General features: G+C 59.2%; 110 protein-coding genes, 1 tRNA gene, 1 other RNA gene and 1 pseudogene (1 of these 113 cut by a window edge). 64 read left to right on the forward strand and 49 right to left on the reverse strand.

Features of this window, described 5'->3' with window-relative positions:
• Positions 1-141: 141 nt before the first annotated feature.
• The gene (locus tag H9Q10_RS09245) at positions 142-930 is read left to right on the forward strand and encodes a hypothetical protein (protein ID WP_197903685.1); all 789 of its coding nucleotides are present in this window, start codon (positions 142-144) and stop codon (positions 928-930) included.
• A gap of 267 nt (positions 931-1197) precedes the next feature.
• On the opposite strand, the gene H9Q10_RS09250 is transcribed toward H9Q10_RS09245, so the two are convergent.
• From H9Q10_RS09250 to H9Q10_RS09260, 3 genes are all read right to left on the reverse strand, one after another.
• Positions 1198-2004 (reverse strand): hypothetical protein, encoded by an 807-nt coding sequence (locus tag H9Q10_RS09250; RefSeq protein WP_197903686.1) that lies wholly within the window; start codon positions 2002-2004, stop codon positions 1198-1200.
• Positions 2005-2128: 124 nt separating this feature from the next.
• Positions 2129-2575, reverse strand: coding sequence for a Holliday junction resolvase RuvX (gene ruvX / locus H9Q10_RS09255; RefSeq protein WP_197903927.1), 447 nt, complete (start codon positions 2573-2575; stop codon positions 2129-2131).
• A gap of 1 nt (position 2576) precedes the next feature.
• The gene (locus tag H9Q10_RS09260; protein ID WP_197903687.1) at positions 2577-3125 is read right to left on the reverse strand and encodes a YqgE/AlgH family protein; all 549 of its coding nucleotides are present in this window, start codon (positions 3123-3125) and stop codon (positions 2577-2579) included.
• A 152-nt stretch (positions 3126-3277) separates the two neighbouring features.
• On the opposite strand from H9Q10_RS09260, the gene H9Q10_RS09265 reads away from it, so the two are divergent.
• The 4 genes from H9Q10_RS09265 (at position 3278) to H9Q10_RS09280 (ending at position 8047) form a co-directional block, all read left to right on the forward strand.
• The gene (locus H9Q10_RS09265; protein ID WP_238480186.1) at positions 3278-4348 is read left to right on the forward strand and encodes a threonine aldolase family protein; all 1071 of its coding nucleotides are present in this window, start codon (positions 3278-3280) and stop codon (positions 4346-4348) included.
• A gap of 168 nt (positions 4349-4516) precedes the next feature.
• Positions 4517-6037: a 2,3-bisphosphoglycerate-independent phosphoglycerate mutase gene (gene gpmI, locus H9Q10_RS09270; protein ID WP_197903688.1), complete on the forward strand. Its 1521-nt coding sequence runs from the start codon at positions 4517-4519 to the stop codon at positions 6035-6037.
• 63 nt (positions 6038-6100) lie between these two features.
• Entirely contained in the window at positions 6101-6694 is a 594-nt protein-coding gene (locus H9Q10_RS09275; protein WP_197903689.1) for a manganese efflux pump MntP, read from the forward strand.
• 21 nt (positions 6695-6715) lie between these two features.
• On the forward strand, positions 6716-8047 hold the full coding sequence (locus tag H9Q10_RS09280; RefSeq protein ID WP_197903690.1) for a murein hydrolase activator EnvC family protein: 1332 nt from the start codon (positions 6716-6718) through the stop codon (positions 8045-8047).
• 121 nt (positions 8048-8168) lie between these two features.
• On the opposite strand, the pseudogene H9Q10_RS09285 reads toward H9Q10_RS09280, so the two are convergent.
• Positions 8169-8279, reverse strand: a pseudogene (locus H9Q10_RS09285) (IS5/IS1182 family transposase); the annotation flags it as partial.
• Between the two features lie 59 nt (positions 8280-8338).
• Between H9Q10_RS09285 and H9Q10_RS09290 the strand changes: the two are divergent.
• The 3 genes from H9Q10_RS09290 to H9Q10_RS09300 all read left to right on the forward strand — a co-directional run bounded on the left by H9Q10_RS09290 (position 8339) and on the right by H9Q10_RS09300 (position 11694).
• Complete coding sequence (locus H9Q10_RS09290) at positions 8339-9223, forward strand: hypothetical protein (protein WP_197903691.1); 885 nt, start codon at positions 8339-8341, stop codon at positions 9221-9223.
• 311 nt (positions 9224-9534) lie between these two features.
• Positions 9535-10977, forward strand: a complete 1443-nt coding sequence (locus H9Q10_RS09295; RefSeq protein ID WP_197903692.1) for a S41 family peptidase — start codon at positions 9535-9537, stop codon at positions 10975-10977.
• A gap of 186 nt (positions 10978-11163) precedes the next feature.
• Positions 11164-11694, forward strand: a complete 531-nt coding sequence (locus tag H9Q10_RS09300; RefSeq protein ID WP_197903693.1) for an inorganic diphosphatase — start codon at positions 11164-11166, stop codon at positions 11692-11694.
• 251 nt (positions 11695-11945) lie between these two features.
• Here the strand turns inward: H9Q10_RS09300 and dxs are convergent, their stop codons facing one another.
• Positions 11946-13817, reverse strand: coding sequence for a 1-deoxy-D-xylulose-5-phosphate synthase (gene dxs / locus H9Q10_RS09305; protein ID WP_197903694.1), 1872 nt, complete (start codon positions 13815-13817; stop codon positions 11946-11948).
• 248 nt (positions 13818-14065) lie between these two features.
• On the opposite strand from dxs, the gene rsgA reads away from it, so the two are divergent.
• Both rsgA and H9Q10_RS09315 read left to right on the forward strand, forming a co-directional pair.
• Positions 14066-14941 (forward strand): ribosome small subunit-dependent GTPase A, encoded by an 876-nt coding sequence (rsgA, locus tag H9Q10_RS09310; protein ID WP_197903695.1) that lies wholly within the window; start codon positions 14066-14068, stop codon positions 14939-14941.
• A 185-nt stretch (positions 14942-15126) separates the two neighbouring features.
• Positions 15127-15321 (forward strand): hypothetical protein, encoded by a 195-nt coding sequence (locus H9Q10_RS09315; protein WP_067589793.1) that lies wholly within the window; start codon positions 15127-15129, stop codon positions 15319-15321.
• 49 nt (positions 15322-15370) lie between these two features.
• Here the strand turns inward: H9Q10_RS09315 and ffs are convergent.
• The 13 genes from ffs to pseF form a co-directional block, all read right to left on the reverse strand.
• Positions 15371-15468: signal recognition particle sRNA small type (gene ffs / locus H9Q10_RS09320), an RNA gene on the reverse strand.
• A gap of 306 nt (positions 15469-15774) precedes the next feature.
• The gene (locus tag H9Q10_RS09325) at positions 15775-16644 is read right to left on the reverse strand and encodes an endonuclease/exonuclease/phosphatase family protein (RefSeq protein ID WP_218042274.1); all 870 of its coding nucleotides are present in this window, start codon (positions 16642-16644) and stop codon (positions 15775-15777) included.
• Positions 16645-16801: 157 nt separating this feature from the next.
• Positions 16802-17350: a carboxymuconolactone decarboxylase family protein gene (locus H9Q10_RS09330; protein ID WP_197903696.1), complete on the reverse strand. Its 549-nt coding sequence runs from the start codon at positions 17348-17350 to the stop codon at positions 16802-16804.
• A gap of 200 nt (positions 17351-17550) precedes the next feature.
• On the reverse strand, positions 17551-19263 hold the full coding sequence (locus H9Q10_RS09335; RefSeq protein WP_197903697.1) for a proline--tRNA ligase: 1713 nt from the start codon (positions 19261-19263) through the stop codon (positions 17551-17553).
• Between the two features lie 145 nt (positions 19264-19408).
• The gene (gene galE / locus H9Q10_RS09340; protein WP_197903698.1) at positions 19409-20428 is read right to left on the reverse strand and encodes a UDP-glucose 4-epimerase GalE; all 1020 of its coding nucleotides are present in this window, start codon (positions 20426-20428) and stop codon (positions 19409-19411) included.
• 158 nt (positions 20429-20586) lie between these two features.
• Positions 20587-21822 (reverse strand): sugar transferase, encoded by a 1236-nt coding sequence (locus tag H9Q10_RS09345; RefSeq protein ID WP_197903699.1) that lies wholly within the window; start codon positions 21820-21822, stop codon positions 20587-20589.
• A 54-nt stretch (positions 21823-21876) separates the two neighbouring features.
• Positions 21877-22740: a glycosyltransferase family 2 protein gene (locus tag H9Q10_RS09350; protein WP_197903700.1), complete on the reverse strand. Its 864-nt coding sequence runs from the start codon at positions 22738-22740 to the stop codon at positions 21877-21879.
• Entirely contained in the window at positions 22737-23585 is an 849-nt protein-coding gene (locus tag H9Q10_RS09355) for a beta-1,6-N-acetylglucosaminyltransferase (protein ID WP_197903701.1), read from the reverse strand. Before H9Q10_RS09355 ends, H9Q10_RS09350 begins: the two co-directional genes overlap by 4 nt.
• Positions 23582-24682, reverse strand: coding sequence for a glycosyltransferase family 52 (locus H9Q10_RS09360; RefSeq protein WP_197903702.1), 1101 nt, complete (start codon positions 24680-24682; stop codon positions 23582-23584). The genes H9Q10_RS09355 and H9Q10_RS09360 overlap by 4 nt, the downstream gene beginning before the upstream one ends.
• On the reverse strand, positions 24675-25871 hold the full coding sequence (locus H9Q10_RS09365) for an oligosaccharide flippase family protein (RefSeq protein ID WP_197903703.1): 1197 nt from the start codon (positions 25869-25871) through the stop codon (positions 24675-24677). The genes H9Q10_RS09360 and H9Q10_RS09365 overlap by 8 nt, the downstream gene beginning before the upstream one ends.
• A gap of 55 nt (positions 25872-25926) precedes the next feature.
• Positions 25927-26979 carry a pseudaminic acid synthase gene (pseI, locus tag H9Q10_RS09370; protein WP_197903704.1) on the reverse strand — a complete coding sequence of 351 codons (1053 nt, stop codon included), beginning with the start codon at positions 26977-26979 and terminating at the stop codon, positions 25927-25929.
• A 138-nt stretch (positions 26980-27117) separates the two neighbouring features.
• On the reverse strand, positions 27118-28716 hold the full coding sequence (pseG, locus tag H9Q10_RS09375; RefSeq protein WP_197903705.1) for a UDP-2,4-diacetamido-2,4,6-trideoxy-beta-L-altropyranose hydrolase: 1599 nt from the start codon (positions 28714-28716) through the stop codon (positions 27118-27120).
• Complete coding sequence (gene pseF / locus H9Q10_RS09380; protein WP_238480187.1) at positions 28713-29555, reverse strand: pseudaminic acid cytidylyltransferase; 843 nt, start codon at positions 29553-29555, stop codon at positions 28713-28715. Before pseF ends, pseG begins: the two co-directional genes overlap by 4 nt.
• A gap of 115 nt (positions 29556-29670) precedes the next feature.
• Between pseF and H9Q10_RS09385 the strand changes: the two genes are divergently transcribed.
• Positions 29671-29808, forward strand: a complete 138-nt coding sequence (locus tag H9Q10_RS09385; protein WP_197903706.1) for a hypothetical protein — start codon at positions 29671-29673, stop codon at positions 29806-29808.
• An 80-nt stretch (positions 29809-29888) separates the two neighbouring features.
• On the opposite strand, the gene H9Q10_RS09390 is transcribed toward H9Q10_RS09385, so the two are convergent.
• From H9Q10_RS09390 to H9Q10_RS09405, 4 genes are all read right to left on the reverse strand, one after another.
• A complete protein-coding gene (locus tag H9Q10_RS09390) occupies positions 29889-30275 on the reverse strand; it encodes a VOC family protein (protein WP_197903707.1) in 387 nt (128 codons plus the stop codon).
• A gap of 10 nt (positions 30276-30285) precedes the next feature.
• Positions 30286-31011, reverse strand: a complete 726-nt coding sequence (locus tag H9Q10_RS09395; protein WP_197903708.1) for a nitroreductase family protein — start codon at positions 31009-31011, stop codon at positions 30286-30288.
• 144 nt (positions 31012-31155) lie between these two features.
• Complete coding sequence (locus H9Q10_RS09400) at positions 31156-31782, reverse strand: histidine phosphatase family protein (protein ID WP_197903709.1); 627 nt, start codon at positions 31780-31782, stop codon at positions 31156-31158.
• Positions 31783-31913: 131 nt separating this feature from the next.
• Complete coding sequence (locus H9Q10_RS09405; protein WP_197903710.1) at positions 31914-32327, reverse strand: YqaA family protein; 414 nt, start codon at positions 32325-32327, stop codon at positions 31914-31916.
• 77 nt (positions 32328-32404) lie between these two features.
• On the opposite strand from H9Q10_RS09405, the gene H9Q10_RS09410 reads away from it, so the two are divergent.
• On the forward strand, positions 32405-32635 hold the full coding sequence (locus H9Q10_RS09410) for a DUF1653 domain-containing protein (RefSeq protein ID WP_067589842.1): 231 nt from the start codon (positions 32405-32407) through the stop codon (positions 32633-32635).
• Positions 32636-32922: 287 nt separating this feature from the next.
• Entirely contained in the window at positions 32923-33735 is an 813-nt protein-coding gene (locus H9Q10_RS09415; protein WP_197903711.1) for a formate/nitrite transporter family protein, read from the forward strand.
• Positions 33736-33815: 80 nt separating this feature from the next.
• On the opposite strand, the gene pseC is transcribed toward H9Q10_RS09415, so the two are convergent.
• The 4 genes from pseC to pseB all read right to left on the reverse strand — a co-directional run bounded on the left by pseC (position 33816) and on the right by pseB (position 37703).
• On the reverse strand, positions 33816-34973 hold the full coding sequence (gene pseC, locus H9Q10_RS09420; RefSeq protein ID WP_197903712.1) for a UDP-4-amino-4,6-dideoxy-N-acetyl-beta-L-altrosamine transaminase: 1158 nt from the start codon (positions 34971-34973) through the stop codon (positions 33816-33818).
• A gap of 129 nt (positions 34974-35102) precedes the next feature.
• Positions 35103-35999 (reverse strand): DUF5984 family protein, encoded by an 897-nt coding sequence (locus H9Q10_RS09425; protein WP_197903713.1) that lies wholly within the window; start codon positions 35997-35999, stop codon positions 35103-35105.
• Positions 36000-36197: 198 nt separating this feature from the next.
• Positions 36198-36572: a hypothetical protein gene (locus tag H9Q10_RS09430; RefSeq protein ID WP_197903714.1), complete on the reverse strand. Its 375-nt coding sequence runs from the start codon at positions 36570-36572 to the stop codon at positions 36198-36200.
• Positions 36573-36704: 132 nt separating this feature from the next.
• Complete coding sequence (gene pseB / locus H9Q10_RS09435) at positions 36705-37703, reverse strand: UDP-N-acetylglucosamine 4,6-dehydratase (inverting) (RefSeq protein ID WP_197903715.1); 999 nt, start codon at positions 37701-37703, stop codon at positions 36705-36707.
• A 279-nt stretch (positions 37704-37982) separates the two neighbouring features.
• On the opposite strand from pseB, the gene H9Q10_RS09440 reads away from it, so the two are divergent.
• The 3 genes from H9Q10_RS09440 (at position 37983) to rpsI (ending at position 39563) form a co-directional block, all read left to right on the forward strand.
• Positions 37983-38513 (forward strand): alpha/beta hydrolase, encoded by a 531-nt coding sequence (locus tag H9Q10_RS09440; protein ID WP_197903716.1) that lies wholly within the window; start codon positions 37983-37985, stop codon positions 38511-38513.
• Between the two features lie 216 nt (positions 38514-38729).
• Complete coding sequence (rplM, locus tag H9Q10_RS09445) at positions 38730-39158, forward strand: 50S ribosomal protein L13 (RefSeq protein ID WP_197903717.1); 429 nt, start codon at positions 38730-38732, stop codon at positions 39156-39158.
• A 12-nt stretch (positions 39159-39170) separates the two neighbouring features.
• The gene (gene rpsI / locus H9Q10_RS09450) at positions 39171-39563 is read left to right on the forward strand and encodes a 30S ribosomal protein S9 (RefSeq protein ID WP_197903718.1); all 393 of its coding nucleotides are present in this window, start codon (positions 39171-39173) and stop codon (positions 39561-39563) included.
• Positions 39564-39829: 266 nt separating this feature from the next.
• Here the strand turns inward: rpsI and htpG are convergent, their stop codons facing one another.
• The 3 genes from htpG to H9Q10_RS09465 form a co-directional block, all read right to left on the reverse strand.
• The gene (gene htpG / locus H9Q10_RS09455) at positions 39830-41728 is read right to left on the reverse strand and encodes a molecular chaperone HtpG (protein ID WP_197903719.1); all 1899 of its coding nucleotides are present in this window, start codon (positions 41726-41728) and stop codon (positions 39830-39832) included.
• A gap of 515 nt (positions 41729-42243) precedes the next feature.
• Entirely contained in the window at positions 42244-42507 is a 264-nt protein-coding gene (gene rpsT / locus H9Q10_RS09460) for a 30S ribosomal protein S20 (protein ID WP_003823349.1), read from the reverse strand.
• A 274-nt stretch (positions 42508-42781) separates the two neighbouring features.
• Positions 42782-43855 (reverse strand): AI-2E family transporter, encoded by a 1074-nt coding sequence (locus H9Q10_RS09465; protein WP_197903720.1) that lies wholly within the window; start codon positions 43853-43855, stop codon positions 42782-42784.
• Between the two features lie 236 nt (positions 43856-44091).
• Between H9Q10_RS09465 and H9Q10_RS09470 the strand changes: the two genes are divergently transcribed.
• A complete protein-coding gene (locus tag H9Q10_RS09470; RefSeq protein ID WP_197903721.1) occupies positions 44092-44955 on the forward strand; it encodes a DUF1853 family protein in 864 nt (287 codons plus the stop codon).
• Positions 44956-45063: 108 nt separating this feature from the next.
• Here H9Q10_RS09470 and glnD read toward each other — a convergent pair whose 3' ends face one another.
• Positions 45064-47631, reverse strand: a complete 2568-nt coding sequence (glnD, locus tag H9Q10_RS09475; RefSeq protein WP_197903722.1) for a [protein-PII] uridylyltransferase — start codon at positions 47629-47631, stop codon at positions 45064-45066.
• A gap of 161 nt (positions 47632-47792) precedes the next feature.
• Positions 47793-48302, reverse strand: coding sequence for a hypothetical protein (locus H9Q10_RS09480; RefSeq protein WP_197903723.1), 510 nt, complete (start codon positions 48300-48302; stop codon positions 47793-47795).
• 625 nt (positions 48303-48927) lie between these two features.
• Between H9Q10_RS09480 and H9Q10_RS09485 the strand changes: the two genes are divergently transcribed.
• From H9Q10_RS09485 to H9Q10_RS09505, 5 genes are all read left to right on the forward strand, one after another.
• A complete protein-coding gene (locus H9Q10_RS09485; RefSeq protein ID WP_238480194.1) occupies positions 48928-49722 on the forward strand; it encodes an NUDIX domain-containing protein in 795 nt (264 codons plus the stop codon).
• A 98-nt stretch (positions 49723-49820) separates the two neighbouring features.
• Positions 49821-50252 carry a hypothetical protein gene (locus H9Q10_RS09490; protein ID WP_197903725.1) on the forward strand — a complete coding sequence of 144 codons (432 nt, stop codon included), beginning with the start codon at positions 49821-49823 and terminating at the stop codon, positions 50250-50252.
• 44 nt (positions 50253-50296) lie between these two features.
• Entirely contained in the window at positions 50297-51463 is a 1167-nt protein-coding gene (hemW, locus tag H9Q10_RS09495) for a radical SAM family heme chaperone HemW (protein ID WP_197903726.1), read from the forward strand.
• A 71-nt stretch (positions 51464-51534) separates the two neighbouring features.
• The gene (locus H9Q10_RS09500) at positions 51535-52047 is read left to right on the forward strand and encodes a hypothetical protein (protein ID WP_197903727.1); all 513 of its coding nucleotides are present in this window, start codon (positions 51535-51537) and stop codon (positions 52045-52047) included.
• A 147-nt stretch (positions 52048-52194) separates the two neighbouring features.
• A complete protein-coding gene (locus tag H9Q10_RS09505; protein WP_197903728.1) occupies positions 52195-52626 on the forward strand; it encodes a hypothetical protein in 432 nt (143 codons plus the stop codon).
• Positions 52627-52729: 103 nt separating this feature from the next.
• On the opposite strand, the gene H9Q10_RS09510 is transcribed toward H9Q10_RS09505, so the two are convergent.
• Complete coding sequence (locus tag H9Q10_RS09510; protein ID WP_197903729.1) at positions 52730-53194, reverse strand: universal stress protein; 465 nt, start codon at positions 53192-53194, stop codon at positions 52730-52732.
• A 173-nt stretch (positions 53195-53367) separates the two neighbouring features.
• Here H9Q10_RS09510 and H9Q10_RS09515 point away from each other — a divergent pair, with 173 nt between their 5' ends.
• On the forward strand, positions 53368-54144 hold the full coding sequence (locus H9Q10_RS09515) for a tRNA threonylcarbamoyladenosine dehydratase (RefSeq protein ID WP_197903730.1): 777 nt from the start codon (positions 53368-53370) through the stop codon (positions 54142-54144).
• Positions 54145-54168: 24 nt separating this feature from the next.
• Positions 54169-54642, forward strand: coding sequence for an Aca2/YdiL-like domain-containing protein (locus tag H9Q10_RS09520; protein ID WP_197903731.1), 474 nt, complete (start codon positions 54169-54171; stop codon positions 54640-54642).
• A gap of 168 nt (positions 54643-54810) precedes the next feature.
• On the opposite strand, the gene ubiT is transcribed toward H9Q10_RS09520, so the two are convergent.
• From ubiT to ubiU, 7 genes are all read right to left on the reverse strand, one after another.
• Positions 54811-55254, reverse strand: a complete 444-nt coding sequence (ubiT, locus tag H9Q10_RS09525; protein WP_197903732.1) for a ubiquinone anaerobic biosynthesis accessory factor UbiT — start codon at positions 55252-55254, stop codon at positions 54811-54813.
• Positions 55255-55391: 137 nt separating this feature from the next.
• Entirely contained in the window at positions 55392-55766 is a 375-nt protein-coding gene (locus tag H9Q10_RS09530) for an Imm1 family immunity protein (protein ID WP_197903733.1), read from the reverse strand.
• 79 nt (positions 55767-55845) lie between these two features.
• Complete coding sequence (locus tag H9Q10_RS09535; RefSeq protein WP_197903735.1) at positions 55846-56766, reverse strand: U32 family peptidase; 921 nt, start codon at positions 56764-56766, stop codon at positions 55846-55848.
• Positions 56767-56792: 26 nt separating this feature from the next.
• Complete coding sequence (locus H9Q10_RS09540) at positions 56793-57125, reverse strand: hypothetical protein (protein ID WP_197903737.1); 333 nt, start codon at positions 57123-57125, stop codon at positions 56793-56795.
• 90 nt (positions 57126-57215) lie between these two features.
• On the reverse strand, positions 57216-57491 hold the full coding sequence (locus H9Q10_RS09545; RefSeq protein WP_197903738.1) for a hypothetical protein: 276 nt from the start codon (positions 57489-57491) through the stop codon (positions 57216-57218).
• Positions 57492-57510: 19 nt separating this feature from the next.
• Positions 57511-58032 carry a hypothetical protein gene (locus tag H9Q10_RS09550; RefSeq protein ID WP_197903740.1) on the reverse strand — a complete coding sequence of 174 codons (522 nt, stop codon included), beginning with the start codon at positions 58030-58032 and terminating at the stop codon, positions 57511-57513.
• Positions 58033-58235: 203 nt separating this feature from the next.
• Positions 58236-59309 (reverse strand): ubiquinone anaerobic biosynthesis protein UbiU, encoded by a 1074-nt coding sequence (gene ubiU / locus H9Q10_RS09555; protein WP_238480188.1) that lies wholly within the window; start codon positions 59307-59309, stop codon positions 58236-58238.
• Positions 59310-59635: 326 nt separating this feature from the next.
• Here ubiU and alaS point away from each other — a divergent pair, with 326 nt between their 5' ends.
• From alaS to H9Q10_RS09610, 11 genes are all read left to right on the forward strand, one after another.
• On the forward strand, positions 59636-62536 hold the full coding sequence (gene alaS / locus H9Q10_RS09560; protein WP_197903741.1) for an alanine--tRNA ligase: 2901 nt from the start codon (positions 59636-59638) through the stop codon (positions 62534-62536).
• A 280-nt stretch (positions 62537-62816) separates the two neighbouring features.
• Positions 62817-63755, forward strand: coding sequence for a prolyl aminopeptidase (gene pip / locus H9Q10_RS09565; protein ID WP_197903932.1), 939 nt, complete (start codon positions 62817-62819; stop codon positions 63753-63755).
• Positions 63756-63958: 203 nt separating this feature from the next.
• A complete protein-coding gene (ubiD, locus tag H9Q10_RS09570) occupies positions 63959-65437 on the forward strand; it encodes a 4-hydroxy-3-polyprenylbenzoate decarboxylase (protein WP_197903742.1) in 1479 nt (492 codons plus the stop codon).
• 3 nt (positions 65438-65440) lie between these two features.
• Complete coding sequence (locus H9Q10_RS09575) at positions 65441-65635, forward strand: hypothetical protein (protein ID WP_197903743.1); 195 nt, start codon at positions 65441-65443, stop codon at positions 65633-65635.
• A 109-nt stretch (positions 65636-65744) separates the two neighbouring features.
• A complete protein-coding gene (locus H9Q10_RS09580; RefSeq protein ID WP_197903745.1) occupies positions 65745-66113 on the forward strand; it encodes a hypothetical protein in 369 nt (122 codons plus the stop codon).
• Positions 66114-66192: 79 nt separating this feature from the next.
• Positions 66193-66780, forward strand: a complete 588-nt coding sequence (locus H9Q10_RS09585; RefSeq protein ID WP_197903747.1) for an O-methyltransferase — start codon at positions 66193-66195, stop codon at positions 66778-66780.
• Between the two features lie 105 nt (positions 66781-66885).
• Positions 66886-67530 carry an alpha-ketoglutarate-dependent dioxygenase AlkB family protein gene (locus tag H9Q10_RS09590; protein ID WP_197903748.1) on the forward strand — a complete coding sequence of 215 codons (645 nt, stop codon included), beginning with the start codon at positions 66886-66888 and terminating at the stop codon, positions 67528-67530.
• Between the two features lie 67 nt (positions 67531-67597).
• On the forward strand, positions 67598-68725 hold the full coding sequence (locus tag H9Q10_RS09595) for an oxidoreductase (protein WP_197903750.1): 1128 nt from the start codon (positions 67598-67600) through the stop codon (positions 68723-68725).
• A gap of 346 nt (positions 68726-69071) precedes the next feature.
• On the forward strand, positions 69072-69881 hold the full coding sequence (locus tag H9Q10_RS09600; protein WP_197903751.1) for a class I SAM-dependent methyltransferase: 810 nt from the start codon (positions 69072-69074) through the stop codon (positions 69879-69881).
• A gap of 466 nt (positions 69882-70347) precedes the next feature.
• Positions 70348-71733, forward strand: coding sequence for a Na+/H+ antiporter family protein (locus H9Q10_RS09605; RefSeq protein WP_197903753.1), 1386 nt, complete (start codon positions 70348-70350; stop codon positions 71731-71733).
• On the forward strand, positions 71733-71975 hold the full coding sequence (locus H9Q10_RS09610) for a SlyX family protein (RefSeq protein WP_238480189.1): 243 nt from the start codon (positions 71733-71735) through the stop codon (positions 71973-71975). Before H9Q10_RS09605 ends, H9Q10_RS09610 begins: the two co-directional genes overlap by 1 nt.
• A gap of 81 nt (positions 71976-72056) precedes the next feature.
• Here the strand turns inward: H9Q10_RS09610 and H9Q10_RS09615 are convergent, their stop codons facing one another.
• The 3 genes from H9Q10_RS09615 to H9Q10_RS09625 all read right to left on the reverse strand — a co-directional run bounded on the left by H9Q10_RS09615 (position 72057) and on the right by H9Q10_RS09625 (position 74427).
• Entirely contained in the window at positions 72057-72962 is a 906-nt protein-coding gene (locus tag H9Q10_RS09615; protein ID WP_197903754.1) for a DUF2268 domain-containing putative Zn-dependent protease, read from the reverse strand.
• A gap of 193 nt (positions 72963-73155) precedes the next feature.
• Entirely contained in the window at positions 73156-73449 is a 294-nt protein-coding gene (locus tag H9Q10_RS09620; RefSeq protein WP_197903755.1) for a chaperone modulator CbpM, read from the reverse strand.
• A 3-nt stretch (positions 73450-73452) separates the two neighbouring features.
• Complete coding sequence (locus H9Q10_RS09625; RefSeq protein WP_197903757.1) at positions 73453-74427, reverse strand: DnaJ C-terminal domain-containing protein; 975 nt, start codon at positions 74425-74427, stop codon at positions 73453-73455.
• Between the two features lie 208 nt (positions 74428-74635).
• On the opposite strand from H9Q10_RS09625, the gene hscA reads away from it, so the two are divergent.
• The 3 genes from hscA (at position 74636) to metK (ending at position 78972) form a co-directional block, all read left to right on the forward strand.
• Positions 74636-76492, forward strand: a complete 1857-nt coding sequence (hscA, locus tag H9Q10_RS09630) for a Fe-S protein assembly chaperone HscA (RefSeq protein WP_197903759.1) — start codon at positions 74636-74638, stop codon at positions 76490-76492.
• Between the two features lie 339 nt (positions 76493-76831).
• On the forward strand, positions 76832-77755 hold the full coding sequence (locus tag H9Q10_RS09635; protein WP_197903760.1) for a class I SAM-dependent methyltransferase: 924 nt from the start codon (positions 76832-76834) through the stop codon (positions 77753-77755).
• 47 nt (positions 77756-77802) lie between these two features.
• Positions 77803-78972, forward strand: coding sequence for a methionine adenosyltransferase (gene metK / locus H9Q10_RS09640; protein ID WP_197903761.1), 1170 nt, complete (start codon positions 77803-77805; stop codon positions 78970-78972).
• Between the two features lie 99 nt (positions 78973-79071).
• On the opposite strand, the gene H9Q10_RS09645 is transcribed toward metK, so the two are convergent.
• The 4 genes from H9Q10_RS09645 to H9Q10_RS09660 all read right to left on the reverse strand — a co-directional run bounded on the left by H9Q10_RS09645 (position 79072) and on the right by H9Q10_RS09660 (position 83370).
• Positions 79072-79662, reverse strand: coding sequence for an NAD(P)H-dependent oxidoreductase (locus H9Q10_RS09645; RefSeq protein ID WP_197903763.1), 591 nt, complete (start codon positions 79660-79662; stop codon positions 79072-79074).
• A 260-nt stretch (positions 79663-79922) separates the two neighbouring features.
• Positions 79923-81830 carry a threonine--tRNA ligase gene (gene thrS, locus H9Q10_RS09650; protein WP_197903764.1) on the reverse strand — a complete coding sequence of 636 codons (1908 nt, stop codon included), beginning with the start codon at positions 81828-81830 and terminating at the stop codon, positions 79923-79925.
• Positions 81831-82278: 448 nt separating this feature from the next.
• Positions 82279-82355 (reverse strand) — tRNA-Val (locus H9Q10_RS09655).
• Positions 82356-82467: 112 nt separating this feature from the next.
• A complete protein-coding gene (locus H9Q10_RS09660; protein WP_197903765.1) occupies positions 82468-83370 on the reverse strand; it encodes a LysR substrate-binding domain-containing protein in 903 nt (300 codons plus the stop codon).
• A 171-nt stretch (positions 83371-83541) separates the two neighbouring features.
• Between H9Q10_RS09660 and H9Q10_RS09665 the strand changes: the two genes are divergently transcribed.
• The 17 genes from H9Q10_RS09665 (at position 83542) to H9Q10_RS09745 (ending at position 98408) form a co-directional block, all read left to right on the forward strand.
• Positions 83542-83823: a hypothetical protein gene (locus tag H9Q10_RS09665; RefSeq protein WP_197903766.1), complete on the forward strand. Its 282-nt coding sequence runs from the start codon at positions 83542-83544 to the stop codon at positions 83821-83823.
• 388 nt (positions 83824-84211) lie between these two features.
• Positions 84212-84553, forward strand: coding sequence for a carboxymuconolactone decarboxylase family protein (locus tag H9Q10_RS09670; protein ID WP_197903767.1), 342 nt, complete (start codon positions 84212-84214; stop codon positions 84551-84553).
• A gap of 166 nt (positions 84554-84719) precedes the next feature.
• The gene (gene nfsB / locus H9Q10_RS09675) at positions 84720-85373 is read left to right on the forward strand and encodes an oxygen-insensitive NAD(P)H nitroreductase (RefSeq protein ID WP_197903769.1); all 654 of its coding nucleotides are present in this window, start codon (positions 84720-84722) and stop codon (positions 85371-85373) included.
• A 146-nt stretch (positions 85374-85519) separates the two neighbouring features.
• Positions 85520-86020, forward strand: coding sequence for an OsmC family protein (locus H9Q10_RS09680; RefSeq protein WP_197903770.1), 501 nt, complete (start codon positions 85520-85522; stop codon positions 86018-86020).
• A gap of 274 nt (positions 86021-86294) precedes the next feature.
• The gene (locus H9Q10_RS09685; RefSeq protein ID WP_197903772.1) at positions 86295-86651 is read left to right on the forward strand and encodes a thioredoxin family protein; all 357 of its coding nucleotides are present in this window, start codon (positions 86295-86297) and stop codon (positions 86649-86651) included.
• A gap of 260 nt (positions 86652-86911) precedes the next feature.
• Positions 86912-87949, forward strand: a complete 1038-nt coding sequence (locus tag H9Q10_RS09690; protein WP_197903774.1) for a flavin monoamine oxidase family protein — start codon at positions 86912-86914, stop codon at positions 87947-87949.
• A 171-nt stretch (positions 87950-88120) separates the two neighbouring features.
• Positions 88121-89236 (forward strand): tRNA guanosine(34) transglycosylase Tgt, encoded by a 1116-nt coding sequence (gene tgt, locus H9Q10_RS09695; protein WP_197903776.1) that lies wholly within the window; start codon positions 88121-88123, stop codon positions 89234-89236.
• A 116-nt stretch (positions 89237-89352) separates the two neighbouring features.
• Positions 89353-89751: a hypothetical protein gene (locus H9Q10_RS09700; protein WP_197903778.1), complete on the forward strand. Its 399-nt coding sequence runs from the start codon at positions 89353-89355 to the stop codon at positions 89749-89751.
• A 7-nt stretch (positions 89752-89758) separates the two neighbouring features.
• Positions 89759-90223 carry an Imm26 family immunity protein gene (locus H9Q10_RS09705; RefSeq protein ID WP_197903780.1) on the forward strand — a complete coding sequence of 155 codons (465 nt, stop codon included), beginning with the start codon at positions 89759-89761 and terminating at the stop codon, positions 90221-90223.
• A 320-nt stretch (positions 90224-90543) separates the two neighbouring features.
• Positions 90544-92127 carry a DUF4874 domain-containing protein gene (locus H9Q10_RS09710; protein WP_197903782.1) on the forward strand — a complete coding sequence of 528 codons (1584 nt, stop codon included), beginning with the start codon at positions 90544-90546 and terminating at the stop codon, positions 92125-92127.
• Between the two features lie 175 nt (positions 92128-92302).
• A complete protein-coding gene (locus H9Q10_RS09715) occupies positions 92303-92953 on the forward strand; it encodes a hypothetical protein (protein WP_197903784.1) in 651 nt (216 codons plus the stop codon).
• Between the two features lie 35 nt (positions 92954-92988).
• Positions 92989-93372 carry a hypothetical protein gene (locus H9Q10_RS09720; RefSeq protein WP_197903786.1) on the forward strand — a complete coding sequence of 128 codons (384 nt, stop codon included), beginning with the start codon at positions 92989-92991 and terminating at the stop codon, positions 93370-93372.
• 127 nt (positions 93373-93499) lie between these two features.
• A complete protein-coding gene (locus tag H9Q10_RS09725) occupies positions 93500-93961 on the forward strand; it encodes a hypothetical protein (protein WP_197903787.1) in 462 nt (153 codons plus the stop codon).
• Position 93962: 1 nt separating this feature from the next.
• Entirely contained in the window at positions 93963-94547 is a 585-nt protein-coding gene (gene orn / locus H9Q10_RS09730; protein WP_197903788.1) for an oligoribonuclease, read from the forward strand.
• Between the two features lie 124 nt (positions 94548-94671).
• Positions 94672-95067: an energy transducer TonB gene (locus H9Q10_RS09735; protein ID WP_197903789.1), complete on the forward strand. Its 396-nt coding sequence runs from the start codon at positions 94672-94674 to the stop codon at positions 95065-95067.
• Positions 95068-95072: 5 nt separating this feature from the next.
• Positions 95073-96719: a glucose-6-phosphate isomerase gene (gene pgi / locus H9Q10_RS09740; RefSeq protein WP_197903790.1), complete on the forward strand. Its 1647-nt coding sequence runs from the start codon at positions 95073-95075 to the stop codon at positions 96717-96719.
• Between the two features lie 459 nt (positions 96720-97178).
• On the forward strand, positions 97179-98408 hold the full coding sequence (locus H9Q10_RS09745; protein WP_197903791.1) for a sugar MFS transporter: 1230 nt from the start codon (positions 97179-97181) through the stop codon (positions 98406-98408).
• Positions 98409-98484: 76 nt separating this feature from the next.
• On the opposite strand, the gene H9Q10_RS09750 is transcribed toward H9Q10_RS09745, so the two are convergent.
• On the reverse strand, positions 98485-99291 hold the full coding sequence (locus tag H9Q10_RS09750; RefSeq protein WP_197903792.1) for a cytochrome C assembly family protein: 807 nt from the start codon (positions 99289-99291) through the stop codon (positions 98485-98487).
• A 282-nt stretch (positions 99292-99573) separates the two neighbouring features.
• Between H9Q10_RS09750 and ffh the strand changes: the two genes are divergently transcribed.
• From ffh to H9Q10_RS09785, 7 genes are all read left to right on the forward strand, one after another.
• Positions 99574-100935 carry a signal recognition particle protein gene (gene ffh, locus H9Q10_RS09755; RefSeq protein WP_197903793.1) on the forward strand — a complete coding sequence of 454 codons (1362 nt, stop codon included), beginning with the start codon at positions 99574-99576 and terminating at the stop codon, positions 100933-100935.
• A gap of 482 nt (positions 100936-101417) precedes the next feature.
• Positions 101418-102110, forward strand: coding sequence for a DUF3108 domain-containing protein (locus tag H9Q10_RS09760; protein WP_197903794.1), 693 nt, complete (start codon positions 101418-101420; stop codon positions 102108-102110).
• 130 nt (positions 102111-102240) lie between these two features.
• Positions 102241-103503, forward strand: coding sequence for an RsmB/NOP family class I SAM-dependent RNA methyltransferase (locus H9Q10_RS09765; RefSeq protein WP_197903795.1), 1263 nt, complete (start codon positions 102241-102243; stop codon positions 103501-103503).
• A 108-nt stretch (positions 103504-103611) separates the two neighbouring features.
• A complete protein-coding gene (grxD, locus tag H9Q10_RS09770; protein ID WP_197903796.1) occupies positions 103612-103920 on the forward strand; it encodes a Grx4 family monothiol glutaredoxin in 309 nt (102 codons plus the stop codon).
• A gap of 138 nt (positions 103921-104058) precedes the next feature.
• Positions 104059-104352: an H-NS histone family protein gene (locus tag H9Q10_RS09775; RefSeq protein WP_197903797.1), complete on the forward strand. Its 294-nt coding sequence runs from the start codon at positions 104059-104061 to the stop codon at positions 104350-104352.
• 107 nt (positions 104353-104459) lie between these two features.
• Positions 104460-104927, forward strand: coding sequence for a hypothetical protein (locus H9Q10_RS09780; protein ID WP_197903798.1), 468 nt, complete (start codon positions 104460-104462; stop codon positions 104925-104927).
• A gap of 95 nt (positions 104928-105022) precedes the next feature.
• A complete protein-coding gene (locus H9Q10_RS09785) occupies positions 105023-106756 on the forward strand; it encodes a potassium/proton antiporter (protein WP_197903799.1) in 1734 nt (577 codons plus the stop codon).
• 194 nt (positions 106757-106950) lie between these two features.
• On the opposite strand, the gene H9Q10_RS09790 is transcribed toward H9Q10_RS09785, so the two are convergent.
• Complete coding sequence (locus H9Q10_RS09790; RefSeq protein WP_197903800.1) at positions 106951-107427, reverse strand: DciA family protein; 477 nt, start codon at positions 107425-107427, stop codon at positions 106951-106953.
• 299 nt (positions 107428-107726) lie between these two features.
• Here H9Q10_RS09790 and secA point away from each other — a divergent pair, with 299 nt between their 5' ends.
• Positions 107727-110468 (forward strand): preprotein translocase subunit SecA, encoded by a 2742-nt coding sequence (gene secA / locus H9Q10_RS09795; RefSeq protein WP_197903801.1) that lies wholly within the window; start codon positions 107727-107729, stop codon positions 110466-110468.
• 385 nt (positions 110469-110853) lie between these two features.
• Positions 110854-111624, forward strand: a complete 771-nt coding sequence (locus H9Q10_RS09800; protein ID WP_197903802.1) for a class I SAM-dependent methyltransferase — start codon at positions 110854-110856, stop codon at positions 111622-111624.
• A gap of 363 nt (positions 111625-111987) precedes the next feature.
• On the opposite strand, the gene rpoC is transcribed toward H9Q10_RS09800, so the two are convergent.
• A protein-coding gene (gene rpoC / locus H9Q10_RS09805) for a DNA-directed RNA polymerase subunit beta' (RefSeq protein ID WP_197903803.1) crosses the window boundary here: on the reverse strand, positions 111988-112678 show its final stretch. Its footprint extends 3488 nt past the window's final position; the window shows 691 of its 4179 coding nt (coding positions 3489-4179); the start codon falls outside the window, past its right edge; the stop codon is at positions 111988-111990.

The raw sequence follows: 112678 nt of genomic DNA on the forward strand, positions 1-112678 counted from the left end.
GCGATACGCCGTTTGAGGTGTTGCAGGCTTATTTTTCTCAACCTGTGGTGTAAACAACGCGGTTATTTTCTACACTTGAAGGCTACCTGAAAAACCGTTTACCATCCGCCCTCACCACACGCCACACCAAAAGGAAACGACATGAAATCCCACATCCCCACCTCCCTCTTTATCGCCGCAGCAGCTGCCTTATTCTGGGCGCAGTCTGCCGCCGCCTGCTCGCCCAACCTGCCCAACTACGGCAACTGCATCCGCCAGCAGCAAGACGCGCAACGGCAGCAGCAGATACACGGCGCGCAGCAACAGCAACCCCATCACTCCCGGCAGCAGCGCGAACAGCAAGCCACACGCCCGCCACGCCCCCTCACCGCCGAAGAAAGCCGCATCCTCGACATCGCCCTCAACGGCGACCCCAACGCACCCAAAGGCTGCAACCAGGCCATGCCCGACGGCCGCCTCGCCTGCTGGGATTATTCAAGCCACACCGACACCGTATCCTTCCACCACGTCTCCCCGCACACCAGCGCCGAGCATTGCGCCAGAGACCCTCGCCGTTGCAGCCAACACGGCCTGCAATACACCTACGGCAAAAGCGGCCGCCTGCGCCAAATCCAAATCTACGACCGCAGCATCATCCTAAAAGGCGAAAATACCTACGCCTTCCTCCCCGACGGCAGCGTTCAAGTGTTCGACCACAAAAGCAACAACGACACGGCAAACTTCAATCAAACCTACACCATCCCCGCTAACGAAGCCCTGCGCCGCCTTGGTCTGCAGCGCAGCATACTCAACCTCGGCCGCCTCACCGCACAGCCCCGCCGGCTCGCCGCCCAAGCCGCACAACTGCCCGCCGGCTGCACCGGCACCGCCGAAAGCAGCTCCCGCTCCGCCATGTGTAACATCGAGCTATTGTGGAAAAACGGCAGATAACACCACTGCCCGCGCATGAAAAAGGCTACCTGAAAATGTGTGCTTCGTTGAATCGCCTATTTTCAGGTAGCCTTTTTTGGCCGCAAAGCGGCACCTATTGCCTGCAAGCCGGTCTGGCAACGGCTTTCATATGCGCCAACCGGCAACACCAACCGCGAGAGCAAGCAATTGCCCCGCCTGCTGCAAATATTTTCAGGTAGCCTCAAAGCATGGCAGCGTGCTTACCCTCATCCGGCGCGACAATAAATGCTGCATATTACTCATGCCCTATGGATCGATAACCACCATCCTATCTTCACGCAAGTTATAAAAGTAAATTAATCCATCTGATGTATCTACCCTAACAACTGTATCTGGTTCAGATAGTATTTTTAATATTCTATCCCTTTCCTGCTGTAGCTTCCTATCAGACAAAAATCTATGATATTCTTCCCCAAATCTACTTCCAGTATACGCTCTTAACAATGAGTCTTCCTGTCGTCTCATTGTAGATATGCATCCTTGCATATTCCAAAGGTTACTAGGTATAGACTGACTTCCATTATCAATCTGAGGAATAAACTTTGTATTTCCATCTATCTGATTACGATAAGCTAGAAAATTATTTAAGTATCGTATTGGAAACCATAATGTTCTAAATTCTCTTTTCTCAGGATATATTATTCCGCTATATTTAATTTCCATCCATTTTTGACTGCCACTTTCATCTTGATACGTTGGAAAATTATATTTATTTCCCAATCTGTTATTTAACTCACTAACCAGCTCTTGTTGATTATAACTTCTAACCTCATTCGTCAATTTGTAGCTATAAATTCCACATTCAACATAAGGAGGATTTCTTGTATCATTCGGCGAATCACTCTCGTAATCCTTCACCTGAAACGAATACACTGGCCTGTCTAACATATAAATATCACTATATTTCCCTATTACAGGAGCTACTAAAAAAAATTTAAACTTCGTATCAATTCTGCTCGTCGGCTGGATCTCGCCTATCATTTGCCAGAACACGAAAATCGTTCCGATTATAAGCAATACAATTAGTTTAGTAGGTTTATCTTGTTTTGCCATCTTCCGCATAACTCCATATTCCAGTTCTATTCTGAAATCAGCCACATATAGGCTACCTGAAAATTATCTTTCCCCTTATCTCCCCGTGGCAGCCCACATTTTCAGGTAGCCTGTCGCCCTACCGCTAGCCGTGGAATTCTTCCACCCAGCCGCCTTCGAAAAAACCCTGCAAAATCGCCTGCGCGGCCACTTGGTCGAGCGCAGGCTTTTGTTTGCGGCCGCGCAGGCCGGCTTCGTTGAGCAGGCCGGAGGCATAGAGGGAGGTGAGCCGCTCGTCGGCCCAATACACGGGCAGGCCGAAGCGGCCTTGCAGGCGGCGGCCGAAACGCCGTGCCAGGCGGGTGAGCTCGTGCTCGCTGCCGTCGGTGGAGAGGGGCAGGCCGACCACGAGCTGCACGGGCTGCCATTCGCGGATGAGCACGGCGATGGCGGCGAATTTGCTGTTGTTGTCGGCGCCGCTGACGGTGGCGAGCGGGTGTGTGATGCCGAGCTCGGCGTCTCCCTGTGCCACGCCGATGCGGGTTTCGCCGAAGTCGAAGGCGAGGGTGGTGCCGTGGGGGATGGGCGGGATATCAGGCATGGCCGCCGGTGCGGATGAGTTGTTCGGGAGCGATGTTGAGCAGGGAGAGGGCGGCGTGGTAGCGCTGGTCGGTGGGCAGCTCGAACAGGATGTGTTCGTTGGCGGGCACGGTGAGCCAGCTGTTATCGGCCAATTCGCGCTCGAGCTGGCCGGCTGTCCAGCCGGTATAGCCCATAAACAGGAGCGCCTGCTTCACTTGCTGTTCGTCGTGCAGGTGGGGGAGGATGTCGCCGGAGGAGGTGAGGGCGAGGTGATCGTTGATGGCGATGCTGCTGAGCCAGTTGCCCACGGGGGTGTGCAGCACGAAGCCGCGGTCGGTTTGCACGGGGCCGCCCATCAGCACGTATTCGTCGGCAGGGCGGATGGGCAGCTCTTGCTGTTGGGCGGTGAGCACTTGGCGCAGCGGCAGCGGCGAGGGTTTGTTGATGACCACGCCCATGCAGCCTTCCGCCGAATAGGAGCAGATGTAGACCACGCTTTCGGCAAAATAGTGGTCTTGCATATCGGGCATGGCGATGAGGAAGTGGTTGCTTAAATCCATGATGGCTCGGCGTGTGTGGGGAAATGCTTCGATTATATAGCGGTTATGCGCGATTTAATACTGCGCTTTGGTGTGGGCTGCTAATTTTCAGGTAGCCTGCCGCGCATTTGAGGCTACCTGAAAATTAGCGCTCCACCCGCCGCCGCTTTATAATGCAATTCCGACTCTTTACAGAAAGCCCCTCCATGCCTTTATTCGGTAATGACTACCTCGCCGGCTGCCACCCGGCCATCCTCGAGCGCCTCGCCGACACCAACCTCGAGCAAACCCCAGGCTACGGCCTCGACCCCTATTGCGAATCCGCCCGCGCCAAAATCCGCGCCGCCATCGGCAGCACAGAAGCCGACGTGCACTTCCTCGTAGGCGGCACGCAAACCAACGCAACCGTCATTGCCCACATCCTGCGCCCGCACCAAGGCGTGATCGCCGCCGAAGAAGCCCACATCTTCGCCAATGAAGCCGGCGCCATCGAAGCCACCGGCCACAAAGTCCTCGCCCTGCCCTCAGCCGACGGCAAACTTGGCGCACAGCAAGTGCAGGATTTCATCGAAAAATACTACACCAGCAGCAACATTAAAGAGCACATCGTCCAGCCCGGCATGGTATACATCACGCAGCCCACCGAGCTCGGCACCGTATACAGCCGCGCCGAGCTTGCCGCCCTCGCGCAAGTGTGCCGGCACCACAGCCTGCCCCTTTTTGTGGACGGCGCCCGCCTCGGCTACGCCCTTCATCCCAACGTAAGCGACGTGACGCTTGCCGATCTCGCCGCACTAACCGATGCCTTCTACATCGGCGGCACCAAATGCGGTGCCCTGTTCGGCGAAGCCGTCGTCATCACGAACGATGTCTACAAACCCCATTTCCGCGCCATGATGAAGCAACGCGGCGGCCTGCTCGCCAAAGGCCGCCTGCTCGGCATCCAGTTCGACACCCTGTTTACCGACAACCTGTACCAAACCATCTGCCACGGCGCCATCGCCCACGCCCGCCACATCCGCCAGGCCTTCGAAGCGCGCGGCATCCCCTTCTACGGCACCTCCGCCACCAACCAGCAATTCCCCATCCTGCCCGAAGCAGCAGCGACGCGCTTCATCCGCGACTTCGGTTTCGCCGCCTACTGGCCGGCGGAAAACGGCCGGCAAACCGTGCGCTACTGCACCAGCTGGGCCACCACCGAAGCAGACGTGGCAACCCTGTTGCGCGCCATCGAGAGCCTGTAACGCCGCCAGGCGCAGCAAAGGCTACCTGAAAACAAACGCAGCAATTTCCTGCGGAGCGAACCTATTTTTCAGGTAGCCTTCCATTTCCCAGCCCTCCCGCCCCACATTCAATTCCCACCCAATCCGCTATATAATCACCCCATCCCTGATTATCTGAAGCGCACACCCATGACCCCGCTCACCAAACCCATCGTCCTCCTCATCCTCGACGGCTTCGGCCACCGCATCGAAGGCGACGACAACTCCGTCCTCCTGGCCCGCACCCCCAACCTCGACCGCCTCCAAGCCCAATACGCCTACGGCACCATCGATGCCTCCGAGCGCATGGTCGGCCTGCCCGCCGGGCAGTTCGGCAACTCAGAAGTCGGCCATCTCAATATTGGCGCCGGCCGTGTGGTGGCACAAGACATCACCCGCATCGACATGGCCATCGAAAACGGCAGCCTCGCGCAAAACCCCGCCCTCACCGCTGCTTGGCACACCCCCACGAAAACCGTCCACCTGCTCGGCTGCTTCTCCGACGGCGGCGTGCACAGCCACATCGAGCACTTCTTCGCCGTGGCCGATGCCGCGCTGGCCGCCGGCGTGCACAAAATCGTGTTCCACCCCTTCCTAGACGGCCGTGACACCCCGCCGCAAAGCGCCGAAGGCTACCTGAAAAGACTGCAAAGCTATTGCGGGCAACACCCGCAAGTGCACGTGGGCAGCGTGATCGGCCGCTTCTTCGCCATGGACCGCGACAACCGTTGGGAACGCGTGGAACAGGCCTACCATGCCCTGTTCGGCCAAGCCAAATTCCAAGCCGCTACCCCGCTGCAAGCCCTCGCTGCCGCCTATGAGCGCGGCGAACACGACGAATTCGTGCAGCCCACCGTGATCGATCCCGCCTGCACCCTGCACGACGGCGATGCCGTCATCTTTATGAACTTCCGTGCCGACCGCGCCCGCGAGCTCACCCAAGCCCTGCTGTTTGACGACTTCCAAGGCTTCGAGCGCCGCCAGCGCTTCCGCCCCGGCTACTTCACCTCGCTCACCAGCTACGGCAAGCAATATGATTTCCCCGTACTCTTCGCCCAAGAAAGCATCCGCAACGGCTTGGGCGAATACCTCTCTTCTCAAGGCATCAGCCAGCTTCGCATTGCTGAAACCGAGAAATATCCGCATGTTACCTACTTCCTCAGCGGCGGCCGCGAAGAGCCCTACCCCGGCGAAGAGCGCATCCTCGTGCCCTCGCCCAAAGTCGCCACCTACGATTTGCAGCCTGAAATGAGCGCGCCGCAGGTGTGCCAACACATCCTCGACAGCCTTGCCGCCAAACGTTTCGATGTGATTTTGTGCAACTTTGCCAACGGCGACATGGTCGGCCACAGCGGCGTGCTAGCCGCCACCATCAAAGCCGTGGAAACGCTGGACGACTGCGTGGGCAAAATCGTGGCCGCCGCGCAGGCAGCGGGCGGCGAAGTGCTGATTACCGCCGACCACGGCAACTGCGAGCAGATGTTCGACCCCGCCAACGGCCAGCCGCACACCCAGCACACCACCAACCCCGTGCCCTTCCTGTATGTCGGCCGCCCCGCCCGCATCAAATCCGGCGGCGCATTGAAAGACATCGCACCCACGCTCCTGGCCATGCTCGGCCTGCCCAAGCCGCCCGAAATGAGCGGCGAGAGCCTGATTGAGTTTGCTTGAGCGCGTAGAACGCATAACCAGCAAAAGGCTACCTGAAAATTTCAGGTAGCCTTCCCGCCCACCATGAGCTTCCTCACCATCCTCGCCCTCGCCTTCGGCATGTCGATGGACGCCTTCGCCGCCGCCATCGCCCAAGGCGCCGACATCGGCACCCCCAGCCGCCGCGGCATCCTGCGCACCGCCGCCATCTTCGGCGGCGTGGAAACCATCACCCCGCTCATCGGCTGGGCACTCGGCTCTGTGGCGCAGCGCTACATCGACGACTGGGACCACTGGATCGCCTTCACCCTGCTGCTCCTGCTCGGCCTGCGCATGATCTACGGCGGATTCCGTGCCGACGATGATGTCGCAGAAAATCCCGAAAGCAGCTCACCCCTCCCCTGCCGCCGCCCGCCCGGCCGCCTCATGCTCGTCGTCATTGCCTTTGCCACCAGCATCGACTCCATGATTGTCGGCATCGGCCTTGCCTTCCTTGAAGCCAACATCCTGCTCACCGCGCTGGCCATCGGCTTCGCCACCACCGTCATGGCCGCCATCGGCATCCGCCTGGGCAGCATGCTCGGCAGCGCCATCGGCAAACGCGCCGAAATCCTCGGTGGGCTTGTGCTCATCGGCATCGGCATCTTGATATTGGCCGAACACCTGCACAGCCTGTAGTCACCCTTTTCAGGTAGCCTCATGAAACCCAGCAAAATCCTCCTGTCCGCCCTCCTGTTTATCACCCTGCCCGCCCCCGCCGCCCCCAAAGACGATCTCCAACAAGTGCAGCGCGCCATCAGCGAAAGCCACCGCAAACTCCAGCAGCAGCAAGGCGAACAGCGCCGTTTGCAAAGCAACATCCGCCAAACCCAAAACGAACTCGACAACATCCGCCGCGAGCTCGACCAGCTCACCCGCCGCCGCCAAACCGCCTGGCGCGAGCTGCAAGCCATGCAGGCCAAGCTCGACAGCCTGCAAACCCGCATCCAAGGCACCCAAGCCCAAGCCGCCCGCCTGCTCAACAGCCGCTACCGCCACCCCCAGCCCAACGCCGTCACCCTCTTCCTGCAAAACGCCGATCCCCAGCAAAAAGGCCGCCAGCTCGAATACCTGCGCCACCTCAATCAAGCCAACAGCCAAGCCCTCGCCCAGCTCCAACACAGCCGCCAAGAGCTCAAGCAGCAGCAAGACAGCATCAACCAGCAACTTCAGCGCCTTGATGCCCTCAAACGCCAGCAGCAAAACACCGCCGCCCGCCTTGGCCGCCAACATCAGCAGCAACAGCACCAACAGCAAAACCTCGAACAAGACATCAGCCGCGAAACCGCCAAACTGCAAACCCTGCGCAGCGACGAACGCCGCCTCAACGGCCTCATCGCCAGCCTCAGCCGCCGCTCCGCACAGCGCCAAGAAGCCCAACGCCAACGCCGTGCAGCCGCCGCAGCCCAACAGCGCCGCCAGCAGCAAACCTCCCGGCAAGCCCAAGCCCGTAGCAAACCCAATCCCCAAAGGCCGGTTGAAAACGAGCTCAACGAGCTTCGCCCGAACGAATCCGCCGCCCCACCACACAACACCCCCAACCCCAACGCCCTCACCGCCGAAGACCTCGCCCTGGAAGCCCCTGCCGCCCCCGAGCCGCAAAGCCAAGGCTTCAGCCGCATGCAGGGCCGCCTGCCCCGTCCCGCAGCCGGCAGCATCAGCGGCCGCTTCGGCCAGGCCCGCCCCGGCGGCGGCACCTGGAAAGGCCTCTTCATCAGCACCCCACCCGCCCCCGTGCGCAGCATCGCCGCCGGCGAAATCGCCTATGCCGCCCCCCTGCAAGGCTACGGCAACACCGTCATCATCGACCATGGCGACGGCTACCTCAGCATCTACACCGGCCTCTCACAAATCAGCGCCGGCAGCGGCAGCAGCGTGTCTGCCCGCCAAACCATCGGCCGCAGCGGCAGCCTGCCCGGCGGCGAAAACGGCCTCTACTTCGAAATCCGCTACCGCAACCAAGCCATGAACCCCTCCTCTTGGGTGAACTAACGCACCTCCATATCCAACATTCAGCTTCACAGCAACTCAGCCTTAGCGGCACTAAGGCATCATTTTCATCGAAGCTGTGTTTTCAGGTAGCTGTTGTCCCTCTTCCCAGGCTACCTGAAAAATATAGTGAATTAAATTTAAACCAGTACAGCGTTGCCTCGCCTTGCCGTACTATCTGTACTGTCTACGGCTTCGTCGCCTTGTCCTGATTTAAATTTAATCCACTATAAAAAACAGCTTCCGCGTAGACAGCCGGTTACCGCCCGTCCTGTTGCCAAAGAAAGGCACAACATGTATATCGCCCCCGAATTTATCCGCCCGTTTCCTTTGCCGGAAGACGTGTTTTCCGCCGACATCGAACGCCACACACAATTTTTCCTGCCCATCTGTTCGCTGAATTTGCGCTTCATCCAGCCCGAAAACGGCGACTACTGGGTGCATTTCGTCCAACCTGCCGATATTTACGAAGGCAGCATCGGCGAAAACACCCAGCCCTTCCACAGCCGCTACAATTTTGAAGACAGCATCTGCTTTGATGTGGACGCCAACGGCAAATACCGCTTCAGCGGCGATTGGCGTTTTTTTGATGCGGAAACCGAAATCCCCGCCGAGGTCACGGCCAAGGCGCGGGAAAAAATGGAAAAATACCAAATCAGCTGGCAGCGCGCCCTGCCCCAGCCTTACCGCATGATCGATTTTGACGGCATACGCTGCGCACGCGAACACAATCATCAGATTTACCGTTTAATAAAAGCGTTTTACCTGAAACACAGCAAGCTGCCGCTTTCGCTCTACGGCTGGGAAAAGGCCGTGGCCGATACCGGAAACTTGCAGGCAGCCCTAGCCGCATTCGAGCAATTCGACCGGGAAAACGAGCAAGAATATGTGCGGCACAATATGCCAGCCCCTTATCAAACCGAATTGTTGCAAGACGCAGGCGGCTTAAGCCCCGATTTCCAAACATGGATGCAAGAAGACGGTGTGAGCAATGTACACGAACTAATGCAACACGGTTTCGGCAATTTGTCAGACCCGCCCTTGCGCGATGACGGGCGCGTGTTCGACTACATCGGCTGGTTGGACGGCAACCGGTTTCAGGATAGCGGCTGCGATGAACTTTTCCTCTTTTTTGACCGCCACAGCAGGAAAGCCGTTATCCGTTTGGTGTACAGCTGAGAGGGCTTGGCCGCCCCGCCGGCACAACCCCATCAATTCCTGTTTTCAGGCAGCTTGCCGCACGCCCCAAGGGCTACCTGAAAACACCATCGCCAACCAAGCCCAACCACCTGCCGTATTTTTCAGGTAGCCTTTTCCACCCACAGCCGCCATTTAGCATTTATTTACCCCCACCCCCTTGCTGGAACAGGCAAATTTGCCTAAAGTTCAGCCTTTCGAGCCAAACGGCAGGCTACCTGAAACAAGATTCAGCCCTGCCGCCGCAAAGTATCCCGGCTCACCTCAGCAAATCCGAAAGACAACCATCCGCTATGTCCAACAACACATTCAAAAAAATCGCCCTCTACACCCTCGGCACCTTCACCGGCATTGCCGTGAGCCTGAGCGTGCAAAGCGTGGCCGAAACCCGCGGCCGCCAGCCCCTGCCCGTTGATTCCCTGCGCACCATGGCCGAAGTGTACAGCCAGGTGAAAGCCAACTACTACCAGGAAAAAACCGACGAAGAAATCCTCGAAGGCGCGCTCAAAGGCATGGTTTCCCACCTCGACCCGCACTCCGAATACATGAACCTCAAAGACTACGCCGACATGCAGGAATCCACCAAAGGCGAATTCGGCGGCCTCGGCATGGAAGTGGGCAGCGAAGACGGCTTCGTCAAAGTCGTCTCCCCCATCGAAGACACCCCCGCCGAGCGCGCCGGCATCCAAAGCGGCGACTACATCATCAAAATCGACGACGCCTCCACCCGCAACATGAGCGTAAACGACGCCGTCAAACGCATGCGCGGCGAGCCCGGCACCAAAATCACCCTCACCCTCACCCGCAAAGACGCGCCCCAGCCCATCGTGGTCACGCTCACCCGCGCCGTCATCAAGGTGCGCAGCGTGCGCCACGACATCATCGAGCCCGGCTACGGCTACCTGCGCATCAGCCAATTCCAAGAGCGCACCGTGCCCGCCATGGCCGAGGCCCTGCAAGAAATGCGCCGCAGCAACGGCGGCCCGCTCAAAGGCCTCGTGCTCGACCTGCGCGACGACCCCGGCGGCCTGCTCAACGGCGCCGTGGGCGTGTCCTCCGCCTTCCTGCAAAACAACCAGCTCGTGGTGAGCACCAAAGGCCGCGACGGCAAAGAAAACATGAGCCTCAAAGCCACCCCGGCCGACTACCAGATCGGCGGCGGCAGCGACCCGCTCGCCACCCTGCCGGCCGAGTTTAAAAACATCCCCATCACCGTGCTGATCAACTCCGGCTCCGCCTCCGCCTCCGAAATCGTGGCCGGCGCCCTGCAAGACCACAAACGCGCCGTGATCGTGGGCACCCAAAGCTTCGGCAAAGGCTCCGTGCAATCCGTGATGCCCCTCTCCAACGGTGGCGCGCTGAAAATCACCACCCAGCTCTACTACACCCCCAACGGCCGCTCCATCCAAGCCCAAGGCATCATGCCCGACGTGGAAGTGGCCGACAAAACCCGCCGCTATGAAAGCCGCGAAGCCGACCTCTCCGGCCACCTGAGCAACCCTAACGGCGGCAACGAAGTACGCGGCCGCGCGCTAAACAGCAACACCGAAGCCAAACCCGCTTCCGAGCCCGCCGCCAAAGAAGAAGCCGACAACAACCCCGCCACCCGCTACAAACCCAATCCGGCCAAAGACGACCAACTGCGCCGCGCATTGGAGCTCGTGAAAACCCCGCAGCAATGGCGCGCCGCCCTCGGCCAAGCCGCCACCCGCCCGGCCAAACCCATCGAGCACTAAGCATCATTAAATGCAGGCTACCTGAAAATGGTTTTTCAGGTAGCCTGTTTTATCGCGGGAACACATTCCAGCTGCATTGGAAATACATTTTCAGGTAGCCACATTCACGCCCGGCCTATAGATTATGCCGCCGATGGGCGCTATAATCCGCCCTTCCCAACCGTTTCAAACACAAAGGAAAACACAATGGCAGATTTCAACCAAATCCTCGACGCCGGCGACGTAGACGGCGGCATCATCAACGTAGTCGTGGAAATCCCCCAAGGCTCCAACCAAAAAATCGAATGGGACCGCAAACTCGGCGCCATGAAGCTCGACCGCATCGAACCCCAAGCCTTCGCCAAGCCCACCAACTACGGCTTCATCCCGCAAACCCTCGATGAAGACGGCGACGAGCTCGACGCCCTCATCATCACCGACCTGCCCCTGCCCACCGGCATCTACATGGAAGCCAAAGTAATCGGCGTGATGAAATTCGTGGACGACGGCGAAGTAGACGACAAAGTCGTGGTCGTGCCCGCCGACGACCGCCACAACGGCAACACCATCAGCACCCTGGCCGACCTGCCGCCGCAGCTGATCAAACAAATCGAATTCCACTTCAACCACTACAAAGACCTGAAAAAACCCGGCACCACCAAAGTCGGCCACTGGGGCGACATCGAAGAAGCCAAAGCCGTGATCCGCGAAGCCCAAGCCCGCTGGAAAGCGCAATAAACTTTCAGGCTACCTGAAAAAAACCAAACCCGCCGTTCTGAAAGAACAGCGGGTTTGGTTTTAGCCCAAAGGCTACAGAGCATGCCGGCAAACCACCCAGCATCCTCGTCTGGGTTTCAACACACAGCTGCGTGCAATCAGCACACCTCCTTCACCACACAGTAAAAGGCTACCTGAACGCGAATGCAGCAAGTTTCTCCGCAGCCAAATTTTTCAGGTAGCCTTTTGTCTATTCTCACAAGCTTACGCTGCTATCCCTGCCACTCGGACACCCGCGCCGCTATCTTGGCTGCACTTAAGCCCAAGTCGTCCAATAAGATGGCGGGGTCGCCGTGGCCGGTTACGATGTCTTCGATGCCCAACAGCAGCACGGGCAAGCGGCAGCCCTGCTTGGCCAGCACCTCCAGCACCGCGCTGCCCGCGCCGCCCTGTACCGCGTTTTCCTCAATGCACACCAACCGCTGATGGCTGGCAGCCAGCTCGGCAATCAGTGCTTCATCTAACGGCTTCACAAAGCGCATATCGGCCACTGTCCAATCCGCTTCTTCCGCCGCCTGCAAAGCGGGCTGCACCATACTGCCGAAGGCCAGCACGGCGGTGTGTTTGCCCTGTCGCCTCACTATGCCCTTGCCCAGCGGCACGGTATCCAAGCCGCCCGGCGAAGCGGTGCTGCCGCTGGCGCCGCGCGGGTAACGCACGGCAGCGGGGCCGTCCAGCGCGTAGCAGGTGGAAAGCAGCAGGCGGCATTCTTCGCCGCTGCTGGGCGCGGCCACCACCATATTGGGGATGCAGCGCAGGAAGCTCAAATCATAGGCACCGGCGTGGGTGGGGCCGTCGGCACCCACAATGCCGGCGCGGTCAATAGCAAACAATACCGGCAGGTTTTGCAGCGCCACGTCGTGCACCAATTGATCATAAGCACGTTGCAGGAAGGTGGAATAAATCGCCACCACGGGCTTCACGCCGCCGCAGGCCAGCCCGGCGGCAAAAGTAACGGCGTGCTGCTCGGCAATGCCCACGTCGAAATAGCGTTCGGGAAAACGCTGCTCGAATTCCACCAGCCCGCTGCCTTCGCGCATGGCAGGCGTGATGGCGACTAGTTTGCCGTCTGCGGCGGCCTGGTCGCACAGCCATTGGCCGAAAATTTGAGTATAGCTCAAGGGCGCGGCGGCGCCGCTCACCGGACCTTGGTCGGGATTGAATTTACCCACGGCGTGAAAGCCCACCGGGTCGTTTTCGGCCAGCTTATAGCCCTGCCCTTTTTGAGTGAGCACGTGCAAAAGCTGCGGGCCTTTGCGCTGTTTCATTTCTTTGAGCACGGCCACCAGCTGCAGCACGTCGTGTCCGTCCACCGGGCCGGTATAGCGGAAGCCGAAGTTATCAAACAGGGAGTCAGGCCGTTTGCGCGACCCGTCGAGCACACTTTTAAGGCGTTGTTCCACTTTCTGTGCAATGTGCAGCGCGCCGGGCAGTTTGTCGAGCACTTTTTCGGATTTGTGCTTGATGCTGCGCAGGGTGTCGCGCCAGTCTTTGGCTTGGCTGCCGGCAAGGTATTTGGGGAAGGCGCCCACGTTGGGAGAAATCGACATTTCGTTGTCGTTGAGGATAACGAGCAGGTCGGTGTCCATGTCGCCGGCATTGTTCAACGCTTCGAAAGCTTGGCCGGCGGTCATGGCGCCGTCGCCGATCACGGCCACGCTGCGTTTGAGGCTACCTGAAATTTTGTCGGCCACGGCCATGCCCAATGCGGCGCCGATGGAAGTGGATGAATGACCAACGCCGAAGTCGTCATATTCCGATTCGCAGCGTTTGGGGAAACCGGCTAGGCCGCCATATTGGCGCATGGTGTGCATGCGGTTACGGCGGCCGGTGAGCACTTTGTGCGGGTAGCTTTGATGGCCCACGTCCCAAATCAGGTGGTCGTTGGGCGTGTCATACACGTAATGCAGTGCCACAGCCAGCTCCACGGCGCCCAGATTGCTGGCGAAATGACCGCCGGTTTTGCTGATGCTGTCGAGCAGGAAGCTGCGCAGTTCGGCTGCCAGCTGTGGCAGCTGGTCTTCACGCAAACGGCGCAAATCCTGCGGGTAGTCGATGGTGTCGAGAAGCGGCGTGGCTGTCATGGTGTGGCGTTTCCCCGTTAGTTTGGGATAATTTAGTCGGGATAGATAAAACAGGATTATATAGCCATTCCGCCCGGCACGGCAGGCATATAGTAGATGATTAAGCTATCTTTCGGCCTGCCTTACCGTACTACTTGTCTGTTTACGGCTCGCTTCCTGGCCTGATTCCTCATTTGGAGCAGCTATGATTGGCAGCAGCACAGCAAAGCTTGATATGATGCCGCTTTACCCATCCGCCACCATCCGCCATGACCGACACCGCCCAAATCATCACCAGCTACGGCCGCCGCTTCATCGTGCGCACGCCGCATGGTCAAACCTTCGATGCCACCACCCGCAAAAAGCGCGTGGACTTCGCTTGCGGCGACCAGGTGCACATCACACCGGTAAACAGCGAGCAGGCGGTAATTGAAGATTTTCTGCCGCGCCGCAGCCTGCTCTACCGCCAAGACGCCTGGAAAACCAAGCTGATTGCCGCCAACGTGAGCCAGCTCTTGATTGTGCTGGCCGCAGTACCCACGCCCAGCGAGCCGCTGCTGCAACGCGCCCTGCTCGCGGCGGAAGCAGCCGGCATACGCGCCGTTATCGTGCTCAACAAAACCGATTTACCGGAAACAGCGGCATGGCGCGGCAAACTGGCTTTCTACGAGGGCTTGGGCTATCCCGTGCTGGCCGTCAGCGCCGTGCGCGATGCTGCCGCCCTGCTGCCGGTGTTGCATGGGCAAACCAATATCCTGCTCGGTCAGAGCGGCATGGGCAAATCCACCCTCATCAACGCCCTGCTCGGCCAAAGTATTGCCCGCACCAACGAAATCTCCAGCGCCCTCGATTCCGGCAAGCACACCACCACTCATGCCCAACTGTATGATCTGGATAACAAAACCTGCATTATCGATTCCCCCGGCCTGCAGGAGTTTGGCCTACATCACCTTCAGGTAGCCTCTCTATTGCATTATTTCCCCGATATGCGCCAGCTCATCGGCCAATGTAAATTCCACAACTGCACCCACCGTCAAGAACCCGGCTGTGCCGTAAAAGCCGCCGCCGAAGCAGGTCTCATCCGTGCCGACCGCCTCCAGCTTTTGCAGCAGCTCACCGACGAATTGTCTGTTAAAAAGTGGTAATAACCTGATTAAAAATACTTTATTTACCTGCAACATTGTATTTACATTGCCCCGCCTATCTTTACCTTTCTCAAACTTGCGCAAACAAAACAGATAATTTACTATCCATCCATCAGGCAATCTATCGGATAACATTGATGAATTATCCGTTCTGCCAAGAATAGCTACTAAAAGAGAGGTAAATCATGACAAAAAAAACCACCAACTACGTCGTTACCATTGCCGATGCAATGAATGCCAGCCGCAGCCGTCAAGTATTGCTGCAACTGCCGCGCGAAGAAATCCGCTACCTGAATCAGGCCGAATTTAAAAAATTTGTGGCGGAGAAATGCAACGTCAGCTCGCTGAAGATCCATTCCATCGAGCGCTTCTACAAATAAGCCAACAAACAAAACCGCTCCGGCAGCAACCGGAGCGGTTTTTCTATGGGGTGGCGAGCCGGAACCCCGGCACTGCCGGATTCGGGATGGGCTGCTTGCTTCCGCACCTGACCCCTTGTCCCAAACCTGCATGCGGGGAGACCCGCCATAGAGAACGCGGATTATACGTAGCCCCTGCCGATTTGCCAAGCCGAAACTGCTCAAGGCTACCTGAAAACGATGTTTCCGAAGGAAGCTGAGTTTCTGCGAAGCTAAAACGATGTCTTGCCGCTGCCAAGGCTGAGTTTCTGCGGAGCTAAAGCGTGAGCTTCAACGCAGTTAAAACGAGCGAAGCGAAGTATCTGCGAAACCAGACCCGTTTATTAAGCGCCAAATTTTTCAGGTAGCCTCAATCCAAACAAAGGCTACCTGAAACAAGGCTTCAACAAAGTTCAAACCGTACGCAACCCACGCTCAACGATACTCCACCCGTAGCGCCCGATGATCCGAATGCCGCCACGGCAAAGGCTGAGCCGACAGACTCAAATTTTTCGCCAGCGCATGATCGATATTCAGCAAAAACGGCCGCCACGTCGGCGTGAAATAGCGCATGGCCGGCACCGCGCCGCTGGTGCGTACAAAACGGCGGAACAACGGCGAAAACGGGCTGCTGTTGAAATCACCCACCGCCAGCGCGCGCGGTTCGGCAGCCAGCGCAGCGGCCGTTTCGGCCAGGTAAGCCTGCCGTGCCGCTGCCAGCTCGCTGCTGATGGGCGGCGGCGGGTGCAGCGCGTAAAGCGCCGTGCCGTCTGCCGTTTGGGCGCGGATATAGGGGTAGTCGCCGATCATGCGCACTTCGCAGGCAGCCAGCGGCGCGCGGCTCCACACCGCTAATGCAAACGGGCTGTGCTCGCGGCGCTCGCAGCCGTGCGGGTAAGCACCATGCAAAGCCTGCCAGCCCGCATCATCCAAATTGATTTCGCCCAAAGCCAGAATATCCGCCCCTTCCGCCAACAGCGCCGCACCCTCTTCGGCCGCCGCCGGATTGTCCAAGTGCACGTTGTACCAAATCATCCGTATGCCACCCGCTGCCGGCTTGGGCAGGCCGAAAGGCTGTGCCAACCACAGCAGCGATGCCGCCGCACACCCCAGCCACAGCCCGCGCCACCGCCGCTGTGGCCACAGCGCCGCCAACACAAACACCGCCGCATAATACGGCAGGAAATGGCTGAACAACTCCGCCAGCCAATGCAGGCCGCCGAGCTGCCCGGCAATCACACCCGCCAAACTGAGCAGCGCGAGCAGGTGCAAACGACGGCGGAGAAAGGCAAGAATTTTGTGCATACGCAATTCGGTGAGAGAAAACGTTTCAGACAAAGCCCTATTATCCGGCAAACAGGCTACCTGAAAAAGCATGGGTGCAGGCGGGCAAAAGAAACAGCCGGAAAGCAACGATGCGTTTTCCGGCTGTTTGCCCGATTTTCAGGTAGCCTCAAGCGGCTTAGGCATAATCCTGCAATTCAGGGTTGATGTCGCTTTGCGCCAGGTTGTTGGCGTAGTTGCACAGGGTGGCCAGCGCCACGCCCATCACCACTTCCACCGCCTGCTGTTGGTTGTAGCCGGCGGCGAGGAAGGCTTGCAGTTCGGCATCGGATACCGCGCCTTTTTTCGCCATCACGGCTTGGGTGAAGGCGGCCAGGGCGGCGAGTTTGGCATCATCGAAGCCGGCCGGGTTGAGCGCGCGCGAGGCTTGGATGGCCTGCTCGGAAAGCAGCTTTTTCAGGGTGGCGATTTTGGTGTGGCCGGCCACGCAAAAACCGCATTCGTTGGTTTTGGCGGCGATAATCTGCACCACTTCCACTTCGCCCGGGGTGAGGCTGTTGGCGGCATTGAGCTTGCCCACTTCCTGATAAAACGCCAGGGCTTCGGGCGCATTGGCCAGCACGCCGATGAGGTTGGGGATGAAGCCGTTGGCCTTGAGCGCGGCTTCCACGCGCGGCTTGGCGGCTTCGGGGGCGGTTTCGACGGTGTGGACGGGTAAACGTGCCATGTTCGGGTTCCTTTATGTGTGGTTGGAAAAACGGAATTGTAGCGGAAAGCGGGCGGGAGGCTAAATAACCGATTGGCTGCGGTATAGAACCGTTGGGAATATGGCCGCATGGCCTGCCCGGGCGCAATAAAGGCTACCTGAAAATAAACGCAGCTTCTATCAAGCCAAATTTTTCAGGTAGCCTCTATTCCGCTGCGGCATTACGCCAGCAGTGCTTTCAGCTTGGCGGCCATCTCGCCCGCGGCCACCAGCTCGGTTTGGCCGCTGCGCCGCTCGGTGTATTCCACCTTGCCTTCTTTCAGGCCACGGTCGCCGATGGCAATGCGGTGCGGGATGCCCAAGAGTTCGCTGTCGGCCAGCAGCACGCCGGCGCGTTCGTCGCGGTCGTCGAGCAGCACATCGATGCCGGCGGCGGCAAGCTCGGCGTAAATTTGGTCGGCGGCCTCGCGCACGGCTGCGGATTTTTTGTAGTTCATCGGCACGATTACGGCTTGGAAGGGTGCCATGGCATTGGTCCAGATGATGCCGCGCTCGTCGTTGTTCTGCTCGATGGCGGCGGCCACGATGCGGGTGATGCCGATGCCGTAGCAACCCATTTCCATGATTTGTGATTTGCCGTTGTTGTCGAGGAAGCTGGCTTTAAGTGCGGCGGAATATTTGTCGCGCAGCTGGAACACGTGGCCCACTTCAATGCCGCGCGCGAGTTTCAGGTAGCCTTTGCCGTCGGGGCTGGGGTCGCCGGCGATGACGTTGCGGATATCGGCAAATTCGGGTTCGGGGCAGTCGCGGCCGAAGTTGAAGCCGGTGTAGTGCCAATCGTCTTCATTGGCGCCGATCACGGTATCGGCCAGTTTTTCCACGGCAAAATCGGCATATACTTTGCCGGCAAAGCCCACCGGGCCGAGCGAGCCGCCGTTGGCGCCAAATTGGGCTTGGATGGCCTCGGGGGAAGCCATGGCCAGCGGGCTTTTCACGCCGGGCAGTTTTTCGGCTTTGATGTCGTTGAATTCGTGGTCGCCGCGCAAAAGCAGCAGCACAAGTTCGCCTTCTTCTTCGCCTTCCACCACGATGGATTTGAGCGTGCGCTCAATCGGGATTTGCAAAAATTCCACCAGCGCGGCGATGGTTTTCACGCCGGGAGTGTGTACTTTGGTGAGCTTTTCCTGCGCGGGGGCACGTTCGCCGCTTTGGCGCAGGGTGGCGGCGAGCTCGATGTTGGCGGCGAAATCAGACTGATCGCTGTAGGCAATCACGTCTTCACCGCTCTCGGCCAGCACTTGGAATTCGTGCGAGCCGGTGCCGCCGATGCTGCCGGTGTCGGCGGCCACGGGGCGGTAGTCGAGGCCCAGGCGGTCGAAGATGCGGCAGTAGGCGTTGTACATGGGCTGGTAGCCGTCGCGCACCAAGGATTCGTAGTCGGCGTGGAAGGAATAGGCGTCTTTCATCACAAATTCGCGCGCGCGCATCACGCCGAAGCGGGGACGGCGCTCGTCGCGGAATTTGGTTTGGATATGGTAGAAGTTTTTGGGCAATTGCTTATAGCTGGTGATCTCTTTGCGCACGATGTCGGTAATCAGCTCTTCGCAGGTGGGGCTGAAGCAGAAGAGGTTGTCGTGGCGGTCGGTAATGCGCAGCAGTTCGTCGCCGTAGAAATCCCAACGACCGCTTTCTTTCCACAAATCGGCGGGCTGGATCACGGGCATCAAAAGCTCGATGGCACCGGAACGGTTCATCTCTTCGCGCACCACGGCCTCCACTTTGCGCAACACGCGCAGGCCCATGGGCATCCATGTGTAGAGGCCGGAGGCGTTGCCTTTAATCAGGCCGGCACGCAGCATGAGCTTGTGGCTGGCCAGCGCGGCTTCGGCAGGGGCTTCTTTGAGGGTGGAAATGAAGAATTGGGAGGCTTTCATGGCGGGGCTTCTTTGTTTGGATTGGGAAAGTGGGAAATTGTATCAATGTTTCAGGTAGCCTGAAAGGCGCGGGATCGTAGGCTGTGGCTCAAAGAAAACCCCTTGCCGGTTTCCGGAAAGGGGATGCTTGCCGGGTGTTGCCCGCTTAACCTTCAAATCCGTTCGGGTTGTCCTGCTGCCAGTGCCAGGAATCGCGCATCATGTCGGCCAGGCCGAACTGTGCCCGCCAGCCGGTTTCGGTGGCGGCTTTGCCCGGGTCGGCATAGCATTCGGCGATATCGCCGCTGCGGCGCGGTTTGAGCGCGTAGGGCACTTTTTGCCCGCTGGCATCTTCAAACGCGCGGATGACTTCCAACACGGAATAGCCCTGCCCCGTGCCCAAGTTATAGATGTGTACGCCTGCTTGCCGTGCCTTGGCCTGCATGGCTTTGAGGTGACCGCACGCCAAATCGACCACGTGGATGTAGTCGCGCACGCCGGTGCCGTCGCGGGTGGGGTAGTCGCTGCCGAACACGGAAAGCTCGGCCAGCTTGCCCGCGGCCACCTGGCAGATGTAGGGCAGGAGGTTGTTGGGGATGCCGTTGGGCTGCTCGCCGATACGGCCGCTGGGATGGGCGCCGATGGGGTTGAAATAGCGCAATAAAATCACGCTCAAATCGGGATGGGCGGCCTGCGTGTCTTGCAAAATACGCTCGACCATGTGTTTGGATGTGCCGTAGGGGTTGGTGGTGGCGCCGGTGGGCATGTTTTCGGTGATCGGCATGCGCTTGGGGCTGCCATACACGGTGGCGGAGGAGCTGAACACGATGCTTTTCACGCCGGCGGCGAGCATTTCTTCCAACAGGATCAGGCTACCTGAAACGTTGTTGTCGTAGTATTTCACCGGCTCGCGCACGCTCTCGCCCACGGCTTTGAGCCCGGCAAAGTGCATCACGGTGTCGATGCGGTGTGCGGCGAAAATCTGCTTCAGGAGGGCCCGGTCGCGGATGTCGCCGCGGTAAAACACGGGCTCGCTGCCGCCCAGCTCGGCAATGCGTGGCAGCACCTGCGCGGAAGCGTTGCATAAATTGTCTAAAATCACGGCGCGGCAGCCGGCTTGCAGCAGCTCGACTGCGGTGTGCGAGCCGATAAAGCCGGCACCGCCGGTGATGAGGATGGTGGGCATGGCTTTCCTTTCTATTGTCTTTTGGTTTGGCCGAAACTGATTGCGCTCGTTTTAGCCTCGCAGAAACTTGCTTCGCTCGTTTTAGCTTCGCAGAAACTTGCTTCGCTCGTTTTCAAGTTTTCAGGTAGCCTTTCAATGAGCAAGAGGCTACCTGAAAATCACCTCGCACCGAATCCGGTGATGATCGTCTTCAGCGTTTTAAACAGGATCAGCACGTCCAGCGCAAAGGAAAAGTGCTTGATGTAGTAGAAATCGTGCTCGATTTTCACTTGGGTTTCGTCGGTGTTGCCGGCGTAGCCCTGCATCACCTGCGCCCAGCCGGAGAGGCCGGGGCGCACGATGTGGCGGTAGCTGTAGAACGGGATGCTCTCTTCAAACTGCCGCACAAACACTTTCTGCTCAGGGCGCGGGCCGATAAGCGCCATGTCGCCCTTAACGATGTTCCAAAACTGCGGCAGCTCGTCCAGGCGGGTTTTGCGGATGAATCGTCCGGTGCGGGTCACGCGCGCGTCGCCCTCCTGCGCCAACTGCGCGCCGTGTTTTTCCGAATCGCACACCATGCTGCGGAACTTATAAATCTTAAACTCTCGTCCGCCGCGCCCCACACGGTTTTGCACAAACAATACCGGCCCCGGGCTTTCCAGGCGGATGGCCAACGCCGTGGCCAGCATCAGCGGCAGCGTGAGCGGCAGGCTGGCGATCACCAACAGGCTTTCCAGCGCCTGCTTGATGGCCATATAAGCCGGGCTGGGCAGCAGCGAGCCCAAGTCGTTTTCATACATATGCCGGATTTTCACGCGGCCGGTGAGCGATTCTTCCACCTGTCTGATGTTGTAAACCGCGATGCCGCGCAGGGTGCAGTCGGCCAAGAAGCGCTGCCATTCCGCCCCCAAATCGGGCGCGTGCAGATTGGTCACCACCGTGTTCACCCGGGCGGTTTCAGGCAGCCTCGGCTCGGCCAGCTCGTGCCAGCGGATGTTGGAGAGCTGCGGCAAATCGCGCATGCCTGCCACATCGATGTAGTACAGATGACGGATGTGGCGCTTTTCCAGCCAGGTTTCGGCAAACAAATACAACACCGTGAGCGCGAAACCCGCCGCCAGGTAATACACCGAATACGGCAAGCGCAGCATGGCGGCAAACACCAGCGGCAGCCCCAGCCCGATGGCCGACACTGGAATCACCGACAGCTTGGAGCGCTCGCCGGGGAAACGCGTGAGGTTGCGGCTCAAAGCATAGGAAAGCAGCAGGCCGGCCAGGAGCAGGCTGTAGCTGGAAAGGTTGGTGGCCGTGGGGTGCGACAGCTCGCGCGGCGGCCAAAACCACCACGCCGGCGCAATCAAAATCACCAAGGCGGCCGCGACAAAGCGCAGGGTCATTTTTATCGTTTTCATTATTTTCTTTATTTCTCGTTTGGCAGTTGGCTGAATCCCACAGGCTACCTGAAATTATTTTCTCAATAACACCCGATACACCCACTGCCGCACCCCGTTGGGCAGCAGCCGCACCGGCAGCCGCAGCAGCACGTTTTTCGCCCACTGCGCCCCGCTCAGAAAGCCCGCACGGTAAAAGCGGCACTGCATGGCCAGCTCGTTTTTCGCATACGCCCAGCCACCGCGCCGCCGGTACATCTCGTTGCCCGCGCGCGCATACACCAGCACTTCGGGCAGGTTGGCGAAACGGCAGCCGCTCAACAGCATGCGCACCCACAAATCATAATCCTCATACAGCGGCGCGTGCCGATAGTTGCCCGCCGCCAGCACCGCCGATTTGCGGTAACACACCGTCATGTGGTTGACAGGATTGCGGCTTTTGGCAAAACGCGCAATCTCTTCATGCGCGCAGGGCACGCGGCGGCTGTGCGCGGCATCATCGGGCGTATGCTCAAACTCGTCAATCTGGCTGCCGCACACATCAATCTGCCCATGCGCCGCCACAAAGGCCAGTTGCCGCGCGAAACGCTCGGGGTGGCAAACATCATCCGTATCCATGCGGCACACCCATTCATGCGCGCAGGCCTGCAAACCGGCATTCAGCGCCCGCCCCAGCCCCACATTTTGTGGCAGCCGCACCACCTTCAGCGGCAGGCTACCTGAAAAACCGGCCGCAACCGCTTCCAAATTTTCAGGTAGCCCTCCGTCGTACACCAGCACGATTTCATCCGGCATCAGCATTTGCTCGGCCAAACTTTGCAAACATTGGCGCAGATACTCCGGCTGTTCGCGCGCATACAGCGACATCAGCACGGAAAACGGCGGTGTGTTTCCCACCAAAATGCTGTCTGAAAGCCGGCTTTGCACTTGCGCCGTCATGCTGTTTCCCCTTCCGTTTCAGCCAAAAAGCGCAGCGCGGTGTCGTCGCTCACTTTGCGTGCCAGCCAATTCGGGCTGTTTCGCAGGGCGTGCAGCTCGGGCAAAGCCAGCGTATCGGGGTGATTGCTGCCCGGGGCGAAACGGATGTGACGGCGGTTATTGGGGAACAGGGTAAGCCCTGCGTTTTGGCGAAACTCGCTGCGCTCGTTTTCAGGTAGCCTTTTCACCAGATATTGGAAGAAATGCTCGTCCGGGCAAAGCTTCTTGCGGAAGAAAGCGCAGGCCTGGTCATTTGCCGCATCCAGCAGCGTTTGCAAGGCGGTGCGGTCGGCAGAAAACCATTGGCTGCCGGCATAGGCCGTTTGCGTGGCGGGCAGGGCTTTATCGGCTACCTGAAAAATTTTGGTGAGCAGCTTGCCGGGCAGACTGCGCTGCCAAGCGGTGTCGGCATGCGGCGTATTAAAGCGCACGCGGTAGCGCAGGCGCGGCTCAGGCCGGCATGCCAAGAGCAGGCTGCCGCGCGGCAGCTCGGCAAATTCGCGCTCGATTTGCGCCGGCGTTTTCAGCAGCACGCAGTTGCCGCTGGCCAGGTGCGCAAAGCGGATGCTTTCATCGGCCAGCGCGGCGCGCATCAGGTGCAGCGTGGCCTGCACCATGCTGAAGCCCGCCCAGCGGATGTTCACACGCTGCGGGATAAGCTGTGCATTCGGCGGCAGGGGCGGCAAGGCGCCGATGTCTGCCTTGGCATCATAATGCAGCAGCAGGCGGATTTCGGGGTGGCGCTCGGCCAGCCTCAGCCAATACAGCGGCGGGCGGTGGCACAGGATTAGAAAGGCGCTGCTCATTCGGTGTGGTCTTCTAAATCAATAATCGGAATGCCCAACTGCGCCATCACTTCGTAAATCCGCACGGCGGCAGGCGTTTGAAACGCGGCCTGCGCGGGGCGCACGGCATACACGGCGGTGCGCGGGAAGGCATACACATTCAGCGCGGCGGTACTGATGAGGTGGTACACCTCGAAGCGGGTATCGGGCTCGGTGCGCAGGCATTCCAGCAAATAATCTTCAAAAATCAGCGGGCTGGCAATATATTGCGCACTGGATATGCGGTAGGTTTCGCGCGGATGTGGGAAATATTCTCCAATCCCAAATCGGCGCAGCAGTGTTTCGGCCAGCGCGACGTTGCCGGCGGCATCCGGCAGCAGCGGCTGACCGAGCAGGATGCGGCGGGTGCGGGCGGGCACGGCGTTGGGGGCGGCCGCGCTGGCGGTATTTTTTTCAGGTAGCCTTTCGTTTGAGCCAAACTCATTCACTACCCCGTTTTTACTTCGCTGAAACTCGCTTCGCTCATTTGGGCAGAGCTCGCTGCACTCATTTTCAGGTAGCTCTTGCCCGGCTGCCGCCCACAAATCCAGCGGCACGGTGGGCGCGGCAATGTTGGGCTGGCCGGGGTAGAGCGTATGGTGCCGCTGCGAGAGGCGGCGCAGCTCTTCGGTTTGCAGGCGGATGCCGCGCAGGCGGTTCATCAGGCGGCGCTGGCGGTTGCCGCTGTTGCGGTAGAGCACGCTGCCGGGAATCAGGTTGCCCGTGCCGTCATCGAAGGTTTCCAGCGCGGCGAAGCGGATTTTGTTCAGCACATATTGCACGTTCGGGTTGTCGATGCTGGCGGCGAAGGCGGTGGCGTATTGCCCATCCAGCCCGCGCAACAGGCGCGGCAGGCCCAGCTCGCGCCGCCATTTGCTTTGCGGAATCAAAGCGTATTCGGCACGGCGGCACAGCTTGGAGGCTACCTGAAAATAATGCCGGAACTTAGCGTTGTCTGCATCTTCGTAGCACAGCATCAGCAAATCGAAAGGCTGCGGCGAATGCTGCTCAATCAGCCGCCGCGCCATCAGCGCCTGCAAGGGCGTAAGGCAGATAATCAGGTTTGCCAAATCAGCCATACGGTTTCACCTGCCGATACAAAATCGGAAAAATCAACGCGTTGCCGACAATCATCGCCAGCGGCACCCACGCTATGCCCACCCGCGCCGTGAGCAGCAACACCAGCAGGTAGCCGCCTGCCGAGAGCAGCGAAGTCATGGCAATGCGCCGGTTTTGCCCGTGGTAAAACAAATAATTCACCTGCAAATAATATGGCACCATCAAACCAAAGCCCAGCAGAAACAGGCAAATATAATAATGCACTCCCGCATACTGCGCACCGAGCAGCCACAAAAACAGCTGCTCCGGCAGCAGCCACACCGCCAGCGCCGGCAGCGGCGCCGCCGCGAGCGAGAGCAGCGACCAGCGGCGCACCATCGCTGCCGTGATTCTGCCGCTGCGCAAAGCCTGGTAATAATACGGCACCGTGGCCTTGTTCAGCGCCAGCAGCAGCACACCCAGCACGCTGGCGGTTTGGTAGCCCGCCGAATACACGCCCAGCGTGGCCGCCGGATAGCCCTGGTAAATCACCACGCGGTCAAACTGCCCCTTCACATAGTTGCCCGCATGGTGCACCACCAGCGGCAGCCCGAAAGCCAGGATATAGCCCAGCGCCTGCCGCACCCGCCGCCGGTTGAAGCCCTGCCTCCCTGCCCCGCGCCGATACAGCCCATACGCCGCCAGCGACACCAGCGCATTGCCGGCAAACAAGGCAAAAAAGCGCCGTTCCACCGGATAATCCGCGCTCATTTCCAACAACCACACCGTGAGCATGGTGGTGAAGAAGCTGCTGCCGAACTGAATAGCGGTATAAGAGAGCGCCTGCTTACGGCATTGGCGCAGGCTCAGCTGCGTAGCCAAGGCCGTTTGCGCCGCCGCCGCGCACACCACCGCCGCCAGCGGTAGCGAGCGCAGCTGCCAAGCCGCCAACAGGCCGAGCAGCGCCGCCGCCGCCGTATACAGCGCGCCGGCATACACCACGCTGTGCAGGTTGCGCTGTCCGTACACATAGTAATAACGCGTTACCGCGCCGTCTTGGCTCATGCCGAAGCCGATCAGCAGCAGCGAAAAAGCCGCCTGATAATACGACAGCTCGCCAAAGCCCGCCGTGCCCAGCTTGCGCGTGAGATAGGGCAGCAGCAGGAAGGGCATGGCCTTGGCCAGCATTTCGCCGGTAAGGTAGATCAGGCTGTCTTTTAAAATCTTCATGTTGGCATTTTTCAGGTAGCCCCTGGACACGGCTTGAGGCTACCTGAAATTTTTCCTACCCTTCCACGCAATCCCAGCTGGTGGCCGTATTGGCCGCCACATCGCGGCGCAGGCGTTTGCCGATGAGCGCGTCGTAATGCTTGGGCGCCAGCCCGTAGCCGGGGCGTACGCTGCGGATGCAGTCGGCACCGATGATGTCGCCCGCTTTCAGGTCTTTCACAAAATACAGCGAACGGCGGAACTGGATATTGCCCTGCTCGCTGGATTTCAAGCCGTAATCGGCCTGCCCCAGCGCCTGCCAGGCGGTGCGGCTGTCGCGGCACAGCGCGGCCAAATCCTGCGGTTCTAAAGAAAAACTATCATCCGGGCCGCCACCGTTCCTATCCAGCGTGAAATGTTTTTCGATCACGCAGGCACCGAGCGCCGCGGCGGCAATGGCGGTGGTGTTGTCGAGCGTGTGGTCGGACAGTCCCGCCGACACGCCGAAGCGCCGCGCCATATCGGGCAGCGTGCGCAGGTTGTAGTCTGCCGCCGGGGCGGGATAGCCGCTCACGCAGTGCAGCAGTACCAATTCTTTACAGCCTCCCTCGCGCGCAGCGGCCACGGCTTCGGCAATTTCTTCGGCATCGGCCATGCCGGTGGACACAATCATCGGTTTGCCGGTTTGCGCCACATAGCGGATCAGCGGCAAATCCACGGCTTCAAACGAGGCGATTTTGTAGGCCGGTGCATTGAGGCTTTCCAGCAAATCCACCGCGGTGAAATCGAAGGGCGAGCTGAAAATGGTGATGTCCTGCTCGCGTGCATAATCGAACAGGGGCTTGTGCCATTCCCAGGGCATATGCGCTTTTTGATACAGCTCGTGCAAGGTTTGGCCGTCCCACAGGCCGCCTTTGATTTGGAAATCGGGCGCGTTGCTGCGTAGCGTGATGGTGTCGGCGGTGTAGGTTTGGATTTTGACGGCATCCGCGCCGGCAGCTTTGGCTTCTTCAATGATTTTGAAAGCGGTTTGCAGGCTGCCGTTATGGTTGGCCGACATTTCGGCGATGATGTAGGGCGGGTGGGCGGCGCCGATGGGGCGGCCGTTGATTTGGAAATCGGGTTTCATGTGTTTGGACAATAGAAATTTTAGCTTCGCAGAAACTCACTGCGTTCGTTTTAACTACGTTGAAGCTCACGCTTTAGCTCCGCAGAAACTCACTGCATTCGTTTTCAGGTAGCCTTAGCAGGCAGCTGGGTTTGGCGTTCAATACAAAAATTCTTCGGCAGGCAGCACGAACAACTGCGCCTGACCCGCTTCTTTATCCGCCTCTCGGAAATGAAGCCGGCGGTGCAGGGCGAGGCTGGCGGAATTGTGTGGCAACACTTGGCCGTATATTTCGCGCATCTTCAGGCGGGAGAAGGCGTATTGTAGCGCCAGCCGCCCCAATATGCTGCCGTGGCCTTGGCCGCGCGGGCAATCGGGTGCGAGGTAGAAGCCCCATTCGCCGATGCCATTGCCCAGATGCTTGAAGCAGGCGTAGCCCTGCGCCGCGCCACCGGTTTCATACAGCAGCATGGTGAAATCGGGGTTGGCCAGCTGGCGGGCAAACCAAGCCTGATGGCCATCCCAGGCGATCTCCGCGCTGTCAAACATAAAACGTCGGATGTCGGGATGGTTGCGCCACTCAAATAAGCGGCGGCAGTCTTCCGACCGGGCGGCTCGCAGCACGGCAGGAACGAAATCGGCCAGATTGTTGGCTACACGCCGAGTGCCGTGCCCATCGCACAGCGCGGCGGCTCGGCGGCCCTGCTCTGCCCAAGCGGCAGGCGGCTCGGCCAGCAGGCGGCGCAAATCGGCTGGCAAATCAGCCATGTCCGCACACTGCGCCGCTCCGGCCTGCTGCAAGGCTTCGGCCACGCCGCGCTGGTTGGCCGCCAACACCAGCATGATGGTGGGCAAGCCCAGGCAGCAGCGTTCCCACGAAGTGCTGCCCGCCGCGCCGATGGCCAAATCGGCTTCGGCCATCAGCTCGGCCATATTATCCGCTCCCACCAGCACACGGCAGGGATAGGGCGCGCTGTTGGCAAAAGCCTGCACGGCAGCGGTATGCGGCGCGGTACGCCCCATCACCACGGTTACGCGGCAATCTGGAGGCAGGCTACCTGAAAACGCTTGCAACACGGCGAGCGTGTGATTGTCTTTATCCACACCGCCGAGGTTCAGCAAAATATTTTGCAGGCAGCCTTTCCCGGCGCGGGCGGCACGGCGCTCTAGGCTCTTTTCGCGCCATTGTACAAACTCCGGGCGCAGCAGGGCGTAGCGGGTGCCGGTGAGCAGGCGGCAGGCGGCAGGCACGAGGCCGGCATAATCGGCGGGGGTGCGGTCGAGGTTTTGGTCGAGCAGCAAATCGGCAACGTGGGGGCGGTCGACCAAATCGTCTATCACCATCAGGCGGCTGCCGGCGGCGGCTCGGGCGGCCTGCTCCCACTCGGCGGAGAGCGCATAGTGGTCGCAGATGATCCAATCCGGGGCGAAGGCGCGGATGTGCGGCAGGCAATCGGTAGCATCCTGCGCCTGCGACACGGGCAGCCAATGCGCGTGGGCGGGCTGGGGGTGCGTTGCTGCGTTCTGTTCGGGCGCATCACGATTTTCAGGTAGCCTTCCGGCCTGCGGCGGCGCGGGCAGCAGCACCAGGTCGAAACCCGCGCGCTCAATCGTTGCGCCCAAATGCCCGGGCAGCGCGCGGCAGATAAAGCGCACTTCGTGGCCGCGCCGCGAGAGCTCGTGCGCCAGCGTGAGGCAGCGCATGATGTGTCCGCTGCCGATTTGCAGGGAAGCATCTGCGCGGATAAGGAATTTCATTCCCCCTGCTCCTGCAACACGCGCCACATAATTTCCGCCCTCGCCCAATCTTCCGGCGTATCAATATCCTGCACACGATAACGCGGCAGCTTCACGGCGGCAGCGCGGCTGTTGAAAATCGGCTTTTCCGCCAGCCAGGCCTCGGCACTGCCCCAATAAAACTGCCCCGCGTCGTGCCAGGCGGGCTCCAAATCCTGAGAGCGCACGGCGAAGTTTTCCGGCTGAAACATCGACACCCTGCCCTGCCCGTTCAACCGCAGGGCGCGCTGGATGGGAAAAGGGAAATCGGTTACGGAAAAGGCATAGTCGCCGCCGCTTTGGCGCAGCGTTTCCAGCCCGCGTTGCAGGTCGGCGGGGCGCACGAAGGGGGCGGTGGCATACAGGCAGCAGACTTCGGGCAGGGGCGACCGGAGGCTACCTGAAAAATGCGACAGCCCGCTTTCCGGCAGCCCATCGGCCAGCAGCATGGCCACAGCGTGGCGCATCACGGCGCCGGTGGTGGCGAAATCGTTGGCCAATTCGGGCGGGCGCTCAAACGGGGTTTCCGCGCCGTATTGCCGCGCCACGGCGGCAATTTCCGCATCATCGGTGGACACTGCCACGTGCGCAAAGCAGCCGCTCTCCAGTGCGGCTTCGATGGAATAGGCCATCACCGGCTTACCGTTGAAGGGCTTGATGTTTTTACGCGGTATGCGCTTGCTGCCGCCGCGCGCGGGGATGATGCAGAGGGTCATGATGCGGGGTTTCAGGTAGCCTTTGGCCGGGCCGGACGGATGCCGTGGAAGAAGGCGGGGATTATAGCCGATTTGGGCGGGCAAACGCAGCGGCGGGCGGAGCATCTAGGCGCGGTTCGGCGTGGTTGCAACAGGATTCGGACTTTCTTGGAACGCGCTTGGGCTGCACAAAACCTCAGCCTCAATTTCGATCGAGGCATCATTAGCTCCGCGGAAACTGATGCCTTCGGGCAAGCTGCCCTGGAAAGGAAGGCTACCTGAAAAATATAGCGTCACAGGGGTGGGCGTGAATGCCCGACTGTTGCCACCAATTTTTCAGGTAGCCTGTGTTGCCCGCCAAGGCTACCTGAAAGCGTAAGCTTCAACGTAGTTAAAACGAATGCAGGGGTTTCTGCGAAGCTAAAAATATCCGGGCTAAAACGATCCCGGCAACTTCACTCAGTCCCCTTCATAGCGGCTGATTTCCAACAGGTTGCCGTCGGGATCGCGCAGGTAAACAGACCGGATGGCGCCACATGCGCCGGTGCGCGGCACAATGCCGCCAAGCGTTTCCACGCCGTGGGCGGCCAATTCGGCCAGCACCTGCGGCAATGGCGTGCTGGTGAGCAGGCAGAGGTCGGCACTGCCACAGGCGGGGTGCTTTGCGTGCGGGACGATTTCGGCACCGCTCTGGTGCAGGTTGATTTTCTGGCGGCCGAACAGCAGTGCCTTGCGCCCGTTGCCGAAGGTGGTTTCGCGCATGCCGAGCACGCGGGTGTAGAAGGCGATGCTGCGAGGGATGTCGGCCACGGTGAGCACGAGATGGTCGAGGGCAGTGAGGTGCATGGCCGGCCTTTCAGACGTGCCGGTACACTTCGTCAAACGGCAGGCGGTAGCGTTCGCCCCAGATGCCGTGGCCGTCTTTGCGGATGCCGCAGGACACAACCATGTTGATTTCCGCGCCGCGCGGCAGGTTCAGGATGCGTTTCACACGGCGGCTGTCCAGCCCTTCCATCGGGCAGGTGTCGTAGCCGGCTTCGGCCATGGCGAGCATAAAAGTTTGCGCCGCCAAGCCGCAGCTTTTGTGCACCACGATACGCATATCGGCTTCGGACACGTCGCGCATCATGGGGCGGAACAGGCCGATGCCCCAAGCCAGCGCCTTACGGAACGCGCCGAGCAGGCCGAAGCAGCGGGCATACACAAAGGGCATGAGCTTGGTGCGGTAGCTTTCTTCGTTTTGTATCCGTTTGGCCTGTTTTTCGGGCGGGCTGTGGCGGCGGATATTGCCGCGCTCGAAATCGAGCACGGTTTGGGCGCGGCTGCGGTGCAGGTCTTGGCGGGTAACGAACACCACCATCTGCGGCGCGGTGGCGGCGGCTTTTTGGCCGAGGCAGGCTTCGGCAAGCCGTTTCAACACGGCGGGGTCGATGATGTGGTAGAACTCGTAAAGCTGCATATTGGAGCTGCTGGGGGCGAGCTGAGCGAGACGCAGGCATTGGCGCACAGTGTCGGCACCGATGGGGGTGTCGGCGTAGTGGCGCACGGAGCGGCGGCGTTCGAGGGTGTGTTGCAGGGTCATGGCTGCTCCTTTTTTCAGGCAGCCTTTCAGATAATCTCGAATCATTTTGGAGGCTACCTGAAAAACTGGGGGGGATGATGCTCGATGTGGAAACGGTTTCAATACGCTGTCCGACCGCAAGCATACTCCGAAACGGCGAATCTTTCAGGCTGCCTCGGGCGCGCTTCGGAAAGTGAGGCGCAGGTCTTCGCGGCGGCGGCCGGAAAGCGTCCACACGGCGGCGTTGGGCATGGGCAGGGCGGTTTGGAAGGCGCGGAAGGCGGCCATATCGGCGGAGGAGACAGCCTGAAAACCCAAAAGCTTCCACGCCAAAAGGGCAATCCAGATGCCGTGGCCGAACATCAGGCTGCCGTCCGGCCATTCGTGCCACCGCTGCAAAAAGGCTTCCACGCGCGCATCGAAATCGGCAAAGCTGTCTGTTTCCTGTCCCGCGCGTTCGCGCACATCGCCGCGCTGCCAATAGTCTTGGGCGAGCACCCGGCGTTCGGCGGGGCGGAGGCGGGCAATCAGACCGAAAGGCAAGTAGGAAAATTCGTCCAAGCAGGGCAGCACGGCGGGCCCGATGCCGTGGCGCGCGCAATAGGGGGCGGCGGTTTCCCCGGTGCGCCGCATTCGGGACACGAACACGCGGCGGCCTTCGGGCAGCCTGTCGGGCAGTTCGGCGGCTTGGCGGCGGCCGGTGTCGCTCAACGGCAGTTCGCGGTCGGGCATCGGCGCGCCGCCGGCGTTGGCGTGGCTTTGGGCGTGGCGGATGAGAAGGAGGGTTTTCATGATTTCTTATCCTTTTGGGAGACCCATTTTTCAGGTAGCCTCCAACCCCATACGGAAGGCTGCCTGAAAACCGGAATGCGGGCGGTTTCTCCGAATCCGAGCCCGCAATTTGCCGCTTTCAGGCAGCCATATCACAGCAGCCAGCCCGCCGCCTGCCAAATCAGGGCATAGCGGGCAAACTTGCCTGCCGCCAATGCCGCCGCGCACGCCCATGCGTTTAAGCGAAGCCAGCCGGCGGCCAAGGGCAGCGCGTCGCCCAACAGGGGCAGCCAGGCCAGAAGCAGCAGCCATGCGCCGTGCCGCCGCAACAGGCGCACCGCGCGCGGCGAAAGTTTGCCCGCGCGTTCGGGCAGGAGGCGGCCGAGCCAGTAGGAAGTGAGGCTGCCCAGCGTGTTGCCGCTGCCCGCCGCCAGCCATGCCGACCACGCGGCTTCGGGGCGTTGCCACAAAACGGCGGCGAATGCGGCTTCGGAAGTGCCGGGCAGCAGCGTGGCCGACGTGAAGGCGGAAAGCCACAGTGCGGCGAGCAGGGAAAAATCAGACATGGCGGGAGATGGGGGCTACCTGAAACGGTTTTCGCTATATAATCCGCCGCCATTCTACACCACCGCAGGAAATCCCCATGACCAAGCCCCACCCCCTGCCGCGCGGCCTCTACCGCCACTATAAAGGCCGGCTCTACGAACTGCTGCACACGGCGCGGCACAGCGAAACGGAAGAGCCGCTGGCCGTGTACCGCGCGCTCTACGGCGATTACGGCGTGTGGGTGCGGCCGCTGGCCATGTTTGCGGAAGAAGTGGAAACGGAGCACGGGCGTGTGGCGCGCTTTGCGCTGGTGCAGGCGTTCGACTGACAGGCGGGCAAACCAAAAAAGGCTGCCTGAAAACGGGTATTCCGGTTTTCAGGTAGCCTTTGCCGCGTTTTGCAGGCTACCTGAAAAAACACAGTGGGCTTCGACAAACCGAAATCTTGGCAAAGCCAAAGCTAAGGCTGAGTTTCTGCAACACCAAACATTACCCATCCCGTTTCCGCACCGGCTGCTTATAACCGGCAGCCATTTCCATAAAAGCAATCGTTCTTTCACAGAAAGCCGCGCGCTTGATACAGTGCGCGGCTTTCCATTGCCCGTAAGGACAAACCATGAATATTGTGAAACCGGAACATCTGCGCGACTTCTACCCCCATGAGATTCTGCAAGATTCTTTGCAGAAGGCACAGGCCAAATCCGCTTCCAGCCTGAAAACACTGGCGATTTTAAGCTTTTTGGGCGGCGGCTACGTGGCCTTCGGCTATTTGGCGTTTTTGAAGGTGGTTACCGGCATTCCGCCCGAATGGTCGGGGCTGGCCAACCTGCTGGGCGCGGCGGTGTTCCCCATCTGCCTGATTTGCATCCTGATTGGCGGCGGCGAACTGGCCACGGGCAACATGATGCTGATGGGGCTGGGCTGGTTTGGCAAAAAAATCAAGGTATCCAACCTGGCGCGCAACTGGCTGGTGGTGAGCTTGGGCAATTTGGCCGGCGCGCTGTGTATGGCGTATTTCCTCGGGCACTATGTGGGCTTGGCCGAAGGGGTGGCGGCGGCAAAAACCATCGCCATTGCCGAAGCTAAAGTGGGCATGGGCTTCGGCCGCTCGTTTGTGTCGGCCGTGGCCTGCAACTGGATGGTGTGTATGGGGATTTGGTTTTATTTCGGCGCGAAGCAGACTTCAGGGCGGATTCTGGCGATGTGGTTTCCGGTGATGACCTTTGTGTTGATCGGGCTGCAACACTTTGTGGCCAATATGTTTATCATTCCGGCGGGGATTTTCGCGGGGGCGGATGTGTCGTGGTGGCAGTTTGCCGTTAGCATGATCCCCGTGTTTTTGGGCAACGTGGCTGGCGGCACGGCGTTTGTGGCGGCTTCGTATCTGCACGCGTATAAGCATCTGCTGAAAGACGATTATTCGATTTAGCCGGTGTGCGCCGGCGTGAAAAGGCTACCTGAAAAAGTTTGGAGTATTTTTCAGGTAGCCTTTGCCGTGCCGGTGAATGACTACCTGAAAGCCGCTTCCAGCGTTTGCACCACTTTGTCTTGCTCCGCTTCGCCCAGCTCGAAATACAGCGGGATGCTGATTGCGCCGGCGTAGTAGGCTTCGGCGGCGGGGAAGTCGCCCGTTTGGAAGCCGAAGTGCCGGCGGTAATACGGCTGGGTGTGCACGGGGATGTAGTGCACGTTCGCGCCGATGCCGTGCTGCCGCAGAAAATCGAACACCTGGCGGCGGGTTTTGCCGCTTTCAGGCAGCACTTGCACGGGGTAAAGGTGCAGGGCAGAGCGGTTTTGCGGGTTGCGCTGCGGCAGGATGAGCGGCAGCTTGGCGAGCAGGCGGTCGTAGCGCGCGGCGAGTTCGTGGCGGCGGGCGACAAATTCGTCGATGCGCTGCATCTGGCTCACGCCGAGGGCGGCTTGCAGCTCGGTCATGCGGTAGTTGTAGCCCAAATCGATTTGCTGGTAATACCACGCGCCATCGCTTTCGCCCACCATTTCTTCGGGATTGCGCGTGATGCCGTGGCTGCGCAGCAGGGCGAGTTTGGCGGCGAGTTCGGTGCGGTTGGTGAGGGCTGCGCCGCCTTCGGCGGTGGTGATGATTTTGACGGGGTGGAAGCTGAATACGGTGATGTCGCTGTATTTGCAGTTGCCGATTTTGCCGCCTTGGTAGCTGCCGCCTATGGCGTGGGACGCGTCTTCGATGATTTTGAAGCCGTATTCTTTGGATAATGCGTGGATTTTCTGCATATCGCAGGGCTCGCCGGAAAAGTGGACGGGCACGACGATTTTGGGCAGGCTGCCTGAAACCCGGGCGGCTTTGAGCTTGGCTTCCAGCGCGGCGGGGGACAAATTCAGCGTGTGCGGGTCGATGTCCACAAAATCCACGTCCGCGCCGCAATAGCGGGCGCAGTTGGCGGAGGCGGTGAAGGTGATGGGCGTGGTCCAGAGCGTGTCGCCTTTGCCCAGCCCGAGGGCGAGGCAGGCAAGATGCAGGGCGGAGGTGGCGGAATTGACGGCCACGGCGTGCGCCGCGCCGCAGTAGTCTTTCAGGCTGCCTTCAAAGGCGGGCACCTGCGGGCCTTGGGTGAGGAAGTCGGATTGGAGCACGCGCACGACGGCGGCGATGTCGGCTTCGGAGATGGTTTGTCGGCCGTAGGGAATCATTTGGAGTTTCTCCTTTAAGGTAAGGGTTTTCAGGTAGCCTTTTGGAAGGAGAGGGGCTACCTGAAATTTTTTTGGCAATAAACCAAAATGGCTACGCTCAGTTTTCAGGTAGCCTATGCGGTTTGGGCATTAAAAACCTGTGATGCGGATGATGTCAACCGTGCGGAGATGGTCGGCGAGCAGTTGGCGCAGGTGGATGCCGGCGCGCAAATTATCCTGCTCAAAATTTGGGTTGCCGGCATTTTTATTTTGCAACGCCTGCTCCCATTCCCGTTCGCGCTTTCGGTGTTCGGCCAGCAGGCCGGCAAGGTCATAGGTGGTTTCGCCCACCGGTGTGCCGTCTTTATCCACCATGTCTTGAACAACGGGATAAAAATCGGGAAAGCCGGTTTGGATTTGGCGGATGCGCTCTGCCATGGCGTTCATCAGGCGATGGTGGAAATCGTATGCTTCGCGCATAAAATCGCGGTGACTGATAACGAAAACGGCCTCACCCGCGTGCCGAAAGTAGGGTACGCCGTGTTCGTTTTTGTGCCTGCCGTCCCAATAAATATAGATTTCATCGGCATAACGCCACACGCGGAATTCGGGCATCAACATATGGCCGCTGCCGAAATTCCCATACCGAAACATACATTTTTCCAATAATTCGATGTCTTCATCAAGTATTGGATTATCCCAATGTTTTTTATCGGCCAAACGGTGCACAGTGGGATTGAGCAGGCATTGGTGTTCTATTTCGCCCACATTGCACCATGTGTATGGCAGGGCGTCGTACAGCAGGTCTTCATACAGGCGCACGATGTAGTAGTCGGGTTCGCAAAAGGGCAGGCCGTTTTTACGGGCTTGCTGTTTGAGCTGCGCCTGTTCTGCTGCGGTGAAACTGTCGGGATGGTAGGACAACAGCCGCTTGCCGTTGATGCAGATGTTGTAGCTGCCGTCGGTCAGCCAAAACCAGCTTGGGCTGGAGTGGTTGAATTCCAGGGTTTGTTTGATGTTTTTGAGGGTGAAGTCGAATAGGGGCATGGGCTTTTGTTTTCAGGTAGCCTCTAAGCAGGCTACCTGAAAATTATTCTTTACTTAAATATAGCCACTTCCTACGCTCCTATTTACATTGACCGATCTTGCTCGATTTGCTGAGGTCTTGATTGCATAGGGACGGGGGAAACTCGCGGCTGTGTGTATTGGATGCAGGTATATTTTGTTCCGCCACTTCTTCTTTTCTCAACCCTGCACACCCAGCACCAACAAACCGTAGGCAAACCACAGCCACAGTGCAAACGAAACCAACCGCCTGCCAGTGGCGGTATGCCGTTTCAGGCAGCCTGCAAGCAACGCGGCAGCGATAATCAACAGCACAGCAACGGTATATTCGAGCGGTATATTCGGAAAAGCGAATACGCCGCGCCAAGCGAGTGTGCCGCCGAGCAGCCAAAGCAGTAGTGGTGAAAACAAGGCGGAAAGTGCTTCGGGCAATGCCGCCTTGCCACTCCAAAGCAGCGGAACCGCGTGCGGTAGAACAAACAACTCCAGCAGCAGTAAGCTACACAAATGCGGCAGCAGGATGGTTTTCAGCCAAACTTTCATGATGGTCGGCATGGATTTCACGGCAATACGGTTTCAGGCTACCTGAAAATTCATCCAGGCATTTTGGCTTCGCAGAAACTCTACCTTGCTTCGCAAAACATCATTTTAACTTCGTTGAAGCTGCGCTTTCAGGTAGCCTTCCCATCAAATCGCGCCGATTTTCCCTTTATTCTGTTCAATCCACGCCTGCAACGCCCCGCGCGACATCCATTCCGTATTGTTGTCGCTGGCATACACAAACCCTTCCGGCACTTTCACGCCGTTTTTGATGCGTTCCGGCGTTTCGTCCCAGCCGTTGATGGCGGGCAGGATTTTGAAGTGTTCGGGGTATTCGTAGGTGTGGAACGAATCTTCCGTGCCAATCATCTGCTCGTGCAGCTTCTCGCCGGGGCGGATGCCCACGGTTTCCTGACGGCATTCAGGCGCGACGGCGGCGGCCAGCTCGCAAATGTTCATCGACGGGATTTTCTTCACATAAATTTCGCCGCCCACCATGTCCTCAAACGCGTGCCACACCAGCTCCACGCCCTGTTCCAGCGAAATCATGAAGCGCGTCATGCGCGGGTCGGTAATCGGCAGCACGCCGGTGTGCCGCTGCGACAGGAAAAACGGGATGACGGAGCCGCGCGAACCCATCACGTTGCCGTAGCGCACCACGGCGAAGCGGCTGCCGTGTTCGCCGGAATAGGCGTTGCCCGCCACAAAAAGCTTGTCGCTGGCAAGCTTGGTCGCGCCGTACAGGTTCACGGGGCTGCTGGCCTTGTCGGTGGACAGGGCGACCACACGCTTCACGCCTTTGTCGATGCAGGCGTCAATCAGGTTCATCGCGCCGTTGATGTTGGTTTTCACGCACTCGAACGGGTTGTATTCGGCGGTGGGGACGATTTTGGTGGCGGCGGCATGGACGACGTAATCCACGCCGTCGAGCGCGCGGTACAGGCGCTCTTTGTCGCGCACGTCGCCGATGAAGAAACGCACGCGTTTGTCGCCTTGGAATTTTTTCGCCATCTCCCACTGCTTCATTTCGTCGCGGGAAAAGATGATGATTTTTTTGGGGTTGTATCGGGCCAGCGTCATCGGCACGAAGGTGTTGCCAAACGAGCCGGTGCCGCCGGTGATGAGGAGGGTGGAGTGGGTGAGCATAGAGAACCTATTGTTTAGCCATATAGAATACCTGCCGCCGCAACAGAATCAACCTCATGGCAACAGGATCATCAGAAACTGCGGATTATAGCACCGGCATCAGGCTGCTTCTATCGTGCAACAGGCTACCTGAAAACGAACGGAGTGAGTTTCTGCGAAGCTAAAACGCGGCTTCAACAAAATCCAAACCGGCAGGCGCGCACAAACCCTATACCCCATACCGAATAAAACTTGCATTACAATACCGCCTTTCCACCCGTCGCCGCCATACCTAAACTTATGCCTGCCGCTCCCGACCTCACTCTGTTCCTCATCCGGGATTCCGCCGAGCCGGAAATGTGGATCGACACTTGGGCGCGCAGCTATCCCTTGGTGCAAACTCTTGCCTGCTCTGCTGGCGAGAGCATCAGTGGCTGGCAAACCCGTATCAACTCCGCCTGGCAGCAGATACCCGAACAAGCGATGATTGTGGCGCACGGGGCAGGCACGGTGGCCGCGATGGCATGGCAGTTTCAAAACAGCCTGGTCAATCAGCAGCGCATCCGCGGCATGATCCTCGTTTCACCCTTGCAATCCGCCTGTACCGACGACGCGCACCACACCCTGCAACGCGCCCGCACCAACTGCAAAGCTGCCCTTGTGATCGGGCAAGGTGAAAACCCCCTCTGCCCTACTGCATGGGCAGCGAAAATGGCCGATCTGTGGCAGGCACGCTTGCTGCGCGCCCCGCAATCCGGCCACCTCAACCAACGCTTTGGCGGCTGGCAGTGGGGCATGCAGCTGATGCAGGAAATGCTGCACGCCAACTAAACCTAACTGCCGCATTTGCACTGTGCCGAAACAACCATTTTTCAGGTAGCCCCATTCAAATTACAGCCCGCATACCCACATCTGCCTGTGCCAAAAAAACACGACTTATTCCTCACCGCACACCCGGATTCCATTTCCACTCAGGATAAACATTGACAGTATCCGGCAGAGTCTTTAAAATTAAAGTTTTCTTATATTAATTTGGATTTTCCTGCTATGAAAACCTTCTCAGCCAAACCGCACGAGGTGAAGCGCGAATGGTATGTCATTGATGCCCAAGACAAAGTTCTGGGTCGAGTGGCTGCCGAAGTCGCCCGTCGCTTGCGTGGCAAACACAAGCCCGAGTACACCCCGCACGTGGATACCGGCGATTACATCATTGTAATCAATGCCGACAAACTGCGTGTTACCGGTGACAAAAACGAAGGCAAAATCTACTACCGCCATTCCGGCTTCCCCGGCGGCATCTACCAACGCACCTTCAAAGAAATGCAAGACAAATTCCCGGGGCGCACCTTGGAACAAGCCGTTAAAGGCATGCTGCCCAAAGGCCCCTTGGGCTACGCCATGATCCGCAAGCTGAAAGTGTACGCAGGCAGCGAACACCAGCACGCCGCCCAACAACCCAAAGCATTGGAAATTTAAGGACACGACATTATGAACGGTAAATACTACTACGGCACCGGCCGTCGCAAGAGTTCTGTGGCTCGCGTGTTCCTGCAGAAGGGTTCCGGCCAGATTACGGTAAACGGCCGTCCGGTTGACGAATTTTTCGCCCGCGAAACCAGCCGCATGGTGGTGCGCCAACCTTTGGTACTGACTGAAAACGCCGAAGCGTTCGACATCATGGTAAACGTGGTGGGCGGCGGCGAAACCGGCCAGTCTGGTGCCATCCGTCATGGCATCACCCGCGCCCTGATCGACTATGATGCCGGTTTGAAACCCGCTCTGTCTCAGGCCGGCTTCGTTACCCGCGATGCCCGCGAAGTGGAACGCAAAAAGTTCGGTCTGCGCAAAGCACGCCGTGCCAAACAGTTCTCCAAACGCTAATCAGCCTAGGCAAAACAAAAGAGTCGGATTATTCCGGCTCTTTTTGTTTATGCTGATTTGGTTGCCAAATTTTCAGGTAGCCTCAAGGGCTACCTGAAAACTACCCTAAACACATAATCAATAATCGCATTAAAGGCTACCTGAAAATGTGGGCTTCAGCATAAAACGTAACGCAGCGGCATTTCTGCCCTGCCCAAACCCCGTACACTATGGCCCAAATTTTTCAGGTAGCCTTTACTTTGTCCGGCGAATTTAGCCGGAGGCATTTATTTGTCTAAAGCCAGCAGCAAGCCGTTCATCCGTTTCACGAATGCGGCTGGGTTATCCAGCTTGCCGCCTTCTGCCAGCAAAGCCTGCTCATACACCAGCTCGGCCAAATCGGCACGTTGCGCTTCATTGTCTGATTCGGTGATTTTGCGGATGAGCAGGTGGTTTGGGTTGATTTCCAGCGTCGGTTTGCCGGTGGGAATCTGCCCGGCGGCGCCGGCGGCTTCCAGCATCCGTGCCAAGTGCTGGCTCATATCGTGCTCACCCACCACCAGGCAGGCCGGGCTTTCGGTGAGGCGTGAAGTGGCGCGCACCCCGGCTACTTTATCGCCCAACACGGCTTGGATAGCGGCGGCCACGTCTTTGCCCGCTTCTTCGGCCTTGGCCTGCTCGGCTTTCTCCGCCTCGTCGGTGAGGCCGCCCAAATCGAGCGCACCCTTGGCCACACTGGCCAGCGGCTTGCCTTCAAACTCAAACAGGCTGCCCACCACCCATTCGTCCACGCGGTCAGTGAGCAGCAGCACTTCCACGCCTTTCTTGGCAAACACTTCCAAGTGCGGACTATTTTTAGCGGCGGCGTAGCTGTCGGCAGTGATGTAGTAGATCTTGTCTTGACCTTCTTTCATGCGCGAAATGTAGTCGGCCAGGCTCACGTTTTGCTCGGCGTTGTCGTTGTGTGTGCTGGCGAAGCGGCACAGGGCGGCGATTTTGTCTTTGTTGGCAAAGTCTTCACCGATGCCTTCTTTCAGCGCATTACCAAAAGCTTGCCAAAATTCGGCATATTTTTCCGGCTGGTTTTTCTGCAAATCATCCAGTAGCGAGAGCACTTTTTTCACGCTGCCGGCGCGGATGGCATCTAAATCTTTGCTTTCCTGCAATATTTCCCGCGATACGTTTAGCGGTAGGTCGCTGCTGTCGATGACGCCTTTCACCCAGCGTAGATAGAGCGGCATCAGCTTTTTGGCATCGTCCATGATGAACACGCGCTTCACATACAGCTTCACGCCGTGCTTGGGATCGCGCTCGTAGAGGTCATACGGGGCGCGTTTGGGGATGTAGAGCAGGCCGGTGTAGTCTTGGCGGCCTTCCACTTTGAAATGCGTCCAAGCCAGCGCGTTGTCGAAATCGTGGGCGACGTGTTTGTAGAACTCTTGGTATTGCTCGTCGGTAATCTCTTGTTTCGGCAGCGTCCACAGTGCCTGGGCGCGGTTGACCACTTCCAGCTCGTTTGAGGGCTTGGGATTGCCTTCTTCATCGTATTCCGGCGCTTTTTTCATGTAGATGGGCACGGAAATGTGGTCGCTGTAGGTGGTGACGATGCGACGCAGCGCCCAGTCGGAAAGCAGTTCGTCTTGGTCGGCTTTCAGGTGCAGGGTAACGCGGGTGCCGCGTTCGGCTTGCTCGATCGGCTCCACAGTGAATTCGCCATCACCGGCGGAAACCCAGCGCACGCCTTGGTTGGCGGCCAGCCCGGCACGGCGGCTTTCCACGGTAACCTGATCGGCCACGATGAAGGCGGAATAGAAGCCGACGCCGAATTGTCCGATGAGGTGGGCATCTTTCTGTGCATCGCCGGTGAGCTGCTCGAAGAAGGCTTTGGTGCCGGATTTGGCGATGGTGCCGAGGTGTTCAACGATTTCGGCTTCGCTCATGCCGATGCCGTTGTCGGCCACGGTGAGGGTACGCGCTTCGCGGTTGGCGGTAATGGTAATGGCCAGCTCGCCGCCGCCTTCCAGCAAATCGGGGCGGTTTAGCGCTTCGAAGCGCAGTTTGTCGCAGGCGTCGGCAGCGTTAGATACCAGCTCACGCAGGAAAATTTCTTTGTTGGAATAAAGGGAGTGGATCATCAACTGCAAGAGTTGTTTGACTTCGGTTTGGAATGCATGGGTTTGTTTCATGATGTTTGACTGAATGTGGTGAAAACGATGCTGTGCAAAATAGGGATGGGGCGGCTGGTTTCAAGGGCGGAACCGGCGGCCCAGCAATTTGGATTATGCAAAGAGGCAGGATTTTCAGGTAGCCTTTGCCTCATCGGCAGGCTACCTGAAAATTGACTCGGCTCGCAGCAAGCAGAAATTTTTTCAGGTAGCCTTCTTCTATCAATAGGCTACCTGAAAAAACTGTGGATACAGACAAGCGACTGTCTGCACGTGCAATAAGTGGCCCGGATTGCGGCTGAAAATTTTCAGGTAGCCGCTAGGCTTACTTGCCTAAACCCGGCGATGCCAGCGAGGCCTGAACCACTTCCTCACCCAAAGAATTGGCATCGGGCAGATAAGGGGAAAGCAACGGAACCGCAAGTCAGCACAGAGAGCAAGGCAAAGCAACGCAGTCCTGATACAAACTTAATCCGCTATAAACAAAGCCGCATCCGTTTATCACTGGATGCGGCAGCATTTATGCAGGCAACGGCTTAGGCCATGGCTTTGATTTTGGCGGCCAAGCGGCTCTTATGGCGGGCAGCCTTGTTTTTGTGGAACACGCCTTTGTCGGCAATGCGGTCCATCACTTTGGTGGCAGCCACGAATTCGGCTTGGGCGGCGGCTTTGTCGCCACTTTCAACAACTTTCAAAACTTTCTTTACCGCAGTGCGGAAAGCAGTACGCAGGCTGGCATTGTGTGCACGGTTTTTCTGCGACTGGCGGGCGCGTTTGCGTGCCTGGGCGCTATTGGCCATATGAAAAATCTCCTGATAAGTAAATAAAATCCGTAAGCGCGGCATTTTACTGGCGATGTTGCCTAAATGCAAGCAGGTATCGGCGCTTTTCCAACGGAGTGCGGCGGGTGGGCGGACATACAACAAAGCGCCGGCGGAAAGGCTGCCTGAAAGCATACGCCTCAATGCGAGTTGAAGCGATGTTTCGGCGCAGCCAACGCTGGGATTTTGCGCAGTTAACATTCCGGCAGTGGCAAATCGCCTGCTTTCAGGCGGCCATGATGCCCAGCCGGCCTCACTTCTCGCTGCGGTAAAACCGGCTGCCCATATAAGCCGAAGCCGCTTCGCGCAGCAGTACCAGCGTTACCGCCGCCAAAGGCAGCGCCAGCAGCATGCCCACGAAACCGAACAGGCTGCCGAAGGCCATCAGGGCGAAAATCACCCAAAACGGCGACAGGCCGATGCGGTCGCCCACAATCTTCGGCGTGATGAAAAAGCTTTCCAGGAACTGCCCCACCGCAAACACCGCCCACACCGTGAGCAGCCCCTGCCAGGTGCCGAATTGCAACAGCGCCGCCATTGTGGCCAGCAAAAGGCCGGTGAATGCCCCCAAATACGGCACAAACACCAACAGCCCGGCCACCATGCCGATGGCAAAGCCCGATTCCAGCCCTGCCAGCATCAGGCCCAAACCATAAAGCAGCCCCATCACCAGCATCACCGTGAGCTGCCCGCGCAAAAACTCGCCCAACACCGTATCCATATTGCCGCCGATGCGCGTGTAGGCCGCCAGATAGCGTCGCGGCACCATCTTCCTGATGCCTTCTGTCCAGCGCGCCCAATCCAGCAGGAAATAGTAGAGCAAAAAGGGCAGCAGCGCCAAATTGCCCGCCATCGAAACCAGGCTGCCGCCCTGCGCCATCAGCGCCGGCACCGCCTTGGAAAGATTGGCGCGGATGCTGCCCAAATGCTGGGTGAGCAGCGCCGTTACCGATTCCTCGTTCAGCACAAAATGCGTGCCCAACGCATGATTCAGCCACGGCAGCGCCTTCTGCTGCACAAACGCCACCAGTGCCGGCAATTTTTCCAGCAAACTGCCAAACTGCTGCACCAGCATCGGCACCACAATCAGCAGCAGCAGCACCAACAGCAGCAGCGCAAACACCATCACCAGCATCGAAGCCGTTGCCCGCCCCACCCCGCGCCGGCAAAGCTTCCCCACCAGCGGATTCAAAATATAGGCCAGCACCGCCGACGCAATAAACGGCGAGAGCACATCCCGCATCTGCACCACCAGCGCCACCACCGTGAGCAACACCGCCAAGCCCACCGCCCACGGCAGCCACCCGCGTTTTTTTGCCTGATACATCTGTCTTTCCCTATTAAAATAAACCTTTCCGGCCAAGCGCCGTGAGGCGCGCATTATCCGGTGTCACACAGCAAAAAACAAATTATTTGCCACACCGGCCATACTATAAGGCCAACTGAAAACATCTGCTTCAACGTCATTAAATCCAGCAAACCGTTTCTCAGGTAGCCCGAAACCTTTCCAAATCCACTTATTTTCAGGTAGCCTTACACCCGCCTCCAACCACACCCCCAACCATGAACTACGCCCTCGATGCCATCTGGTGGCGGCTGCGCCACCCCGCCGCTCGCGACCTCGCCGCCATCCTCACCGCCCCGCCCCTATGGCACAGCGGCTGCGAGCTCCCCGTATCCCAACTGCTCGGCGAACACGGCTTCCGTTTCCTGCTCGCCCTCGATAGCGCCCCCACCCCCTTGCAACACTGGCTTGAGCAAGAAGCCCCCTTCGGCCACCGCCTCGGCCACTACGCCGAAAGCCTGCTCGCCTTCTGGCTCACCCACGCCCCCCACTGCCGGCTCATCGCCCGCAACCACCCCATCCGCGATGAAAACGGCCGCACCCTCGGCGCCGCCGACTTCCTCTGCCTCATCGGCCAACAGCCCCACCACCTCGAGCTCACCTGCAAATACTACGGCGGCCGCAGCCCCTCCGACCTACGCGGCCTCAATCCTACCGACACCCTCCCCCGCAAAGCCGCCAAACTGGAACAACAAAGCCGCCTACTACTCAGCCCCGCTGCCCAAGCCCAACTGCCCGACAGCTTCCAAGGCTACCTGAAATCTCCCCACGCCCTGCTCCACACCGCCACCCTCGTCCGCGGCATCGGCTTCACCCCCAGCGGCACCCTCAACGACGCCCCGCTCAACCCCCTCGGCTGGAGCGGCCTGCTGCTGGCCGACTGGGCAGACTACCTCGCCCAGCCCCAACAACGCTTCCACCCTCTGCCCCGCCTCGCCTACCTTGCCCCCGCCCGCATTCCCATCGAACACACCCTCAGCGCCACCGAACTCGCCCACCAACCGCCCGGTCTCGCCGCCGTGGTCGAGCCGCGCCCCGACGGCCTGTGGCACGAAACCCAGCGCCTGATGCGCCTGCCATAACCGTTTGAAAGCACAGCCCGATGATTTTCAGGTAGCCTCCCATCCAGCTTAAAGGTTACCTGAAAATATTTCAGGTAGCCTTTTCCATTTCCCAACACCAGCCCGGCGCTAACTCCCAATCCGCTCCAGCAGCATCTGCTCCAGCTTGAGCTGGAAGGCGGTGTCGGCCAGCTGCGGGTGGCGGATGAGGAAGCTGTCTTCCACGCGCTCGTCGAAGGTGGCGATGGCGGCGTAGCTGAGGCTGATGTTGAGCTGCGAGAGCACATCGGCGATGTCGGCCAACAGAAAGGCGCGGTTGGCGGTGATGATTTCCAGCGTGTATTCGCCGGGGCTTTCTTCAGCGGAAAGGGTGATGCGCGGGGCGATGGGCAGGTGGCGCAGGCGGCGGCTCAACACGCGCGGTGCGGGCTCGGCAGCAGCAGCGGGCGGGCTGCGCACGAATTTGTCCAGCGCCTGCTGCAGGCGGCCGCTGATGCGCCGGATGTCGCCGGGCAGACAGTTGGCGGGCAGTTGCAGCACGAAGGTGTCGAGGATGTATTGGTGCGCGGTGACATAGGCGTGCGCGGCGAGGATGCCGAGCTGGTGGCGGCCGAACAGGCGGCACAGGCCGGCAAACAAGCGGTCGCGGTTGGGCATCAGCACCATCACCTGCAGGCCGCCTGCCTCGGGCAATTCGCGGATGTGTGCCTGCGGCGCTTCGGCATCAGCGGCCAGAAAGGGCAAGTGCCACAAAATGATGTCCGCGCTGTGACGCACGAAATAGGCCTGTCCCAACTGCTGCCACAGCCGGCGGCATTCCGCCTCGCCCGCGCCTGCATCGGCCAGCGCCTGCCGCGCCTTCTGTTGGCGGCGGCTCACCGCCATATCGCGGCTGGGCGTTTCGCCGCCGAAGTATTGCAGCGCGGAGCGGAACAGCGATTCGAGCAGGCTCGCTTTCCAGGCATTCCAGATTTTCGGGTTGGTGCCGCGCATATCGGCCACAGTAAGCAGGTAGAGCGCGGTGAGCCGCTCGGGCGTTTGCACTTGGCGGCAGAAAGCGGCCACCACCGCCGGGTCTTGAATATCCTCCTTCTGCGCGGTGAGCGACATCAGCAGATGGCTGCCCACCAGCCATTCCAGCAAATCGGCTTCTTCCGCGCTCAGGAAATGGTCGGCGGCAAAGCGGCGCGCATCTTCGCGGCCCAGCTCGGCGTGGTCGCCGCCGCGCCCTTTGGCGATGTCGTGAAACAGCGCGGCCAGATAGAGTATCGGTTGGCGCGGGAAGCCGTGCATCAGCGCGCTGGCAAAGGGCAGCTCGTGGCTGTGTGCCTCCAAGGCCAGGCGGCGCATATTGCGCACCACCATCAGGATATGGTCGTCCACCGGATAAACGTGAAACAGGTCGTGCTGCAACAGCCCCACAATCTTGCCCCACTCGGGCAGGTAGCGCGCCAGCACGCCGTAGAGGTTTAAAAAACGTAAGAGGTGGGTGAGCCCGCCGCCATGGCGGAAGAAGCCCACGAAGCGGCGGCGGTTGGCCTCATCGGCATAAAACCGCCCATCCATTTCCTGCTGCACCGCCTGCCACCAGGCGCGCAGCGTTTCCGGCGCCAGGCCGGAGAGGTCGCTGTGCTGCTGCCAGCGTTCCAAAATCTTGAAAATATGCTGCGGCTCGCGGCGAAACAGGGTTTTGTCGCGCACGGCGATGAGGTTGTTTACCTGAAAATAATGTTCGTCTAAATCGTGCACCACGCGCGGCAGCGGCGAATAAATCCGCCCGCGCAGCATCGGCAGCAGGATGCCGCCCAGCTGCTTCACAGTTTTCACCGCGCGGTAGAGCGAGTGCATCAGGCGCTCGCTGCGCCGCTGCTTGCTTTCGTCATCGAAGCCCAAAGCCAGCGCCACCTGCGGCTGCAAATCGAAACGCAGCTGCTCCTGCGGCTTGCCGGCGGCTAAGTGCAGCTCGATGCGGATGCACGCCAGCCGGCGGTGGCTGCGGCGCAGCATATCCATTTCGGTGCGGGTGAGGATGCGCTGGCGCGCCAGTTGCTGCAATTGCGGCGCCATGCCCTGCACCCGCGCCAGCCACAGCATGGTGTGGATATCGCGCAGGCCGCCGGGGCAGGTTTTCAGGTTGGGCTCCAGGCTGCTGCCCGCCTGCGCCTTGAGGTGGCGCTGCTGCAATTCCAAGAGTTTGCCTTCGGCAAAAGCGGCAGGGTTGCGCTGGATGTCCAGTTCGCGCCGCAGCCGCTCGAACACTTCGGCGCTGCCGTCGAGCAGGCGCGCTTCGAGCAGCGAGGTGTCGCCGGTTAAGTCTTCCGCCGCGCCGGCGCACAGCTCGGCCACGCTGCCGGTTTTCAGCGAGGGGCTCAAGCCCATGTCCCACAAGGCTTGCAGCCATTCTTCCACCTTCTGCTGCTGCGCCTCGTTCAGTTGCCCGGCGGCAGCGATGCCCAAATCCACATCGGAAAAAGGATACATCTCGCCGCGCCCGAAACCGCCCAACGCCATCAGCGCCAGCGGGTGCCGCTCCTGCGTCGGCAACATCCGCCGCCACAGCGCCACCACGGTTTGCGACAATGCGGCGCCGTAGTCGGCAAAAAAACGCTGCGGATTGCGGTGGGCTCGGTAGTCGGCAATGATTTGCTGCTTGCGCCCGGCCAGCTCCTGCGCCAAAGTGTGTACGGTTTGCGGCATGGTGTTTTTCTGGGTTGTCTGATAAGGAGGAAGATTGTAGCGCGCGGGGCGGCTGCCCTCCAAACAAGAAAGGCTACCTGAAAATGGAAAATGATTTTTCAGGTAGCCTGATGCCGGAGCATCAGCAGGGTTGCGGGCGGAACCGCCCAGCCTGCCGTTAATTAACGGCCGTTACGGAAGCGGCGGCCGCAAATTTGCATCGCCCGCTCGGATTTGCGGATGAACTCTTGTTTTTCCCGCGTGCTCATTTGCCCGCGCCAATCGGCTTCCAGCGTGCGCTGATAAACTTGGGCGCTGGGAAACTGCTTAACGAATTCTTCGTGGACGCAGTTGCACACATTGCTGATCTGCGCGCGGCTGAGTTCTGTGTCGGCCAGGCCTTGGGTGCACCCGTCTACGAGATCGGCGCGGTATTTCTGGGGGAGGTTGCGGATATTTTCCTCAGTAACACGGCGCGCCTCCTCGTCGATACGGCGGTCTTCCTCGTATGTGGGCTCGCGGTATTCTTGATAGTGTTGATAGGGTTGTTGCCGCTGTACTCCACGATTGCCACGAAGCACTTCTTCATTGATGTAGCCCTCGTTTACTCCGTTTGCCCAAGCCAAACCTGCGCCGCATAACAACACCGCCGCCAATGCGCCCGCCGCCGTGTTGATTAGGGTTCGTTTCATTTTGCTGCTCCTGTGTTTTCAGAGTGGGGAAAGTGTTGCCGATGGCGCGGATTTTACTAAAAAACAAAATTTTGTAAACATCCTTTCCGCAGCAGCAGGCTACCTGAAAATGGAGCTTCCGAAGGAAGCGGAGTTTCTGCGGAGCTAAAACGATGTCTTGGCGCAGCCAAGGCTGAGTTTCTGCGAAGCTAAAGCGCCAGCTTCAACCAAGTTAAAAACGAGCCGAGCCGATTTCACTCAACGATGGCTTAACCCCCATGCCCCGCCGCCGTTGCCCGCCGCCGCCCGCTCCAGTAAACTGCCCGCCTCTGCACTTTCCTCCCCTGCCGCCATGCCCAGCCCCCTTAACCTCCGCAACGGAATCATCACTTTCGACCATTTCTCCTGGCTGCTGGAACACGCCGATGAAAACCCTGCCGACCTGCTTTTGGGCGAAGACCTACTGCAAATCAGCTTCTTCGGCGGGCAATATCTGCTCGATGTGGGCTGGTACGCCGCTGCCGCGCCGCAGGGGCGGTTTACCGTGCTGCTGGTGGGCAATCAGGATTGGGAGCACCCGCTGCGCCGCCTGCACACCCGCCAAATCGCCCAACTGCCCGAGCTGATCAACGGCTGCATTGATTGGCTGCACCAACATTGCGCCGATACCCGCCCCCTGCTGCACGTGGTGGCCGGCATTGTGTATAACGCGCGCGGCGAGGTGTTGCTCAGCTCGCGCCCCGAGGGCAAGGCCTATGCGGGCTATTGGGAATTTGCCGGCGGCAAGGTGGAGCCGGGCGAGGGCGAGCTGGCTGCGCTGCGGCGCGAGCTGGCGGAAGAGCTGGGCATCCGCATCGAGGCCGCCGTGCCGTGGCTCACCAAAATCCACAGTTATGAACACGCCCGCGTGCGGCTGCGCTTTTTCCGCGTGCCGCCTGATGCTTGGCACGGGCAGTTGCAGGCGCGTGAAGGCCAGCAATGGCGCTGGCAGGAGCCGGGGCGCTATACGGTGTCGCCCATGCTGCCGGCCAATGCAGCCTTGCTGAATGCGCTGGCGGTGCCCACGGCGTTTTCAGGTAGCCTGCATGCAGGTTTGCGCTCGGCAGACGGCGCTTTTTGCGTGTTGCCGCCCGATACGCCCCACCCGCCGCCGGGCAGCCGCCTGCTGTCTAGCCTGGCCGACTTGGCCGCCGCTGCGCCGCGCGGGGTGCGCCGCTGGCCGCTGGTGCGCTCGGCACGGGAAGTGGCGCTGGCGGCGGAAGCCGGGGCCGAAGCGGCGGTGTGGCCGGTGGGCGACGAAGCGGCGGCAGAACAGGCGTGCACGGCCTTGGCCGAGGGCGTGGCGCTGCCGCTGGTGCTGCTGCCTTGCGATGCGGCGCTGGCGCCGCGTTATGCCGAGCGCTGGCTGGCGGCTGGGGCGCATGCGGTGGTGCAGGGGTGATAAGCTGAAACACCAGCTTCAACGCGATTAAAACGAAGTTAAAATGAGCAAATCAAATTTTGCTGACAATCAACCGAAACTTTTTCAGGTAGCCTCTTATGCCCCTCTCCCCCCGCGCCAAAACCCTGCTCGCCTTGGCCGTGCTGCTGGCGCTGGCGGGCGGCCATTTCGCCGTGCGCCAGTGGCGTGCCGCGCAACAGCCCGCCGCAGCCGCCGCACCGCAAGCCTGCAACCCGCGCCAGGGCTGCTCCCTGCCCAACGGCAGCCGCATCCGTTTTGCCGCCGCGCTGCGCGAGCCGTTTGATATCGAATTGGAAAACGTGCCGCCCGAAGTGCGGCGGGTGGAAGTGAGCTTCAGCATGGCAAACATGGATATGGGCTTCAACCGCTACCCGCTCGCCCGCCGGCCAAACGGCTCTTGGCTGGCCGCGCAAATCCGCCTGCCGGTGTGCACCGACCGGCGCCACGACTACTTAGCCGACGTGCGCATCGGCGAACAGGTTTTTCAGGTAGCCTTTGAAGCACAATAGCCAAAGCACCGATTCATTTTCCCCAATCCAAACACCACACACCCATGCCCCTACTGCAAACCCCCGGCCTCAGCGCCCCGCCGCCCCTCTCGCTCTATATCCACATCCCCTGGTGCATCCAGAAATGCCCCTATTGCGACTTCAATTCCCACCGCCTCAAGCCCGACACCGATGAAGCCGCCTACATCAGCGCCCTGCTCGCCGACCTGCAACACGAGCTGCCCCATATTTGGGGCCGCCCCGTGGAAACCGTCTTCATCGGCGGCGGCACCCCCAGCGTGTTTTCCGCCGAAGGCATCAACCGCCTGCTCGGCGGCGTGCGCGCCCTCGTGCGCCTGAGGCCCGAAGCCGAAATCACCCTCGAAGCCAACCCCGGCACCTTCGAGCAGGCCCGTTTCCAAGGCTACGCCGAAGCCGGCGTGAACCGCCTCTCGCTCGGCATCCAAAGCTTCGACGATGCCAAACTCAAAGCCCTCGGCCGCATCCACAACGGCCATGAAGCCCGCGCCGCCATCGAAGCCGCCCTCGCCATCTTCCCCCGCGTGAACACCGACATCATGTATGCCCTGCCCCGCCAAACCCCCGCAGAAGCCCGGCAAGACATCCAAACCGCCATCGATTCCGGCGTATCCCACATCAGCGCCTACCACCTCACCATGGAGCCCAACACCCCCTTCGGCCGCACCCCGCCGCCCGGCATCCCCGAAGAAGACGCTGCCTACGACATCGAACAAGCCGTACACCAAGCCCTGCTCGCCGCCGGCTTTGCGCACTACGAAACCAGCGCCTTCGCCCGCGCCGGCCAAACATGCCGCCACAACCTCAACTACTGGCAATTCGGCGACTACATCGGCATCGGCGCCGGCGCCCACGGCAAACTCAGCAGCCACAGCGGCATCACCCGCACCGCCCGCGCCCGCCACCCCCGCAGCTACCTCGCCGCCATGCAGGGCAACCCCGCCGAAGCCGTCGAACGTTTTCAGGTAGCCCCCGGCGAGCTGCCCTTCGAATTCATGCTCAACGCCATGCGCCTTACCCAAGGCGTGCCCACCCACCTCTTCGCCGAGCGCACCGGCCTTTCCCTCGCCGCCATCGCCCGCCCCCTGCAAAGCGCCGTCCGGCTCGGCCTGATCGACCCCAGCCCCGCCCTGCTGCGCCCCACCGAACGCGGCCAGCGCTACCTGAACGATTTGCTGCAACTATTCTTGTAAACCCCATTCCCGACCGTGCAAAGGCTACCTGAAAACCGATACGGCATAAGCCTGTTTGTTGCCTGGAGAATATGATGAAACCTTATTACCTGCTGCTTTCCCTGCTGCTGCTCGGCGCGTGCCGCAAGGGCGAACCGCCCGTGGTCAATCACGAAATCACTCTGCCCGAAGCCGTGCAGGGGCAGGGTTATTATGCCGAAGCGGATTTGCCGTTTTCCCATTTGCAGGAGCGGTGGACGGTGCCGGTAAACAGCGGCTTCACGCTCGCCGTGCTCGACAGCGGGGGCGGCACGCGTATTGCTTTGTCCCACAGCGGCGCGCAACCGTATCGGGAGCTTGGGGAGACCTTGGAGGTGGACGGCAGCACCGGCGGCGGCAGCCTGTATGAGCACCACCATGCGGCGCTGTATGTGAAAGTGCACCGCGCCGATGACCCGAAATTGCAGCAGTGCACGCCGCTGCGCCCCAAACCCGGCGTGCTGATGTATGATTGCAGCGAACTGAACCGCCGCCTCGAACAGGCCAGGCAGGACGGCACGCTGTGCGAAAAATATCCGGAAGAATGCACGTTGAAGGTTGATTGAACTATTGAAAAATAACCGGTAAGTCTGGCATAAATGTCCAATCCATTCAAACCAAAAGGCTACCTGAAAATTTTCAGGTAGCCTTCTTGCCAGCATATCCCGCTATCGGTATTATGCCTTTTAATTTCAACCCACAAGGAGCAAACCATGCAACCCTATCCGCCCCCTTCCCACCCTGCCCACAACCTGCTGCGCCTCAGCCTGCTTGCCGGCGCTGTTTTCCTGTTTGCCGGCTGCTCTCTTAGCAGCCAACTTACCCGCAGCATGAGCAAATCCATCGGCAAACCCTTCAGTGAAGTCGTTCGCGAACACGGCCAACGCCCTGTGTTCGGCCCAACCAGAGAGAGCAACAACCGCTACCGCTACACCTACAAATACTACCGCACCCGCTATGCCGGTACCGAAAACCTCGGCACCTACAACAACCCCGGCATAGGCACCGGCCGCACCACCTATTTTGCCCATGTCTGCTATGCACGCGACCTTATCCAAACCTATTGGACTGACGCCAACGGCATTGTGGTGGATGGAACTTGGCATCTCAGCCGCGAATGGCGGATTGACTGCAACGAACGTTAACACCACGCACCGCATCCCGCCAGCCTCTAAGGCTGCCTGAAAACCAAAAGGCTACCTGAAAATTTTCAGGTAGCCTTCATTTATCCCAATTCAAACCGCAGCCTTAAGCCTCACGGCGGATAATCAGCAGCGGCAGGCGGGTTTCGCGCATCACGGTTTCGGCGAAGCTGCCCATCAAGAGGTGCATCAGGCCGGTGCGGCCGTGCGTGCCCAGCACCAAAAGGTCGGCCTTCTGCTCGGTGGCGTAGTCCACCAGGCTCTTGGCCATGTCGCGCGCATTTTTGCTGATCACCAGCAAATGGCGGCCGATTTGCGCGTTTTCGCCCAGCATGCCGCGCGCCTGCTTGACGGCGGCATCCAGAATGGCGTTGCCCTGCTCGGTGGCGGCGGTTTCGTAGTTTTCATACTGCAAAAACTCGGGCGCCACGGTGGCCACGTATTCGGCCGGGTTGGCCACGTGCACCAGCGTGAGCGCCGCGCCGGTGGCCTGCGCCAGCCCGCAGGCCTGTTTGAGCGCATGCTGCGAAGTACGGCTGCCGTCTACTGCAATCACGATTTGTTTGTACATACTCTTCTCCTGAGTGAACAATATTCCGATGCCTCCGCGCCCGGGCGGGAAACACCCTCAAATCTCCGCTCGCACACCGGCAACAGCCGCCGAACGGGTCTTCCTGATACGTTTACAGTATAATACCGAAGTGCCGAATGTGCCATTTTTTCCGATTGCTTTTGCTCAAAACGATGACAGATTTTTCCCCAAACAGCCGCCGCTTCGGCGGCATTTCCCGCCTCTACGGCGCCGCCGCCCTGCAACAATTTGCCAACGCGCACGTGTGCGTGGTGGGCGTGGGCGGCGTGGGCTCCTGGGCGGTGGAGGCGCTGGCGCGCAGCGGCGTGGGCCGGCTCACGCTGATTGATTTGGACAACGTGGCCGAATCCAACACCAACCGCCAGCTCCACGCCCTCACCGACAATTTCGGCCTGCCCAAGGTAACCGCGCTGCACCGGCGCATCCTGCAAATCAACCCGGCCTGCAGCGTGCGCGAAATCGAAGATTTTGTGGATGCTGAAAACGTGGGCACGCTCTTTGCCGAGCCGTTTGACTTTGTGATCGACGCCATCGACCAAGTGCGCGTGAAGGCCGCCATGTCCGCGCATTTTGTGGCGCGGAAGCAGGCGTTTGTGGTATCCGGCGGCGCGGGCGGCCAGCGCGACCCCGCCCTCATCCGCCGCGCCGACCTCGCCCGCACCACCCACGACCCGCTGCTGGCCAACCTGCGCTACACCCTGCGCCGCCGCCACGGCTTCCCGCGTGACCCCAAACAGCGCATGAAAGTGAGCTGCATTTATTCCGAAGAAAACGTTACCCCGCCGCAAATCGAGGCCGCCTGCGAAACCGATGCCGCGCCGCAGGGCCTCTCCTGCGCGGGCTACGGCGCCAGTATGCTGGTTACCGCCGCCTTCGGCCTGTTTTGCGCGCAGGCGGCTATCGAACACCTGGCCGCCCAAGTCAAATAAATTGCTTATTCCAAAAGGACAACCATGTCTCCCATCGAACTGAAAGCCCTGCGCCTCAACCTGAACCTCACCGCGGCCGAAGCCGGCCAAGCCCTCGTGCCCAACGTGGATTTCCCCCACGGCGCCACCGCCGCAGAATGGGAAAGCTGGGAAGCCGGCGAGGCGGCCATCCCGCTGCACGTGGTGGCCGCCGTGGAAACCCGCCTCAACCAGAAATACCAGGCCATCGACGACTACGCCGAGCAAATCGCCCGCCAGGCCGAAGGCGGCGAGCCCGCCATCGCCTTGTGGTATCCCGACGAGCGCTCCTGCATCGGCATTGCCGACTGGCGCATCAGCCAGAGCGTGGCCGGCGAAGTGGCCGCCATGGGCGGGCGCGTGGTACTGTTCGACGCCGAAGCCTACCGCGCCTGGCGCGAGCAGTACGGCCACGCCGCCGACACCCCCGCCAACCGCCGGCGCTGGGCGCAGGAACAGTTTGCCGCGAGCCGGGCTTAATCGGTTTATCCGTAAGCAATAAAAGGCTACCTGAAAACTTCGCTTTCTGCGGAAGCGTCGTTTCAGGTAGCCTTTTATTGCTGATAAGCGGTATGGATAGCTTTTTCAGGTAGCCTTTTCTGTATCCCTTCGGGCTACCTGAAAAATATTTGGCACAGATATGGCCGCCTATTCAAACATCTGCTGCCATTGCGCCAGCCGCTCGGCAAACGGCCACTCCACGCTGTCGAGCAGGTTTTTGGCAATCAGCCCCAATTCGGTGTCGCCTTCGATTTGCAATTTGCGTTTGAAAAACAGGGTGTCGGGGTCTTCTTCGCGCAGCATCATGCGCAGGAAGTCGGCGCTGTTGGCAGCCAAGCGCAGGTCGGGCGCGCCTTCAAAATCCCTGTCCAAAAAGCGTTCGCCATCAGCGGTAAAACGCACGCTGATGCCCGCGTCCAGTACGTCGATTTCGAAGGTGCGGCCGGCAAACAGGCTCATGTCGGCGGGCAGGAGGCCGCGTTTCAGCATGATATTCAGGGTCTTGACCAAGGCAAAACGCGGCGGCAGGGCGGGCAGGCGGCGGCCGATTGCGGCGCACCATTGGGGCAGGATGATGTCGGGGAGGGGCATGATGGTTTCCTTTTCCGTTTCGTTCGGACTTTATTTTGGCTTTGCCGAAAATTCGCTTTCTTCGGGAACGTTGTTTTCACTGCGTTGAAGCTTACACTTTCAGGTAACCTTTCAACCGAGTTTGACTGTTTCCATTTTTAAAGCTCTTGCCAATGTATATTTTCAGGCCGGGCTTGCTGTTTGAAAAATGCCAACGCCGCCGTTTCCATCTCTCGCTCCTCAACGACGCTGGAACACGGCAATTCGATTGTTGTGCCGTTGTTGTTCTCGTAAAACACGCATATCCCTCCCCGATGCGGATGATTGCCTGCCGAGATGTGGCTTTCTCCGTCAGCCATATAGTACAGAACACATTGGTTGGATTTCACAAAAATATTCAGTTGTGGAAACCCGTTTTCCGCATGGCTTAAGATGAAATGGTTGGCTGAATATTTATGCCTTGTTTTCAATAACTTTCTCAAGCATTCTTCATCCCTTACCACAAATTCCGCTAAAAAATCATCCAAATACATTTGAGCCTCTTTACTATCCCTATATGTGCTGTCTGATCTCTAACGATAAGTTGGCAACGTAATTTTCAGGTAGCCTTTTTCAAGCGGCGTGATTGCCGTAGGCTTGGCGGTGGGCTTCCACGGCCTCTATGCCGGGCTTGCCCAGCCAATAGCCGTCCACGGGGGTGCCGGTGGCGAGGCGGGCGAGTTCGGGCAGGGCTTCGTCCAAACTGATTTGGCCGTCGAGCACGGCGCGGTGTAGGGCGATGATGCGCGGCATGTCGGTGAGCTGGGGCGAGAGGCGCAGGATGTGTACGCCGATGGCGGCCATGTCGGCGTGGTGCGGCAGCAGGCATTGGCTGCCGTAGGACATGGTTTGGATGCCGTTGATGGTGAGGAAGGGTTGGCCTTCGCGGGTGTTCATGGTGAGGCCGTGTTCGTGGTCGAGGCAGCGGAATTCGCAGCTGTCTTTGTTGAGGTTGTAGTGCCGAGCGGTGAAGCAGCGGGAGGAGTAGGCTAGGGGGATTTTGCCCCAAGCGAAGATTTCGGTTTCGATGTTTTGTGATGCGGCGGCGATGGCGGCGACTTTGCCGCGTTCGAGTTCGGCGGGGGCGACCCAGCGGTATGCACCGAGGTTTTGGAAGAGTTGCAGGGTGGCTTCGTTGTAGATGTTGAGGCTGGCGCCGGCTACGATGGGGATGTCGTGTTCGCGGGCGAGTTTGACCGCGCCCATGTCGTTGGCTTCAATTTTGAATTGGCTTTGGCCGGTGATTTTGCGCAGGCGTTTGAGGTCGGATTCGCTTTCGAGCAGCACTTGGGAGGAAAGGATGATTTCTTTGCCGCTGTCGGCGAGGTCTTGGGCGAGGCCGAACCAGTCGTCGAAACGCATTTTCTGGCGGCGGGAGCAGACGGTTTCGCCCAGATAGATGGTGTCGAGCGGGGTGTCGAGCATGGCGGCGTAGAATTCGAGCAGGGTTTCTTTCTGCCAGAAGAATTGCACGGGGGCGAGGGAGAGTTTCATGGGTGTTCCTTTTTTCAGGTAGCCTTTCAGACGGCCTGATTGTGTTCGGCTTCGGCGGCATAAATATATTGCATCAGGCTTTCGATAAAGGCGGCCAGGTCGCGCTGCCACGAATGGCGGTTGGTTTTGGTGAAATACAGCGAGATTTCGGGCTTTTCCATTAAGTAGCAGCCGAAGCTGGCATACAGCGGCGTGATGCCGGTGTCGTGGGCGTTGTGGAAGGCGATGCTGAGCGGCAGGGTGAAATAGGGGTGCGCCAGCGTCCACACGGCGGGGAAGGCGGGGGTGTCTTCTTCGGCGGCCACGGTAAGGTCGTGTTTGTAGAGGGCGTTGCGCAGGTCTTCGATGTGTTTTTTCATGCTCTTATTTTTCGCACTGTTTTTCAGGTAGCCTTTTCAGACGGCCTGAGAGGCTACCTGAAAATTCTTCCGGCCTGTTGCATTTGCCGTTCACCGGCTTTGCGTGATGAGAACGGTTTGCCGGCTTTCTCGGGCGATATAGACGCACACGTCTTTCAAACCGGAAACTTCCAGCCAGTCCGCAGCGGGCACTTCTTCATAAAAGTGAACCAAATCGCACACGGTTTCCCGGCAAGGTACATTCTTGTGAATTTCGACGCGGCAGCGGGACAAATCGATATTCAGCTTGGCGGCAAAACTTTCCGCATCGCGAACCGCCTGCACAATCAGCGCAACATATTCGGGGGCAATCTCGAAACTCATCATTTCCTTCCCACTTGCCGGTTCAGGCCAATTCTTCGTTCACGATTTCGCGCCGTTTCCCCTGCGGGCTGATGAGTTCGATGACCAGCGCGTCCATGCCGTCTTGTTGCAACTGCTCGAAGCTGACGGTGTTGCCGTTGGCCAGTTCGATTTTGCCGTTTTCATCGCAGAAATCTTCGCGTTCGGCGGCGTAGTCAATGTTGTAAAAGGCGCGGATTTCGATTTGATACAGGGTGTCGTCCAAATCTTGCAGCGGGCGGTTTGCCAGCGTTTCTTCAGAATATTCATCGCACAGCATGGCGTTGTAGCCGTGCCGTCCGCCGTCGAACAACAGGATTTCGCGCCCGCTTTCCGGCTCGACCGCGGTGATTTTGGCGGGCGCGGCTTCGGTATCGGTAATCAGGCCGTCACAAAGTTCGCCGTAGTAGCGGATGCGGAAACGGCTTGCGCCGTCCAGCGCGATAGCGAAGCGGTATTCGGTTTGGTCGGGGCTGTGCAGGCTGCCGAGGCGGACATAGGCTTGCAGGTGGGTGGGTACGGGCATGATGTTTCCTTTGTATATTGGTTTTCAGACGGCCTTGAGGCTACCTGAAAATGTGTGCTTCAGGCAATTTGAGCTACAAATCTCGTTTTAACTTCGTTGAAGTTCACGCTTTCAGGTAGCCTTTTCAGACGGCCTGAGAGGCTACCTGAAAACGAACGCAGAGAGTTTCTGCGAAGCTAAAAATATCCGAGGCCGTCTGAAACCTACTTCCAAGGCCGGTTGTACGCGCCCAGCGTGCTCTGGCTGCCTTCGGAAACCTTGCCCAAAGCCGCATCCCACGCGGGGGTTACGCGGTAGTGCGCGGGGTCGGCGGCGGCCGCGTCCAAAGCCTGCCGCAGCGTGCGCGTTACCTGCGCGGTGTACATCGGGCTGCGCTGGCGGCCTTCCACCTTCACCGCCGCCACGCCGATTTTAATCAGCTCGGGCAGCACGGAGAGCACGTTCAGGCTGGTGGGCTCTTCCAGCGCGTAGTAGGTTTCATCGTTCACTTCAAAACGGCCTTTGCATAGCGTGGGGTAGCCCGCCGGTTCGTCTTGGTTGAACTGGTCGATCAGCACCCGGTTAAGCCGCACGTTCATCTTGTCGGGCAGTTGCTCCCACCGCACGGCCTTGGCGGGCGAACACACGCCCTGCATATTCGGTGATTCGCCCGTGGCGTAGCTCGACAGGATGCAACGCCCTTCCACCATCACGCACAGACTGCCGAAGCCGAACACTTCAATCTCCACATCCGTGTTGTCTATCACATGCTTCACCTGGTCGATGGTGAGCACGCGCGGCAGCACGGCGCGGCGGATGCCGAACAACTCGCGCATCAGGTTAATCGCTTCATAATTGGTGGCCGAACCCTGCACCGACATGTGCAGGCGCAAATCGGGATGCTTTTTGCAGGCGTAATCCATCACGGCGGGGTCGGCCACTATCACCGCGTCCGCGCCCAAATCGGCGGCGGTGTCCACCGCGTGCTGCCAGCGTGCCACCTGCCCGGCTTGGGCGTAAGTGTTGATGGCCATCAGCACGTGCCGCCCGCGCTCGTGGGCGTAGCGGATGCCTTCGATGGTGGATTTTTGGTCGAAATTCAGGCCGGGGAAATTGCGCGCGTTGGTGGCGTCTTTCAGCCCCATGTACACCGTGTCTGCGCCGTTGTCCACGGCGGTTTTCAGGGCGGGCAGGTTGCCGGCGGGGCAGACGAGTTCGGGCGCTTTGCCGCGCGCTGCGGGCTGCGGCTTGGCGGCGGGGCGGGTTTGATGGGTGGGCTGGAAATCGTCGAACAGCATGGCTGGGCTCGCTTTGGGCAGGTTAGGTTAGGCATTCTAGGGGGATTGCCGGGCGCGGGCGCTGATTTAAATCAAGCCTAAGAAGTGCAAAATATTTTTTAGCTTCGCAGAAACTCAAAAAAATTGAAACGCAGCGCAAAGATGCCCCGCAAAGCCCAAACCTTCCCGCCCGATTGCAAGCCGCCCGTTCCTACTTTATTTTTCAGGTAGCCTCCCGCCGCCAGGTAGGATGCAGTAAAATCACGCCCAATTTTTGTTATCGGGCGGCTTGTGCGCCAAGCTGCCCGAGGCTACCTGAAAATCTATCTTCACTGTAAAGAGACACCATGAAAACCAAAGAACTGCGCAAAAAATTCCAGCAATTTTTCCAAAGCAAAGGCCACACCGTTGTTCCCTCCTCCAGCCTCGTTCCCCACGACGACCCGACCCTGCTGTTTACCAACGCGGGCATGAACCAGTTTAAAGACGTGTTCCTCGGCTTCGACAAACGCCCCTACACCCGCGCCACCACCGCGCAAAAATGCGTGCGCGCCGGCGGCAAACACAACGACTTGGAAAACGTCGGCTACACCGCCCGCCACCACACCTTCTTTGAAATGATGGGCAACTTCTCCTTCGGCGACTACTTCAAACGCGACGCAATTCATTTTGCCTGGGAATTTCTGACTTCCCCCGAATGGCTGAGTATCCCCAAAGAAAAACTCTTGGCGACCGTTTACGCTGAAGACGATGAAGCCTACAACATCTGGTTGAACGAAATCGGCATGCCCGCCGAACGCATCGTCCGCATCGGTGACAACAAAGGCGCGAAATACGCCTCCGACAACTTCTGGCAGATGGGCGACACAGGTCCCTGCGGCCCCTGCTCCGAAATCTTCTACGACCACGGCGAAGAAATCTGGGGCGGCATCCCCGGCAGCCCAGAAGAAGACGGCGACCGCTGGATTGAAATTTGGAACTGCGTGTTCATGCAGTTCAACCGCGACGAGCAGGGCAACATGAACCCGCTGCCCAAACCCTCCGTCGATACCGGCATGGGCTTGGAGCGCATGGCCGCCGTCATGCAGCATGTCCACAGCAACTACGAAATCGACCTGTTCCAAGACCTGCTCAAAGCCGTCGCCCGCGAAACCGGCGCACCGTTCAGCATGGAAGAACCCAGCCTGAAAGTCATCGCCGACCACATCCGCTCCTGCTCCTTCCTGATTGCCGACGGCGTGATGCCCTCCAACGAAGGACGCGGCTATGTGTTGCGCCGCATCATCCGCCGCGCCGTCCGCCACGGCTACAAACTCGGCCAGAAAAACCCCTTCTTCTACAAACTCGTGCCCGATTTGGTCAAAGAAATGGGCGACGCCTACCCAGAGCTGAAAGAAAAACAGACGCAGATTATGGAAGCCCTGCGCGGCGAAGAAACCCGCTTCGGCGAAACGCTGGAAAAAGGCATGGGCCTGTTCAACCAAGTATGGCACGGCATGGCCTTCCTCAAACTCGAAAGCCTGCTGCCTACCGAAGGCAGCGGCCAGCCTTTGGCCTTAAAAACCGCAGACGGCATCGAATTTTTTGCCGAAGCGCGCAACACGACCGACCGCAAACAGGTGGTGCTGTCCACCCGTGAAGCAGGTCGTCTGAACGAAAAAGCCGTGTTCGATTTGCAAGATATATGGAACAACGCCGACAAACCGGTTCCCGAAAAAAACCGCCCCTTTTCCGAAGCCCTAGAAGGCTACCTGAAAAACAACATCGCCAACAGCAAACTCATCATGCCCGGCGAAGCCGTGTTCAAACTCTACGACACCTACGGTTTCCCGTATGACCTGACCGCCGACATGGCGCGCGAACTGGGCATCGACTTGGACGAAGAAGGCTTCGAGCGCGAAATGGAAGCCCAACGCGCCCGCGCCCGCGCCGCACAAAACTTCAAAGCCGACCTCCAAGTTGCCTACGACGGCGCAGACACCGAATTCAAAGGCTACACCGAACGTCAAAGCGAAGCCAAAATCCTCGCCCTCTACAAAGACGGACAACCCGTGGACGAACTTGCAGCAGGCGAAGGCGGCATCATCGTCCTCGACCGAACCCCGTTCTACGCAGAATCCGGCGGCCAAGTCGGCGATGTCGGTTATATCTTCGCAGGCGAAAACCGCTTCCAAGTCGGCGACACCCAAAAAATCAAAGCCGCCGTACACGGCCACTTCGGCAACGTAGTATCAGGTCGTCTGAAAGTCGGCGACGCCGTGACCGCCCAAGTGGACAGCCAAATCCGCGAAGCCATCATGCGCAACCACAGCGTTACCCACCTCATGCACAAAGCCCTACGCGACGTACTCGGCACACACGTCGAACAAAAAGGCAGCCTGCAAAACGCCGAACTGACCCGTTTCGACATCTCCCATCCGCAAGGTATTACAGCGGATGAAATCGCCGAAGTCGAACGCCGCGTCAACGCCGCAATTATCGCCAACGTACCCGTCAAAGTAGAAACCATGTCCATTGAAGACGCCCAAAAATCCGGCGCCATGATGCTCTTCGGCGAAAAATACGGCGATCTCGTCCGCGTCATCACCATGGGCGACTACTCCACCGAACTTTGCGGCGGCACACACGTTACCCACACCGGCGAAATCGGCTTCTTCAAAATCATCAGCGAAGGCGGCATCGCTGCAGGTATCCGCCGCGTCGAAGCCATTACCGGCCTTACCGCCCTCGCATGGGCACAAAACCAAGAAAGCCTGGTGAAAAACATCATCGCCGAAGTCAAAGCCCAAACCGAAAAAGACGTCCTCGCCAAAATCCAAGCCAACGCCGCAAACGCCAAAGCCTTGGAAAAAGAATTGGCACGCGCCAAAGCCGAACTCGCCGTCCACGCAGGCGCAAAACTTTTGGACAATGCCAAAGACCTGGGGGCAGCCAAACTCGTCGCCGCCCAAATCGAAGCCGACGCAGCCGCCCTGCGCGAAATCGTGACCGACCTGACCGGAAAATCCGACAACGCCGTGATTCTTTTGGCGGCAGCCAATGACGGCAAAGTCTCCCTCTGCGCCGGCGTATCCAAAGCCCTGACCGGCAAAATCAAAGCCGGCGACCTCGTCAAATTTGCCGCCGAACAAGTCGGCGGCAAAGGCGGTGGCCGCCCGGATTTGGCACAGGCAGGGGGGACGGATGCCGCTAAATTGCCTGAGATGCTGGGGAGTGTGGAAGGTTGGGTTAGCAGCAAGTTGGCTTAAATCAATTCCATACTAATGAAAGGCTACCTGAATTTTTCAGGTAGCCTTTTTGCGCACCACACCTACCTAATCCAAACAACGCCGCTATTTTTGCAAAGCCGCCACAATTATGCCGCAACAAACTTTTACAAAACTTCAAGAAACTAGCAGAATGGTGTATCATTCACATTACCGATGCGCTGGAGGCTGTCCACGCGGGCGGCAAACGGCATATCGATCAAGCAGTTCGTTTAGGCAATACCGACATCCGTTTGAAGTTTGAATTAAGGAGAAAACTATGTTGTATCCGATTCAAGAACCCTTCCGCAGCGGCATGCTGCCCGTATCCGAGCTCCACACAATCTATTGGGAAGAAAGCGGCAACCCCGCCGGTATTCCCGTCATTTTCCTGCACGGCGGCCCCGGCGCAGGCTCCAGCCCCGCCTGCCGAGGCTTTTTCAACCCCGAAAAATACCGAATCGTCATCATCGACCAGCGCGGCAGCGGCAAATCCACCCCCTATGCCGAAACCCGCGAAAACACCACCTGGGATTTGGTGGAAGACATTGAAAAAGTGCGCGAAATGCTCGGCATCGACACTTGGCTGGTGTTCGGCGGATCATGGGGCAGCACCCTCGCCCTGGCCTATGCCGAAACCCACCCCGACCGCGTGCGCGGCCTCGTGCTGAGAGGCGTATTCCTCTGCCGCCAGCTCGAAATCAACTGGCTGAGCGAAGAAGGCGGCGTGAGCATGATTTACCCCGAGCAATGGCAGCGCTATCTGGCCGGTGTGCCGGTTGAACAGCGCCGCGGCTCCTTAGTGGAAGCCTACTATTGGCTGCTCAATTCGCCCGATCCTGCCGTGCACCTGCCTGCCGCCAAAGCCTGGGCTGATTGGGAAAGCTGGCTGATTTGGTTCGACCCCAAACCGGTAGATGAAGACCCGCAGGCCTCCCTCGCCATCGCCCGCTTCGAAAACTACTATTTCGTGCATCAAGGCTGGCTGCAGGGCGACAAATCCATCCTGGCCAACGCCCACAAAATCCGGCATATCCCCACCATCATCGTGCAAGGCCGCTACGACCTCTGCACCCCCACCCGCAGCGCGTGGGATTTAAAACAGGCCTTGCCGCAAGCCGATTTGCGCATTATCCAAAGCGGCCACTACGCGCAAAACCCCGCCATCGCCGAAGCTCTGGTGCAAGCCACCGACGAATTCGCCGAACGGCTCGGCGGCTGACACTCCCCCGCTTAAATCGTTCGCGATGCAGGCTACCTGAATTTCAGGTAGCCTTTTTTATGCCCGATGATGCTACCTGAAACAAGCACACCTCTCTTTGCCAGACTCCGCACCAGAACAGCTATAATGCCCGCCATTCAATCAGGCTACCTGAAAACTGTATCCCCGCATTTTCAGGTAGCCTCTTTAGGAAGCAATCAGCCATGAAATACCAAGACCTCCGCGACTTCACCGCCCTACTCGAACAACAAGGCAAACTCAAACGCATCGCCCATCCCGTTTCGCCGCATCTGGAAATGACCGAAATCGCCGACCGTGTGCTGCGTGCCGAAGGGCCGGCATTGCTGTTTGAAAACCCTGTCCGTCCCGATGGCACGCGCTACGATTATCCCGTGCTGGCGAACCTGTTCGGCACGCCCGAGCGCGTGGCGATGGGCATGGGTGCGGACAATGTGTCCAAGCTGCGCGAAATCGGGCAGACGCTGGCGTATCTGAAAGAACCCGAGCCGCCCAAAGACATTAAAGACGCGTTTTCCAAGCTGCCGCTGTTGAAAGACATTTGGAGCATGGCACCGAACGTGGTGAAAACCGCGCCGTGTCAGCAAATCGTGTGGGAAGGCGAAGCAGTTGATTTATATCAGCTTCCGATTCAACACTGCTGGCCGGAAGACGTTGCGCCGCTGGTAACGTGGGGCTTGACCGTCACGCGCGGGCCGCACAAAAAACGTCAAAACTTGGGCATTTACCGCCAGCAGTTAATCGGCAGAAACAAGCTGATTATGCGTTGGCTGGCGCATCGCGGCGGCGCGTTGGACTATCAGGCGTTCCGCCGCGAAAATCCCGACACGCCGTATCCTGTCGCCGTGGTGCTGGGCTGCGACCCCGCCACCATTTTGGGCGCGGTCACGCCCGTTCCCGACACTTTGAGCGAATACCAGTTTGCCGGACTGCTGCGCGGTTCGCGCACGGAGCTGGTGAAATGTATCGGCAGCGATTTGCAAGTGCCCGCCCGCGCCGAAATCGTGTTGGAAGGCGTGATTCATCCGAACGAAACCGCGCTGGAAGGCCCATACGGCGACCACACGGGCTATTACAACGAGCAGGATTATTTCCCCGTGTTCACGGTCGAGCGCATCACCATGCGCGAAAACCCGATTTACCATTCCACCTACACGGGCAAACCGCCCGACGAACCCGCCGTTTTGGGCGTGGCGTTGAACGAAGTGTTCGTACCGCTCTTGCAAAAGCAGTTTCCCGAAATCACCGATTTCTACCTGCCGCCCGAAGGCTGCTCCTACCGCATGGCGGTGGTGGGCATGAAAAAACAGTACGCCGGACACGCCAAGCGCGTGATGATGGGCTGCTGGTCATTCCTGCGCCAGTTTATGTACACCAAATTCATTATCGTGGTCGATGACGATGTGGACGTGCGCGACTGGAAGGAAGTCATTTGGGCAGTCACCACGCGCATGGACCCCGTGCGCGATACGGTGCTGATGGAAAATACGCCCATCGACTACCTCGACTTCGCCAGCCCCGTCAGCGGACTCGGCGGCAAAATGGGCTTGGACGCGACCAACAAATGGCCGGGCGAAACACAGCGCGAATGGGGGAGGGTGATTGAAAAAGACCCGGCGGTAACGGCAAAGGTTGATGCGGTTTGGGCGGAGTTGGGGCTGTAAAAGATGGGGGCATTATCCAAAATATTGGAACTGTCCGGCAGTTTGGGCGAACTGCTGCCCGCCGCACGGGACAGCGTGCGCCAATGGCGGCAGGATTGGAAGCAGGGAAAGTTCTCTGAAGGCAGCAAAGTGCTGATTGGCGTTTGGCTGGCGGCGGCTTCACTGCTGGCATTGATGTGTGCCAACCTGTTGCTTTGAATGGCAAACGGCAGGGGCAGAGGCTACCTGAAAACAGCGATACGGTTTTTTCAGGTAGCCTGGACTTTGGGCTGTATTGTTCAAAGCAAACTATGCGCTTGGAATAAATATGCAAAAAATTATTTTCTTGTCAGGTGTAGCCATATTGTTATTAACATCATGTACCAATTCATGTTTTATGGCTTTTGCCGTTACAGGATGTTACGACAGAAATAAAGACTTCCCCAGCATCTCCGCATATCAGAAAACAGAATCTATGGGGCGTACCGACGTAAGACAGAGATGGGATGATGCAGTTAGCTGTGGTGCAAAATATGGCGATAACAATATTATTATTTTAAATGGGAAAGATTGGAGAGATAACCCAAAAGATGAAAGAGAGAAAATCATAAATTCATTCAGACAGTGTATGTCAAGGAAAGGATATACCCGTCTTTCTCCGATGGATTGCTACCATCAGGATGTGTGCAACTATTAAGTACCTTATTCAACTTTTCAGGTAGCCCCTTCCCAGCCGAAAGGCTACCTGAAAACCACACACACACTTAAAGAAAAACATGAACCGCAACTTAAAAACCTACGCAGAAAACCTCTACCACCAATACCATGCCCACGACCAAGCCCAAGCCGACCGCTTAAACCGCTGGCGCAGCATCGAGCCGGAATCCGCCGAACTGCTGTCCGTTCTGGTGCTGGCCAAGCAGGCCGGAAAACTGCTGGAAATCGGCACCTCGGGCGGTTACTCCACGCTGCACCTGGCCGACGCGGCACGGCAGACCGGCGGGCATCTGACCAGCTTGGAAATCGACCCCGACCGCCTGAACACCGCCAAACAGCATTTGGCCAACTGCCACCTTTCAGACCGCTGCACCCTGCTCAATCAGGATGCCGCCGATTTCCTGCGCCAAAACCGCGAAACGTTCGATTTCGTTTTATTGGATGCCGAACGCCGTTTTTATACCGCCTACTGGGCCGATTTGGCGCGCAGCCTGGCCAAACCCGGCAGCCTGATCGTGGTGGACAACGTACTTTCCCACGCCGGCGAAGTGCGCAGCTTTATCGCACTGGTGGCGCAACATCCCGATTTCGCCCACAGCATTTTGCCCGTCGGCGCAGGCCTGCTGTTGGCAGCGAGAAAACCGTGATCCGGCTGCCAAACAGATACACGCAAACCGAAACAGAATTTTCAGGTAGCCTCCGCCCCGCCCGAAAGGCTACCTGAAAAACCCACCCAATCCCGCAAACCCCATATGACCCCCGACCTCTTCCCCAACCCCGCCAGTCCGCATACCAACCTGCTGCCCTACGACGGCATCCTCAACGACCACGGCATCATCTTCACCCCCGCCGAAGCCGATGCCTGCCTGCACATCCTGCTGCACGAAATCCCGTGGCGGCACGACCAAGTGCGGCTCTACGGCCAAACCATCACCACCGCCCGCCAAACCGCGTGGTACGCCGAAGCCAGCGCGGCCTACACCTATTCCGGTATCACGCGAGCGCCCCTGCCGTGGACACCCTTCCTGCTGCGGCTGAAAGCGCGTGTCGAGCAGCATCTGCACGCCGTCAGCCCCACCGCGTTCAATTCCTGCCTGCTCAACCGCTACCGCCACGGCGGCGAAGGCATGGGCTGGCACAGCGACGACGAAGCCGAATTGGGCACCAACACCGTCATCGCCTCCCTCAGCTTCGGCGCCACGCGCAAATTTGCCTTCCGCCACAACCGAACCCGCGAAAAACGCGAAATCCTGCTGCACCACGGCCAGCTCGTCGTCATGCGCGGCGCCACCCAGCACCACTGGCAGCACGCCGTGATGAAAAGCCGTAAAATCAGCGAAGAGCGCGTGAGCCTCACCTTCCGCACCTATGTGGGCAGGCAGGCAAAGGCTACCTGAAAAACCAAGGCAGCCTGAAAACCGCCTGCCGCCCCGTTGCCCGACCCACCCCCTTGAAAGGAATCCCATGAACCCCGCCTACGCCCCCCTGTTCCGGCCCTACACCTTCAACAACGGCGCCACGGTCAAAAACCGCCTCGCCGTCGCCCCGCTGACCCATTTCGCCTCCGATGCCGACGGCCACATCAGCCCCCAAGAGCGCGCCTTCCTGCAAAACCGCTTTAACGGCTTCGGCCTGTTTATCGCCGCCGCCACGCTGGTGCAGGCCGACGGCAAAACATTCGGCGGCCAGCCCCACGCCATCGGCGCGGACGACCTGCCCGCCCTGCGCGAAGTCGCTGCCATCGCCCAAGCGCAAGGCGCGAAAGCCATCCTGCAAATCCACCACGGCGGGCTGAAAGCCGAGCTTTCCGACGACATCGTCGCCCCGTCCGCCGACGCAGCCACGGGCGCGCGCGAACTGGCCGCCGCCGAAATCGAACGGCTCATCGCCGCCTACGCCCACGCCGCCCGCCTGGCCGCGCAGGCCGGATTTGACGGCGTGGAAATCCACGGCGCAAACGGCTATCTGCTGCAACAATTCGTGTCCGCCCAAACCAACCGTCGCACAGACGAATGGGGCGGCAGCCTGAAAAACCGCCTGCGCTTCCCGCTGGCCGTGACCGATGCAGTCATATCCGCCGCCAAGGCGCACGCCAAACCCGACTTCATCGTCGGCTACCGCTTCTCCCCCGAAGAGCCGGGCGAGCACGGCATCACCATGGCCGACACCTTCGCGCTCATCGACGAACTGGTGCAAAAACCGCTGCAATACCTGCACGTTTCGCTGTGGGATTTCTACAAAAAAGTCCGTCGCGGCGCGGATACCGCCCGCACCCGCATGGAGCTGCTGCACGAACGCATCGGCGGTCGCCTGCCGCTCATCGGCATCGGCAATCTTTATACCGGACGCGACATCGCCCAAGCGTTTGACACCGGCTGGGCGGAGTTTATCGCGCTGGGAAAAACCGTGCTGCTGAACCCCAACCTGCCCGAGCTGCTGCAACAGGGCCGCGAAGCCGACATCCAAACCGAACTCGACCCCGCCCGCCCCGACCACTACCGCCTGCCCGACGCGCTGTGGCAGCGCTGCCTGCTGAACCAGCCGTGGCTGCCGCCGGTGAAAGGGATGGAGCGCAGGATAGTGGATGTTTGACTAGCAGGGTGGTGGATATTTGAATATAGACAACCCGCCAAACCGGCAGCCGCCCGAAATGAAAACCAGCCAATCCCGCTTTCCATTTCAGGCGGCCGAATTTTCAGGTAGCCTATTGCCCCGATTGCACAGGTGTAAAATGCCGCATGGAAACCATTCCCGTCAGGCTACCTGAAAACGAAGTTTCCGCAGGAAACGAGTTTCTGCGAAGCTAAAACGAAGTTTCCGCAGGAAGCTGAGTTTCTGCGAATCTAAAACGAAGTTTCCGCAGGAAGCTGAGTTTCTACGAAGCCAAACAAAGTTTCAGCGCAGCTAAAAATCAAACAGCCCTTTCAGGAGAACCGCCATGCTGAAAATCCAAAATGCCGTGAGCGAAACCCTGCTGATACCGCTCTACATGAAATACCTCGACGCGCAAGAGCCCGCGCCCATCCTCAACGACCCCGCCGCCGCCCGCCTTGTGCCGCAGATCGACTACGACTTCGCCAAATTCCGACTCGCCCGCCGCAGCCAAATCGGCACCGCCCTGCGCGCCCGCTATTTCGACCAACTCACCGCAGACTTCATCCGCCGCAAACCCGAAGCTGTGGTGGTGGCCGTCGGCTGCGGGCTCGACAGCCGCTACGAACGCCTCGGCCAAGCCGCCGCCCATACCCCCTTCTACCAGCTCGACCTGCCCGATGTCATCGCCCTGCGCCGCGAGCTGCTGCCGCCCCTGCCCAACGAAACCCTGCTCGCCGCCTCCGCCTTCAGCACCGACTGGATGAACGACCTGCGCCAACGCCATCCGCATTCGCCCTGCTTCTTCGTGCTCGAAGGCGTGCTCATGTATTTCCCCGAACCCGACGTGCGCAGCCTGTTTCAAAACCTCGCGCAACGCTTCCCCGGCGGCGAGCTCGCCTTCGACGTGGCCGGCAGCTTCATGGTGAATCATTCCGACCAGCACGACGCACTCAAACACGCCCGCGCGCAGTTCGATTTCGCCTGCGACGACGACCGCCAGATGGAAGCCTGGGCCGACAACCTGCACCTCGTTTCCGCCAAACACATGACCGATTTCCCCGCCGCCCGCCGCATCGGCTTTTCCTACTGGCTGATGCGCACCATCGCCAAAATCCGCAACTCCTACCGCCTGCTGCACTACCACATCAGCTAAACGCACACAAAAGGCTACCTGAAAACGCAGCTTCAACAAAGTGAAACGCGCGCAATAGATTTCTGGGTAGCTAAAAAATTTCAGCTAGCCTTTTGCCTCCCTCTCCAAGCGGCCTCATTCATATCCTGCTGTTGCCAAGCAAACGCCGAACTCCGGCCTGTTTGTGGCTTAATGCTCCGTGCCGGCCCTGCCGACTCATTTTTATCTGGCCCAACGCCAGCAGACTGAATCGGCGGGCGAAACGGCTTGACAAACCGCCAATCAGCTGTTGCCCGCCGCCGCCGCCGTTGTTATACTCATTTCCCGATTAATGAAATAAATCTGCGGCCAATCCATCTGGCTACCCAATCCAGCTAAAGCCTTTATTTCTCCACATCGGGCGCCATACCGGCGCAATCAGGAGAAATCAGGCTTTGGCTTTCGTTTTTGGCGGATGCGGATGCGGCGCAGGAAAGGAGAAAACAAAATGAATGCCGTAGTTTTGGCGGTACTGGTGATGCTGATTTTGTCGGCGGCGCGGGTACACGTCGTGTTGAGCTTGGTGATCGGCGCATTTGTGGGCGGCTTGGCCGCCGGGCTGCCGCTGGCGGATATTACCGACCCGAACACCCATGAAGTGGTCAAGCAAGGCGTGATCACCCACTTCCAAACCGGCCTATCCGGCGGGGCGAAGATTGCGCTCTCCTATGCCATGCTGGGCGCGTTTGCCATGGCCATCGCCCACTCCGGCCTGCCCTATCAGCTCGCCGGCATGGTGGTGCGCAAGATGGGCGGTGAAACCCGCCGCGACCAAATCCCCTCCGCCGTAAACGGCATCAAATGGGGGCTGATCGGCGCGCTGCTGCTGATGAGCATCATGAGCCAAAACATCATCCCGATCCACATCGCCTTTATCCCGATGGTGGTGCCGCCGCTGCTTTTGGTGTTCAACCGCCTGCAAATCGACCGCCGCCTGCTGGCCTGCGTGCTCACCTTCGGCCTGGTGACCACCTATATGTTCCTGCCCTACGGTTTCGGCGCGATTTTCTTAAACCAAATCCTGCTGGGCAACATCCAAAAGGCCGGTATGGACGTGCAGGGCATCAACGTGATGGAAGCAATGGCCATCCCCGCCGCCGGTATGCTGGCCGGCCTCCTGCTGGCCTTCGTGCACTACCGCAAACCGCGCCACTACACCAATAATCAGGTAGACTTGAGCGCCGAGCAGGCCGCCGAGCGCGCGCCGAAAATCTCCACCTACCGCAGCGTGGTAGCGGTTGTGGCGATTGTGGCCTCCTTCGTGGTGCAATTGGTGTATGACGACGCACTGCTCTTGGGCGCAATGGTGGGCTTCGGCATATTCATGGCCACCGGCGTGGTGCGCCGCCGCGAAGTGGACGGCGTGTTTGACAGCGGCCTGCGCATGATGGCCATGATTGGCTTCATCATGATTGCCGCGCAGGGCTTCGCCGAAGTGATGCAGGCCACCGGCCAGATCAAACCGCTGGTAGACGCCAGCGCCAGCCTGTTTGCCGGCAGCAAAGGCATGGCCGCACTGGCCATGTTGGCCGTGGGATTGCTGGTAACCATGGGCATCGGCAGCTCCTTCTCCACTCTGCCCATCATCACCGCCATTTACGTGCCGCTGTGCGTGGGCATGGGCTTCTCGCCGCTGGCCACCGTGTCCATCATCGGCACCGCCGGCGCGCTGGGCGATGCCGGCTCGCCCGCCTCCGATTCCACCCTCGGCCCCACCTCCGGCCTGAATGTGGACGGCCAGCACGACCACATCTACGACTCCGTGATCCCCACCTTCATCCACTACAACCTGCCCCTGATGGCCGCCGGCTGGATTGCCGCCATGGTGTTGTGATGGCCGGCAGCGCGATGGAACAGGGCGATTTGGCCGCGCGGCTGGATGAATTGGAAATCCAAACCGCCCTGCAAAACGAGCTGCTCGACAGCCTGAACAGCACCGTTGCCCGATTACAAAAAGATTTGGATTTACAGCAGGCGCAGCTGCGGCTGCTCTATGGCCGCCTGCAGGAAAAAGACGGCGCGGGCGGGCCAAACCAGCCCTTCAACCCCGCCGCCGAAATCCCGCCGCATTATTGATAACGGCAAGGTGTATCAAGCAAAAGGCTACCTGAAATTTTTTCAGGTAGCCTTTTTGTGCAGAGGGCAGCCCGTAAACTGCTACGCCGCCCGGCAAAAATCCCCCGCCCCCGCCAAAATCTCCGCCGTGGGCGCGAAGGTGGCTTCCACAATGCTTTTGCCCGTGGCGGCCAGATAGGCCTGCACCATGTGGTAGCCGTAGGCATAGCCCGCCGCGTAGGGCAGCCCGACCGGTTGGTGGCCTTGCAGCGCGGCGATTTCATCGCCATACAGATAGGGGGTCATGTCCGCCATGCCGGTCATGCCGAGCCGCGCGGAAATCACGGGCTTGATTTTCGCCAAGGTGGCGGCATCGGTTTCGCTCACCCACGGACCAATCAGGCCGCTGCCGAATTGTGCCGCCGCAAACGATTCCGCCAGCCCCTCGCTGACCACCCAGTCGGCCAGCGTGGTTTTGCTGCTCCATTTGGCAAACTGGAAGCGCACGTTGTGGTTGCATTCGTGGGCAATGGCGGCGTGCAGGCGCGGCAGGGTGTAAGCGTTGGGCAGGATGCTCATCAGGATGTAGCCGGGAATGCCGCCGTCGCCGAGATAGCCTTTGTTCAGCGCAAGCATGCGGCTTTTCGGGCTGCCGAGCAGGATGGTGAAGGTGTAGTCGCGCACGGGCAGCGGGCGGTATGCGTCCAACAGGGCAAGGCTGGGTTGCACGGTGTCGCGGCAGGTTTGCCAGAGTTCGTCGCTGCTGATGACAGTAACGGCGGGGCGGTCGGCTTCGGTGATGTCGGCGGGCATCAGGTGCAGCCAGCCCAAGAGCCGCATGGCATCGAAGCGGCCGGGTTCTTTGGCTTTCAGCGGCATGTTTTGGGTTTGGAATTTCTGCTTGAACGGCCAGAGCACGTTGGCGATGAAGTGGTTTTCCCGCTCGGTTTCGGGCAGTTCCAGCAGCTCGCGGTATGTTTGGTCGGAACGGATGATGCGGATGTTCATGGGGTTTCCCTTTTTTGATCAAGCAGCCTGCACCTGGGTTTCAGATCATCTGAAAGCGTGGTTCCCACACAAGTGAAAACGAAGCTTCCGCAAAGCTAAAGTAACAGGCTACCTGAAAACCCTCGCAGCTCGTTTTAACTGCATTAAAGCTTACGTTTTCAGGTAGCCTTTTGCTTGCCTGCCAACAAGGGCGTCATAGCGGCAAATCGCTGCTTACACCGTCTAAGCGGCCTTTGCGCAGGGTTTCCAATTCGTCGAGCAATTGCAGAATCAACGCGGTGGCCGGCACGCTGGCCTCGAAGTCGCGGCTGATGCGGCGGGCGCGGCGGATGCGGGCGAGCTGCCAGCCGCTGAAGCCGGCCTGCTGCGGGCTGCCCTGTATGCTGACGATTTCTTCTTCGATCACGTTCACCACCCAATCGGCATCGCCGTCGCAGGCGCGCACGATTTCGTTGAAACTGAGTTGGATGTCTGGTTCGCGGTTCATGTTTTATCCTTTCACGCCGTAGTGTTCGGCCAGCTGCTGCCAGGCGGCGCGGTCGGCTTCGCTTTGGATTTCGGGCAGCGCGATGTTGATGATGAGGTAGAGGTCGCCGGCTTCTTTGGCGGGAATGCCTTTGCCTTTGAGGCGCAGGTTCTGGCCGCTACGGCTGTTGGCGGGGATGTTGATGCTGAGCCGGCCGGCGGGGGTGTCGACGGCAGTTTTGCCGCCAAGCGCGGCCACCCAGGGCATCACATTGATGCGCTGGTACACGTCTTTGCGGTTTTTCACATACAGCGCATCGCTCTCGCGGAAGCGGATTTTGAGGTAGAGGTCGCCGTGTTCGCCGCCGTTGAAGCCGGGCAGGCCTTGGCCGCGCAGGCGGATTTGCTGGCCTTCGCTGATGCCTTTGGGGATTTTCACCTGCAGGGTTTTGCGTTCGTAGGCCATTTGGCCGTCGGCGGTGAGGGTGGGCATGTCGAGGCTGAGCGAGCGCTCGCTGCCGGCATAGGCGGCGGCAATGTCGATGCTCAATTCGGCGTGTTGGTCTTCGCCGGGGACAGGGCCGGCTTGGCGCTGCTGGCGGCCTGCACCGGCGTGGCCGAAGGCGGAGAAGATGTCGTCGAAACGGAAGTCGCCGCTGCCGAAGGGCTGGCCGTCGCCGAAGTGGCGGCTGTCGAAATGATAGTATTGCCCGAAGCCTTGACCGGGGTCGAAACCGCCTGCGCCTGCGCCGCCGTGGGCGCTGCCGGCGCGGCCGAAGGGGTTGGCCAGCATTTCGTCGTATTCGGCACGTTTCTCGGCATCTTTCAGGGTGTTGTAGGCAAGGTTGATTTCGCTGGTTTTCTGGTCGGCATCGGGGTCTTTGCTGATGTCGGGGTGGTATTGGCGCACCAGCTTGCGGTAGGCCTTTTTGATGTCGGCCAGGCTGGCGTCTTTGGCCACGCCGAGGATGTCGTAGTAGTTTTTCTGATTGGCGCTCATAGTGGTAAAGATTCTATAGAATGAATTGGCAAACAGATGGGGCTGAGGGCGAAGAAATCAATATACAAGGCAGGTTCGGCAGCAGTCGAAAGGCTACCTGAATTTTTCAGGTAGCCTTTACTCCCACCCGCAATCCCGACCGAATCACTCGGCTAATATGCTAAAATACGCGCCATTATTCCCACAACAAATACAGCACACTCCCGCCATGGCTCTCCTGCAAATCGCCGAACCCGGCCTCTCCGCCGCCCCGCACCAACACCGCCTCGCCGTCGGCATCGACCTAGGCACCACCAACAGCCTCGTCGCCACCGTGAAAAACGGCCACGCCGCCTGCCTGCCGGATGAAAACGGCCGCTTCCTGCTGCCCTCCGTGGTGCGCTACGGCGCCAACGGCCAAATCACCACCGGGCTCTTGGCGCTGCAAAGCCAAACTGCCGACCCGGCCAACACCATCAGCTCCGCCAAACGCCTCATCGGCCGCAAGCTCGAAGACATCGACACCAGCCACCTGCCCTACCGCTTCGGCCAATCCGAACAGCTCATCGACCTGCAAACCCGCCAAGGTGCCAAAACCCCGATCGACGTCTCCGCCGACATCCTGCGCGCGCTCAAAACCCGCGCCGAGCAATCCCTGGGCGGCGAACTGGTGGGCGCCGTCATCACCGTGCCCGCCTATTTCGACGACGCCCAGCGCCAAGCCACCAAAGACGCCGCCCGCCTCGCCGGGCTGAACGTATTGCGCCTGCTCAACGAGCCCACTGCCGCCGCCATCGCCTACGGGCTCGACAACGCCGCCGAAGGCACCTTCGTGGTATACGACCTCGGCGGCGGCACCTTTGACGTATCCATATTGCAGCTCTCCAAAGGCCTGTTTGAAGTGAAGGCCACCGGCGGCAACTCCGCGCTCGGCGGCGACGATTTCGACCACCGCATGCTGTGCCACCTCATCGAAATCAACCGCCTCTCCATCACCAACGCCCAAGACAGCCGCCTGCTGCTCAGCCTCGTGCGCCACGCCAAAGAAGAGCTCAGCAGGCTACCTGAAAGCCGCATCCAAGCCGTATTGAGCGACGGCACACAAATCGACACCACCCTCACCCGCGCCCAATTCCACGCCCTCACCCAGCACCTCGTGGCGCAAACCCTCGTACCCGTGAAGCAGGCGCTGAAAGATGCCGGCTTGAGCAAGGCAGACATCAACGGCGTGATCATGGTGGGCGGCGCCACCCGCATGCTGCACGTGCAGCAGGCCGTGGCCAACTTCTTCGGCCAAACCCCGCTCAACAACCTCGACCCCGACCAAGTGGTTGCGCTGGGCGCCGCCATGCAGGCCGACGTGCTCGCCGGCAACAAGCGCGACAGCGACTGGCTGCTGCTCGACGTTACCCCCCTCTCCCTCGGCCTCGAAACCTACGGCGGACTGGCCGAAAAAATCATCCCGCGCAACAGCACCCTGCCCACCGCCCGCGCCCAAGAATTCACCACCTTCAAAGACGGCCAAACCGCCATGACCATCCACGTGGTGCAAGGCGAACGCGAGCTCGTGGCCGACTGCCGCAGCCTCGCCAAATTCACCCTGCGCGGCATTCCGCCCATGGTGGCCGGCGCCGCCCGCATCCGCGTTACCTTCCAAATCGACGCCGACGGCCTGCTCTCCGTGTCCGCCCGCGAGCAAACCACCGGCGTGCAGGCGCAAATCGAAGTGAAACCCTCCTACGGCCTCAGCGACGAAACCATCACCCAAATGCTCACCGACAGTATTCAAAATGCCGGCGGCGACGCTGCCGCCCGCGCCCGAGCCGAGGCCGTGGTGGAAGCCGAAAGCCTGATCGGCGCCGTCGAAGCCGCGCTCGAACTCGACGGCGACCTGCTCGATGAAAGCAGCCTCGCCGCCATCCACGCCGAAATCGCCACCCTGCAAACCCAACTCGCACAAGCCGATGCTGCCGCCATCCGCCACGCCACCGCCAGCCTCGCCGAACACACCGACGACTTCGCCGCCAAACGCATGGATCGCAACATCCAGCGCGCCCTGGCCGGGCAGAACGTGAACGATATCTAAGCCGCCCGCATTTGCCGTGCAGAGAAAATTTCAGGTAGCCTCTTCCCTTCTGAGGCTACCTGAAAACGAAATAGCAACAATCATATAAAGCCACCACGCCAGCAAAGTTAAATCCCGTATCCCCGCTTGCCGCCCGCCGCCGGATTTGCTACCATCCGCAGCGCATTAAGAGTTGGGATTCCATGCCAACCTGCCCGCCCGAACGGCGCGTAAGGTGGACGGCCGAGTTAAGGCCGATGTGGCTCCGTCTGAAACACCAGGCCGGGCAATCCGCATTCCCGCCCGGCGCGGGATTTTTTGTGCCTCATACTCATCTATTTCTCCTTTTAGGAATCAATCATGTTGCCTCTATGCGCCAGAATCGTGACAGCCTTTATCCCAAATCAAACATTGCGACATCAGATTAGAGATATCCTTTTAGGAAGAAATAATTGGGAAATACGCAAACCTCTTAACTTACAAGAAGAAGAGGGGTTCGGCTGGCTTACAGAGGTTATGCCGAGGTTGCCGCTTCACGAGTTAGTAAAGAACTATTCTGCTATTGGAGAACTTCTTGCAATATTGAGACCATATGACTGTATTGGTGTAGAAAAAATTAGAACGGGCAATAAGAATGACGGTGGTTATGTCATGCTTAACCCCAATGATGCAGAAAAAATTGCTTATAGTTTCGGGGTGTCTCCCGAAAGCCCTTGGGATTTAGAAATGGCTGAAAAAGGGCTTAAGGTATATCAATACGATGGCACAATTGATACTCCTCCTGATCTCCATTCAAATTTATTTTTTCATAAAAACAATATATCCGCACCATCCAATTCAACGGAGCACACCAAGAATATCGGCCAAATCTTTAATGATCTAAACCATCAGAACGAACAAAATATTATTTTACAAATTGATATAGAAGGAGCCGAATGGAGTGTATTCGAAGAACTACAAGAAGATGAAATTTTAAAATTTAGTCAAATTATTATCGAATGGCATGACTTAACACCTCTTGATCCCGAGTTCCAACGGCGCTTAGAAATTTTGCGCAAAGTATCCAAAACCCACACCCCTATCCATGTCCATATGAACAATTACGGCCTTGAACGGAATACTCGTGCCGGAATGTTATTTTATGCCGATGCTTTTGAAGTTTCATATGTACGAACGAAAGACTTTAATTTCAAACCAAACCTTGAATTTTATCCAACACCTTTAGACAACCCTTGCAATCCAAAATGGCCTGACATTCCTATCGGAAAATGGTCTGAAAAATAATCCTTTATAATATTCTTCAATCCTTTTAAAACTTTCGAAAGCAAATCATGAGCGAATACCTCTTCACCTCCGAATCCGTATCCGAAGGCCATCCCGACAAAGTGGCCGACCAGGTGTCCGATGCCATCCTCGATGCCGTATTGGCGCAAGACCCTACTGCCCGCGTGGCCGCCGAAACGCTGGTGAACACCGGATTGTGTGTGCTCGCCGGCGAAATCACCACCACGGCGCATGTCGATTACATCAAAGTGGCGCGCGAAACCATCGCCCAAATCGGCTACAACGCCTCCGAGCTCGGTTTCGATGCCAACGGTTGCGCCGTGGGCGTGTATTATGACCAACAATCGCCCGACATCGCCCAAGGTGTGAACGAAGGCGAAGGTCTGGATTTAAACCAAGGCGCCGGCGACCAAGGCCTGATGTTCGGCTACGCCTGCGACGAAACCCCCACCCTGATGCCCTTTGCCATCTACTACAGCCACCGCCTGATGCAGCGCCAAAGCGAAGTGCGCAAAAGCGGCCTATTGCCCTGGCTTCGCCCCGATGCCAAAGCGCAAATCACCGCCGTGTATGACAGCGAAACCGGCAAAGTGAAACGCATCGACACCGTCGTGCTTTCCACCCAGCACAGCCCCGACATCAGCCACGACGAGCTGAGCCGCGCCGTGATCGAGCACATCATCAAGCCCGTGCTGCCGCCCGAAATGCTCACCGAGGGCACCAAATACCTGATCAACCCCACCGGCCGTTTCGTGATCGGCGGGCCGCAGGGCGACTGCGGGCTCACCGGCCGCAAGATTATTGTGGACACCTACGGCGGCGCAGCCCCGCACGGCGGCGGCGCCTTCTCCGGCAAAGACCCGAGCAAGGTAGACCGCTCCGCCGCCTACGCCTGCCGCTATGTGGCGAAAAACATCGTGGCCGCCGGCCTGGCCACCCAATGCCAAATCCAAGTGTCCTACGCCATCGGCATCGCTGAGCCCACCTCCATCGCCATCGACACCTTCGGCACCGGCAAAATCAGCGAGGAAAAGCTCATCGCCATCGTGCGCGAACACTTCGACCTGCGCCCCAAAGGCATCGTGCAGATGCTTGACCTGTTGCGTCCCATCTATAGCAAAACCGCCGCCTACGGCCATTTCGGCCGCGAAGAGCCCGAATTCACCTGGGAGCGCACCGATAAGGCCGCAGCATTGAGGGCGGCCGCCGGCTTGTAAGCCCGTTTGCAAGACAAGTTTGCCAAACAGATTAGAGGCTACCTGAAACGAGCAAAGCCAGTTTTCAGGTAGCCTCTTTTGTATGGTCGTTCAGCAAAGCTATTCCAGCTTCACGCCTTCGCTTTCCATTTTGGCCTGCAAGGCTGCCAGCTTCTTCTGCGGATCGAGCAGCGGGTTGCGAACATAATCCAGCAGCGCATCAGCAGAAGCACGCACCGCTTCGCTATCGGCCACCACCGCGCCATGAAAAATAAACGGCGGCAGGAACACGGTTTGCAACAGGGAGGCGGTCTGCACCAGGGGTTTCAAAAACTCGCTCATGGAAAAGCTGTTGTAGCCGCCTGCCTGATAGGAATCCGCCGGCCCGCCCGTGGAAATCGCCGACAGCCACTCCTTGCCTGCCAGCGCGTTGCCGCCCGGGCCGTATGCCCAGCCATAGGTCAGCACGTCGTCGAGCCACTGCTTCATCAGCGGCGGAGTGGAATACCAATAAAACGGGTGCTGGAACACCAAGCGGTCGTGTTCGGCTAAAGCCTGCTGTTCGGCGGCCACATCGATTTTTCCATCAGGGTAGAGCGCGTACAGGTTTCGCAGGGTGATGCCGGGCTGACCGGCCAGGCGCTCCGCCCAAGCGCGGTTTACCACAGATCGCTCAAGGTGCGGGTGGAACAGGTTAACCAAAACTCTCATGACAAGTCTCCTTGGTAAGAAACGCGGTTAAAGGGAGCAAATCGGACAAGTGCCGCCCATATTTTTCAGGTAGCCTTACGTCATCCAAGGCTACCTGAAAAACAATCTGCCTTCAATTCTCGGGTTGCCGATCAATGTTCAGACAGCTGCAGACCGAGTTTCACACAGCCAAAAATTTTCAGGTAGCCCCAAAAGGCTACCTGAAAACATAGCTGCAATGCGGTGAAGCCGCAGCGCGGTGCTTCCTGTGCAGCCGCGCTCTAACCCGCTGCCAATTCGGCTTGCAGGTGCGCGATAAAGTCTTCCAGCTTCATGCTGCCCAAGTCTTCGGCTTTGCGGCGCACGGCCACTTGGCCGTTTTCTTTTTCTTTCTCGCCGATCACGATTTGATAGGGGTAACGGGATTGGCTGTTGTCGCGGATTTTGTAGCCGATTTTTTCGTTGCGCAGGTCGGCTTCGGCGCGGAAACCGGCAGCTTTGAGCTTGGCCACCACTTCTTGGCAGTAATCCGCCTGTTTCTCGGTGATGTTCATCACCACCATCTGCACGGGCGCGAGCCACAGCGGGAAGGAGCCGGCGTGTTCTTCAATCAGGATGCCGATGAAACGTTCCAGCGAACCCAAGATGGCGCGGTGCAGCATCACGGGGCGGGCGCGGCCGTTGTCTTCGGTAACGTATTCGGCATTGAGGCGTTCGGGCAGCACGAAATCGAGCTGAATCGTGCCGCACTGCCAAGAGCGGCCGAGCGCGTCTTTGATGTGGTATTCCACTTTCGGGCCGTAGAAGGCACCTTCGCCGGGCAGCTCTTCCCAGGTGACACCACAGGCGGTGAGAGCGTCGCGCAGCCCTTGTTCGGCCTTGTCCCAAATGGCGTCGCTGCCGGCGCGCTGTTCGGGGCGCAGCGAGAGTTTCACGCTCACGTGCTCAAAGCCGAACTGTTTGTAAATCTTCATGGCCAGCTGGTTGAAGATGCGGGTTTCTTCGGCAATCTGGTCTTCGGTGCAGAAGATGTGCGCATCGTCCTGCACGAAGCCGCGTACGCGCATGAGGCCGTGCAGCGCACCGGAAGGTTCGTTGCGGTGGCAGGAACCGAATTCGGCCAGGCGCATGGGCAGGTCGCGGTAGGAGCGCAGCGCGTGGTTGAAAATCTGCACGTGGCCGGGGCAGTTCATCGGTTTCACGGCGTAGGTGCGTTTTTCCGATTCGGTAACGAACATGTTTTCTTGGTAGTTTTGCCAGTGGCCGGATTTTTCCCACAAAATCCTGTCCATGATTTGCGGCGTTTTCACTTCGCGGTAGCCCGCCGCGTCCAGTTCGCGGCGCATGTGCTGCTCGATGACCTGCCACAGCGTCCAGCCGCGCGGGTGCCAGAACACCATGCCGGGGGCTTCGTCCTGCAAATGGAACAGGTCGAGCTGTTTGCCCAGACGGCGGTGGTCGCGTTTTTCGGCTTCTTCAATGCGCTGGATGTAGGCTTTCAGTTCGTCTTTCGTTGCCCACGCCGTGCCGTAAATGCGCTGCAACTGTTCGTTGTTGCTGTCGCCGCGCCAATACGCGCCGGACATTTTGGTCAGCTTGAAGTTCTTTAAAAACCGCGTGTTGGGCACGTGCGGCCCGCGGCACATGTCCACATATTCCTGATGGAAATACATGCCCATTTCCTGCACTTCGGGCATATCATCCACCAGCCGCAGCTTGTATTCCTCGCCGCGCTGCCGGAAGATTTCAATCACTTCGGCGCGCGGCAGCATTTTCTTAATCACATCGTAATCTTGGTTGATGAGCTCTTTCATGCGCGCTTCAATCGCCGCCATGTCTTCGGGCGTGAACGGTTTTTCGGCGGCGATGTCGTAATAAAAGCCGTCTTCAATCACCGGGCCGATGACCATTTTCGCATTGGGAAACAACTGTTTCACCGCGTGGCCGACCAAATGCGCGCAGGAATGGCGGATGATTTCCACGCCTTCCGGGTCTTTCGGCGTGATGATTTGCACCGTGGCGTCTTCGCTAATCGGGTCGCTCGCGTCGCGCAGGATGCCGTTCACTTTGCCGGCCACGGTGGCTTTGGCCAGGCCGGAGCCAATGGAGGCGGCGATTTGGGCAACGGTGGTGGGGGCTTCGTATTGGCGGATGCTGCCGTCGGGCAGGGTGATGTTGATTTGGGGCATGGGTTTTCTTCCTGTTTAAATAAAATTTTGGATTGGGGTTTCAGGCATTCTGTGATGCGGCCGAAATCGGGGCGGCGGCTCGGCATGATTTTTCAGGTAGCCTCTGCCGCGCATGCGGGCAACAGCGTTTATGCAAAGCCGAAAAAGTAAAACAGCAGAAACAGGCCGATAAACGCCGCAGCGGCCAATATGGCCAGCGTGAGCAGCAGGGCAAGGGCGGGGGGCAAACGGCGCATGGGTTGTCCGGCAAACGGTTCGGCGGCTTCGGCTTCGCAGAAGTCCGGCCTTGATTGCGTTAAGGCATCGTTTGGCGAAATCCGCTCCGCTCATTTTCAGGTAGCCTCTATATTCACGCAAAAGGCTACCTGAAAAAAGCAATCTCTTCAAAACGGCCAAACAAAAAGGAACAACCGAAGTTTCCCAGAAACCCCTGTTGTTCCACGAATTCTGGTAGGCACGATTGGATTCGAACCAACGACCCCCACCATGTCAAGGTGATGCTCTAACCAACTGAGCTACGTGCCTGTGTCGAAGCGCGGATTATAGCCGATTTGGCACGGCTTGGGAAAGCACACCGGCCCAAAAGAGAAGCGGTGGCGCATGCCACTGTTCCTCTCGAACGGCTGCGTTTGGCCGCCTATCCCGCCGCATCCGCCTCCCCCCGCAGCCACTCCCGAAACGCCCGCACCTGCGGCAGATGGCAGCTTTCCGCGCGGTATACTAGATAATAGGCCAGCGGGCTGGGCACGGAGATTTCGGGGAACAGGCGCACCAGCCGCCCTGCCGCCAAGTCGTCGGCCGCCAAGAGGCTGCGCGCCAGCGCGATGCCCGCGCCGTCTGCCGCCGCCTGCAACACGGCGGCGGAATTGTTGATGTGCAGCCCTTTGGCGGCGGGCTGCGGCAGGCCGGCAGGCAGCCAGTCCGCCCAGCCGGCAAAGCCGCTGTCGGGCGGCAGCGTGTCGTCGTGGATGAGCGGCAGATTCGGCAAATCGGCGGGATCGCGGATGCGGTGCGCGGCGGCAAAGGCGGGCGAGCAGACGGGGAACACGGTTTCGCCGCACCATTTTTCGGCGGCCACGTCCGTCCAGCCGCCCCGGCCGTAGCGGATGCCGATGTCGATGTGTTCCGCCAGAAAATCGGTGTGGCGCGGGCTGGTGTTCAGGAACAAATCGATGTCGGGGCAGGCAGCCTGAAAACGCTCCAAGCGCGGCAGCAGCCATTTGGCGGCAAAGGCGGGGCTGGCGGTAACGGCCAGCCTTTGGTTTTGCTGCGCCTGCAATTTCTGCCAGCCCTGTGCCAGCCGCTCGAAGCCCGCCTGAACATCGGGCAGCGCGTCCAATGCGCTGTCGGAAGGCACCAGCCGTGCCCGCCCGCCGCTCTGCCGCGCAAACAGCGGCCTGCCCAAATAGTCTTCCAAACTTTTCACCAACTGCCCGACGGCGGCGGGGGTAACGTTCAATTCCTGCGCCGCTGCGGAAAAGCTGCGGTGGCGGCAGGCGGCTTCAAAGGCGCGCAGGGCGTTGAGGAAGGCAATTTTCATAGCAAGATTTTCTTTATCTCGGTTAAAGGTTTTGTGCGTTGTTTCTTCGGGCGGGAAGCCTATAATCCGCTTCGTGCAAAGGGAAACGGCCTGCCGCCCGTATGCGGCGGATTATATCAGGCAAAAGTTTTCCTTTGGATAAACCGTCCAACCCAACCCGAGGAGACCGACATGGCCTATCTGCAAATCACCCTGTTCATTAATCCGGAAAACCGCGCTGCCGCCGCTGCGGTGTACCAAAAATACAAAGCCCCGTTCCTGCAAAACATTGCGGGCGCGCAATCCAAAGAACTGCTGGTGCGCGACGAAGACGTGCAGGTGCTGCACGGTTTCGACACCGCCGCCAACGCCAAGGCGTATCTGGACACGGAGCTGTTTAAGCAGGACGTGGTGCGCGAGCTTTCGCCGCTGTTTGCCGCCGCGCCCGACATCCGGATTTACGAAACGGCCTGACCGCGCGTTTCAGGCTACCTGAAAACGCAGCTTCCGCAGGCAGCGGAGTTTCTGCGGAGCTAAAACGCAGCTTCCGCAGGCAGCGGAGTTTCTGCGAAACTAAAACGCAGCTTCCGCAGGCAGCGGAGTTTCTGCAAAGCCAAAACGCAGCCTGAATTTTGTTTGAAGCTGCTTTTGCGTCTTTTCAGGCAGCCTGAAAACGGAAAACCGCGTGCCTGCCTTGCGGCGCACACCCTGCCGATGCGGGCTGTGCTTACTAAGAAGGCAGGGTTTCTGCAAAGCCAAAACGGCGGCAAAGCCCGCCCAAAATATTTTCAGGTAGCCTTATCCGAATGCGGGAGAGGCTGCCTGAAAACCCGATACTCCCCCTAAACAAGGAGAAGCCGTCATGTTTCAAGACTGGAAAACCCACAACGCCGACGTGAAAGCCGCCTTTGCCCAAATGGGCAAAAAACACCCCAAAATGATTGCCGCCATCGGCGCGTTGGAACACGCCGTCGCCGCCGAAGCCCTCGACGCGAAAACCCGCGAACTCATCGCCATCGCCGTGGCCGTGGTAAACCATTGCACGAGCTGCATCGCCATCCACGCCGAAGCCGCCGCCAAAGCGGGCGCGACCGAAAGCGAAATCGCCGGCGCGCTCGCCACCGCCGTCTATATGAACGCCGGCGCGGCCTATGCCTATTCGCTGCAAGCCTTGGAAGCCGGCGGCGCGTTCGGCATCGAATGAGTTTCAGGCTCCGGCAAACCGCCGCACAGGCAGGATTTTCAGGTAGCCCTATGGACGGGCTGCCGAACCGTTTTCCCTTATCCGAACCCCGTTTCCCCGTTTGTCCGCCCCGCCTCCCCGCCGTATAATCCGCCCCTTTCCAACCCGATGATTCAAGAATGAAAACATGAACGTTTCCCAAACCGTAAACCGCCGTTACAGCACCAAAAAATTCGACCCCGCCAAGAAAATCCCCGCCGCCGACTGGGCGCAGATGCAGGACGCGTTGCGCGGCAGCCCGTCCAGCGTCAATATCCAGCCGTGGCATTTCGTGATTGCCGACGACGAAGCGGGCAAGGCGCGGATTGCCAAAGCCACCGCCGAGCATTTTCCGTTCAACACGCCCAAAGTGGCGGATGCGTCGCACGTTGTCGTGTTTGCCGCCAAAACCCACGCCGATGATGCGTTTTTGGACAAAATCCTGGAAAAAGAAGACCAAGACGGCCGCTACGCCCAGCCCGAATTCAAAAAAGGCGGCGACGACGCGCGGCGCACCTTTTTGGGCATCCACCGCAACACGATTCAAGACGAAGCCGAATGGCTGAGCCGCCAAGTGCACATCAACCTGGGCTTCGCGCTGATGGCCGCCGCCGCGCTGGGCATCGACGCCGTGCCGATGGAAGGCGTGGATTTGGCCGCGCTGGACAAGGAATTCGGCTTGGCGGAAAAAGGCTTCCGCTCCGTTGCCATCGTTTCCTTCGGCTACCGCGCCGACGACGATTTCAACGCGCAACTGCCCAAATCGCGCCTGGCGGAAGCAGACGTGTTCAGCAAGGCTTAGGCAGCCTGAAACCCATCCCGTCCGCCCCGTCCGCCCCGCCTGCTCCGGCGCGGCGGATGTTTTATGCACGCACACCGTTTTCAGGCTGCCCGTTATCCGCTCCGGATTTTCAGGTAGCCTCAAACCCCAAACCGAAAGGACAAAATATGATAAACGGATTAAACATCGAACGTTTCCGCGCCAGCGTGGCGGCGGTGGAAAACGACCACGCGCAGGGCAAGGCCGCATTCCGCGCCGATTTACGCTGGGTTAGCGGCACAAAAAACGAAATTTCCGTGCGCCGCTTTCCCGCCTTCGCCACCGACGAGCCGAAAAACATGGGCGGGGAAAACGCCGCGCCCAATCCGGTGGAATACCTGCTCGGCGCGGCGGCAGGCTGCTTCTCCATCGGCTTCGAGTGGCAGGCGGCGCAGGCGGGCGTGGAGCTGGCATCGCTGGAAGTGTCCGCAAGCGGCGGCATCGACATCGCCAAACTGTTCGGCATGGAAGCGGGATACGGCGGGCTGGACGGGCTGGTGCTGGACGTGAAAGTGAAGGCGGATGCGGATTTGCCCGCCCTGCAAGCCTTTGCCGAACGCGCCGCCGCCACCTCGCCCGTGCTCAACAGCCTGAAAACGCGGGCGGAAGTGCGCGTGGAGAAAATCTAGCGGCGGAAACGGTTTCCGCTGCGGGTTCGGGCTTTACCGAAACCCGTTTCAGACAGCCTGAAAACGGTACAAAGCGCAAGCCAGCGTAGGTTGGGTCATGACCCAACAAACCGTCCGGTTATCCGAAACTACCGATACTGCATACCCTGCAAGATGCGTAGGTCGGGCATTCATGCCCGACGGTTGCCCGAACGCAAAAAATTGTCGGGCATGAATGCCCGACCTACCCAATCCGTTTTCAGGCTGCCTGAAACGGCGTAAGAAAGACATACCCATGAAACAACTGCACACCCTGAAAGAAATCGAAACGGCGATTGCCGCGCACCCCTTGGTCTCGCTGTATATCAAAGCCCCGAACTGCGGCGTGTGCACCGCGCTCGCCCCGCAGTTGGAAGCCGCGCTGGCGCAGGCCGATGGCGTGTATGCCGTGCAGGCAAACATTGCCGACATCCCCGAAATGGCGGCGCATTTCCACGCCCTGACCGCGCCCGTGTGGCTGCTGTTTTTCCACGGCAAAGAAGTGGAACGGATGGCGCGCTTCATCCCGCAGGCGGATATGGCGCAGGCGTTGGCGAAGTGGGCGCGGGCGGCGAGGCAGGCATCGACATCCGCAGAATCCCCGCCCCGTTGAAGCCGGTTTTTCAGGCAGCCTTTCGGTTTCAGGCAGCCTGAAAACGGAGTTTCCGTGGGAAGCGGAGTTTCTGCGGAGCTAAAACGAAGTTTCCGAAGAAAGCGGGGTTTCTGCGGAGCGAAAACGCTTTCCCCGCGCGGCAAACGCCGTTTCCAAACAAAAAGGCGGATACCGAATCCGCCAAACCTTTTCAGGCAGCCTGAAATGCCGTCCCGCGTTTGGGCTTTTCCATCCCCGTTCATACATCAAGGAACCACAATATGAAACACATCATCATCGGCGGCGGCGTGGCCGGGCTGTATCTCGCCTACCGCCTGCAACAGCGCGGCGAAGATTATCTGTTGCTCGAAGCGGGCACGCATTGGGGCGGGCGCGCGGCGGGCTATGACTTGGGCGACGGCCACGCGCTGGAACTGGGCGCAACCTGGTTTTGGGCGGATTTCCAGCCCGAATTGGCCGCCCTTATCCGCGAACTGGGCTTGGCCGTATTCGACCAGCCGACGGGCAAACTGCTGGTGGAAACCTCTGCCCGCGAAGTGAGCGCGGCGGATTATCCCTATGTGGACGGCCAGCGCATCGCAGGCGGCATGAGCAAACTGCCCGACACACTGGCAGGCTACCTGAAAAAAGAAAACGTTCAGTTGGGGCAAAAAGTGGTGGCCGTAAAACAGGTTTCGGACGGCATAGAAGTGCAGACGGAAAGCCACACCTTTCGCGGCGGCAAACTCTGGATTGCCATCCCGCCGCGCCTTGCCGCCCAAATCGCCTTCACGCCCGCCCTGCCCGAAGGCCTGCTTAACGAATGGCGCAATACCCCCACCTGGATGGCGCCGCACGCCAAATTCATCGCCCTGTTCGACCGCCCGTTTTGGCGCGAACGCGGGCTATCGGGCAACGGCAGAAGCTACGCCGGCCCGATGGTGGAAATCCACGACATCAGCAATCAAGACGACACCTTCGGCGCGCTGTTCGGCTTTGTCGGCGTGCCGTATGCCGCGCGGAGCCGCCTGAAAAACGGCGAGTTGGAAACCCTGTGCCGCGCCCAACTGGTGCGCCTGTTCGGCGAAGAAGCCCAAAGCCGCCTGCAAACCGCCTTCATCAAAGACTGGGCCGCCGAACCGCTCACCGCCGCGCCCGCCGACCTTTCAGGCAGCCCCGACCACCCGCACGCCCCGCGCAACGCCCCCGCATCCGGCGCATGGGCAGGCAGGCTCACCGGCGTGTCCGCCGAATTTTCGCCCAACTTCCCAGGCTATCTGGCGGGGGCGGTGGAAGCGGTCAGGCTGGGGTTGGGGTGACGGAATGGCATTTCAGATAGCCTTTTTCAGGTAGCCTTTGCCGCAGCAGAGGCTACCTGAAAATCCTGCTTCAACGGAGTTAAAATACTCGCCCCTTCCGCTTGCCATCCGCCGCAGCACACGGCAAATCCTTTATAATCCGCCGTTATCCTTAATCAAACCACGCCTCCCATGCTCAAATTCACCCTACACCACACAAACGGCCACGCCCGGCGCGGCACGCTCGAACTCAACCACGGCAGCATCGAAACCCCCGTGTTCATGCCCGTCGGCACCTACGGCTCGGTCAAAGCCATGACCCCGCAAAACCTGCACGACATCAAAGCGCAAATCATTTTAGGCAACACTTATCATTTATGGCTGCGCCCCGGCTTGGAAGTGATCGAACAATTCGGCGGCCTGCACGACTTCATCGGCTGGCACAAGCCAATCCTCACCGATTCCGGCGGCTTCCAAGTATTTTCCCTGTCCGACATGCGCAAACTCACTGAAGAAGGCTGCACCTTCAAAAGCCCGATCAACGGCGACAAACTCTTCCTCTCGCCCGAAATCTCCATGCACATCCAAACCGTGCTCAATTCCGACATCGCCATGCAGCTCGACGAATGCACCCCCGGCGAAGCCACCCGCGAAATGGCCGAGAAATCCATGCACATGAGCCTGCGCTGGGCCGAACGTAGCAAAAAAGCCTTTGAAGACCTGCGCAACCCCAACGCCCTGTTCGGCATCGTACAGGGCGCCATGTTTGAAGACCTGCGCGAAGAATCCCTGCGCGGCCTGGAAGAGCTCGACTTCCCCGGGCTGGCCATCGGCGGCCTCTCCGTGGGCGAACCCAAACCCGAAATGTACCGCATGCTGCGCGCCGTCGGCCCCATGCTGCCTGCGCACAAACCGCATTACCTGATGGGTGTCGGCACCCCCGAAGACCTCGTATACGGCGTGGCACACGGCATCGACATGTTCGACTGCGTGATGCCCACCCGCAACGCCCGCAACGGCTGGCTGTTCACCCGCTTCGGTGACATCAAAATCAAAAACGCCAAGCACAAACACGACACCCGAGCGCTCGACGAAACCTGCACCTGCTACGCCTGCACTCACTTCAGCCGCGCCTACCTCTACCACCTGCACCGCGCCGGCGAAATCCTCGGCGCCCAGCTCAACACCATCCACAACCTGCATTTCTACCAAACCATCATGGCCGAAATGCGCCAAGCCATCGAACAGGGCCAATTCGCCGACTGGCAGGCGCAATTCCACGAAAACAGGGCAAAGGGCACGGATTAAACGGCAAATGGCTACCTGAAAACTATTTTTCAGCCCCGGAAGCTTGCATTTCGGCTCCGCTCGTTTTCAGGTAGCCCGATAAAAATCAGACAACTCCTTATCAAACAGGCAGCACGATGGGAAACGAACAAGAGTATCTGGCCAAAATCAACGAGCTGTGCAGGCTGCCTTATGCCAAACGAGAACAAAAACATCAATGGTTGTTTAAGCTGGCAGACGAGCTGGAAGCCCTGCCGCCCTGCGACGGACGCAACCGTTTGCTGGGCAGGATTTATGCGGAACTATCCCATTATGAAACCGCTGCCGCCTATTTTTCCGCCATTGCCGACAAAAGCCGCAAAGACATCAAAAACCTGTTCGCGCAGCAGGAAGCCGCCAAGCGATTCGGCAGCAGCCATGCAGTGGCGCGCAATGCCGCCAAACGCAAAGCCCGGGCCATAGTGGAAGCCGTGCAGGAAAAACTGGCGGCGGCAATCACCGCTGCGGCGGAGCGGTGGTACAGAGACAAACACTGAGGAACCTATGCCCAAACCCCAAAAAATCCAATCCGGCGACATTTTCGCCGTCCCCTTGGCAGACAGCCGCTTCGGCATCGCCCAAGTCGTGTTTTCCCATTACAGCAGGCTGGTGATGGGCGTGCTGGCGGTTGGGCAAAACCAAACGCTACCTGAAAACACACGCTACCTGCTGCCGATGAACTGGGCGGAGAAAATGCGCCAGCCCGTGCTGTTTACCGGCAATCACCTGCTCAAAGACGGCACATGGCCGGTTATCGGGCACCGCCCCTTAGACGAAGCCGCCCGGCAGCATTTCTATTTCGTCATCTTCGTCATCGCCAACACCCTGCACCGCTATCCCGACTGCATGCTGCCCAAGCACAGCGTCCGCAAAATCAGCCACGGAGAGCGCGGCAACTGGAATACGCAATACATCTGCTCGGTGTACGGCATTGCCGACTTTTTGGCAACGGGCGGATACGCTGCCTAAGTACGGCCTGCATTCCGTATTTAACCTATTGAAGCCCATATTTTTCAGGTAGCCTTCTTCAGTTCAAAGAGGCTACCTGAAAAATATGGGCTGCAATCAAATCATCCCCGTGAGTAAACGAAGCAGGCACATAACCCGGCAGCACAACAGCTTACCCGCCCGCCCATTTCCGGCTTATCCAGCTAAGCGGCTCTGACTATTCATGTTTTACAAATTTTTTAGTTTTTTGACAATCCACGCTTCGGCATAGTAGGATTAACAAGTTTCACAGCATTCATTTAGAAAATGCCTTTATTGCCAATATTTAGGAAATCGTCATCATGAACAAAACCTTACTTTCCACCCTGATTTGCGCCATGGCCTTCTCACTATCGGCCTGTAACGACAAAGACAAATCCAACTCCTCAACTCAGCAGGCCAGCCAGCCAGCAGCCAATCAAACAGAGGGCACGGTTAAAATCAACACACCCGGAGGCACCGGCCAAAATCAGTATATCGGCAGCGTAGAAACGGGTAACGGCAATACAAACAACAATGCCAACAACGGCAACGGCGACAACGGCGACAACGGCAACAATGGCAACCACACTGCCAACAACGGCAACGACAATAGCGGAAACAACAGCGGCAACAATCCCAGCGACAACACCAACGAAAACAATCATGTGAAAACCGTTTCCCTGAAAGAAGCAGCCGGTGATGTGCCCGGCTACGGCCGCGGCTTCTACCGTTACGGCAAAGACCCCGCCAAAATTACCGATGCCGATTTGGAAAGGGCCTACCGCGACGGCTACCGCCTGATGTATATGCCCGCAGATTTATCCCAATGGCGCAATCAGGATTTGCCCCTGTCTTATCTGAACGCACTGGACCAGGGTTTGGCTAAAATGAAAAACGTAAACGCCATTTTGCGCTTCTCCTACGATTACACCGCAGCCGGCCAAGATACCAATCTGGCGCAGGTTCAACGCCATATCGAACAGCTGCGCCCCATTTTGGCCAAAAACCGCGACAATATCTATGTGTGGCAGGCCGGCTTCATCGGCGCATGGGGCGAGTGGCATTCCTCCTCCAACAAATTGAATACCGACCAAAATAAAGCCGAAGTATTCAGAGCCCTGCTCAACGCCAACAACAACGGCATCCATGCCAAACTCCAGCTGCGCTACCCCAGCGACCTGATGAACTTCCAGCGCAACAGCAGCCTACCGCAGGGCGCAGCTTCCACCGGCCTGCATAACGACTGCTTCATGGCCGGCACGCACGACATCGGCACCTATTCCCCGCGCGGCGGATACTCCCCTGAAACCTTGCGTAGCTTCGCCCGCGACAACACCGTGCACCACATCTTCGGCGGCGAAACCTGCAAACCGCAAGCCGGAGCGCGCACCAGCTGTGCCGACATCCTGCGGGAAGGCCCCGAATACCATGTGTCGTATCTGAACTACGACTATCACAAAACCTTCATCGGTAATTGGGAGTCCGGCTCCTGCATGACAGAAGTCCGCAAGCGGATGGGCTACCGCTATGTGGTGGAAGAGCTCAGCGCCTATCCCGACAAACAAAACGGCAACATCATCCATTGGTCGGCCAAAATCGCCAACCGCGGCTGGGCCAACGCGCCCGATTGGGGCTATAAACTCTACCTCGTGGTGAACGGCGAAAAAATCGTGCTGAACAACAGCTTCTCCGTGCAGCCCGGCACCGCGCAAAGTTTCAGTGGCACCTTCGCCAAAAACCGGCTCAACGGCCAAGCCCCGATCCTACTGATCGACACTGAAGACGCCAACTATGCCGGCCCGCACCCGCTGCAATTTGCCAACGCCGACGATGCCTACGCACAAAAAGCACCGGAAGGCCCGTTCAGCACCGGCCTAGCGCTCAAATGGCTGTTGTCGATTTAAACCGGCCCAGCCAACACAGCGGGGAAACTCCAAACAGGGTTTTCCTGCTGTTTGTTTTACTGGGTAGCAGCAGCAAGTTGAGTCGCTAAGCTCAATATTTTTAGATTTTGTCTGCTTTGTTGGGTCTTATCCCAAGTTAGCTTATCTGTTTCAAGCTTAGAAAGGGCTTTTTGCCATGAGTAAACTGATTTTATCCGTCCTCCCTATTCTTTTAACGGCAGCCTGCAATAATGGTGCTACTTCTCATGCTGCTGGCAGCAATACCCAATCTACACAACCCTCCACACAGCACTCCTCTTCCCCAATAGGGGGAAAAACCACAGACTGGACGCCACTGTTTCAATATTTAGAAACTAAGGGTTGTGGACACGCTTCTCCCGAGCTAAATACTCTGCTGAAAAGCCTATACGATTGGAAAATAGACGATCACGGTACAGCTGATTTCGGAGATGATAGAGTAGATATTCACTCCCTGAAAACACCCATTCCACCCAAAGGTTTTGAGCATGTTGTTGGTCAAAAAATTTCCTATTTTATCAAGGGAGATACCCATACATTAAGTTTGCCGATTCAGGGAACGTATCACGGTATTCCTGTTAAAGCATTGGAACGTTATGGCTTGGAAAGTTCAGCAGTTTCTGGTGCATATTTGATACTGGATATGCCGTTATCCGAAGCGCAAGCAAAATTACATAATGTGCGTTATGCAATACCAACATTTCAAGATGAAGAAGAAGGAATGGGCTTGTTTGAACCAAAAGATTTCCAAGCAAGCCTTGAGACGAACAACAACGGCGAAACTGCACTATTTTGTGTTTATTTTTAATATACTGCCTATCAATTTTCAGGTAGCCTTCACCCATGAACCCCCGCCAAATCAGCACCGCCGACTGCCTGCTCATCCGCATGGAAACCGCCCGCCGCCGCATCGCGCTCCACTTCGCCGAAATCTACCACCTCGAATCAGGCGCCTTCGTGCCTAATGTTTGCCTCAGCATTGCCGATTGGCAGCAGTTTGCCGGCACCGCCTTCCGCCGCCGCGGGCCGCTCTCCGGCGATGGGGATTACGCCAGCATCCCGTTTGAGCGCATCGAACCGTTTGAATCGGTGCAAAGCTGGCAATGGCAGGGCAGCACGCTCACCCTGGCCGGCTTCGGCAAGCATTCCGGCAGCTGGCTGAGTTATTCGTTCGCGCACCCCGTGGTGCGGGTGGAGCCGCAATCATCTGGCAGCCTGTCGTTATAGCTTCGCGGAAATCCACCTCGCTCGTTTTAACTTTGTTGAAACTGCGCTTTCAGGTAGCCTGCCCCACCCAAGAGGCTACCTGAAAATAAGCAAGGCGAGTTTCTGCGAAGCCAAAACACGAGCCGCAATGAAATCGAAACATCACAACCCACATCAAACCCGCCCGCATTTTTCAGGTAGCCGCAAGCCCCGTGTGGCAAAATCCCCCCGCCGCCGATACAATGCCACACCTTTCCAACCCTTTCCCAGGCAAGAGCAAACCGTGTCCCGCTTCCCCGCCGCCCTACTGCTCGCCGCCGCGCTGGCCGGCTGCGATGCCGCCAATCCGGCCCAGCAAGCCGCCAGCCAAGCGCAGGAAATTGCCGCCGCACTCCAGCCCCAGCTCGGCAGCGAACCGCAGGTGATGGTGAACACCCTCAACGGCGAAAAATCGCAAGTCATCGTCATCTTCGATCCCGAATCCGTGCACGGCAAAACCGCATCCGAAGTGCAGGGCATCATCCATTCCGCCGTACAGCAGCAGCTCGGCCGCGAGCCCGCCGAACTCAATATCCTGCCCAACACCGCCTCACAACCACAAGGAAAATAACATGGCCAAACAGCCCAACCCCACCAACCTCTGCTGGCTCGATATGGAAATGACCGGCCTCAACCCCGAGCACGACCGCATCATCGAAGCCGCCGCCGTCATCACCGATGCCGATTTAAACATCCTCGCCCAATCCGAATCCTACGCCATCCACCAAAGCGACGAGCTGCTAAACGGCATGGACGCCTGGAACACCGCCACCCACGCGCGCACCGGCCTCACCCAGCGCGTGAAAGCATCCACTCTCAGCGAAGCCGAAGTGGAGCAACGCCTGCTCGACTTCATCGCCCCCTGGATACCCCAAGGCACCAGCCCACTCTGCGGCAACACCATACACCAAGACCGCCGCTTCATGCTGCGCTACATGCCCCGCCTCGAAGCCTGGTTCCACTACCGCAACCTCGACGTCTCCACCCTCAAAGAGCTCGCCCGCCGCTGGCACCCCGCCGCCTACCGCGGTTTCAGCAAAAAAGGCGCCCACCAGGCCCTCGACGACATCCTCGAAAGCATCGAAGAGCTGCGCCACTACCGCCAAACCTTCCTGCGCCTGCCCGAAGCCAAAGAAACCAACCAAGAGGCTACCTGAAAACGCAGAGCAGCTTCTGCAAAGCCGGAACAGCCCGCCCGTTTGAGTTTCGTTGAGCCTGCATTTTCAGGTAGCCTCGCATGTTTTCAGGTAGCCCCTCCTACCCGTCCATACAAAGAAAACCATGATCCGTAAAATCCTCTTTCCCGCACTCGCTGCGCTGCTGCTGGCCGCCTGCGCCGCCAAGCCATCGTATGAACCGGCCATGCTCATCCACTCCGTGAAGCCGGCCTACCCGCCGCAGTATGAAGAAGAAGGCATCACCGGCAGCACCACGGTGCAGATGCGTATCGACACCCAAGGCAAAGTCAGAGCCGTGCGGGTGCTCTCCGCCACCCACCCCTTGTTCGCCCGCTCCGCCGAGCGTGCCGCCTGGCAATACCGCTTCACCCCGGCCAAACAAAACGGGCAGCCGGTGGAATCCATCATCACCCAAGCTTTTAGATTCAAAATGGCGGCAGAAACCCCCGGCCATTCCAAACCCGCCCAGCCGCCCAGCCCACCCCTGCCCAAACGCTAACCGCCATGTCCCCCACCGCCCTCCCCGCCTGGCAAGCCCTGGCCGAACACCAGCGCGCCACCGCCCACCTCCACCTGCGCGAGCGCTTCGCCGCCGAGCCCGACCGTTTCCAACGCATGCACACCAAGCTAAACGGCCTGCTGCTCGACTACAGCAAAAACCGCATCGGCGAAGACACCCTCGAGCTGCTCTGCCGCCTGGCCGACGAATCTGGCGCCGCCGATTTGCGCCGCCAAATGTATGCCGGCGGCAAAATCAACCTCAGCGAGAACCGCGCCGTGCTGCACACCGCCCTGAGGCTACCTGAAAACGCCCCGCCCGTATTCGTGGACGACCTCAACATCGTGCCCCAAGTGCATGCCGAACTCAACCGCGCCCTCGATTTCGCCACCCGCCTGCAAAACGGCACACACCTAGGCTGCACTGGCGCCCCCATCCGCGACGTGGTGAACATCGGCATCGGCGGTTCGGATTTGGGCCCGCGCATGGTGGCGCAAGCCCTCGCGCCCTACCGGCAAAACCTCAACGTGCACTTCGCCGCCAATCTCGACAGCGCCGATTTGGATGCCATCCTGCACCGCGTAGAGCCCAGCACCACACTCTTCATCATCGCCAGCAAATCCTTCCGCACCCCCGAAACCCTGCTCAACGCCCACGCCGCGCGCCGCTGGTTTCTGCAATCCGGCCGCAGCGAAGCCGACATCGCACAGCATTTCGCCGCCGTGTCGGCCAATGTGGAGGCGGCCGCCGAATTCGGCATTGCCCCGCAAAACGTGTTTGCCATGTTTGATTGGGTGGGTGGGCGCTATTCCGTGTGGTCGGCCATCGGCCTGCCCGTGATGTGCGCCGTCGGCAGCGAAAATTTCCGCGACTTCCTGCGCGGCGGCCGCGCCATGGACGAGCATTTCCTGAACACACCGTGGCGGCACAACATCCCCGCCCTGCTCGCCCTCATCGGTATCTGGCAGCAAAACTTCTGCGGCAGCGCCAGCCACATCGTCATCCCCTACAGCCACGGCCTGCGCCGCCTGCCCGCCCACCTCCAGCAGCTCGACATGGAAAGCAACGGCAAAAACTGCCGCCGCGACGGCAGCCCCGCCGATTGCGCCACCGGCGCCGCCATCTGGGGCGAAGCCGGCGTCAACTGCCAGCACGCCTTCTTCCAGCTCATCCACCAAGGCACGCAGGTGATTCCCGTGGATTTCATCGTGCCCCTGCTCGGCGAAGAAGAAGACGACGGCCGCCACCTCCGGCTGGTGGCCAACGCCTTTGCCCAAGCCGAAGCCCTGATGCGCGGCAAAAGCGAGGCCGAAGCCCGTGCCGAGTTGGCACACCAAGGCCTGCCGGAAAGCGAACAGACCGCCCTCGCCGGCCAGCGCAGCTTCAGCGGCAACCGCCCCAGCAACACCATCCTCGTGGAGCGCATCACGCCCTACACCCTCGGCATGATCCTCGCCATGTATGAGCACAAAGTATTCATGCAGGGCGCCATATGGGGCATCAACTCCTTCGACCAATGGGGCGTGGAATACGGCAAAGTGCTGGCGCAAACCATCCTGCCCGAGCTGCAAGGCGCCCCCGCCGCCCGCCACGACGCCTCCACCGCCGCCCTGATCGAGCGCTACCGGCAGGCAGCGGCAAAACAGCCGTAAACCCGCACGGCCAAATCAGGCTACCTGAAAGCGCAAGCTTCAACGCAGTGGACCGATGTCTTGCAGAGCAAGGCTGAGTTTCTGCGAAGCTAAAATGCCAGCTTCAGCGCAGGTAGCAATACCGCCTGCCAAAGCAAACCTGCGGTTTGCCTGCCCTGTTTCCAGGCCATCCGCATTTTCAGGTAGCCCCTGCCGCTCAAACCATCCATAAAGGCTACCTGAAAAATAAAAAGCTGCCTGAAAGCGCATCTGCAACGGAGCCAAACTCAGCTTCGATCATTTTCAGGTAGCCTTTTTTCCAAAACCCCCGATATCGGATTAGCATACTTTCGATATCAGGCGGCGAGCCGCAGATAGTACACACGTACAGCAAGGCGAGCCAACGCCGTAGCGAAAGTTAAGTTAATTCGCTATATAATCCCCGCCGTTTGCTTACTCACCCTAATTCAAGAGAACCTTATGACCGCATCCACCCAACCCCGCACCCCATCCGGCGGCAACACGCTCGCGCTTTCCGTGGTGGGCGCCCTGTTTTTCATGCTGGGCTTCATCACCTGCCTCAACGACATCCTCATCCCGCACCTCAAAGCCATCTTCCAGCTAAACTACACCCAGGCCATGCTGGTGCAGTTTTGCTTCTTCACCGCCTATGCCGTGATGTCCATCCCCATGAGCCGGCTGGTGGAAAAAATGGGCTATAAAGCCGGCATCATCGGCGGCTTCCTGATTGCCGCGCTCGGCTGCCTGCTGTTTTACCCCGCCGCCGCCAGCGCGTCTTACCCCATCTTCTTGGGTGCGCTGTTTATCCTCGCTTCCGGCATCGTGCTGCTGCAAGTGGCGGGCAACCCCTACGTTACCCTGCTCGCGCCCAAGGGCAAAGAATCGGTGATGCTCACGCTGATTCAGGCCTTCAACTCGCTGGCCACCACCGTGGCCCCGCCGATCGGCGCCGCACTGATTTTTGTGGATGCCGCCGCCAGCCAGGCCGAACGCATCTCTTCCGTGCAGCTGCCCTATCTGGGCTTGGCCGGCTTTATGGTGCTGCTTTCCGTGCTGATCGGGCTGATTAGGCTGCCCGATGCGCGCCGAATCGCCGCCGAGCAAACCGAAGCCGCACACGACGGCAAAACCAGCGTGTGGCAATACAAACACATGGTGCTGGGCGCCATCGGCATTTTCTGCTACGTGGGCGCGGAAGTGGCCATCGGTTCGCTGATGGTGAACGTGCTCGAGCACACCGCCGGCCTCACCCACAACCAGGCCGCAGGCTATCTCTCCATCTATTGGGGCGGCGCCATGGTGGGCCGCTTCATCGGCGCCGGCCTGATGAACAAAATCGCGCCCAACCGATACTTAGGCTTCAACGCCACCATGGCCGTTTTGCTGCTGCTGGCGGCGATTGCCGCAGGCGGCGGCATGGTCACGCAGTGGTCGCTCTTGCTGGTGGGCTTTTTCAACTCCATCATGTTCCCCACCATTTTCTCCTTAGGCACCAAAGGCCTGGGCAAATTCACCGGCGCCGCCTCCGGCATTATCTCCACCGCCATCGTGGGCGGCGCGCTGGTGCCCGTGGCGCAGGGCTTCATCATCGACCACGTCGGCCTGATGATTTCCTACCTCGTGCCCGCCGCATGCTATGTGTATATCCTGTTCTTCGCCCTCAAAGGCTATAAGGCAGATGAAGCCTAGGGCTTGCCGATAAGGGCACAGGCACAACAAAGGCTACCTGAAAATATTTTTCAGGTAGCCTTTTCCGCTGCAAAGTTCACACCCGATGCAGCAACACCTGCAACACAAACTTGCTGCCCACATAAGCCAGCATCAGGCACACAAAGCCCGCCAGGCTCCACAGCGCCGCCGTGCGCCCGCGCCAGCGGCGGGTGCGGTGCAGCAGCAGGATGGCCGCATACACCATCCAGGAAAGCACCCCAAACACACTCTTATGCGTGAGCGAAAGCGGCTTGCCGAAAATCTCCGGCGAAAACAGCAGCCCACCGCCCACTGACACCGTAAGAAGCGCAAAGCCCGCCAACATGCTCTGAAACATCAGCTTTTCCAAGCTCAACAGCGGCGGCAGGAAAGACACCAGCGGCGAAATGCGGTGCGCACGCAGGCGGCGGTTCAGCAGCAAAATCAGCAGCGAGAGCAATGCCGCCAAGCCAAACAAACTGTAGGAAAGCAGCGCCGAAGCCACATGCAGCGCAAACGCCGGATTGCCCACCGCATAGCCCGCGCCCGGCTGCGGCCACAGCGCCGCCGCCAGCATGGAAAGCGCGGCAAAGGGATAAAGCAGCAGTTGCAGCCCCTTGAGCGAATAGAAAAAGCTGCCGCACCAATACAGCAGCAGCATGAGCCAGGTGAGCAGGCTCAGCGCATAGCCGATGCCGCTGGGGAAACGCCCGTCCAGCAGCGGCTGCCACACAGCCACCGCATGTGCCGGCAGCGCCGCCGCCAACACCAGCAGCTCCGCCTTAAGCGGGTAATCCCCACCTCCGCCGCGCCGCCCAAACCACCAGGCAAACCCGCCCAACCCGCCATACAGCAGCCCGAGCAACACAAACAATCCGGCCATCTCGTTTCCATTCCGCGCGCAGCCCTGCCGGTTTCCCCTCACAGGAAGCAGCCGCCGCGCATATAGTGTAAAATGCCGCGATTTTAGCAAACTTTGCGGCAGATAGCGGCTACCTGAAACAGGCCGCCGGCCAGCACCGGCTTCGGCGCAGCAGAGCGATGCCTTAACACAGCCAAAGCTGAGTTTCCGCGCAGCCAAATCCGCCGCCCCTTCCGAATAAACACCCCTCAATCAGCAGGGGAAACCGCGCCAACCGCCGCGTTTCCCCGCATAAGGAACAATATGTTAGACAACCTATCCGGCCGCCTCAGCCAGTGGGCCAAGAAAATGCGCGGCCAGGCGCGCCTGACTGAAGACAACATCAAAGAAGCCCTGCGCGAAGTGCGCATGGCGCTCTTGGAAGCCGACGTGGCGCTGCCCGTGGTGAAAGACTTTATGGCCGGCGTGAAAGAACGCGCTGTCGGCCACGAAGTCATCGGCAGCCTCACGCCCGGCCAGGCCTTTATCGGCGTGGTAAACCAAGCCCTCACCGAGCTGATGGGCACGCAAAACAGCAACCTGAACCTGGCTGCCGTGCCGCCTGCCGTGGTGCTGATGGCCGGCCTGCAGGGTGCGGGCAAAACCACCACCGTGGGCAAGCTCGCCCGCCTGCTCAAAGAAGAACAGCGCAAGAAAGTGCTGGTGGTGTCGGCCGACGTATACCGCCCAGCCGCCATCGAGCAGCTGCGCCTGCTGGCCGAACAAGTGGGCGTGGATTTCTTCCCCTCCGACACCTCCCAGCAGCCCGTAGCCATTGCCCAGGCCGCACTCGATTACGCCAAAAAGCATTTCTACGACGTGTTGATGGTGGATACCGCCGGCCGTTTGGCGGTAGACGAAGCCATGATGGCCGAAATCCGGGCGCTGCATGAAGCCGTAAACCCGGTAGAAACCCTGTTTGTGGTCGATGCCATGCTCGGCCAGGATGCCGTGAACACCGCGCAGGCCTTCAACGAAACCCTGCCGCTCACCGGTGTCATCCTCACCAAAATGGACGGCGACGCGCGCGGCGGTGCGGCGCTTTCCGTGCGCCATGTTACCGGCAAGCCGATTAAGTTTATCGGTACCGGCGAGAAAGTGGGCGGCATCGAGCCCTTCCACCCCGACCGTATCGCCGGCCGCATCCTCGGCATGGGCGACGTGCTCACCCTGATTGAAGACGTGCAAAAAGGCATCGATCAGGAAACAGCCGAGCGCATGGCCAAAAAGCTGCACAAAGGCAAAGGCTTCGACCTCAACGACTTCCGCGCCCAAATCCAGCAGATGCGCAATATGGGCGGCATCCAGTCGCTCATGTCCAAGCTGCCCGGCGAAATGGGGCAGCTCTCCGCGCAAATCCCCGAAGGCGAAGCCGAAAAAGCCATGGGCAAAGTGGAAGCCATCATCAATTCCATGACCCCGAAAGAGCGCGCCAACCCCGCCCTGCTCAAAGCCAGCCGCAAACGCCGCATCGCCGCCGGCTCCGGCACCAGCGTGCAGGAAGTGAACAAAATGCTCAAACAGTTCGAGCAGTCGCAGAAAGTGATGAAAATGTTCGGCGGCAAAGGCATGGGCAAACTCATGCGCATGGCGCAGGGCATGAAAGGCATGTTCCCCGGGCGCTAACACCCTTTAAAGAAACAAAGAAAGGCTACCTGAAACCATTTTTCAGGTAGCCTTTTCACGTCTCATCATCCCAATTAATGAAATATAGCCATAACCCTGCCTGCACCACTTTCAGACAGCCTCCCTCCAGCTTATAATCAGGCTACCTGAAACCCTATCCATTCATATAGAAAGAGCCATCATGCGCACCCACCTGCTCCCCCTTGCCGCCCTGCTGCTCGCCGCCTGCGGCCAGCCCTCCGGCCAACCCGCAGCAGGCCGTTGCCGCCGCACCCGCAGCCGCACAAAGGCTACCTGAAACCGAAGTTTGATTTTTCAGGTAGCCCCTCTCCGCCACAGGCTACCTGAAAATTCCCGTCAAACCATGTAACCGCCCGCCCCCGCCGCCGCACTTAGGGCTATAATGCCGCCCCAAAGCCGCCGCCGCGCAGCCTAGCCGAAACACACCTTCCTTAGCCAACTGATTAACCAAAGGAAAGCCCATGACCGCCCTCCGCCTCACCGCCGCAGCCGCCCTCTTCGCTGCCGCCTTCGCCGCCACCCCCGCCTTAGCCGACACCCCCTTCCCGCAAAACGCCGAGCTGCACTACATCGGCCCCTACGGCGTGCCCGCCGTGATGACCTTCAACCAAAGCGGCGGCCACTACAACGTCAGCGCCGACATCAACGTCCCCCTCTACAAAATGCGTTTTTCCTCCAACGGCAGCATCAGCGGCAACCGCCTCCAGCCCGCCCGCTACAGCGACACCCGCAAAGGCCGCCCCTACGCCGGCGCCACCTTCAACTACGGCACCAAAACCATCACCTACGGCAAAACCGGCCAAACCGAAAGCCAGCCCATCAGCGGCCCCACATTCGACCTCTTCACCCTCGCCTGGCAGCTCGCGCTGAACAACGGCCAGCTCCCCGCCAACCTGCACATCACCAACGGCAAACGCGTCTATCCCGTGCGCGGCATGACCCGCCTGCCCCCCGCCCGCTACAACATCAACGGCGCCAGCATTCCTGTCAACCGCTTCCGCGTGCAGCGCGGCGACGACACCATCGAATACGCCTTCGCCCCCGATTTCGCCAACATCCCCGCCCGCATCAAATACACCGACGACGGCAAAACCTACGAGCTCAAACTGCGCAGCGGCAAAATCGACGGCCACCCCATTCAGCCCGCCAAATAAAGCCGCACGCAAGCCGCACAACACCCAACAGACAAGCTGCACCACAGCCTGTCTGTTTCTTATCCACAAATTTTCAGGTAGCCTTCCCCTGCATCCCAAAGGCTACCTGAAAAATCAAACCCACTCCAAAATGACCCCCGCCCAACTCCTCCACACCAGCACCCTGCTCGGCCAAATCCTCGGCTTCGAGCAGCCCGCCGACGCACTCGTTTCCGCCTATTTCCGCAGCCACAAAAAGCTCGGCCGCCAAGACCGGCACGAAATCGCCGAAACCGTATTCTCCGCCCTGCGCCATTTGCAGAAAATCCAAAGCGCCCTGCCCGATCCCGTGCGCCAGTCCCGCCGCGCCGCGCTCGCCGCCCTCGTGCTCGGCCGCGGCCTCAGCATCTCCACCCTCGCCGGCTGCACCGACGAAGAAGACACCCAATTCCTCGGCAGCCTGAAAGCCCGCAAAACCGAGTTTGCCCAGCAGCTCAACACTGCCGCCGAACTGCCCGAATGGCTCATCGCCCAGCTGCACGCCCAAGGCTGGGGCAGCGAACGCATCCTCGCCTTCGGTCGTAGCACCGCCGCCCCTGCCCCGCTCGATTTGCGCGTGAACACCCTCAAAGCCAAGCGCGACAAAGTGCTTGCCCAACTGCAAGCCGAAGGCATCCGCTGCGAAGCCACACCTTACTCGCCGTGGGGCATCCGCCTGCACGACAAATCCGCCCTCATGCGCCATCCGCTGTTCCTCGACGGCAGCATCGAAGTGCAAGACGAAGGCAGCCAGCTGCTCGCCCGCCTCACCGGCGCGCGGCGCGGCGAAATCATCGTGGATTTCTGCGCCGGCGCCGGCGGCAAAACACTCGCCCTAGGCGCCGCCATGAACAACAGCGGCCGCCTCTACGCCTTCGACATCGCCGAAAAACGCCTGGCCAAACTCAAACCGCGCATGGTACGCGCCGGCCTCACCAACATCAGCCCGCAGCGCATCGGCAGCGAAACCGACCCACGCCTCGACCGCCTCACCGGCAAGGCCGACCGCGTGTTGGTCGACGCGCCCTGCTCCGGACTCGGCACCCTGCGCCGCAACCCCGATTTGAAATACCGCCAATCGCCCGAGCGCATCGCCGAGCTGGAAAAACAGCAGGCCGCCATCCTCGGGGCTGCCGCCCGCCTGGTGCGTCCCGGCGGCCGGCTGGTGTATGCCACCTGCAGCGTGCTCGCCGCCGAAAACGAACACCAAGCCGAACGCTTCGGCGCCGCCCACCCCGATTGGCGCCTGGAAAGCGCCGCCGAACTGCTGCCCGACTGCGCCGAGCTGTTTTCAGGTAGCCCCTATCTGCAGCTCGACACCGCCGCCCACCGCACCGACGGCTTCTTTGCCGCCGCGTGGACGCGGCCCGAATAAAACTGATTGCGCGGTGGCAAATCGGCTATAATGCCCGCCGTTTCAAACGCCGTTTGCCATCCGCACCGGCATAACCTTTCCGATATCTAATTCACAAAAGGAAACACCATGAGCATTCAAGAAGAAATCAAACAAATCGTGAGCGGCAACCGCGTGGTGCTGTTTATGAAAGGCACCAAACAATTCCCGCAATGCGGCTTCTCCTCCCGCGCCGTGCAAATCCTGCAGGCCGCCGGTTGCAATGACTTCCTCACCGTAAACGTTTTGGAAAACCCAGAAATCCGCCAAGGCATCAAAGAATATGCCGACTGGCCCACCATCCCGCAGCTGTATGTAAACGGCGAATTCGTGGGCGGTTCCGATATCATGATGGAAATGTATGAGGCCGGCGAACTGCAATCCTTGCTGCAAGCCTAAGCCCCGTTTCCGCCAAACAATCCAGCCCGATTCGGCACTTCAATCTGCCGAATCGGGTTAATTATTTTCCCCATTCCATCCGATATTCCCTTATAATCCTCCCACATTCATTCCAATAACCGAAGCAAAGGAAAATTCATGGCAGCCCGTGAAACCCTAGACCAACTCCTGGAACAGAAAAAAGCCTTGGAAGACCGTATTCAACGCCGCGTGGCTTCCGAGAAGAAGAAAAAGATCAACCAAATCGTTTCCCTGATGCAAACTTTCGACATCAGCCTGAGCGATGTGGAGGCCGGCCTGAAAGAAAAGCAAAGCCGTCCGCAATACCGCAACCCGCAAACCGGCGCCACCTGGGGCGGCGTGGGCAAACGGCCGAAATGGATTGTGGAAGCGCAGGAAAAGGGAATCGATATTAAAAAATTCCTGGTGTAGTTCGAAAGGATATTCCGCAACAGGCTACCTGAAAACCAAAAGCAATCGTTTTCAGGTAGCCTTTTTCAACCAGCCCCCATCCGGCCTTCCCACACACAGAGACTACCATGCTGAAGAAAACCTTCAACCTTCCCCTTATCGGGCAATTAACCATGCAAGGCCGGCGGAAAACTTGGGAAGGGAAATGGCTGATACCCGAATTCGGGCCAGAGGGCTTTAATGTAACCATTTATGCCGAGTTAGACGGCCCAACGGCGGCACAGCAAAACGTGTTGCAAACTTTTTATCAAAACCGCAGTGAAATATTGGATTTGATACGCGACGAATTGCTATCCTGTTTAAACAGCGGCGATTGGGATATTCCCGATTCACCCGCCATCACCGCCGAGAATATCTGGCAGTTTCTCAGCCCCGAAATCATTACGCTGGATAACCCGGGCGATAAGCGCAGCTATTACGGCAACGGTGCCGATATGCTGCTGTCGATAGGCTGGCTTGGCAGTTGGTCGGAAGACTACGGTATTCAGGTTTATCTGAAAAACGGCATCGAGTTTGACGGTATCGGCAGCGAATAATTTTCAGGTAGCCTCATTCCCGCCGCCTGCCTTGGCAACAAAATTGCTGCCACCCGGCATTTTCCCCGCAACATTTCACCCATAAGGATTCCCGCATGGAGCAGTTCAACACCCTGTTTCTGGTTATGGCTTCGCTGTTGTTTGTCAGCGTGGTGGCCACGCGTATGTCGGCACGGCTCGGCATGCCGCTGCTGCTGGTATTCCTCGGCGTGGGCATGCTGGCGGGCGAAGAGGGCATCGGCGGCATCCAGTTCAACAACTACACGGCCGCCGCACTGGTGGGGCAGCTGGCGCTGGCCATCATCCTGCTCGACGGCGGCCTGCGCACACAGATGTCCACGGTGCGTATCGCGCTCAAGCCGGCAGCGGTGCTGGCCACGCTGGGCGTGGTGGCCAGCGTGCTGCTGCTGGGCTTGTTCGCCACCCTGTTTATGGGCATCGACTGGAAACTGGGCTTCCTGATGGCGGCGATTGTGGGCTCCACCGATGCGGCGGCGGTATTTTCGCTGCTGCGCAACAGCGGGGTTAGGCTCAATTCGCGCGTGTCGGCCACGCTGGAGCTGGAAAGCGGCCTGAACGACCCGATGGCCATCCTGCTGGTAACGGCGTTTACCGGGCTGATTGCGCAGCCGGAGCAGTCCGGCCTGCTGCAGGTGTTGGTGATGCTGGTGCAGCAGCTGGGCTTGGGGCTGCTGTTCGGCTTTGCCGCAGGCAAGCTGCTGGCCTTTATGCTCAAACGCATCCGGCTGGCGGAGGGCTTGTATGCGCTGATGATTGCTTCAGGCGGGCTAATGCTGTTTGCGGTAAGCAATATGTTCGGCGGCAGCGGCTTTCTGGCGGTGTATCTGGCCGGGCTGCTCATCGGCAACTCGCGCAACAATGCCACGGAACACGTGCTGAATGTGATGGACGGCCTGGCCTGGCTGGCGCAGGCGGCGCTGTTTTTGGTGCTGGGGCTGCTGGTGTCGCCCTCGCGGCTGCTGGATCACGGCTGGCAGGCACTGGTGATCGGTGCGTTTCTGATGCTGGCGGCGCGGCCGCTGGCGGTGTGGCTTTCCATCCGCTGGTTCCGCTATGCCAAGCGCGAGCTGATCTACATCAGCTGGGTGGGCCTGCGCGGCGCTGTGCCGGTAACGCTGGCACTGATGCCGCTGATGATGGGCGTACAAGGCTCGATGCTGTTGTTTGACGTTACCTTCGCCGTGGTGATTTTGTCGCTTTTGGTGCAGGGTACCACCATCCCGGTGGCGGCACGGCGGCTGGGCGTGGTGATCCCGCCCGCGCCCGAACCGCAGGCCAGCCGCGAGCTGTGGCTCACGCGCACGCTGCCGGTGCTGATGCAGTCGTTTGCCGTGGAAGCCGGCTCCGATGCGGAAAACAGCCACCCCTATGCCATGACGCGCAGCTCAGATTTTTCAGGTAGCCGCTTCTTCGCCCTGGTACGCGACGGGCAAATGCTGCAAACCAATATGAGCACGCGCATGCAGGCGGGCGATGTGGTGTGGTATGTGCTGCCGGAAGACAAGGGCGAGGAATTTGCCGAACAATTTGCCGGCAACGTGCCCGGGCAGCAGCAGTTTTACGGCGAATTCGTGGTGCGCCCCGACGTGCGCGCCGACGAGCTGGCCCAGGCCTACGGCTTGCAGACCAAGCCGGAAGAGGCCGGGCTGCAGCTAGTTACCCTGTTCCGCCGGCGCTTCGGCGACGTGCCCGTAGCCGGCGACCGCATCAACATCGGCGGCATCGAAATCACCGTGAAAGAGCTCGACGAACACAGCCACATCAAATGGCTGGGTCTGAAAATTCCGCGTGCGGCGGAAGCGGGCTAGAACAGTTTTCAGGTAGCCTCAAATACAAAAACAGCATGGCCATCCATCATGCTGTTTTCCTTTTGCCAACAGGCTACCTGAAAATATAAAGCCATTAAAAAAGAAGCCGCCTGAAAGCAGCAACTTCAACGCAGTCAAACAAAACCCGCAGGCAACTAGGTTCACTCACGAATCCAACCGGCTTCCGCCCAAACCTAAGCCCCGCCTTCCCCCTCATCCGCATGCCGAGCCAAACGCCGCAGTGCCGCCGCCAATTCCGGATGCCGGGCCAAGCCCTCCGCCATTTCGCGGCACTTCTCCGCCGCAGCCCGGCTCAAATGCGCCTGTTTCACCTTCTCCCGCTCCGGTTCGCGCGGGCTGATTTTCACCAGCACCTCCCGCGCCTCCGGGCATACCGAGCGCCAGGCCGGCAGCAGCCCCGGCGAAAGCATCCGCAACCGCGCCGCCGCCATATTGTTATCCGCATACCACACCAGCACCCCGTCACGCAGCCGCACCGCCCGGCAATAGCGGCGCAGCTTGGCCGGCAGGTTCGCTTCCAGCGCTTCCGCCGTGTGCCGCCAGCCCTCAGCCTGCACAATCAAATCGTGCAGCGCCAAATCGCCGCGGCTCATCTGCTCCCGGCTGTGCAGGCTGTGCCGGCCCGGATCAAGGCGGTCGAGTTCAGACATAATTAAGGCTACCTGAAAAAGAAAACAGTCAATCAAACCATCAGGGTAAAACCACAAAAGGCTACCTGAAAACCCAGTTTCCAATAAACGACCGCGTTTTCACCGCCCACCCCCGCCCGCCCCGCTTGAAATCCCGCACAGGCAGGCCATATTAGCAAGCGCGAACGGGTTTGATTATGCTAAAATTACCCGTTATGTTCATCCGAAATAAAACGATACGGCATCGCCGCTTTTTATTTTGCATGCCCCCTATTCTACTACCCGGCAACAGCAATGCCGCATAAGGGATTAAATATTTTATGATTACTTCATTGGCCAAAAAAGTGTTCGGCAGCCGCAACGACCGGCTCCTGAAACAATACCGCAAATCCGTGGCGCGCATCAACAGCATGGAGGGCGCCATCCAAGCCCTCGACGATGCCGCCCTGCAAGCCAAAACCGCCGAATTCAAGCAGCGGCTGGACAAAGGCGAAACCCTCGACGACATTCTGGAAGAAGCCTTTGCCGTATGCCGCGAAGCTTCCCGCCGCACCCTCGGCATGCGCCATTTCGACGTGCAGCTTATCGGCGGCATGGTGCTGCACCAGGGCAAAATCGCCGAAATGCGCACCGGTGAAGGCAAAACCCTGGTGGCCACGCTGGCCGTGTATCTCAACGCCCTTTCCGGCAAAGGCGTGCACGTGGTTACGGTAAACGACTACCTCGCCTCCCGCGACGCCGAAATCCTCAGCCCGCTCTACAACTTCCTCGGTATGAAGGTGGGCGTGATCATAGCCAATATGGATCAAGACGCCAAACACGAAGCCTACGGTGCCGACATCACCTACGGCACCAATAACGAATTCGGCTTCGACTACCTGCGCGACAACATGGTGCACCAGCTGAGCGACAAAGTGCAGCGCGAGCTGAACTTCGCCGTGGTCGACGAAGTGGATTCCATCCTCATCGACGAAGCCCGCACCCCGCTCATCATCTCCGGCCAGGCCGACGACAACACCGATCTTTACCTGATCATGAACAAAGTGCCGGCACAACTGAAACGGCAGGAAAAAGAAGACAGCGAAGGCGACTACTGGGTGGACGAAAAAAACCGTACCGTATTGCTCAGCGAAGCCGGGCACGAACACGCCGAACAAATCCTCACCAGTATGGGCCTGCTCAAAGAAGGCGAATCGCTCTATTCCACCACCAACATCGCGCTGATGCACCACCTGATGGCCGCCCTGCGCGCCCACAGCCTGTTTAATCTCGACGAACACTATGTGGTACAAGACGGCGAAATCGTGATTGTGGACGAATTCACCGGCCGCCTGATGGCCGGCCGCCGCTGGTCGGAAGGCCTGCATCAGGCCGTGGAAGCCAAAGAAGGCGTGGAAATCCGTAAAGAAAACCAAACCCTGGCCTCCATCACCTTCCAAAACTATTTCCGACTCTACAGCAAACTCTCCGGCATGACCGGCACCGCCGACACCGAAGCCTACGAGTTCCAAAGCATCTACGGCCTCGAAACCGTGATCATCCCCACCAACCGGCCGATGATCCGCAAAGACCACAACGACCAAGTGTTCCGCACTGCCGAAGAGAAATACGAAGCCGTGGTGGCCGACATCAAAGAGCGCCACGCCAAAGGCCAGCCCATCCTGGTGGGTACCACCAGCATCGAAAACTCCGAGCTGGTATCCAACCTGCTCTCCCGCGCCGGCCTAGCGCATAATGTATTGAACGCCAAAGAACACGCCCGCGAAGCCGACATCGTGGCGCAGGCCGGCAAAACCGGCATGATTACCGTGGCCACCAATATGGCCGGCCGCGGCACCGACATCGTGCTCGGTGGCAACGTAAAACACCTCAGCCACATCATCCGCAATAATCCCGACTTGAGCGATGAAGAAAAAGAACGGCGCATCAAAGCGCTGGAAGACGGCTGGCAGGAAGAGCACGACCGCGTGATCGCCGCCGGCGGCCTGCACATCGTCGGCACCGAACGCCACGAAAGCCGCCGCATCGACAACCAATTGCGCGGCCGCGCCGGCCGTCAGGGCGACATCGGCTCCAGCCGTTTCTACCTCTCGTTTGAAGACCCACTGTTGCGCCTGTTCGCTCTCGACCGGCACGCCGCCCTGCTCGACAAACTCGCTCCCGAGCGCGGCATCCCGATCGAAGCCAACCTGCTCACCCGCCAAATCGAAAGCGCCCAACGCAAAGTGGAAGGCCGCAACTTCGATATGCGCAAACAGGTGCTGGAATACGACGACGTGGCCAACGACCAGCGCAAAGTCATCTACAGCCGCCGCAACGAAGTGTTGGAAACCGCCGATAATTCCGAGCTGATGACCGAAATGCGCCGAGAAGCCGTGGACAACCTGGTCGATCTCTATATGCCCGCCGACAGCATCGAAGAGCAATGGGACCTGCCCGCACTGGAAAAACAGCTGCACGCCGAGTTCCTCATCGACGCCCCCGTATCCGAATGGCTCAAGCAAGACCCCACGCTCGACAACCAAGACGTGAAAGAGCGCGCCTGGCAGCTGGCCGACCTCGCCTACACCGCCAAAACCAACCTGGTCGGCCCCGAGCTGATGCATCAGTTCGAGCGCAACATCTTCCTGCAAGTGATGGACACGCAATGGCGCGAACATCTCTCCGCCATGGACTACCTGCGCCAAGGCATCCACCTACGCGGCTACGCCCAGAAAAATCCGAAGCAGGAATACAAAATGGAATCCTTCGAGATGTTCCAAAACCTGTGGCAGAGCATCCGTGGCGAAACCGCCAAGCTCCTGTCGCAAGTACGCTTCGAACTGAACGAACCCGTGGCCCAGGAAAGCGCCCCCATCCCGGTGGACTACCAGGAAACCCACGCCCCCGCGCCCGACATCACCTTCCTTGCCGCCAACGGCAGCCCCGAAGCCGCCGAGTTTGCCGCAGATGACTTCAGCCCCCAAGCCCTCGCCGCCCGCGGCCAGCTGGTGCACCGCAACGACCCCTGCCCCTGCGGCAGCGGCCTGCGCTACAAACAATGCCACGGCAAGCTGGACTAAACCGCCCAGCCTAAGCCGAGCATCAAAGGCTACCTGAAAATCAGAAACCGGTTTTCAGGTAGCCTTTTCCTTATTCATTCGAACCATACGCACCACAGGCTACCTGAAACCCGGGATACAACGAAACGCAGCCATATTTCAACGCAGCCGAAGCAAGCCTCTCGGCAGCCAAACCCCCTGCCCCATTTTTCAGGTAGCCCCAAGCGCCCGCTTGCCGCACCCGCCCTTTTCCAGTATAAACCCGTCAGCGCCGCCCCTTACACACAACAATCATCCGGCGCCTCAAACCACTCTCCAACCCGTTTCCATCACTGCCGCATTTCGCCGCCTGTTCGCATTTTCAGGTAGCCTCCGGCAGCCCATCCACACCGCACAGGAGAGCATCATGTCCAAAGACCAAACCGGCCACCACTTCCTCGCCCGCCTCGGCAAAACCCGCCTGCGCCCCGGCGGCCGCCGCGCCACCGACTGGCTCATCAGCCAAACCCGCTTCGCCCCCGACACCCGCGTGCTCGAAGTGGCCTGCAACATGGGCACCACCGCCATCGGCCTCGCCCAACGCTTCGGCTGCCCCATCACCGGCGTCGATTTGGATGACAACGCCCTGGCCAAAGCCCGGCAAAACATCGCCGCCGCCGGCTTGGAACGGCTCGTGCAAGTGCAGCACGCCAACGCCACCGCCCTGCCCTTCCCCGACAACAGCTTCGACATCGTCATCAATGAAGCCATGCTCACCATGCTGCCGCTCGCCAACAAACAAATGGCCGTGGCCGAATACTTCCGCGTGCTCAAGCCTGGCGGCGTACTGCTCACCCACGACGTGGTCGTCAGCGGACCCGACACCGAAGCCGTTGTCCAACGCCTGCGCGACACCATCCAAGTCAAAGTCACCCCGCTCACCGAAAACGCCTGGACGGAACTGTTCCGCCAAGGCGGCTTTGCCGGCATCACCACCCTCAGCGGCGGCATGACCCTGCTCTCCCCCGCCGGCCTGCTGCACGACGAAGGCTGGCGCCGCACCCTGCGCATCCTCAAAAACGCGCTCAAAGCCGAAAACCGCGACACTTTCAAACGCATGTACCGCACCTTCAACGACCCCGCGCGCAGCATGGGCTTCATCGCCGTATGCAGCCGCAAACCCGTCGAGGCTGCCTAAGCCCCGCCGCAGGCTACCTGAAAATACGGCTTAAAGGGCAAAAAGACGGTTTCACCCTTCGTCCTTTGAGCCGAAAATCCGTGCGGCGACTTGCGTCCAAACAAATGAAATACCTTCCTGCGGGGCCAAAACCTAAGCTTCCACGCCCGTTAAAACCGCCCTGCCACATTTTTCAGGTAGCCTTAAATGCTTCTCCGGCACAGCAATGCCAGCCTTGCCATCTTCGTAAAATGCAACACGGCGGTGCCAACGGCCATCGCCCGCCCCATACCACATGAGGCTACCTGAAAACCGCCAGCAAACAAAAAAGGCCGAAACCGCCCATGCGGTCTCAGCCTTTTGCTTTTCAGGTAGCCTCAAGCCTTATTCGGCGGCTTCGTCCACCTTTTCGTTCACCTGCGCTTCGTGGTGTGCCTGCCACTGCGCACGGCGGCTGCGGTGGTAGGTCAGGCCGGTGCCGGCCGGAATCAGACGGCCCACGATCACGTTTTCCTTCAGGCCGCGCAAGTCGTCTTTCTTGCCCATAATCGCGGCTTCGGTGAGCACGCGGGTGGTTTCCTGGAAGGAAGCGGCGGAAATGAAGCTGTCGGTGGAGAGCGAGGCTTTGGTGATGCCCAGCAGGATGTTGTCGAAGCGTGCCGGCTCTTTGCCTTCGGCGGTGGCACGTTCGTTGGCCTGCATCACATCGCCGCGCTCCACTTGCTCGCCGGTGATGAAGCCGGTTTCACCGGGGTCGGCGATGTTCACGCGGCGCAGCATCTGGCGGATGATCACTTCGATGTGCTTGTCGGAAATGCGCACACCTTGCAGGCGGTACACTTCCTGCACTTCTTGCACGATGTAGCGCGCCAGGGCTTCAATGCCCTGCAGGCGCAGGATGTCGTGCGGATCCACCGAGCCGTCCACGATGATCTCGCCGCGGTTCACCACTTGGCCGTCGTGCACCAGAATCTGTTTCTCTTTAGAAATCAGGGTTTCATGTGCCGCACCTTCCAAATCAGTGATCACCAGGCGCTGTTTGCCCTTGGTTTCCTTACCGAAGGAGACGGTGCCG

Source organism: Eikenella glucosivorans (assembly GCF_016025525.2).
GTDB classification, from domain to species: Bacteria; Pseudomonadota; Gammaproteobacteria; order Burkholderiales; family Neisseriaceae; genus Eikenella; species Eikenella glucosivorans.

Excerpts from the sequence above, each read along its gene's own strand:
- H9Q10_RS09700 (WP_197903778.1), top strand. The coding sequence starts at position 89,353 with ATGGGAAACGAACAAGAGTATCTGGCCAAAATCAACGAGCTGTGCAGG.
- H9Q10_RS09520 (WP_197903731.1), top strand. The coding sequence starts at position 54,169 with ATGTCTCCCATCGAACTGAAAGCCCTGCGCCTCAACCTGAACCTCACC.
- H9Q10_RS09625 (WP_197903757.1), bottom strand. The coding sequence starts at position 74,427 with ATGAGCGCCAATCAGAAAAACTACTACGACATCCTCGGCGTGGCCAAA.
- dxs (WP_197903694.1), bottom strand. The coding sequence starts at position 13,817 with ATGACAGCCACGCCGCTTCTCGACACCATCGACTACCCGCAGGATTTG.
- hscA (WP_197903759.1), top strand. The coding sequence starts at position 74,636 with ATGGCTCTCCTGCAAATCGCCGAACCCGGCCTCTCCGCCGCCCCGCAC.
- H9Q10_RS09390 (WP_197903707.1), bottom strand. The coding sequence starts at position 30,275 with ATGCACCTCACTGCCCTCGACCATCTCGTGCTCACCGTGGCCGACATC.
- orn (WP_197903788.1), top strand. The coding sequence starts at position 93,963 with ATGGCCAAACAGCCCAACCCCACCAACCTCTGCTGGCTCGATATGGAA.
- H9Q10_RS09355 (WP_197903701.1), bottom strand. The coding sequence starts at position 23,585 with ATGAGCAGCGCCTTTCTAATCCTGTGCCACCGCCCGCCGCTGTATTGG.
- H9Q10_RS09705 (WP_197903780.1), top strand. The coding sequence starts at position 89,759 with ATGCCCAAACCCCAAAAAATCCAATCCGGCGACATTTTCGCCGTCCCC.
- H9Q10_RS09745 (WP_197903791.1), top strand. The coding sequence starts at position 97,179 with ATGACCGCATCCACCCAACCCCGCACCCCATCCGGCGGCAACACGCTC.
- gpmI (WP_197903688.1), top strand. The coding sequence starts at position 4,517 with ATGACCCCGCTCACCAAACCCATCGTCCTCCTCATCCTCGACGGCTTC.
- H9Q10_RS09725 (WP_197903787.1), top strand. The coding sequence starts at position 93,500 with ATGAAATCGAAACATCACAACCCACATCAAACCCGCCCGCATTTTTCA.
- H9Q10_RS09260 (WP_197903687.1), bottom strand. The coding sequence starts at position 3,125 with ATGGATTTAAGCAACCACTTCCTCATCGCCATGCCCGATATGCAAGAC.
- pgi (WP_197903790.1), top strand. The coding sequence starts at position 95,073 with ATGTCCCCCACCGCCCTCCCCGCCTGGCAAGCCCTGGCCGAACACCAG.
- H9Q10_RS09710 (WP_197903782.1), top strand. The coding sequence starts at position 90,544 with ATGAACAAAACCTTACTTTCCACCCTGATTTGCGCCATGGCCTTCTCA.
- H9Q10_RS09550 (WP_197903740.1), bottom strand. The coding sequence starts at position 58,032 with ATGCCCGTACCCACCCACCTGCAAGCCTATGTCCGCCTCGGCAGCCTG.
- H9Q10_RS09245 (WP_197903685.1), top strand. The coding sequence starts at position 142 with ATGAAATCCCACATCCCCACCTCCCTCTTTATCGCCGCAGCAGCTGCC.
- H9Q10_RS09330 (WP_197903696.1), bottom strand. The coding sequence starts at position 17,350 with ATGGCACGTTTACCCGTCCACACCGTCGAAACCGCCCCCGAAGCCGCC.
- H9Q10_RS09685 (WP_197903772.1), top strand. The coding sequence starts at position 86,295 with ATGAAACAACTGCACACCCTGAAAGAAATCGAAACGGCGATTGCCGCG.
- H9Q10_RS09605 (WP_197903753.1), top strand. The coding sequence starts at position 70,348 with ATGAATGCCGTAGTTTTGGCGGTACTGGTGATGCTGATTTTGTCGGCG.
- grxD (WP_197903796.1), top strand. The coding sequence starts at position 103,612 with ATGAGCATTCAAGAAGAAATCAAACAAATCGTGAGCGGCAACCGCGTG.
- rpsT (WP_003823349.1), bottom strand. The coding sequence starts at position 42,507 with ATGGCCAATAGCGCCCAGGCACGCAAACGCGCCCGCCAGTCGCAGAAA.
- H9Q10_RS09530 (WP_197903733.1), bottom strand. The coding sequence starts at position 55,766 with ATGTATTTGGATGATTTTTTAGCGGAATTTGTGGTAAGGGATGAAGAA.
- thrS (WP_197903764.1), bottom strand. The coding sequence starts at position 81,830 with ATGCCCCAAATCAACATCACCCTGCCCGACGGCAGCATCCGCCAATAC.
- H9Q10_RS09735 (WP_197903789.1), top strand. The coding sequence starts at position 94,672 with ATGATCCGTAAAATCCTCTTTCCCGCACTCGCTGCGCTGCTGCTGGCC.
- hemW (WP_197903726.1), top strand. The coding sequence starts at position 50,297 with ATGCCCCTACTGCAAACCCCCGGCCTCAGCGCCCCGCCGCCCCTCTCG.
- H9Q10_RS09440 (WP_197903716.1), top strand. The coding sequence starts at position 37,983 with ATGCCTGCCGCTCCCGACCTCACTCTGTTCCTCATCCGGGATTCCGCC.
- H9Q10_RS09400 (WP_197903709.1), bottom strand. The coding sequence starts at position 31,782 with ATGAAAACCCTCCTTCTCATCCGCCACGCCCAAAGCCACGCCAACGCC.
- H9Q10_RS09385 (WP_197903706.1), top strand. The coding sequence starts at position 29,671 with ATGCCTTCGGGCAAGCTGCCCTGGAAAGGAAGGCTACCTGAAAAATAT.
- H9Q10_RS09250 (WP_197903686.1), bottom strand. The coding sequence starts at position 2,004 with ATGGCAAAACAAGATAAACCTACTAAACTAATTGTATTGCTTATAATC.
- H9Q10_RS09300 (WP_197903693.1), top strand. The coding sequence starts at position 11,164 with ATGGCAGATTTCAACCAAATCCTCGACGCCGGCGACGTAGACGGCGGC.
- H9Q10_RS09425 (WP_197903713.1), bottom strand. The coding sequence starts at position 35,999 with ATGCCCCTATTCGACTTCACCCTCAAAAACATCAAACAAACCCTGGAA.
- pseF (WP_238480187.1), bottom strand. The coding sequence starts at position 29,555 with ATGCTCCGCCCGCCGCTGCGTTTGCCCGCCCAAATCGGCTATAATCCC.
- H9Q10_RS09615 (WP_197903754.1), bottom strand. The coding sequence starts at position 72,962 with ATGAACATCCGCATCATCCGTTCCGACCAAACATACCGCGAGCTGCTG.
- H9Q10_RS09545 (WP_197903738.1), bottom strand. The coding sequence starts at position 57,491 with ATGATGAGTTTCGAGATTGCCCCCGAATATGTTGCGCTGATTGTGCAG.
- H9Q10_RS09415 (WP_197903711.1), top strand. The coding sequence starts at position 32,923 with ATGAATATTGTGAAACCGGAACATCTGCGCGACTTCTACCCCCATGAG.
- ffh (WP_197903793.1), top strand. The coding sequence starts at position 99,574 with ATGTTAGACAACCTATCCGGCCGCCTCAGCCAGTGGGCCAAGAAAATG.
- H9Q10_RS09345 (WP_197903699.1), bottom strand. The coding sequence starts at position 21,822 with ATGAAAACGATAAAAATGACCCTGCGCTTTGTCGCGGCCGCCTTGGTG.
- H9Q10_RS09360 (WP_197903702.1), bottom strand. The coding sequence starts at position 24,682 with ATGGCTGATTTGGCAAACCTGATTATCTGCCTTACGCCCTTGCAGGCG.
- metK (WP_197903761.1), top strand. The coding sequence starts at position 77,803 with ATGAGCGAATACCTCTTCACCTCCGAATCCGTATCCGAAGGCCATCCC.
- H9Q10_RS09620 (WP_197903755.1), bottom strand. The coding sequence starts at position 73,449 with ATGAACCGCGAACCAGACATCCAACTCAGTTTCAACGAAATCGTGCGC.
- rplM (WP_197903717.1), top strand. The coding sequence starts at position 38,730 with ATGAAAACCTTCTCAGCCAAACCGCACGAGGTGAAGCGCGAATGGTAT.
- H9Q10_RS09465 (WP_197903720.1), bottom strand. The coding sequence starts at position 43,855 with ATGTATCAGGCAAAAAAACGCGGGTGGCTGCCGTGGGCGGTGGGCTTG.
- H9Q10_RS09505 (WP_197903728.1), top strand. The coding sequence starts at position 52,195 with ATGCAACCCTATCCGCCCCCTTCCCACCCTGCCCACAACCTGCTGCGC.
- rpsI (WP_197903718.1), top strand. The coding sequence starts at position 39,171 with ATGAACGGTAAATACTACTACGGCACCGGCCGTCGCAAGAGTTCTGTG.
- ubiU (WP_238480188.1), bottom strand. The coding sequence starts at position 59,309 with ATGCTGTTCGACGATTTCCAGCCCACCCATCAAACCCGCCCCGCCGCC.
- pseC (WP_197903712.1), bottom strand. The coding sequence starts at position 34,973 with ATGATTCCCTACGGCCGACAAACCATCTCCGAAGCCGACATCGCCGCC.
- H9Q10_RS09470 (WP_197903721.1), top strand. The coding sequence starts at position 44,092 with ATGAACTACGCCCTCGATGCCATCTGGTGGCGGCTGCGCCACCCCGCC.
- H9Q10_RS09715 (WP_197903784.1), top strand. The coding sequence starts at position 92,303 with ATGAGTAAACTGATTTTATCCGTCCTCCCTATTCTTTTAACGGCAGCC.
- H9Q10_RS09280 (WP_197903690.1), top strand. The coding sequence starts at position 6,716 with ATGAAACCCAGCAAAATCCTCCTGTCCGCCCTCCTGTTTATCACCCTG.
- H9Q10_RS09660 (WP_197903765.1), bottom strand. The coding sequence starts at position 83,370 with ATGAAAATTGCCTTCCTCAACGCCCTGCGCGCCTTTGAAGCCGCCTGC.
- galE (WP_197903698.1), bottom strand. The coding sequence starts at position 20,428 with ATGCCCACCATCCTCATCACCGGCGGTGCCGGCTTTATCGGCTCGCAC.
- alaS (WP_197903741.1), top strand. The coding sequence starts at position 59,636 with ATGAAAACCAAAGAACTGCGCAAAAAATTCCAGCAATTTTTCCAAAGC.
- H9Q10_RS09405 (WP_197903710.1), bottom strand. The coding sequence starts at position 32,327 with ATGTCTGATTTTTCCCTGCTCGCCGCACTGTGGCTTTCCGCCTTCACG.
- ubiD (WP_197903742.1), top strand. The coding sequence starts at position 63,959 with ATGAAATACCAAGACCTCCGCGACTTCACCGCCCTACTCGAACAACAA.
- H9Q10_RS09785 (WP_197903799.1), top strand. The coding sequence starts at position 105,023 with ATGGAGCAGTTCAACACCCTGTTTCTGGTTATGGCTTCGCTGTTGTTT.
- tgt (WP_197903776.1), top strand. The coding sequence starts at position 88,121 with ATGCTCAAATTCACCCTACACCACACAAACGGCCACGCCCGGCGCGGC.
- H9Q10_RS09760 (WP_197903794.1), top strand. The coding sequence starts at position 101,418 with ATGACCGCCCTCCGCCTCACCGCCGCAGCCGCCCTCTTCGCTGCCGCC.
- H9Q10_RS09645 (WP_197903763.1), bottom strand. The coding sequence starts at position 79,662 with ATGAGAGTTTTGGTTAACCTGTTCCACCCGCACCTTGAGCGATCTGTG.
- H9Q10_RS09265 (WP_238480186.1), top strand. The coding sequence starts at position 3,278 with ATGCAATTCCGACTCTTTACAGAAAGCCCCTCCATGCCTTTATTCGGT.
- nfsB (WP_197903769.1), top strand. The coding sequence starts at position 84,720 with ATGAACGTTTCCCAAACCGTAAACCGCCGTTACAGCACCAAAAAATTC.
- H9Q10_RS09775 (WP_197903797.1), top strand. The coding sequence starts at position 104,059 with ATGGCAGCCCGTGAAACCCTAGACCAACTCCTGGAACAGAAAAAAGCC.
- htpG (WP_197903719.1), bottom strand. The coding sequence starts at position 41,728 with ATGAAACAAACCCATGCATTCCAAACCGAAGTCAAACAACTCTTGCAG.
- H9Q10_RS09575 (WP_197903743.1), top strand. The coding sequence starts at position 65,441 with ATGGGGGCATTATCCAAAATATTGGAACTGTCCGGCAGTTTGGGCGAA.
- H9Q10_RS09480 (WP_197903723.1), bottom strand. The coding sequence starts at position 48,302 with ATGAAACGAACCCTAATCAACACGGCGGCGGGCGCATTGGCGGCGGTG.
- H9Q10_RS09720 (WP_197903786.1), top strand. The coding sequence starts at position 92,989 with ATGAACCCCCGCCAAATCAGCACCGCCGACTGCCTGCTCATCCGCATG.
- pseB (WP_197903715.1), bottom strand. The coding sequence starts at position 37,703 with ATGCTCACCCACTCCACCCTCCTCATCACCGGCGGCACCGGCTCGTTT.
- H9Q10_RS09275 (WP_197903689.1), top strand. The coding sequence starts at position 6,101 with ATGAGCTTCCTCACCATCCTCGCCCTCGCCTTCGGCATGTCGATGGAC.
- H9Q10_RS09510 (WP_197903729.1), bottom strand. The coding sequence starts at position 53,194 with ATGTACAAACAAATCGTGATTGCAGTAGACGGCAGCCGTACTTCGCAG.
- H9Q10_RS09610 (WP_238480189.1), top strand. The coding sequence starts at position 71,733 with ATGGCCGGCAGCGCGATGGAACAGGGCGATTTGGCCGCGCGGCTGGAT.
- H9Q10_RS09780 (WP_197903798.1), top strand. The coding sequence starts at position 104,460 with ATGCTGAAGAAAACCTTCAACCTTCCCCTTATCGGGCAATTAACCATG.
- H9Q10_RS09590 (WP_197903748.1), top strand. The coding sequence starts at position 66,886 with ATGACCCCCGACCTCTTCCCCAACCCCGCCAGTCCGCATACCAACCTG.
- H9Q10_RS09800 (WP_197903802.1), top strand. The coding sequence starts at position 110,854 with ATGTCCAAAGACCAAACCGGCCACCACTTCCTCGCCCGCCTCGGCAAA.
- H9Q10_RS09365 (WP_197903703.1), bottom strand. The coding sequence starts at position 25,871 with ATGAAGATTTTAAAAGACAGCCTGATCTACCTTACCGGCGAAATGCTG.
- H9Q10_RS09600 (WP_197903751.1), top strand. The coding sequence starts at position 69,072 with ATGCTGAAAATCCAAAATGCCGTGAGCGAAACCCTGCTGATACCGCTC.
- secA (WP_197903801.1), top strand. The coding sequence starts at position 107,727 with ATGATTACTTCATTGGCCAAAAAAGTGTTCGGCAGCCGCAACGACCGG.
- H9Q10_RS09315 (WP_067589793.1), top strand. The coding sequence starts at position 15,127 with ATGACAAAAAAAACCACCAACTACGTCGTTACCATTGCCGATGCAATG.
- H9Q10_RS09515 (WP_197903730.1), top strand. The coding sequence starts at position 53,368 with ATGACAGATTTTTCCCCAAACAGCCGCCGCTTCGGCGGCATTTCCCGC.
- ubiT (WP_197903732.1), bottom strand. The coding sequence starts at position 55,254 with ATGCCCCTCCCCGACATCATCCTGCCCCAATGGTGCGCCGCAATCGGC.
- H9Q10_RS09290 (WP_197903691.1), top strand. The coding sequence starts at position 8,339 with ATGTATATCGCCCCCGAATTTATCCGCCCGTTTCCTTTGCCGGAAGAC.
- H9Q10_RS09585 (WP_197903747.1), top strand. The coding sequence starts at position 66,193 with ATGAACCGCAACTTAAAAACCTACGCAGAAAACCTCTACCACCAATAC.
- H9Q10_RS09635 (WP_197903760.1), top strand. The coding sequence starts at position 76,832 with ATGTTGCCTCTATGCGCCAGAATCGTGACAGCCTTTATCCCAAATCAA.
- H9Q10_RS09765 (WP_197903795.1), top strand. The coding sequence starts at position 102,241 with ATGACCCCCGCCCAACTCCTCCACACCAGCACCCTGCTCGGCCAAATC.
- H9Q10_RS09680 (WP_197903770.1), top strand. The coding sequence starts at position 85,520 with ATGATAAACGGATTAAACATCGAACGTTTCCGCGCCAGCGTGGCGGCG.
- H9Q10_RS09540 (WP_197903737.1), bottom strand. The coding sequence starts at position 57,125 with ATGAAAAAACACATCGAAGACCTGCGCAACGCCCTCTACAAACACGAC.
- H9Q10_RS09580 (WP_197903745.1), top strand. The coding sequence starts at position 65,745 with ATGCAAAAAATTATTTTCTTGTCAGGTGTAGCCATATTGTTATTAACA.
- H9Q10_RS09670 (WP_197903767.1), top strand. The coding sequence starts at position 84,212 with ATGTTTCAAGACTGGAAAACCCACAACGCCGACGTGAAAGCCGCCTTT.
- H9Q10_RS09595 (WP_197903750.1), top strand. The coding sequence starts at position 67,598 with ATGAACCCCGCCTACGCCCCCCTGTTCCGGCCCTACACCTTCAACAAC.
- pseG (WP_197903705.1), bottom strand. The coding sequence starts at position 28,716 with ATGAAATTCCTTATCCGCGCAGATGCTTCCCTGCAAATCGGCAGCGGA.
- pseI (WP_197903704.1), bottom strand. The coding sequence starts at position 26,979 with ATGAAACCCGATTTCCAAATCAACGGCCGCCCCATCGGCGCCGCCCAC.
- H9Q10_RS09410 (WP_067589842.1), top strand. The coding sequence starts at position 32,405 with ATGACCAAGCCCCACCCCCTGCCGCGCGGCCTCTACCGCCACTATAAA.
- H9Q10_RS09790 (WP_197903800.1), bottom strand. The coding sequence starts at position 107,427 with ATGTCTGAACTCGACCGCCTTGATCCGGGCCGGCACAGCCTGCACAGC.
- rsgA (WP_197903695.1), top strand. The coding sequence starts at position 14,066 with ATGACCGACACCGCCCAAATCATCACCAGCTACGGCCGCCGCTTCATC.
- H9Q10_RS09325 (WP_218042274.1), bottom strand. The coding sequence starts at position 16,644 with ATGCACAAAATTCTTGCCTTTCTCCGCCGTCGTTTGCACCTGCTCGCG.
- H9Q10_RS09750 (WP_197903792.1), bottom strand. The coding sequence starts at position 99,291 with ATGGCCGGATTGTTTGTGTTGCTCGGGCTGCTGTATGGCGGGTTGGGC.
- H9Q10_RS09500 (WP_197903727.1), top strand. The coding sequence starts at position 51,535 with ATGATGAAACCTTATTACCTGCTGCTTTCCCTGCTGCTGCTCGGCGCG.
- H9Q10_RS09535 (WP_197903735.1), bottom strand. The coding sequence starts at position 56,766 with ATGAAACTCTCCCTCGCCCCCGTGCAATTCTTCTGGCAGAAAGAAACC.
- H9Q10_RS09665 (WP_197903766.1), top strand. The coding sequence starts at position 83,542 with ATGGCCTATCTGCAAATCACCCTGTTCATTAATCCGGAAAACCGCGCT.
- H9Q10_RS09335 (WP_197903697.1), bottom strand. The coding sequence starts at position 19,263 with ATGAAAGCCTCCCAATTCTTCATTTCCACCCTCAAAGAAGCCCCTGCC.
- H9Q10_RS09430 (WP_197903714.1), bottom strand. The coding sequence starts at position 36,572 with ATGCCGACCATCATGAAAGTTTGGCTGAAAACCATCCTGCTGCCGCAT.
- H9Q10_RS09395 (WP_197903708.1), bottom strand. The coding sequence starts at position 31,011 with ATGACCCTGCAACACACCCTCGAACGCCGCCGCTCCGTGCGCCACTAC.
- H9Q10_RS09295 (WP_197903692.1), top strand. The coding sequence starts at position 9,535 with ATGTCCAACAACACATTCAAAAAAATCGCCCTCTACACCCTCGGCACC.
- H9Q10_RS09350 (WP_197903700.1), bottom strand. The coding sequence starts at position 22,740 with ATGACGGCGCAAGTGCAAAGCCGGCTTTCAGACAGCATTTTGGTGGGA.
- H9Q10_RS09490 (WP_197903725.1), top strand. The coding sequence starts at position 49,821 with ATGCCCCTCTCCCCCCGCGCCAAAACCCTGCTCGCCTTGGCCGTGCTG.
- glnD (WP_197903722.1), bottom strand. The coding sequence starts at position 47,631 with ATGCCGCAAACCGTACACACTTTGGCGCAGGAGCTGGCCGGGCGCAAG.
- H9Q10_RS09690 (WP_197903774.1), top strand. The coding sequence starts at position 86,912 with ATGAAACACATCATCATCGGCGGCGGCGTGGCCGGGCTGTATCTCGCC.